Raw genomic sequence first — 115,343 nt, 5'->3', positions numbered from 1 at the left:
AATCTTTATGTGTTTTGATTTAGTATTTATTTAAGGAGGAATTTACCTGTGAAATGGGCTGAAATTAGCATTCAAACTTCACATGAGGCTACTGAAGCTGTAGCAGAGATTTTTCATGAACTTGGAGCATCTGGTGTATTGATTGAAGACCCAGAACTTGTGAATACGTATATTCATTCTGGAGCTTGGGATTATACAGATATACCGCTTGCTGAAGAAACAGAAGTTGTTACAGTAAAAGCGTGGCTTCCTACTGATGAGGATTTACCAAGTAAATTAGAACAGTTGCGTTTGCACATCGATGAAATGAGCCAATTTTTGGATAAGGGTTCAGGATTGATTAATTGCAGTGAAATCCAAGATGAAGATTGGGCTAATAATTGGAAGCAATTTTTCCATCCAGAACGCATTGGTGAAAAAATTGTAGTAAAGCCATCTTGGGAAGAATATACTCCATTAGATAATGATATAGTTATTGAATTAGATCCTGGTATGGCATTTGGTACTGGTACACATGCTACAACATCTATGTGTATTCAATTTTTGGAAGAATATGTAAAACCAGAAATGAAAGTTTTCGATGTTGGTACAGGTAGTGGTATTTTAGCAATTGCTGCTTCAAAATTAGGAGCAAAAGATATCGAAGCTGCTGATTATGATAATGTAGCAGTTGATGTTGCTAAAGAAAATATCGAAAAAAATCATGAATGTAAAAATATCAAGATTTTTCAAAGTGATTTATTAAAGAATATGAATGGTAAAGCTGATTTAATCATAGCTAATATTATAGCAGATATTATCATTCGTATGTTTAATGATGTAGATAATTATTTAAATCCACATGGTGCTATTTTAACAAGTGGTATAATTGCAGATCGTATAGCAGATGTTACTAAAGCTGCTGAAGAACATGGTTTTATGGTAGAAAAAATGAATGAAAAAGCTGGCTGGGCTGCAATTATTTTCCGTCGCAAGGAAGATATGCAATGAGGCGTTTATTTATAGATGAATGTCTAAGCGAAGATATCACGATTAAAGGCGATGATGCCAAGCATCTTCTTTATGCTATGAGGGTAAGACCTGAGCAAGTTTTTACTATTGTTGATAAAGAAAGTAAAGTAGCACAGGCAAAAGTTATCTCTTGTACAAGTGATACAGTGCAATTAAAATTATTGCAGTATATAGAAGATGCTGATACAGAAGCACCTATAGAAGTAGTCGTTGCACAATGTTTGCCAAAAGGCGATAAAATGGAATTCATCGTACAAAAAGCGGTGGAATTAGGAGCAGCAAGTGTTGTTCCTGTAGTCAGTCGTCATTGTGTAGTGAAATATGATGAGAAGAAAAAATTAGCTCGTCAACAAAAATGGCAAAAAATTGCTGATGAAGCAGTAAAACAGTGCGGTAGAACAATAAAACCGACAGTAGAAGCTATTGTGAGTTTAGAGCAATTAGCAAAAGATTATACAGATTATGCTCGTTTTATTTGCTATGAAGCAGAAGATGAGCAAAGTTTTAAAGAAATGTTGCAATCAGCAGATAGTAAAAAATATCTTATCTTGATTGGCCCTGAAGGTGGATTCGCTCCAGAAGAAGTGCAATTATGCAAAGATGCTGGATTTAAAAGTATATCTATGGGAAAACGTATTTTACGAGCTGAAACTGCATCAATTGCAGCACTTACTATCGTCATGTATGAAAAAGGCGATTTAGGTGGCATTTATTAATTTTTGATTTAGATTAAATATTAAAGATTTTTGTTTAGTATAACTATTTTATGGGAAACTATAATTTAGTTATACTAATTTTATATTAGTAGTTTTTTTATTTTATTTTAATTGAGGAAGTGAAATTTTGCCAAAAGTTGCATTAACAACACTTGGTTGTAAAGTTAATCAAGTAGAAACAGAAATAATGGAAGGTCTATTTCGCAATCGTGGCTATGAAATAGTGGATTTTTCTGAGCCTGCTGATTTTTATATTATAAATACTTGTTCTGTTACTCATTTAGGTGAGCGAAAATCTCGTCAATTAATTCGCAGAGCAAATCGTTTAAATGATAATGCTATCATAGCTGTAACAGGGTGCTATGCACAGATTGCTTCTGATGAAATCAGTAAAATTGAAGGTGTTCGCGTAGTAATCGGTACTAAACAGCGTGATAAGATAGTTGATTTGGTAGAAAAAGCAGCTCGTGAAGATGGTTTATTTAATGAAGTAAATGATGTTATGCATATGCATGAATTTGAAGACATTCCTCTTTATGGCACACCACATCGCACAAGAGCTTTCTTAAAAATTCAAGATGGTTGTTGTAATTTCTGTTCATATTGTATTATTCCATATACTAGAGGGCCTATTCGTTCACGTAAATTGGAAAGTATAAAAACAGCAGTAGACCAATTAGTAGAAGAAAATTTCCATGAAATAGTATTTACTGGTATTCATTTAGGTGCTTATGGTAGAGATTTTAAAGGTGAAAATATTTCTTTAAGCGATGCTGTAGAAGTTTGCTTAGCTAATGAAAATTTAAAAAGATTGCGACTAGGTTCTTTAGAGTCCATTGAAATATCTCCTAGATTATTGGAATTGGTGAAGACTCATAAACGTTTTACTAAGCATTTACATTTGCCACTACAAGCTGGTAGTGATGAGATTTTAAAAGCTATGAACCGCCATTACACTACAGCAGAATTTGCTAGATTGATAGAAAATATTCGCCGTGAAGTGCCAGATATTGCTATATCTACAGATATTATCGTTGGTTTCCCTGGAGAAACAGATGAATTATTCCAAAAATCTTTGGAATTTGCTAAATCTATGAAATTCATGAAGATACATGTATTTCCTTATTCTAAACGAGCAGGTACTCCAGCTGCCAAAATGACAAATCAAGTTGATGAAGCAGTAAAAAAACAAAGAGTTCATTTGATGCAAAAGATGGCAGAACAATCAGCAGTTGAGTTTTATCAAAGATTTTTAGGACGCGAATTAGAAGTTTTATTTGAACAAGAACAAGATGGATATATGGAAGGTTTAACTTCAAATTATATAAGAGTGTATATTAAAAATGATGGAGATATAACTTCTGGTGATATTCGCCTTGTAAAATTAGTTAAATTATTTAAAGATGGTATTTTAGGTGAATTAATTTAAAAAATATCTAAATAAAAAAGGATTTTATTAATTCAATAGCGAATATATATAAAGTTATAGAGTTAGTATTAAAGTTTAGGTAAAATTTAAATGAATTATTTTAGATTTTATCTAAATTGAGGTGTATGTTAAATATTTATTTGATATATGTCAATTCTATACTAATTAAGCTATAAAAGGAGGTGCCTTATATGTCAGATTGTATTTTTTGTAAAATAGCAAATAAAGAAATTCCAACTCAAGCTGTATATGAAGATGATATGGTCATTGCTTTTAATGATTTAGAGCCACAAGCTCCTGTTCATGTATTAGTTATCCCTAAAAAACACATTGCTAGTCTTCTTGCAACAACTGCTGAAGATAAAGAACTTTTAGCACATATCACTTGTGAAGTAATTCCTATGCTTGCTAAAAAATTGAATATTGCAGAAAACGGCTTCCGTACTGTAGTAAACACAGGGGAAGAGGGTGGCCAAACAGTTCAGCACCTTCATTTCCACCTACTTGGCGGTCGCTCTATGCAATGGCCACCAGGCTGATAAAAAAATCATATCAAATTTGTATATAATTGCAGGTTATAGTTGACAATGCACTTATAAGCAAGGTATAATATTTGGGTATGATTATTAAGTACAACACTCCCGTGTTAGGTGGAGGGGAGGGAAATATAAATGTCATCTGAAATCAAAGTTGGTAAAAACGAAACAATTGATAGCGCTCTCCGTAGATTTAAACGTACTTGCCAGAAAGCTGGTACTTTAGCTGAAGTTAGAAAACGTGAGCATTATGAAAAACCAAGCGTAAAACGCAAAAAGAAATCAGAAGCTGCTAGAAAACGCAGATACAGAGCTTAATTAGCTCAAAAACGGAGGTAATTCATATGTCACTTAAAGCCCAGTTAATGGACGATATGAAAGCTGCTATGAAAGCTAAAGAAGACGGAAAACAGAAACTCGCTGTTATCCGCATGGTTCGTTCAGCTATTCGTCAGACTGAAATTGATGGTCAAAAAGAACTTGATGATAACGATATAATTGCACTTATTAGCAAAGAAGTAAAAATGCGTAAAGATTCTATAGATGAATTTAAAAAAGGCGGTCGTGAAGATTTAGTCGCACAGACTGAAGCTGAAATTGCCGTTTTAATGCCATATTTACCAGAACAGTTATCAGAAGAAGAAGTTAGAGCATTGGTTAAAGAAGCAATTGCTGCTACTAATGCAACAACTCCTAAAGATATGGGTAAAGTCATGGGACAGCTCATGCCTAAAGTTAAAGGACGTGCTGACGGAAAAATGGTAAATACCATTGTCAAAGAATTACTAGGTTAATTATGAAAACAGATAAGATTACTGAAAGTAGTCTTATCTGTTTTTTTATCTAAAAATAGGGTTATTAGGTGATATTATATGCAAAATAAAACAAATGATTTTACCCAAAATAGTATGGCTCATAATATCATGAGTTTAGCAATTCCAATGACTTTAGCACAATTAATAAATGTTTTATATAGTCTTGTAGATAGAATGTACATAGGACATTTGGCACAAAATTCCACTTTAGCATTGACGGGATTAGGAATTACTTTTCCTATTATTATGCTGATCACAGCATGTACTAATTTATTTGGTATGGGTGGAGCACCACTTTGTTCTATCGCTAGAGGTAGAGGCGATGACAAAAGGGCAGAAAAAATAATAGGTAATTCTTTTGCAATGTTGATTATCTGTAGTTGTATCTTAATAACTATTGGATTATTAGCAAAAAGACCTCTATTATATTTATTTGGAGCGAGTGATGAAACATATCCTTATGCTAATGAATATTTCTCCATTTATATTTGGGGGAGTATTTTTCTGATGTCTGGACTAGGTATGAATACTTTTATCAATGCTCAAGGTTTTGCGAAAAAGGGAATGCTCACTATATTGATTGGTGCAGTAATTAATATTATCTTAGATCCTATTTTTATTTTTGGTTTAGATTTAGGTATAAAAGGTGCTGCTATTGCCACTGTTATTGCACAATTTATTTCAGCTTCATGGGTAATACATTTTTTGCGTAGTGATAAAGCTATTTATCGCATTAAGAAATCTTGTATGAAATTAGATTTTAAATTAATAAAAGAGATTGTTTCTTTAGGTTTTTCAGGTTTTGTTTTTGCTACTACAGGAAGTTTAGTACAGATTGTCTGTAATAATGTATTGCTGTTTTGGGGCGGAAATATTTATGTAGGTATAATGACCGTATTAAATTCAATACGTGATGTTTTACAAATGACAATAGAAGGCATTCGCTCAGGTGCTCAGCCTGTTATCAGCTACAATTATGGTGCAGGGCAATATTTGCGTGTAAGACAGGGAATAAAATTTTTGACAAAAATAGCATTATTATATACAAGTATAGCTTGGTGTATATTAGATTTTTTTCCAGAGTTTTTTATTCATCTATTTAATAGTGAAGAAGAAATGTTATTACTTGGTGTGCCAGCATTACATATATATTTCTTAGGATTTTTTATGATGGCATTTCAGTCTGCCGGACAAACAACATTTATTTCACTAGGTATGGGAAAATATGCAACATTTTTTTCGCTATTTCGTAAAGTCATTTTAGTTATTCCGTTGACGATTTTTTTACCTAATTTATGGGATTTAGGTGTATATGGAGTTTTTTATGCCGAAATGATTTCAAATTTTGTAGGCGGTATAGCATGTTTTTCTACTATGATGATGGTCGTCTGGAGACGTTTAAAAAGAAAAGAAGAAAGAGATGGAATATAAGATTTTCCATCTCTTTTTATTTTTAATAAATATTGTTTATATAAATTTTTATAATTGATTGATTAAGGTTTTTGTATTTTTGTAAATAAGAAATAATAAAGGATTAGGATTTTTTAAGATTGATATGATTAATTTTGTAGAGATTTTAAGAATTTTATTATATTGAAATAAGTTTGTAATTTTTATAAAGGTAAATAGATATTTATTGTAGAATTATATTAATAAAATTTATAAGTATATTTTGTTGTTGATGATAAAAGCAAAATAATTAAGAATAAAGGGAAGTGATAATATGGACTTTATTATAGATTCAAGTATATTGCAATCATTGCTTTTGAGTGTGATATTTCTAGCAATTTTAGTAGAGATAAAAACAGGAGGTACAGGTATAGGGGCATTATTAGGTATCATAGCAGCTGGTGTATTTTTTGGCAGTAGTTATGTGAAAGGTTTAGTGAGCTTATATCAGATTGCAATATTTATTGTGGGGATTATTTTTATCATAATTGAAATATTAACCCCAACGATAGGATTACTTGCAGGACTTGGAGTAGTAGCCATATTATATAGTTTGATTTTAGCTATGGGTGGCGATATTGATGCAATGTTGATGATGGCGATTTCTTTTGTTATCGCGATAATAATTTTTGCGTTGATAATAAAAAAACTACCTACAAGTAAGCTCTGGAGTAAGATAATTTTGACAAAGACATCTTCTAGTGAAGAAGGTTATGTAAGTAGCGTAGATTATTCGAGATATTTGCATAAAGAAGGAATTGTATTGACAGAACTGAGACCTTCTGGAAGTGTGAAAATCGATGATGATGTATTAGATGTTGTATCAGAGGGTAATTATATTAATAAAGGCGAAAAAGTTTGCGTGGTAAAAATTGAAGGTATGCGTATTATTGTACGTAAAATTTAAATTGAAATTTTTAAATTAAAATTAAGGAGGATTAATCATGGAAGCGATTATCGGTTCTGGTTTTATCGTAGTAATTGTCATTGTGGCGGTTATGTTATTTTTGCATTTTGTACCTATAGGATTGTGGATTTCAGCATTAGCATCAAATGTTCATGTAGGTATATTTACATTAGTTGGTATGAGAATGCGTAGAGTTCCGCCACAAAAAATTGTATTGCCACTTATCAAGGCAAATAAAGCAGGATTGAATGTCAATGTAAATCAACTTGAAGCACATTATTTGGCTGGCGGTAATGTGGATAAAGTAGTCGATGCACTCATTGCTGCTCATAGAGCACAAATACCACTTCCATTTGAACGCAGTGCAGCTATTGACCTTGCAGGTCGTGATGTATTAGAAGCCGTACAGATGAGCGTAAATCCAAAAGTCATTGAAACACCTGTTGTATCCGCTGTGGCTAGAAATGGTATTGAATTAAAAATTAAGGCAAGGGTTACAGTTCGAGCTAATATTGATAGATTAGTCGGTGGTGCTGGTGAGCCTACAATTATTGCTCGTGTTGGTGAAGGGATAGTAACATCGGTTGGTTCTTCAGAAGCTCATACAGATGTGCTTGCTAATCCAGATGATATATCTAAAACTGTACTTGGCAAAGGTTTGGATGCAGGAACTGCTTTTGAAATTTTATCCATTGATATAGCTGATGTTGATGTAGGTAGAAATATCGGTGCAGAACTTCAAACAGACCAAGCAGAAGCTGATAAACGTATAGCTCAAGCAAAAGCTGAAGAAAGACGTGCTATGGCTGTAGCTAAAGAACAGGAAATGAAAGCATATACTCAAGAGATGGAAGCTCGTGTAGTTGAAGCTCAATCAGAAGTTCCACATGCACTAGCAAAAGCTCTTCGTGAAGGTAAACTTGGTGTGATGGATTATTATAATTTAAATAATATCAATGCTGATACGCAAATGCGAGAAGCAATAAGTAAGACAGGAGATAGTACAGTCCCACAAGGACAAGTACCAATAAAATAATTTATTATGGAAGGATTAGCACCTTTTCTGCTCTTTTTGTTTTTTATGATAGTAAATATCTATACTAGTCAAAAACGCAGAGAGCAAAAAAAGAAACAAAGACAAGAATTTCCTGATATATATGATAATCTACCACCTAGACCAAAAAAAGAAAAAAATCTTGATTATATGATGGCAAAGCCAAAGATAAAAGATGTAAATTTGAATGATAGAAATGTACAAATAGATTTAAATAAAGAAAATGTTGACAAATTAGCAAATCGTACAAATGAATATGAACAAATTTTACAAAATAAATATCAAGAAAAATTACATCAAAATAAAAATATTTCACAAGCAAAAGATTATATTCAACAGACAGAGATAAAAGCAATAGATAAAGATAAAAAAATACAGATTGATATTGAAAAAGAACATATAATGAATGCTATAATGTATGCTCAGGTTTTAGAGCAACCAAAATCACTGCAATATTTAAAACGATTTGGTATAAAACGTATAGTGCATAAAGATTAAATGAAAGCTATAATCATTAGGAATTTTAAGAAAAATAAAATTTTATAATGGTTATAGCTTTTTTTATTAATATAATTTATAATATAGCTGAAATAATTTTTTTATAAAATTAGAGATAAATCATCAGATAAGTCATTCGCGTAAATTTTTGGTAAAAAGATTTAGCACTATAGATTGAATATGTTATAATGAAAATATGATTATTATTCTAAAAATAATGGAGGGCGAATGCTTTTGCCAAATTTTGCAGAAATAAAAATACCTTTTCAAGACAGAGCGGAAACAATAGGTATTCTTGGTGAAAATGATGAATTTTTACGAGTTTTAAATGATAATTTTGCTTGTCGTATTATTGGTAGAGGTACTGATTTATCAATCAATGGTGAAGAAGGAGAAGTAAATGCTGCCAGTCAAGTCATTGAAGCTTTGCTTTTATTGTATAGACAAGGTACAAAGCTCACAATGCATGAGGTTAGATATAGTATAAAACTGGTTAAAGCAGGTCAATCTAGCGAATTAAAATCTTTATTTACAGATGTATTGACTGTTACTTCAAGAGGAAAATGCGTTCGACCAAAGACTATTGGACAGAAAATCTATATTGATGCTATTCGTCGTCATAGCATAACTTTTGGTTTAGGTCCAGCTGGTACAGGGAAAACTTATTTAGCTGTAGTCATGGCAGTTATGGCACTTCGTAATAATGAAGTGGATAAACTCATTTTGACTCGTCCAGCAGTTGAAGCAGGAGAACGTTTGGGCTTTTTACCTGGTGATTTACAAGAAAAAATCGATCCATATTTAAGACCATTATATGATGCTTTGCAAGATATTTTAGGTTTAGAAGCTTATCAAAAATTATTAGCTAGAAATATCATTGAAATAGCACCGCTTGCATATATGCGTGGTCGCACGTTAGAAAGAGCTTTTGTTATTCTAGATGAAGCTCAAAATACTACACCTAGACAGATGAAGATGTTTTTAACTCGTTTAGGTTTTGGTTCAAAAATGGTAATAAATGGTGATTTAAGTCAGATTGATTTACCTAGAGGTAGTGGCTCAGGTTTGACTCAAGCAACAAAAATATTAGATGGACTAGAAGGTATATCTGTGATACATTTTGATGATAGAGATGTTATTCGTCATGATGTAGTCGCACGAATTATTAGAGCTTATGATGCTTATGAAGCAGCTAATCCACCTAGTGATAATAAAGATAAAAATATGTATAAACATAATTGATAAATAATATAGAAATTATTTTATTAGAAAAGTTATCAGGAGAGATTTTATTATGGAAATAATTTTAAGCAATTTACCTGAAAATCTTGAAGTAGATGAAAATTTAAGTGACACAGTGAAAGAAGCTGTAGAAAAAGTAGGTCAATTATATGCTTTGGATAATGCAGAAGTGAGCATTACGCTTACAGATAATGAACATATTCATGAAATAAATCGTGAATATAGAAAAGTAGATAGACCGACTGATGTAATATCTTTTGCTTTAAATGAAGGTGATGAACCAAATATTGAAGGAGAAATTCCTGTAAATATGTTGGGTGATATCATTATTTCTGTAGAAAAAGCGATAGAACAAGCTGGTGATTATGGTCATAGTGTTCGTCGTGAAATAGCATTTTTGACAGTTCATGGTATGCTTCATTTATTGGGGTATGATCATATAGAAGAAGCTGATCGCATAGAAATGCGAAAAGAAGAAGATTTTGTTATGGAACAATTAGGAATAAGTAGAGATTAAAAAGGAGTTAATTTTTTGGAAAATAAACATTTTAAATCAGGTTTTGTAGCAGTTATTGGTAGACCAAATGTAGGAAAATCTACATTGATAAATAGTCTCATTGGACAGAAAATAGCGATAATGTCTGATAAACCACAGACTACACGCAATAAAATCATGTGTGTATTGACTACAGATAATGAACAGGTGATTTTCTTAGATACGCCAGGTATTCATAAACCTTTGCATAAATTAGGTGAATATATGGTGAAGGCAGCGGAAGGCACATTAAAAGAAGTTGATGCTGTTTTATTTGTAGTTGATGCTACTGAAGATTTAGGTGGCGGTGAACGTTACATCATGGAACGTTTACAAGCTACAAAAAAACCAGTTATTTTGATTGTCAATAAATTAGATTTAATCGATAGACAATCTGTATTGCCGATAATTGAAAAATATACAAAAGCTTATAATTTTGCAGGTGTAGTGCCAATTTCTGCTAAAGAAAAAATGAATTTGGATAGCTTACTTGCAGAATTAAATAAGTATTTACCAGAAGGGCCTCAGTATTATCCAGCAGATACAGTAACAGACCAGCCAGAGCGTTTGATAGCGGCAGAGATGATACGTGAAAAGGTACTTCATTTGACTCGTGATGAAATACCACATGCTATAGCTGTAGATATTGAGGAAATGAAATCCCGTGCTAATGATAAAGTTTATATTCGAGCAACTATCTATGTTGAACGTGAATCACAAAAGGGAATTGTCATTGGTAAACGTGGTGCATTATTAAAGGAAATAGGAGCATTAGCTCGTAAAGATATTGAAACAATGCTTGGCTCTAAAACGTATTTAGATCTATGGGTAAAAGTCAAAAAAGATTGGCGTGACCGTAGCAATGTACTTCGTGAATTAGGTTTTAGAGATTAATAAAGGAAGACGTGCTTAACATGATGAATAAATTATCACATTATTTTATTAATGGGCTTATAGTATTAGTACCTATCGTTATAACTTATTTTGTAATTGCTACTGTATTTACTTTGGTAGAAGGTATAGTAGAAAGTTATATTCCACTTAAATTTCCAGGTGCAGGTGTAGCCTTATTAATTATTGTTATTTTACTTGCTGGTTGGATAACTTCAACTTGGACATGGGCTTCTCAGCGAATTATCAGCTATTTTGAAACAGTAGTTGATAAAATTCCAGTTGTAAAATTCATTTACAATAGTGTTAAGCGTGTTTCTACAATGTTGTTTGAATCAAAAACGATGTTTAGTCAAGTCGTTTTAATTCCTTATCCACATCCAAATGTAAAAACTATTGGATTTTTGATGCCAAAACCATCATCTTTGCTTGCTCCATATTTAAGTAAAGATGAAGAGTATGAATCTGTATTTTTGCCATGGAGTTTAAATATGACTTCTGGATTTAATGTATTTGTACCTAAAAAAGATATAATTTATGTAGACATTTCTGTAGAAGATGCTTTTCAATATATATTAACAGCTGGTGGTGTAATGCCAGGTGCTGATGTAAAAGCTGATTTGGCAAAAATACAAGAGGTCAAAGAAAAGATGGAAAAGGCTCAACAAGAAAAATAAAATTATTGAAGATTGAAGGAAATAATAAACTAATATGGCTATTTATTCAACAGAAGTATTAGTTTTAGGTGTAAAAAATTGGGGTAACGCAGATAAAATCGTTACCCTTTTGTCACCTACTTATGGAAAAATAACAGCAGCAGCATATGGTTGTCGACGTCCAAAAAGTCCACTAGCAGCATCCATGCAACCTTTTTCATGGCTGGATATTCAATTATCTAGAGGTGAAAAGATGGATACAGTTCGCCAATGTGAACATAAAGGATTTTTTTCAGATTTATATGAAGATTTGACGGCGATGGCATATGCTTCTTTTATTGCTGAATTAGCTAAAGAATTGTGTAGTGAAGATGAACCACAAGTAGAGATTTATGAAAAATTATTAAAAATCTTGCCATGTCTAACGAAGTTTAACCCTCGTATTTGTGCTCTGGCTAGTGCTTATCAGATTTTTGAATATACTGGCTGTCAACTTCATTATAGCCAATGTGCATTATGTGGAAGTAAAATCGAAGGCGATTGTCATTTTGATGCTATGCAAGGTGGAGCAATCTGCACATCTTGTAGTCAAGGAAAGCAGACAAATTATCCAGCTTCTGTAAGATTATTTATAGAACATCTTTTACATTTAGATTGGGATAATCCACCTAAATTTCAAGTAAAAGGTATTGATTTGATAAATGCTGAAAAAATTCTATTAGATTATATACAATCCTTGATAGGGAAACCTTTTAAATCACTTGCTTTCATTAAACAAGTTACTAGTTTAAATAAATAAATTTTATGAAAATATTTGCAAAATTTATTTAAAAAAGCAGGATTTTAGGCTGTATATAGAGAATATAATTAATATAAAATAACTTGAGAAATTATTATAATCAAGGCATCAAGGAGGGTTTGGTTATGGATAACGTAAAACGTATTTTAGTTCCAATCGATAGCTCTGAAATTGCTGAACGTGCTATGCAACAGGCTATAAAAATTAATCGCTTCAATGAAGCAGAAGTTCATATTCTATATGTAGCGGATATTAATAAATTGGCTATTAATGCTTATTTGTCTGGTAATGTATTAGTTGAAATTGAAAAAGCAGGTCAACGTATTTTAAATGCAGCAAAAGCTTTATTCCCAGAAGGAATGAATGTAGTTTGTGCATATAGGACAGGAGATCCAGCTGAAGCAATTAGAGATTATGAAAAAGAAATTTCTGCTGATTTAATTGTTATGGGCAGTAGAGGTTTAGGTCTTGTACGAGGTGTATTGCTTGGTAGTGTAAGTAAATATGTGTTAGAACATGCCAAATGCCCAGTTTTGATTGTAAAATAATATAAATATTAATTAAAAATTTAACCCCAATAATTAGAATTTTTCTAGTTATTGGGGTTTTTATTATATATTGGAATTTTAATTTGTATTAATAGGATTTACATCGACAATGATGTTTTTATCTGTATCTATATGAAGTTCGCGTAAATAATTTCTTAATATATTTAAATCATTAGTTTTGAGTAATAAATTAAAGCGATATATTCCCTTAAAGTTGGCAATTAAAGATGGTGCAGGTCCCATAATGACAATATTTTTATTATCTTGAAATTTATCTTTAATGAGTTTTTTTAAATTTTGTGCCTTAGTTAAAGCATTTTCTTCATTTTCGTTTTGAATTATTAATTTTATGAGTTGGCAAAAAGGCGGATAATACATGGCTTTACGCAGTAAAATCTCTTCATTATAAAAATGTTTATAATCTTGTTGGATACCGCATTGTACAGCATAATGCTCTAAATTATATGTTTGTACGATTACTTGTCCGCGTTTGTTTTTTCTACCGGCACGACCAGCAGTTTGAGTTATTAAACCAAAACAACGTTCACCTGCTCTAAAATCTGGTAAATTTAGGCTGGAATCTGCACTTATAATGCCAACAGCTGTTACCGTAGGTATATCATGACCTTTGGCAACCATTTGTGTACCTAATAAAATATCATATAAGCCTGTTTTAAATTGTTTTAAGATATCTAGATGAGCAAATTTTTTGCCTGTAGTATCTCTATCTAAACGGATTATTCTAGCTTGAGGAAATAAAGTGGATAATTCTTCTTCAAGTTTTTCTGTTCCAGAGCCGAAAAATTTAATATATTTACTATTACATTTTGGGCAGATGGTAGGAACATTTTCTGTAATATCGCAATGATGGCATTGCAAGATGCCACGGCGATGATAAACAAGAGGTAAACCGCAGTATTTGCACTTGATAACATGACCGCAAGCTCTGCACATTACAAAAGTAGAAAATCCTCTACGATTTAACATGATGATGATTTGTTCTTTTTTGGCTAAAGTATCCGCAATCAATTCTTTTAGCTTTAAAGAAATTATTTTGCGATTTCCCATGCGGAGTTCTTCTCGCATGTCCACTCCTTCAATATATGGTAAAGGTAGGTTATCTATACGATTAGGCATATTTAATAATATATATTCACCAGTTTGAGCTTTGTGATAACTTTCTAAAGATGGAGTAGCACTACCCATGATTAAAATAGCATGATAGATTTCAGCCATTTTTTCTACTATATCGTGGCTGTGATAACGAGGTGATTCATCTTGTTTGTATGAAGGATCATGCTCTTCATCCATTACGATTAGACCTAAATCATCAAATGGAGCAAATAATGCTGAACGGGCTCCGATAATAATCCCTACTTGTTTCGTGCGAATTCGCCAAAAGGTATCATTTCTTTCGCCGACTGATAATCTACTATGAATGACAACAACATCGTCAGTAAAATATTGTTTAAAAGATGTTACTAGTTGACCTGTAAGGACAATTTCTGGTACTAAAATTAAGATTTGTTTACCTAATTTACGCAGTTTAAGAGCCATTTCGATATAAATTTGAGTTTTGCCACTACCTGTGACACCAAATAAGAGAAATTTATTCTTTTCTTGATTGGTTGCTATTTCTATATTTTTTAGTGCGACTGATTGCTCAGGTGTTAATTGTTTATCTGTAGATAAGTTAGTGTTTATAAGTTGATAGCTATCTCGTAATACCTGTTTTTTTATTAATTTTATATAATTTAAATCAGCTAATGCTTTTAATGTCGTTAGAGAAATTTTTTCATTTGCTAAATCCTTGGTGGAAGCTTCTTTTATTTTAGCTAAATATAATAGAGCTTTTTTTTGAGCTGGTTTATTTTTTAAAGTTGCTAAAATATCATCATTAACTGTTACATTTAAAGAAGCATAAGTGACATAAATTTTATTAGCTTTTGTTTTATAAGTATAATCTCGGGTAATTAGTTTTTTGGTGATGAGTTTATCTAATAAAGAAGATAAATTATCAATTGTGCTGAATTTATGTCGTAAAGTTAGTAAATCAGTATTTTTTTGGAGAGAAAGATATTCAAGTAAGGATATTTCTGATGAGGATAATTTATTTTTAGAAAATAAATCATATTCTTGTTGGTTGATATTAAAAATAGGGCGAATTTGTACACTGTTTTTTCCGGGGATAAATAACCGCATAGTTTCGCCTAAAGAACATAGATAAAAATCAGCCATCCATTTGGCGGTAGCATACATCTTAGGTGTAAACCATGCCTCTGTATCAATAATATCTTTGATTTCTTTTAATTTAGTTATATCTATATTATGTTCGTTATTTGCATATATTTTTATAATAAAGCCTTCCATAATTCGATTACCAAAAGGCACTAAAACACGACAACCTTCTTTTAAAATATCAAATTTTTCAGGAATTATATATGTGAAAGCATTGGAAATGCTTTTTACAGGAATATTAATATATATATCTGCTAATTTTTTCATATGATCACGTACCTAATTAAATAATATGAGTATATTATATTATATTTATTTGATTTTAGAAAATAAGAAAATATTAAAAGGATATTTTTATTTATTACAGAATTTATTATTAAGAAGATTATTATTTGTTGTATTAGATATATTAATAAAAAATTATTTTTTATTATAGTTATTTGAAACAAAAAGTATATAAATTTTATGAAGGGAGATTTCATAATGTTAAAAAACAAAATAAAAAAATCTATTGGCATCTTAACAATGGCGTGTTTTTTAGCAACACCTATTAGCTATGTTGTAAGTGCAAATACAACGGAGGCTGCTCCGCCACCACCTCCTAGACATAGAATAGCACCACCTCCACCACAGCAACATAAAGCACCAGATTGGAAAAAAGCACCACCACCTCGTCAAGATAGATGGAAGCCAGCACCTAAAAGACAGGCTCCACCGCCTCCACCACCTAGACATGGTCGTCATAGATAAAGTAAAAAAATAAAACCTCTGACAGATTTTTGTCAGAGGTTTTTGTTTACTATTAATATAAAATTATAAACCAGCTTGTTTTCTTAATGTTTCAGCTTTATCAGTATGTTCCCAAGGAAGGTCTACATCTGTACGACCGAAATGACCATAAGCTGCTGTTTGAGCATAAATTGGACGGCGTAAGTCTAATTCTTTGATGATACCTGCTGGACGAAGATCGAAGTTATCGTTTACAAGTTTAGTGATAACATCTTCAGCTACTTTATTAGTACCAAATGTATTAATGCTGATAGATACAGGTTTTGCAACACCGATAGCATAAGCTAATTGGATTTCGCATTTATCAGCAAGACCAGCAGCTACGATATTTTTAGCTACATAACGAGCAGCATATGCTGCAGAACGGTCAACTTTTGTTGGATCTTTACCAGAGAAAGCACCGCCACCATGACGAGCCATACCACCATAAGTATCAACAATGATTTTACGACCAGTAAGACCAGTATCGCCTTGTGGACCACCGATAACGAATTTACCAGTAGGATTGATGAAATATTTTGTTTCAGCTGTTAGAAGCTCAGCAGGAACAACAGGTTTAATAACTTTTTCCATAAGATCTTGTTTGATCTGTTCTAAAGTAACATCAGGATCATGTTGAGTAGAAATAACAATAGTATCTACAGCAACAGGTTTACCATCTTCATAAACAACTGTTACTTGAGTTTTACCATCTGGACGAAGATAAGGAAGTTCACCAGATTTTCTAACTTCAGTAAGACGACGAGCAAGTTTATGAGCTAAAGCGATAGGAAGAGGCATATATTCAGGAGTTTCATTTGTAGCATAGCCGAACATCATACCCTGGTCACCAGCACCAAGATCAGATTCGTCAGCTTCTCCTTCTTTAGCTTCTAAGGATTTATCTACACCCATAGCGATATCTGGAGATTGTTCATCGATGGATAAAGAAATACCACAAGTATCACAATCTAAACCGAATTTTGCACGAGTGTAACCGATTTTGCGAATAGTTTCACGAACGATAGAAGGAATATCTACATAACAATTTGTGGATATTTCACCTGCTACATGAATTTGACCAGTCATAGCGAAAGTTTCACAAGCTACACGACCATTTGGATCTTTTGCTAAAATTGCATCTAAGATGCTATCAGAAATTTGGTCTGCTACTTTATCAGGATGACCTTCAGTAACAGATTCAGAAGTAAATAATACTCTGTTTGACATTTAGGAACCTCCTAGAATATTTTATATATCTTAACAATTAAAAAATAACATAAAAAAAACTCTCTAAACTTAAATGCGAGAGAGTTTATATCCATCTCTCATCTTCTAAGTAAAACTTAAAGGATTTGGCACCGTTTTGAAATATCAATGGTTGCCGCAACGTCATCGGGCCAGTCCCTCGGTTGCTCTTGATGAGTTATTCTATATAATTGCTAATCATTATCATATAGAAAAAATAGGTTTTTGTCAATATCTTTAATATAAAAATAATTTATTATCTTAATCTAAAATATAAATAAAAAGGCTTCTAAAAATAATATTTAGAAGCCTTTTTGTTATTTTAAATTAGATCATATTATTTGCATAAGTTGCATAGAGTTCTTTTAATTCTTCCATTTTATCGTACATTTCAACTTGTAAGCTAGAAGCTGTAGCAAAATCATTAGAATTTAATGCACTGATTAATTGAGTGAATAAAGATTTATCATCAATGCTATCTTTAGCAAGATAATAACGGATGCGATTGATTTTATTCCAATTATAAGAATCTTCATCTGTAATATATGCAGATTTAATTTCTTTGAATTTGCTGATGAGCATACGATTTTCAGGAATGATACGGCTGATAAGTTCAGTTCTCCAACGAATCAATTCACCTTCAACGAAAGCATCGATAATTTTATCGCTAAATGCACCGCCTTCAGTTAAAACAGCACGTTTTTCAGGATATTTTTTCAAATTAGAGAAGTTTTCCCAAACTGTTGCAGGATGTACGCCAAAACGTTGATGACGTTCTTCTTCTGTATAGTCTTCGAATACATCATCTTCAGCACGATATGCACGGTCTGTTTCTAAATATCCAGCTTCATCACCTACATCTTTAGAGATTTCAGCAAGTAATTCAGCAGTAGTTTTAGTAACAGCATATTTAATACCATCAAATACAGATGTATAAATAGCAGCAAGTACGAGATAAGTATTTGTATATGGGTTACAAGCACGAAGTTCAAAGCGAGTAGCTTTTGGATTGTTAACATCACGGATAAGTCCAGCTAAAATAGTACGGTTACGAGAAGGTACTTCTGGATTATGACCTAAAGATGTAACGATACAGATAGGAGCTTCAAAGCCAGGTTTTAAACGATTTAAAGAGTCATTAGTTGCAGATACGAATGGGTTGATAACTTCATAGTTTTTAAGTAAGCCCATGATAGCACCATAACCAACAGCACTCATGAATTCTTTTTTCATATCAGTTGGAGCGAATAAGTTTACATAAGAACCATCATTCATAATAGCACCCATACCAAAATGAGTATGTTCACCATTACCAGCAAGACCGATCATAGGTTTTGCTTTGAAGTTTACTTCAAGACCATTTTCACGGAAGATTTCTTTAACGAGAATACGAACTACTAATTCATTATCAGCTGCTTGAAGAGCATCAGCGAATTTCCAGTCAATTTCAACCTGTTCACAAACATGAGTCATGTTACCATCAGTATCGATATGACCTTTCATACCACCAACTTCTTTATGACCCATTTCAGGAGAAAGACCATAAGCTTCAAGAGCTAACATGCACTGTTCAAGAGCTGTACGAACTGCACCACGAGTACGTTGCCAATATTGTTCTTGCATAACCTGAGATGCAGACATTTCAGGGATATCAGCTTCACTGAGTGGAGTTTTTACCCAGAATTCAAGTTCAGTAGCGGAAGTGAATACGATATCTTTTACATCTGCACCATTGATATGTTCTAGGCCGGAAATTTTATTATTATTTTTAAAGAGGTCTAATAAACCTTTTTTTACATAATTTAATGTGTTAGCTAAGATAGAACGAGAGTCAACTGCTTTACCATCATGAATGAGAGCTGCAGGGATACGAAGTGTACCAACTGGTTTACCAAGTTCTTCATCATAGCTTTCGATATTATAATCAACAAACCAATTAACAGTAGGATCAATTGGCATATCTACTTTAGCATTATTCAATGTAGCAATACCAGTTAATACTACAGAAGAGCCATCAGTTTGAACAGCAGAACCATTATAGAAAGCATCAATATCTTCAAGAAAAACTCTCATAGGAATTTTTTCATCAGTATCATTACCAGCTAAGTCAATACCTACTAAAGAAACAAATTTAATTTCAGGATGTTGTTTCAAAGTAGCAATAATATCTTCTTTTTTAGAATTTGCAGGAATAACATATAATAAATCGTTCATTAAAAGACCCACCTTTTATTAACAAAATTTATGTAGCAACTAAAAAAAGCCGTATGAAAACAACTCTGGTTACATTAATAGTATAATAACCCCCTACTAAAATAAAAATATAAATTAAAAGAAATTTTATTTTAGATTAAAATCATTATAATACTAATGAACAGATGTCTCATATGGCCCCATTGCCTTTGCTGTTCTGTTTTACGTGATTTATAATATCATATTCAAAAGTATTTGTCTAGTAGTTATTTTTTATTTTTAATTGTAACATTGTATTTTTATTATTTATTTTTTATTGAAAATTGTTAAGAGTCCATAAAATAAAGGTATTTATAAATAATTTCTAATAAAAAATACACCCTAAAAGCTATAAAATAATTACTTTTAGGGTGTATTAAATAAATTTATTTAAGGATTATTTATTTTAATATTATGCTTCCATTTTACGAATTGGATTAAATGTAAATTCATCATCATTTACATTAATATCTACAGTATCGCCTTCTTTGATATTACCTTTGATGATTTCTTTACTTAATTGAGTTTCTACAGTATGAGATAATAATCTACGAAGTGGACGAGCACCAAAGTTTGGTTCAAAACCTTCGTCTGCAAGTTTTTCTAAAGCCTCATCAGACCAAGAAAGTGAGATATTAACTTGATGTTGTAGACGTTTATTGAGATTTTCAAGCATAATGCGAGCAATTTGACGTACTTGTTCTTTAGCTAAAGCTTTGAATACGATGATATCATCAACACGATTTAAAAATTCAGGACGGAAATAATCTTTTAAGATATCACGTACTAATTTTTCAGCTGTAGCAAAATCTTTTTGATTTAAGATTTCATGGCTACCTAAGTTTGAAGTCATGATGATAACTGTATTTTTGAAGTTTACAACTCTACCTTTACCATCAGTTAAACGACCATCATCTAAGATTTGTAATAATACATTGAATACATCACGATGTGCTTTTTCGATTTCATCAAGTAAAATTACGCTATATGGACGACGGCGAACGGCTTCAGTGAGTTGACCACCTTCATCATAGCCAACATATCCTGGAGGAGCCCCGATTAAACGAGCTACAGAATGTTTTTCCATATATTCGCTCATATCGATACGAATGATACTGCGTTCATCATCAAATAGACTTTCAGCTAAAGTTTTTGCAAGTTCAGTTTTACCTACACCAGTAGGGCCGAGGAAAATGAAAGAACCGATTGGACGATTAGGATCTTTAATACCAGCACGAGCACGGATAATTGCTTCACTTACAGCTTTTACAGCCTCATCTTGTCCGACAACACGTTCATGAAGAACATCTTCTAGATGTACGAGTTTTTCTCTTTCACCTGTGAGCATTTTAGTAACAGGAATACCAGTCCAACGACTTACAACTTGAGCGATATCTTCTTCAGATACTTCTTCTTTTAAGAGGCGATTGCCTTCTTCATCATGAACAGCTTTTTCCATTTCTTCAAGTTCTTTTTGAAGTTGTGGTAATTTACCGTATTTGATTTCAGAAGCTTTGGCATAATCGCCATTGCGTTGAGCTTTTTCCATTTCAGTATTGGCACTATCCATTTCTTTTTTGATAGCACGTACACGAACAATACCTTGTTTTTCTTTATCCCATTTTGCTTTTAATTCATTTTCTTCATTTTGTAATTTAGTTTTTTCGTCGATAAGTTTGGCAAGTTTTTCTTTAGATGCTTCATCAGTTTCTTTATTTAATGCTTCTTCTTCTATTTGTAACTGCATGATTTTACGACGTAATTTTTCGATAGGTTCTGGCATAGATTCAATTTCAGTACGAAGTTTAGCAGCTGCTTCATCAACTAAGTCGATGGCTTTATCTGGTAAAAATCTATCAGAGATATATCTATCAGATAATACAGCGGCAGAAACAAGTGCATTATCACGAATTCTTACGCCATGATGAACTTCATAACGTTCTTTTAGACCACGTAAGATGGAGATAGTATCTTCAACAGATGGCTGACCTACCATTACAGGTTGGAAACGACGTTCAAGAGCTGTATCTTTTTCGATGTATTTACGATATTCATTTAAAGTAGTGGCACCAATACAACGGAGTTGTCCACGTGCCAACATTGGTTTTAATAAGTTACCAGCGTCCATAGCACCTTCAGTTGCACCTGCACCTACTACAGTGTGAATTTCATCGATGAATAATAAAATCTGTCCATCAGACTTAGAAATTTCATTTAATACAGATTTTAGACGTTCTTCAAATTCACCACGATATTTAGCACCAGCGATTAATGAACCCATATCAAGAGAATATAATGTTTTGTTTTTTAGAGATTCTGGAACATCTCCTGCTACGATACGGCGAGCTAAACCTTCAACAATAGCAGTTTTACCAACACCAGGTTCACCGATTAATACTGGGTTATTTTTAGTACGACGAGATAAAATTTCAATAGTACGACGGATTTCTTCATCACGGCCAATAACAGGATCGAGTTTACCAACTCTTGCCATAGCTGTTAGATCACGGCCGTATTTTTCAAGTGATTTATAACCACTTTCAGGATTATCACTATTTACATTTTGTTTACGTTCTGATTTAATTACAGATTGGATTTTATTTTGATGTAGATTGAATTCTCTACATAGTGCTTGCATTTCATCATCGCTATCGCTGACAATAGCTAATAATAAATGTTCTGTACTTATATATTCATCATTCATGTTTTCGGCAAGTTTTGCTGCTCTGCCTAATACACGAACCATTTCAGTGCTCATACCTAGACGGCTTTGACCTTTTACACTAGGAATTTTTTTGAGCATTTGTTCTAGTTTTGCTTTGAGCATAGGTAAATCTACTCGACATTCAGCAAAAATAGTAGCGAGTAAACCTTCAGGTTCTTTGATTAAGGCTGAAAGTACATGAGCTGATGTGATTTCTTGATGATAGCGAAGTGCTGCTTCTTGCTGTGCGGATTGCATAGCTTCTAAAACTTTTTGTGTATATTTTTCTTCACCCATGATGTATACCTCCAAGTCATGATGAGTAGTATTCAAATTAATAAAAGTATAAATTCATTGAAGTAGTTATTATACTAAAATAATAAATTATATTTTACTTTAGTTTTAATATCTGCTTACAAAACATATTATAAAAGCTAAAAGTCAAATTGTCAAACATTATTTTTGACTTTTTGACTTTTCCTTTAAAAAAAATTTTAGCTACACTGAAAATCTTTATATTATAATAGGATAGAGGTGATTTTATTTATGGAAAGACTCATAGGTTTTGCTCCATCTATTGATGAAAATTGTACTACTATTATTTTAGGTTCAATGCCAAGTGTAAAATCTTTGGAACAACAACAATATTATGCACATCCTCAAAATAGATTTTGGAAATTAATGGCTATATTTTTTAATGAAGGAATAATACCAACTATTTATCAAGAGAGACTAGATTTATTGAGAAAAAATCATATTGCTCTTTGGGACTCAATAGATTCTTGTATTCGAGAAGGTAGTTTAGATAGTGCCATTTGTGATGAAGTGCCAAATGATTTTAAAGCTTTATTTGCCCAATATCCTAAGATAAAAACTATTTGTTTTAATGGAGGAAAATCTTTTCAGTGTTTTAAGAAATATAATAAAGATATTTTAAAAGATGAAACATATACTTTTTATACATTACCATCTACAAGTCCAGCTAATGCTAGATTTCGCTTGCCGATGCTTCAAGAGGTATGGCAACAAGCATTAGCTGAGCATATAGATGACGCTTTGAGATAATTTACAATCTGGGAGCTTTTTGATTTATAAATAATAAAAATAAAATGTTGAGGTAAGATATTAAAATTACCTCAACATTTATTTTAGGGAGAAAATTTTTATTATGAATTTTTATTATACATTTTATCAACAGCAGATGGTAAATATTCCCAAGGAATTTTTCTTTCCATAAATTCAAGAATTAAATTCATTCCAGGTGTGATATGTTCAAATATAGATTTATATGCAGGGCAAAAATATGATTTATATTCTTTTTCATTGAGGTTAGATTGTATAAAGCGGTGTTTAGGACAACCTCCATTGCATAATGGAAGCCATGAACATTGTTTACATTCTAAAGATAAGTGCTGTTTATATTTAGACCAATTATTTATTGAGGATTGGAGTTGATTTTGATCTAAATTTAGTATGTTACCTAGTTTATATTTGCTATCAGGATAAACAAAATGATCGCATTGGTAAATTGTGCCATCTGCTTCTAATACCATATTTTCTCCACCGCATTGTGGCATGAATATACATAAAGATGAAGGTTGTCCAGCTAAATGTTGTAAAAGTGTATCGAATAAACGAATGGATATATTTGTAATATCATGGCGTATCCATTCATCAAATATAGTATTGATAAAATTACCATATTCTAAAGGATTAACACTAAATTCAGCTAAATTAACATTATTGTGCTCCATCCAAGAAGGCATATAATTTATATTTGTGTTTTTATCCATTTCTACAACGGGAATAAATTGCATAAAGCGGATGTTTAAGGATTTTAGGAATTTATAAATTCTTAAGGGATATTTTACATTTATATTATTTACTACTGTTAAAGTATTAAATTCAACTTGATAGTGTTGCATTAATTTTATAGCATTCAAAACTGATGAAAATGAAGAGCGATTATTTTTCATTTTGCGATATACATTATGCAATTCTTCATCGCCATCAATAGATAGACCGATTAAAATTTTTTCATCATGGAAAAATTTTGCCCATTCATCATTTATTAAAGTGCCGTTCGTTTGGATTGAATGATAAATGTTTTTATTGAAATTTTTAGCTAAGATTTTGCCATATTCAACTGCTTTTTTATAAAAATCAATTCCAATTAATAAAGGTTCTCCACCTTGCCAAATGAAAGTTATATTTTTATCTTGGCAATAAGAAATTCGTTTTTCCATGAATTGGTAAAGATTTTTAGTTTGCATAAAAGGCGTAATATCATTTTCTTTAGACATAAAGTCAGCTTTTTCAAGATAAAAACAATATTTACAAGTCATATTACATAAAAAGCTAGTTGGTTTTATAATAAAATTCATAATAAATTCTCCATGTATTTTAGTGTTTAGGTTTTTATTCAGTAGCTTTTAAAAGTTGTTCATATTTAGGAAGATTATTTTCTGTATTAGGTTTAGTTGCTTTATTTACTAAATAGTCATGCATTACTTTTTTCAAGCTAGAGATAACTTCTGGATGTTGATCAGCAAGATTGTTTTCTTCTTTAGGGTCGTTTACTGTATCATATAATTCATAAGTATTATCACCTAGATAATAATGAAGTGTCCAGTTATTGTCGCGAACAGTCCAAGAGAAGTCAGATAATCTTTCCATGTATGGATTTTTTGGATAATAATCGGATTCACCTGTTACATATAAATCATAGTCTCTCCAGAAATCAATGTTTTTAGGATCCCAGTGGAATGCTCTTGGTTGAGCCCAAAGGAGATAATCATGAGGATTGCCTGTATTTTCATTTTGGAGATATGGCAATAAATTTACTCCATCTAATTGTTTCTGCCAATCTTCAGGAATAGGAATTTGAGCTGCACCTAAAGCTGTAGGTAAATAATCAATTAAGGAAACCATCTTATCATATTGACCAGGTTTTAAACCATTTTTCCAAGTAACAAATCCAGGAATATGAACGCCACCATTGAATGTTTCGCCTTTATTTCCTTGGAAAATACCGTTCATAGGGAGTGGAGCATCTATAACTGAGCCGTTATCAGAGAAGAAAAAGATTATAGTATTATCTAATTTGCCTTCTTTTTTCAAAGTATCGACAATTCTGCCAACATTGCTATCTACTGCATAGATAGATTCATAATATTTATCTACTTCTTCATTTCCTGTATTAAATACGCGATATTTTTCAGGTGCATGTTTTTCAAGAGGAATGTGAGGTGCATTATAAGCTAAATACATGAAAAATGGCGTATCTTTTGCATGTTTAATTCGATTAATTGCTTCATCTGTTAGTTGGTCTGTAATATAACCTTTAGCTTCGATATGTTCTCTATTTCTAAATAAACTTGGAGAATTATAATATGCAGCTCCAGCTGGATGGAAGCCCATAAAATAATCAAATCCACGATTTTGAGGTTGATATGGTTCATTACAATATGTGGTAAAATTATCATGGTAATCTCGTGTTTGTTTTTCTGGAGGTACAGGAACATTTGTGATTTCACCAACATGCCATTTACCAATAGCAGTTGTCTCATAGCCATAATTTTGGAATAATTCTGCTAAGAATTTATGATCTAGAGGTACACCTTTTTCTGAATCATCATTACTATATACACCAAAACGAGAAGGAAATTGTGCAGTCATAAATGATGAGCGAGAAGGTCCACTAACACCATGACATACATAAGTTTGTGACATCATGACGCCTTGATCCTGTAATTTTCTAAGGTTCGGAGTGGATTTTTTGGCGGCTTCAATTGCTTTGTCTACATCTACTTGGTAACGTTCAGGGATAACTTTTTCAGCTAAAACTTTTTTGTCAAAGGCTTTCTCATCATAATTTAATTGACCATAGCCTAAATCGTCCATACCAATGATTAGAACATTTGGTTTATCTTTGGCAGACCATTCTGCAGGTTTGAAATCTTGATTGAATTTTACATTTGTTGCAGTTCCTTTATCTTTTACAGAATCTGCAAATGCTAAATTTCCTGTAGTTAATGCTGTGGTAATCGTTAGTGCTAATATGGCAGTTTTTTTCTTAGATAACATAAGAATCCTCCTCAAATATTATTGTAAGTTTATTATATTCTAAATGAAATATTTTTTCAATATATAATATTTTGTAGTTTGTTAATTTAAAAAAAATTCTAAAATTTTACTTCAGATAAATGTAGAGAAGTAAGGAATGTTATATATTATATGATATAATATACAGTATTTATTTCATATAAATTAAATTTATAGTTTAAAAAAATTTTTTTATTTTGTTAAAAAATATTTATATTGATAAATTACATAAAAAAAGAATGCCTATAAAATATCTTATAGGCATTCTTTATATTATCATGGTAATGTTTTTATTTTATCGATTGGCCAGAAGATTAAAACAGCTTTACCTTTGATTAAATCAAATGGTACCATGCCAACATCAGCAAAACGACTATCTTCAGAATTATTGCGATTATCGCCCATTACGAAAATATGTCCTTCTGGTACAGTAGCCAGTGGATAATCTCCTCTAGTTGTGCTTAAGATATATGGTTCATTTTTTAATTCACCATTTACATAAACATGACCATCTTTGATTTCAATAGTATCTCCAGGAATTGCAATTACACGTTTGATAAAATCACGGCTAGGATCTTTTGGATATTGGAATACTAAGATATCACCACGTTCAGGATCATGTAAATTATAAATAAATTTATTAACGACTAAACGCTCTTGATTTTGTAATGTCGGACGCATAGAAGGTCCATCAACTAAATATAATTCTACTACAAAATGACGAATGAATAAGGCTAAGACAACAGCGATAGCTATGGAAATAACCCAATCTTTAATTTCACTACCTAAAGATGACTCTTTTTTATCAGCCATGATAATCCTCCCTCTACTAGAACATACTAATAAAACAAAAGGGACTTGCCATAGGCAGTCCCTCTTATGAAGATATTAGCGTCTTTCTTTAATACGAGCAGCTTTACCAGTAAGGTTACGAAGATAATAAAGTTTTGCTCTACGAACAATACCTCTACGAGTAACTTCGATTTTTGCAAGGCGTGGGGAATGTACTGGGAAAGTACGTTCAATACCAACACCATAAGAAATTCTTCTTACTGTGAAGTTTTCACGAACGCCAGAACCTTGGCGAGCGATTACAACACCTTCGAACATCTGAATACGTTCGTTGGATCCTTCAACTACTTTTACATGTACGCGAACGCTATCGCCAGGGATAAATTTAGGGATATCGTTACGTAATTGTTCCTGTTCTAAAGCCTGAATAATATTCATTATTTTTCCTCCTTAATTCAAACGTTCATATAAGAATATCTCACAGCGGACCGTTTGTTGCATACTAGGCTATTTTATCATATAAAAATGGGCTATGCAATATATTTTTGGGAGATTTTTCGAGAATTTGACAAATATTTTAGGATAATTTATATTAAAGGCAGAATATGAAAAAGGGAGCTTGTAGACAGGCTGAGAGGAAGTTGTGAACTTCGACCTATGACCTGATTTGGATAATGCCAACGTAGGGAAATATTAGTTTGATTACGTATTTTCAAGGAAATGGCATGGCTATTTCCTTTTTTTATTTTTAAATATTTTTATTTTTTATGAGGTGATTTTTTGTCTACATTTTTTACATCAACAAATAATTCTAGTTTTAATGTATCATTGATTTGGTTTGGTACAGCAGTTTCTGTGGCTGAAATCATGACAGGAACTTTTTTAGCACCACTTGGCATGAAAAATGGATTTTTAGCTATTTTAGTAGGTCATGTAATTGGTGGAATTATTCTTTATTTAGCAGGGATTATCGGTGCTAATAAACGTTGTAGTGCTTCTGAAAGTATTAATTTATCTTTTGGTAAGTTGGGTTCTGTTAGTTTCTCTCTATTAAATACTATTCAATTAATAGGTTGGACTTCTATAATGACCATCATTGGGGCACAAGCTTTTAATAAATTAATGACATCTTTATGGAATATGGGAGAAAATACTATTTTATGGACAATTATCATAGGTCTTTTTCCTTGCATTTGGATTTTTAGTACAATGGATTTTGTGAGTAAAATAAATAAAGTAGTAATGCTTTGTTTATTGCTTGCTTCTTTATATTTAGGTTTTGGAGCTGTATTTTCTACAAATGAAATTGTAACATCTATAGATGAGGGTATGAGTTTTGGTATGGCAGTAGAATTGAATATTGCTATGTGTTTATCATGGATGCCAGTCATATCAGACTATACAAGAACGCTTAAAAATCAAACTACAGGTACATTAAGCTGTGTAGTGGCATATTGTTTTGGTAGTATTTTAATGTATACAATTGGTTTAGGTAGTGCTGTTCATTATGGAATAACAGATATTTGTGACATTTTCATGTTATCTGGATTAGGTATTATTTCTTTAGTTGTTATTTTATTATCTACAGTAACGACTAATTTTATTACGATAAATTCTTCAAGTATCTGTTTAAATCATATCAGTAATCAATTAGATGTAAAATATACAGCATTTTTTGTATGTATAATTTCTACATTGCTTGCTATTTTCTTATCTATGGAGCAATATGAAACTTTCCTTTATTTTATAGCAGCGACTTTTGCACCATTGTTTGCTATTGCTTTTTCTGAGTATTTTTTCAGTCATAATATTTATCATCAGAATTCATTTATCACTGGTAAAAATTGCATTTTATGGCTAATTGGTTTTATAGCTTATGAATTATTGATTGATTATAGTACTTTTATTGGCATTACTGTTCCTGTTATGGTAGTTATAGCTATTGTTAATGTTATATTGAATAAATTGGTTGTAAAGAAATAATATAAAATATGTTATTTTAATGAGAAAAAATAATATAATAAATATTGAGTTAAACAACATAAAGATATTGACAAGGATTTTTTCTTTTGCTAGACTTTATGTACAGCGATGAACTAGAAAAGTAGCTTCATTAGATTAGCGAGTAGTGATGGTGCAAGACTACAAGAAGTGAATGGCACTAGGGAGCTTTATAATAATAAATAACATTCTAAAGAGGACTTAAATATATTTAAGTCAATCAGGGTGGAACCGCGGGAATACATCTCGTCCCTGTAACATTTTGTTGTTACATGGGCGAGATTTTTTATTTTGTCGCCCATGAATATCAAGGAGGTATATTTATGACATTTCAGGAAATTATCCTGACTTTGCAGGAATTTTGGTCTAAGCAAGGCTGTATTTTAGCTCAACCTTATGACGTGGAAAAAGGTGCAGGTACTATGAACCCTTCTACATTTTTACGTGTACTTGGCCCTGAACCTTGGCATGTAGCATATGTAGAACCATCTCGTCGTCCAGCTGATGGTCGTTATGGTGAAAATCCTAACCGTTTATTCCAACATCATCAATTCCAGGTAATTATGAAACCATCTCCTGATAATATTCAGGAACTTTATTTACAGAGTTTAGCAAAACTCGGTATCAATGAAAAAGAACATGATATCCGTTTTGTTGAAGATAACTGGGAATCTCCAACACTTGGTGCTTGGGGACTTGGTTGGGAAGTTTGGCTCGATGGTATGGAAATCACACAGTTTACTTATTTCCAACAAGTAGGTAGTGTTGATGTAAAACCTGTAGCTTCTGAAATCACTTATGGTCTTGAACGTATTGCAATGTATATCCAAGAAAAAGAAAATGTTTATGATATTGATTGGAATGGTACATACACTTATGGTGATGTATTCCATCAAAATGAATTTGAACAATCCACTTATAACTTTGAACTTGCAGATACTGCTCTTTTATTTGACCTTTTCGATAAATACGAAAAAGAAGCAATTCGCGTAATTGAGCTTGGCTATGTTCATCCAGCATATGATTATGTATTGAAATGTTCTCATACATTTAACTTGCTTGATTCTCGTGGAGCAATCAGCGTATCTGAACGTACAGCTTTCATTTCTCGTGTACGTAATCTTGCTCGTCTTTGTGCTCAGTGTTATTTAAAACAGCGTGAAGAACTCGGCTATCCTCTCTTGAAGAAAGGAGCAAAATAATAATGGCTAAAGATTTATTATTAGAAATTGGTACAGAAGAAGTTCCTGCTCATTTTATGCCAGGAATTTTAGCTCAATTAAAACAAAAGGCAACTGCAAAATTTCAAGAAATGCGTCTTGATTTTGATGAAGTAACAACTCTTGGTACACCTCGCAGAACTGCACTTTTGGTAAAAAATCTTGCAGAAACTCAGCAAGGTGCATCTAGTGAATATAAAGGCCCATCTACTGCTATTGCTTTTGATAAAGATGGTAATCCTACAAAAGCAGCTATTGGTTTTGCTCGTGGTAAAAAAGTAGATGTTGCTGATTTAGTAGTAAAAGATGGTTATGTATATGCTGTTTCCAGTGAAGAAGGCAAACAGACTGTAGAACTTTTACCTACTTTATTAAAAGAATTAGTAGAAGGTTTGAATTTCCCTAAAAATATGCGTTGGGGCGATTTAGATTTCCGCTTTGTACGTCCACTTCGTTGGCTTGTAGCCTTATATGATGAAGAAGTAATTGATTTTACAGTAGCTAATGTAAAATCTGGTCGCATATCTCGTGGTCATCGCTTCTTAAGTGAAGGCGATTTCAGCATTGCTAAAGCAAGTGATTATGTTGCAGATTGCGAAAAAGCTTTTATCATTGTTGACCAAAATAAACGTCGTGATATGATTAAAGAACAGATTGAAAAACTTGCTACAGAACATAATGGACACGCTGAAATTACTGAAGATTTATTAGAAGAAGTAACTTATCTCGTTGAATATCCAACAGCACTTTGCGGTAGTTTTGAAGATAAATATTTGAAATTACCAAAAGAAGCTGTAATCACTCCAATGAGAGATCATCAGCGTTATTTCCCTGTTTTGGATGATAATAACAATTTATTACCATTATTTATCACAGTTCGCAATGGTGGCGATTACTGTCTCGAAACAGTACAGCATGGTAATGAACGTGTACTTCGTGCAAGACTTGCTGACGCTCAATTCTTCTTTGACGAAGATAGAAAACATAGTCTTTATGATTATGTAGAAAAATTAAAAACTGTAGTATTCCAAGAAGGTCTTGGTACAATTTATGATAAAGCTAATCGTTTAGCAGAACTTTCTGCTTTCATTGGTGAAAAAGTAAATGCTACAGAAGCTGAAATAAAAACAACTAAACGTGCTGCAATTTTAGCAAAAGCTGACCTTGTATCTGCTATGGTTTGTGAGTTTACTGAACTTCAAGGTATCATGGGTCGTGAATATGCACTTTTAGATGGTGAAGGTCAAGAAGTAGCAACTGCTATTTATGAACATTATATGCCACGTTTTGCAGGTGATGCAGAACCAGCTAGCGTAGCAGGTCGTCTTGTTTCTTTAGCTGATAAAATGGATAATATCGTAGCTACATTTAGCCGTGGACTTGTACCAACAGGTTCTCAAGATCCATTTGCACTCCGTCGTCAAGCTCTTGGCATTGTGCATACAATTATTGAAGCAAACTACACTATTTCCATCAGTGAAATTGCAGATAAAGCAATGGATTTACTCAATATCACTGATAGTGAAAAACGTGCTGAAATCCAGAAAAATGTAGCAGAATTCTTCACTTTACGTCTTAAAAATGTACTTGGCGATAATGATGTTCGCTATGATATCATTGACGCTGTACTTGAAAATGCAGATGAAGTTGCAGGTACTTATGCTAAAGCTTGCGTAACAGCTCAAGAAATTGCTTCTGGTGTATTAAATGATGCAATTCAAGCTTTTGTACGTGTAGGTAACATCAGCAAAAAAGCAGAAAATAATGTTATTAATGAAGCGTTATTTACATTAGATGAAGAAAAAGCTCTTTATAATACTTATGTAGCAGTAGCTAAAGATGTAGAAACTGCTTTAAATAATAAAGATTATAAAGTTGCTATTGATAAAATGCAGGAACTCACTGCACCAATCAATAATTTCTTTGATAATGTAATGGTTATGGATAAAGACGAACAAATCAAAAATAATCGTCTTGCACTTCTTAAAAATATTGATACACTTATTAAATCTATTGCAGATTTTGGTAAAATCGTATTATAAGAATGATTGATAAAAGGCTAGGTAGTTAAATGTTAGGTTTGACTATCTAGCTTTTTGTTATTAAAAATAAAATAAAACTAAATAAAATAATAAGAAGACTTGTTATAGGTATTTTTCTATAGCAAGTCTTTTTTAGTATTGATATTTACTAATGCCAAAATTATAGAAAAAAGCAGGATTTATATAATATGGTGTTTAAAAATATAAAGATGAGTTGTAAATTCTATTGATTTGGAAAAATGAATTATAGATTTAATTTGAAAAGTAGAGGATATATAAATGAAGGAAAAAGAAATTTTAATCAAAGGTGCTTTACTGCATGATATAGGAAAAGTATGTTATCGTACGGGTAAAAGGATAAATCATTCTAAATTAGGTGGAGATTTTTTAGAGCAGTATTTAAAAGCAGGTGAAGAAACAGAACGTTTATTGAATTGTGTGAGATATCATCATAAAGATTATCTCCAAAAAGCTAAATTAGATAAAAATGATTTAGCATATATTGTTTATGAAGCAGATAATATTGCCTCAGGCATGGATAGACGAGAAAATGAAGGCGAAGAAAAGGGTTTTGATCCAAAATTAAATTTGGATAGTATATTTAGTGTTTTTTATAGTGATAAAGAAATACAAGTAGCAAATAAATATCCTTTAATATATAAAGATATAAATAAAGCGTTTAATTATCCGCGAAAAGATATTTCTTTGGCAACGAATAGTAATTATGAAGCTTTATTGAATAAGTTGAAATCGCATTTTATCACGAAAGACATAAATCAAATATCAATAAATCAATTATTGCAAATCATAGAAGAAGGATTTTCCTATGTACCATCGAGTACAAATAGAGCAGAAGTTTGTGATATTTCATTATATGTTCATTCAAAAATAACCTCAGCAGTGGCTAGTTGTATGAAATTATATTTTGATGAACAACAGATACAAGATTATAAAAAATATTGTTTTAATAGTGGAAGTAAAATTTTTAGAAATGAAAAAATATATCTTTTAATTTCTGGTGATATATCAGGTATACAGGATTTTATTTATACTATTCCATCAAAAGGTGCTTTGAAAACTTTGAGAGGTCGCTCACTTTATATTGATTTATTATTAGAAGAATTTATAGATGAATATTTAGAGCAAATAGGACTATCAAGAGCAAATGTATTATATTCTGGTGGAGGGCATTTTTATATTTTAGCTCCGAATATAGAAGGTACAAAAAAAGCTATAGATAAATTACAAGCAAAGATGAATAGATGGCTGATGGAAAATATAGGCATTAATCTATATTTAGCTATCGGTACGGCTGAATGCAGTGCTAATAATTTGATGAAATCTGAAGCTCAAGGAAATTTATTTGTTACAGTTAATAAAAAATTAAAAGATGATAAAAGTATACGATATAGCAAAGATGAAGATTTTTTAGAGCATATATTTAATGTAGAAAAAGAAGAAGATACAGCAAAAAAAGAATGTAATATCTGTCATAATTTAGTGGATAAACTTTGGAAATATAATAGTGATGAAGAAATTGCTTGTGAATTTTGTCTGAATTTATATAAATTGGGGCAAGATATATTGACACAAGATTTAGTTTTTGTCATCAGTGAGGAAAAAATAGATGGTGGCATCAAAATTTTTGGCAAAGATAAAGATTTATATATGTATGCTGTAAATATAGAAGATATAGATATGTTTAAAGGAAAAATCCTGCGTATTTATAGCAAAAATAATCTTTTAGAAAATGATTTGGCTATACGTTTATATTTAGCAGATTATAGTGCTAAAAATGAAAATGATGAGGTCATGACTTTTGATGATTTAGCTAAGAGTAGTTGCAAAATAGATAAAGGTATAAAAAGATTAGGCGTATTGCGATTAGATGTAGATGATTTAGGTATAGCTTTTAGCAGTGGTTTTGTAAACGATAAAGATAAAATAGAAGATAATTTAAGATATGCTACTTTATCTCGCTATGCAGATTTATCAAAAGATATATCTATGTTTTTTAAAGTGGCGATAAATAAAATCTGTGCTGGTGATTTAACAGGGTGCGTAGATTTTGAAGAGAAAGCTTTCAATATTTTTGGCATAGCTAAAGCCCAAAAACGCAAGGTAAATATTATTTATGCTGGCGGTGATGATTTATTTTTAGTTGGTGCATGGGACGAAGTATTGGAAGTAGCAATAGATATAAACAGAGCTTTTAAACAATTTACTAATGGAAAATTGACACTCAGTGCAGGTATGGCAATGTTTAGCCCGACATATCCTATCAGTAAGATGGCAGAGATTGCAGGTTTATTAGTACAAATGAGCAAGAGTAGGAAAGATAAAAATAGCATAGCTTTATTTGGTATGGAAACGAATTTAAAAGCAAATGGTCAGCTAGAGTGTAAGCATATATATACATGGGCGGATTTTGAGATGAAGGTCTGCAAAGAGAAGATGAATTATTTATTAGCTCGTCTTTCTTTTGATGGTGATAAGTTTAATAAATTATCTGTAGGAAAGAGTTTAATTTATAGATTGATGGATTTAATTCAATTAGCAGATGAAGATAAATTGAATATAGCAAGATTTGCTTATGTATTGGCGAGAATGCAACCTAAACAAGACAAAGATGAGCAAAAAAGAAAAGTATATGAAGATTTTGTAAGTAAAATGTATCAATGGATAAATAATAATGAAGATAAAAAGCAATTAGCGACTGCTTTAAATTTATTAGTATATTATTTAAGAGATAAAAAGGAGTAAATATTTATGGAAAATATAGTGGATAAAGCGGAATTAGCAATAAAATCTATTGGTAAACAAGATAAAAATAATCCCAATAAATTATATATAAAGCTAAAAACTAATCAAATAAGAAAAATTTTAACAGCGGTGAATATCTTAAAAAATAAAGTAGATATCTATAAAATAGCTAATCCTCAAGCGAAAAAATTAGATGAAGAATTGCAAATGGAAATAGAATTTTTGAGAGTAAATATTGCATATCAAATAGGCAGAGAGAAAGGTAAAGAAAATTTAGTTAGGGAGTTTGTAGAAAAAGCAGATTTATTAAATATGGTAAAAAATATCAATGGCGATATAAAAGCTTTTGAGAATTTTTGTAGATATATAGAGGCTTTAGTGGCATTTCATAAATTTTATGGAGGACAAGAATAATGATGAATATACAAGGACAAAGACAATTACAGGGAAAATTATTTATTACGGCAAATTTAAAGCTCATAACAGGTATGCATATAGGGGCAAATAGTGATTTTGCACCTATTGGGGCGGTAGATAGTCCATTTATTCGCGATTGTCTGACTCATGAACCAATCATTCCTGGTAGTTCTTTGAAAGGAAAAATTCGCACTTTATTGGCTAAAAGCAGATGTAAAAATTTAATTTTAAATAATATAGATGATGATGATGATGTGATATCACGTCTATTTGGTTCAGCAGGGAAAAAAGGTGCTTGTTTTGCAAGATTGCAGTTTTTTGATTTATTTTTGACTAGCAAAAGTGTAGAATTATTTAAAAATCTCGATACAGATACGTATATTGGCGAGATAAAATGGGAAAATACTATAGCTAGATTGACAGGCTCGGCAAATCCTCGTCAGATTGAAAGAGTACCAGCTGGAGCAGAATTTGCATTTAAACTTGTTTATAATATTGAAGATGAAGAGCAGATAGATGAAGATATGAAGATTTTAGCTCAAGGTTTTCAATTATTACAGATGGATTATCTTGGCGGACATGGTTCTCGTGGATATGGTAGAGTGAAATTCAGTGATTTTAAAGTTAAAGCTATAAATAAGAAAATTGATGCTGATGAATATGAATATTTTTTTGAAGGGAAATGTTCATAATGAAATATAGAGCTTATTTTTTAGAGTTTTTGACACCTGTGCATTTTGCAGATAATAATTTTGGCGGAGATTTAGAAAAAGCTAGTTTTTATTGTAGTGCAGATACTTATTTTAGTGCCATTTGTTCAGAAGCTAATTTGATTTCTAAGGAAATACTACAAAGCATTATGGAAAAATTTGAGCAGAGAAAATTAGCGATATCCAGTTTATTTCCTTATTATTATTCTGTCCAAAATGATGATTTACAATTATATTTGCCAAAGATATATTTATCTGTGGATAATTTGTCGAAGATAGACTCTTATTCTGAACAGAAAAAATACAGTAGATTATGGAAGCAAAATGATAAAGAAAATTTTATCCGTATTAGTGAAATTAAAAATTGGCTACAATCTATAAATGATAAAGAAGTATATATCATAGATAATCCTATTTTTGCCATAGAAAATACAATGGAAAAAGTAGCTTGTAGAGGTCAAGAGCCTTTACCTTATTTTGTGAATAGCTATAAATTCAATGATAATGCAGGATTGTATTTTATCTTGGGTTATGAAGATGATGATGACGCTATTATTATGGAAAAAATAATAGAAAGTCTGGGTTATAGTGGTATTGGTGGCAAAAAAAGCAGTGGTTATGGTAAATATAAATTTTTTGATGATTTTATAGAATTAAGTGAAACAGATAGTATTTATAAAGATGATTTGATTTTAACTAAAATGATAAATATGGATATGAGTGTAAATAGGGGCAGAAAATTATGTATAGCACCATTATTGCCTAAAAAAGAAGATGTAAAATATATATCTGTTGGCAATTATAAGATTGTAAAACGCAGTGGTTTTATCTATGACCAAAATACACATAATAAGAAGCGAAAAAATAATCTATATATGTTAGCAGAAGGTTCTTGTTTGATGAAGTATTTAGAAGGCATGATGCTAAAAGAAGAATATGAGGGCATATCTTATCCTATTTATCGAAATGGTATGGGTATGTTTGTGGGGATAGATTATGAATAATACGAATTTGATAGAATTTAATAAAATGTATCTGGATATTATCACACCTGTCAATATAGCCAGTAATGAAAAATTGAATACTACAGATTATATATATGATAGTAAAAATCAAGTAGCATATTTTTTAAATCCTTTGTTATGGCATAAATTTATTTATACGAAAAAATTATTTCCTGCTTACATGGATTTTATCAATGATAAGACTAAACCACGAAAAATATTATATAAATGGTTGATAGAGCAAGGTTATAATATTGAGGATATAAAAGAAGTCGTAAAATATAAATTAATCGCACATGAAAATATAGATAAGATAAGTAAAGATAGTTTAAATGATATTATTTTGCAGACAAAATTAATAGATGGCAGTGCTTATATACCAGGTAGTACGCTAAAAGGCTTGATAAGGACGGCTATTTTATATGATTTATTGCAAAAAAATCCGCATTTAAAACAAAGACTTTGGCAAAGTTTGGAAAGAGCTATAAATGGTAATAAATCTTATGATGAAATAAAAAGGGTTGAAAATAATTTAAATAGATTATTGACGGCTGAAATAGAAGGTACAGGAAAGAGAGAATATACGAAATACGATAAGAAAAGTGCAAAAAGTGAGTATTATAATTTTATGCAGGGAATAAAATTAAGTGATGCTATGGCAAAGACAGAGCATAATAACTTAGTTTTATTGAAAAAAATTGATTTGGCAGTGAAGGATAGTTATATAAAAGAAAATTCGCTAAGTGTTTATCGTGAATGTATAGAGCCGAAGACGAGATTTTATTTTGATATGCAGATAGAAAAAAGATTTACGCAAAAATTAAATATAAATTCAGCAGAAGATATTTTAATAATGATACAAAATTTCTTTGACGCTAGTAATGAATTATTATCATCTGCTTTTGGCAAAGATTATGGATTTTTATTTAATGATACGAACTTAGGCAATACTTATATCGGTGGTGGTACAGGCTTTTTGACGAAAACTCTAGTGGCTTATCTAGCACCTACAAAGATGAAAGCAAAAGAATTTATCAGTAGATATTTAAATATGAAATTCAAACAAAGAGTAAAGCCTGGTATAAGAGATACGAAGATTGCTCCACGAACATTGAAAGCTACAAAATATAATGGAAAATTGACTTTGCTAGGTATAGCGAAGATAGGTAAAGTATAATTATGTTGAAAATAATTGAGATAGTATTAAAAGCTAAAGCTGATGAAAAAATACAAAAGGCAGAAAAATCTTTAGCGTCAATTATGAATGATATTTTGATGCAATATGTAGACGACAAGTATAGAGAATATTTATCTATGCAGATGATAAAGCCATATACGCAATATATAATAAAAGATATAGAGGCTGAAGATATATATTATTGGCGGATTGCTACACTAAATCAAGAAGCTACAGAAAATATAGCTTATAGATTGATGGATAAATTGACGAAGGAAAATTGCAAGCTTATAACAGCTGATAAGATAGTATTTCAGATAGAGAAGAAAAGTTATATTCATAGTGCTACATATAAGCAATTAGTAACGAAATATTTTACACGTAGATTGAAAAGTAGCTATATTGAATTTAATTTTTTGACACCGACTTTATTGTTTGGTGAAGAAGACAAAATGATTTGTCAACCGCATGATATAATAATGAATTTAGTCGCTATCTGGAATTTATTTGCCATTGATGAAAAATTGTATGAACAAGATTTAATTGAAAATCTAGCACAAGAAATACAGCTAGATGATTATGAAGTCGTTTTAAGACCACAGCTGATAAATGGCAAAAAAAGACCTACATTTCAAGGAAAATGTAGGTTTAGTTTAAAAAACAATATAATGGCAAATAAAATAATCTTAATGTTGGCAGAGTTTTCCCAGTATACATCAATAGGAGTAAATACTCATCTAGGTATGGGAGCAATACAGATAAAATTAAATTAAAGCAAAATAAAAAGGCTTGTTATAGAAAAATAACTATAACAAGTCTTTTTTTATACAGTAACTGTTGATATTTATCTAGCTGAGAGATTATTAAAAGGTCTTAAGGTAACAGAGTTTTCGTACAGTATCTGTTGATATTTATCTGGCCAACAAACAATGTGGAGCTTATGGTTTAAATCTGTTTTCGTACAGTATCTGTTGATATTTATCAGAAGAATGGACTTGCTCAAGTAAAAAGACTGTCATTGTTTTCGTACAGTATCTGTTGATATTTATCATAAAGCAAAAGCTGAATCAACAATATATCCAAAGTTTTCGTACAGTATCTGTTGATATTTATCCCTTAAAGATTAAGGTTTATGAAATATATTATATATGAAAATAGTGATTTTATCAAGGTTTAGGGATTTTTTACCAGTGAAAAGGATTTTGAGAATTTAATGACGAATTTTTGTTATAATTATTGATATATAAATATTAAAAAAGATGAATATATAATTTGGTAAATTCAAAGAAAGGGGCATTTTGATGAAAGTTTATCAGATACGCATAAAATTATATTTATTAAAGGATATCATGGCACAAGATGTGCAAATTATGTTGACTAGATTTATTGATAAAAGTTTATTTGCAAAAGAAAATCTAGGAAAATTACATAATACAAATACATATAAAAATTATTGTTATGATTTATTATCGCCATTAGAAAAAGATAAAATCTATAAAAAAGGCAAGATATATACTTTGACTATCAGAACTATTGATGAGGATATGGCAGAATTTTTCTATGAAGTTTGTCCAAATATAAATACTAGAGAATTTAAAGGTCTGACAGCAGAAAAAAGAGTTTTGCCACGAAAGATAATAGAATTTATCTATACTTTGACACCAATGATAATCAAGGCAGAAAATGGTTATTGGAAAAATTGCATGAGTCAAGAAGAATTTGAACAGCGATTTATCATTAATTTAACTAAGAAAATAAATAATTTTAAAGGCGATGTAAATGATAAAGATGAAATAAATATGGAAAAATTTTATTCCACTATAGAATTTTTAAATAAAACACCTGTGCCAATGAAATATAAAAATATAAAACTTCTCGGCGATAAAGTGCGTCTTGCTGTCTTAGATGATGAAAAATCTCAAGAAATGGCATATTTATCTTTAGGCGTGGGCTTAGGTGAGATGAATTCACGAGGAGCAGGTTTTGTGAATTATCGTTGGCTATAAATTTAAACTAGATGATTGAGGAAAAAACTTGATTGTCTAGTTTTTTTATAGAAAGATTTATATATATAATTAGGAAAAAACTTTATTATAATAATGGTTTTGAAGTTGCTTTATCTAGGATTTATGCCTATAATAAAGTATTGATATATCTTTGATGAGGTGGTCAAATGGCAAGTAAAGCTTTTTTAGTAGCACTACAGTATGGAATGCTTCTTTGTATCTGTGGTTATATTTTTGTAACAGTGAAATCCATGTTCAAAGATTTGAAAAGTACTTCCAGTTTAGAGCCAGTAAAAAAAGAGAATACGCAAAATGAAGTGGCTTTGATAGTGCTAGAAGCAGTAGATCCTAAATTGGCTAATAAGAAAATATCTTTTTCAGGTCAAATATCTATTGGCAGAGGCAAAGAAAATGATATTGTATTAGATGATATTTATGTATCACATCATCATGCTGTTATTAGTCCAGTTCGCAATCTTTATCAGATTGAAGATTTACAAAGTCGAAATCACACCTATATAAATGGTAATATTCTTAATGGCAAAGAATTTTTACAAAATGGTGATATTATAAAAATAGGTTGTGTATCATTCCGTTTTGAGAGGTGAGAACTATGATAATTACTCATGCTACTGATATTGGTTGTGTACGTACTACAAATGAAGATAGTTATCTTTGCATTGAACCACATATTTATGCAGTTGCAGATGGCATGGGAGGACATGCAGCTGGAGAGGTTGCCAGCCGTATAATGGTGGATACCATAAAATTTCATTTGGAGAATAAAAATCCAGATGAATGTAGTGAAGAATGTCTAAGATCAGTTGTTCTAGAGGCGAATAAACAGATAATAAAAGCATCTAGTGAAAATCCAGATTATAATGGTATGGGAACAACGATTAGTTTATTTTATGTACATTATGGCTATGCCACATGGGCCCATGTAGGTGATAGTAGAATTTATTTATTACGCAATGGTCAGATTAATCAATTGACAAGTGATCATTCATTAGTAAATGAGTTGTTACAACAAAATAAAATCACAGCACAGGAAGCAGAAAATTATCCCCATAAAAATATTTTAACAAGGGCTGCTGGTGTTTCTGTGAATTTAAATGTAGATACAGGTTATTGTGATATTTTACAAGCAGATAAATTTATTATTTGTTCTGATGGTCTTACTAATATGGTAAATAATGATGAGTTGAAAAATATCTGTTATGATAATAATGTAACAGATAAGGCTCAACAATTAGTACAAAGAGCAATTAATTACGGCGGAAAAGACAATATTACATGTATTGTGGTGGAAATATCATGATAAAAAATGGATATATAACATTAGTTTTTTCAATACTTTTATTATTTTTAGGAAGTTTATTAGTTAATATTAAAAATAATAATTTGACTATTGAAGCATTTATTCCAGCAATAGTGTTATCTGTTATTTTTATCGCAGTACAAATAATAAGTATGAAGATGCGAAAAAATGCGGATAATTATTTATTATCATTAGTTATGTTTATGTCAAGTATTAGTGCTATTATGATTTTACGCTTAAAGCCAGATTTATATGTTCATCAAATCATGTGGATATGTATAGGGCTTATTGTATTTTTGGTAATAGTAATGAGTGCAGATAAAATCTTAGATTTGTTGAATTATCCTTATGTATTGGGCTTAGGGGCTTTGATTATTATCTGTTCAGTGCTAATATTTGGTACAGATATAAGTGGTAATCGTAACTGGATTATCTTGGGACCTATTCAGGTACAACCTTCAGAATTTGCTAAGTTATTTATTATTGCCTTTTTATCTTCGTTTTTATCTGAAAATAAAAATGTATTGATATTACCTAGTAGAGGTTGGAAATTTATTCATTTACCGCCATTTAGATTTTTAGCTCCATTGTTATTGATATGGAGTGCATCAATTTTAATGTTCGTAAGTCTTAGAGATTTAGGTTCAGCATTATTATTCTTTGGTATTGTTGTCATCATGACTTATGTAGCTACAGGAAAGAAAATATATGTAGTGATAGCATTATTATTCTTTTCGTTATCATCATATATAAGCTATCTATTATTTGGTCATGTACAGACACGTGTAGCTATTTGGTTACATCCTTGGGATGATCCAATGGGCAGTGCTTATCAGATTGTGCAATCATTATTTGCCTTTGGTTATGGCGGAGTTTTTGGGACAGGATATACTTTTGGTTTTCCTCGCCTAATACCAGAGGTTCATACTGATTTTATTTTTGCAGCTATTGGTGAAGAATTTGGTCTGATAGGTGTAACTTTCTTATTGTTAGCATTTTTATTATTATTTATACGTGGTACCAAGATTGCATTATTATTGACTAATGAAAAATATAAATTGATGGCATTTGGTCTAGCAATAACTTTGTTATTGCAAACCTTTATTATTTTAGCTGGTGTAACTAAGCTGTTACCACTTACAGGTATTACCTTACCTTTTATTAGTTATGGTGGTAGTTCTATGGTTTCATCTTTCATTTCACTAGGGCTATTATATGCACTTAGTAGCAAGGAGAGATAAGTTTGCATAGACAAAATAATATAGATAAACATATATATACAATTGTAAAAGTATTTATTGGCTTATTTGCAATAATTTTTATTAATTTAGCATATATTCAAGTGTATCAAGCAGAAGCTTTACTAAAAGATAGCCATAATTCTCATGTAGCAGAAAAAGCTGCACAGGTACAACGAGGTAAAATATTGGATAGAAATGGTATTGTACTTGCTGATACTAATGTTGATGAAAAAAATAATTTTAAACGAGTGTATCCTTATGGAGAAGTTTTTGCTTCACCAATTGGTTATGTAAGTGATAAATTAGGTTATGCTGGTATAGAAAGTACGCAAAATACTTATCTTGCAGGTAATAATTTAGTATTGCACGCTTTAGGGCCAATAGCACAGCTCTTTGAGCAGAATGTGGGAAATGATGTTCATTTAACATTGAATGCTGATTATCAACAAGCTGCTTACAATGCTTTAGGTAATCGTAAAGGAGCTGTTGTCGTATTGAATCGCAAAACTGGAGAAGTTTTGGCAATGGTAAGTAGACCGATGTTTAACCCAAATACAATCGATGATGATTGGGATAATCTTCGCGTAGATGAAAATAGTCCGCTATTAAATCGTGCAAGTCAAGGGCTATATCCACCTGGTTCAGTAATTAAACCAATGATAGGTGATGGTGCATTGACTACAGGAGTAGCTGATACAGGTACAGTTGTTAATTGTACTGGTGCTTTACAATTAAGTGGAGGTTACTCTTTATCTGATAGTAGTGGTGAGGTTCATGGTAGTGTAAATTTAGCTAAAGCTATAGAAGAATCTTGTAATAGTTATTTTGGGACTATGGGTATACGTTTAGGTAGTAAAGGCTTAAAAGATACTTTTTCTCGTTTTGGTTATGATCAAGAACTTGATACGGATTTTATCAATAATAAACCGCAATTACCTGATTTTGATAATTTAAGTGATGGGGAACTCGCTCAAGTAGGTATTGGACAATCTACTTTACTCGTAACACCACTTCGCATGGCTATGTTAGCTGGAAGTATTGGTAATGATGGTATTATGATGAAACCTTTTGTAGTAAAAGAAATTACAACTCCAGATAATAGTGTTTTGGAACAACATCAACCAATGACTTGGCGACAAGTATCCTCACCAGAAATAATAAACATTATTTATGAAGATATGAAGAATGTTATTAATCATGGTACAGGTACAAGAGCCAATGTTCCTGGTATTGAAATGATAGGTAAAACAGGTACTGCTGAAAATTCTACAGGTAAAGACCATGCATGGTTTATCGGCTGTGCAAATATGCCAAATGAAGATATTGCATTTGCCGTTATCGTAGAAAATAGTGGATTTGGTGGTAGTGAGGCTGCACCTATTATAAAAAGTATACTCACAAGTATTTTAGCAAAGGAAGGGAAGTAAAATGTCTACGCTCTTAGACAATCGTTATGAATTAATTGAACGTATAGGCGACGGTGGTATGGCAGAAGTTTATCGTGCTCACGATAAAATGCTAGACCGTTTCGTGGCTATTAAAATTTTACATCCGCAATTTACAAGTGATGAATCATTTGTAAAAAGATTTCGTCGTGAGGCCCAAGGAGCTGCTAAATTATCACATCCAAATATTGTTAGTATTTATGATGTAGGCTCTTGTGATGGTAAATATTATATAGTAATGGAATATATAAAAGGGGAAACTTTAAAAGATAAAATCAATCGTGAAGGCCCTTTGGATATAGATACAACACTTGAAATTGTTGAAGAAATTGCAGGAGCATTAGAAAATGCCCATGCAAATCATCTTGTACATTGTGATATAAAACCACATAATATCTTAATCAATGAAGCAGGTCATGTGAAAGTAGCTGATTTTGGTATAGCTAGAGCTACTTCTTCTTCAACAATCACGTATACAGGTTCTATTGTGGGTTCTGTACATTATTTTTCGCCAGAACAAGCTAAAGGTCATACTATTAGTCCTAAATCAGATATTTATTCTTTAGGTGTAGTAATGTATGAAATGCTTACGGGTAAAGTGCCTTTCACAGGTGAAACAGCTGTAAGTATTGCCATAAAACATCTTCAAGAGCCACCTATTCCACCACATGAATTACGCCCTGATATACCGCCAATTGTTGAGGCTATAGTATTAAAGGCAATGGATAAAAATCCAGATAATCGTTTTTCTAGTACAGAGCTAATAAAGGAAATTGAGCAGGCAAAAAGAAAGCCATTTACAAAGGTCAATGTACCAACAGAAGATCCATTTGCAACAAGAGTGCTTACTAGTGAAGAAATGGAACAATTACAAAATATTGAGCCAAAGAAAACAACAGTAACACCAAATTATAATAAGCCTGTATATCAAGAAGTTACAAATAATGTACCAAAACAAAAATCGACAAATTTCTTTGGTAAAAAGTTTATCATGGGATTGATTTTAATCTTGGTATTGGGTTTTGGTGTAGGTGCATTTTTATCATATGGGGATTTTTGGAGTAGCGAAACAGTGGAAGTACCAAATGTAGTAGGCATGAGTCAAGCTCAAGCAGAAGAAACATTAAAAGCTGAAAACTTGCGTGTAGAAGTAGCCGAAACATTTGATGATTCCGTGCCGGTAGGCAAAGTCGCTTCTCAAACCCCAGAAGCAGGAAAGACTGTAAAGGCAAATCGTCTAGTTACTATATATGTTAGTAAAGGCGGAGAAGAAATCAATATGATCAATTTGGTAGGTATGAGCCAAAGCGAAGCTGAAAGTCAACTTACTAAATTAGGCTTAAAAGTAGGTCAAGTAACAGCAGAGTATTCAGATAAACCAAGTGGTACTATCTTGAAACAATCTGTAGGTGCTAATGATAAAGTTAAAAAAGGTACAAGTATAAACCTTGTTGTAAGTAAGGGAAAAGAAGAAGTCAAAAAAGTATCTGTACCAAATGTAGTAGGACAATCTGTAGATTCTGCTAGAGCTAGTTTAGAAGCACAAGGATTTAATGTGAGTGCTAGTGCTTCATCTGGTAGCGTAACAGCACAGAGTATATCTGCTGGTTCACAGGTAGAAGCTGGTAGTACAATAGAATTGACTGTTTCTTCTGGTAGTGCAGACAGACATGATAATACTCAAAACACATCTAAGACAGAACAACATGAACAGACAAATACTACACATGATAATACAACTACAACAACTCCTGCTCCACAAGAAAAACCAGCAGTAGTAGTACCTCAACGACAGAGAGATTAAATATAGTAATTAATCATTAATAATTTGATAGATTGATTGAATTTGTGAAGGAGGATTATGTAATGAATGCCGTTATTTTATTATCTGGTGGATTAGATTCCACAACTTGTATGGCAGTAGCTAAACAGCAAGGTTATGATTTATATCCTATAAGTTTTAATTATCATCAACGCAATAAAATTGAACTTGAAGGTGCCAAAGAAATTGCTAAATTTTTTGGTGCAAAAAAACATTTGATTATTGATACAAATATGAATGCTATTGGCGGTTCTGCATTAACTGATGAAAATATTGAAGTACCAGAAGGTAATGTTGAACGTAAAGATAATGATGTGCCAGTAACATATGTACCATCAAGAAATTTGATTTTCTTAAGTTATGCTTTAGGTTATGCTGAAGTAGTAAAAGCAGATGCTATCTTTATCGGGGTTAATGCAGTTGATTTTTCTGGATATCCTGATTGCAGACCAGAATTTATCCAGAAATTCCAGGATATGGCAGATTATGCTTGTAAAACAACTGCTGTCGATGGCAAAAAAATAAAGATTGTAACACCTCTACAATCTTTATCTAAAAAAGAAATCATTCAATTAGGTACAAAATTAGGAGCACCATATCATTTGACTCGCAGTTGTTATAATGGCAGAGAAAAAGCTTGTGGTGTTTGTGATAGTTGTAAGCTTCGTTTGAGAGGTTTTGCTGAAGCTGGTATTAAAGATCCTATTGTTTATGAAAAAAACTATAATGATGTAACTAAAAATCATATTGCTTATGAAAACGGAGAGTGAAAATTTGCAAGATGTACAAAATAGAGTAGATAAACGCGGTATTGCCATTCAACGAGTGGGTATCAGCGATGTTTATTTACCATTACAAATAAAGCAAGAACAGCATAGTCAGCCAGTTATGGCTAGATTAAAATTTACTGTGGATTTGCCAATGGAATATAAAGGCACACATATGAGTCGTTTTCAAGAAATTTTGACTAAGTGGCATACAAATCCTATTGGGCAGACTGAAATTGGCAATATTTTAGATGAAGCTATTGCAAAATTAAGTTCTAATTCAGCTCATTTATCTATGAGTTTTAAATACTTTATAGAGAAGACTGCTCCTGTAAGTGGTAAAAAATCTTTATTGGATTTAGATTGTAAAATAAGTGCTGTGAAAACAGTTAATAAAAGCTCTATGCCATTTACACTAGCTATAAAAATACCAGTTACATCTCTTTGTCCATGCAGTAAAGAAATTTCAGCGTATGGTGCACATAATCAACGCAGTATTATTTCTGTAAAGATAAATTATGATGGCAAAAAAACAGCTATAAATATTAAAGATATTGTAAGCTTGATAGAAGCACAAGCTTCTTGCCCATTATATCCACTATTAAAACGTGAAGATGAAAAATATGTAACAGAAAAAGCATATGAAAATCCGAAATTTGTAGAAGATATTTTACGCGATTGTGTATTAGCACTTAGAACATTAGATGATATCAATTATTTCTCTGTAGAATGTGAAAACTTTGAGTCCATTCATAATCATAATGCTTATGCTAGTCATGTAGAATATTTAAAATAAAAATCAAAGCCTAGATTATAGTTTTATAGTCTAGGCTATTTTTTTATAAAAGACATTTAGCAATGTTTATAATCTATGTAATCATGGTATTTTTAGTTTTTAAAGTATATAATTTTCTCATAATTAATAATAAAACAAAAATTATGAGGTGAGTTTATGCTAAAGAATATATTAAAAATAAATAGACCGGATTTTATTGAATTGACTACAGAGACAAAAACAGTGACTGCTAAATGGGAAAATGATGATTATAATTTAGATGATATAAATGTCAATCTAAATCAGGATAATGAACATTTAGCTATTTTTCTTACTGCTCAAACTTCAAAAGTGAAATGGATAAAATTGAGATGGAATAATTTGAGTTGGGATAAAAATGTTCGTTTTTTAGGTGATGCATGGGAACGTGGATATGGTGATATGGAATGGAAAGGTATGAATCCAAATCGTTTTATGCCATGGTACTTCTGTGCTAAAAGTGAAGCAAAATCTGTTTGTTATGGGGTAAAAGTAAGACCTTCGGCAATGTGCTTTTGGCAAGTAGATTCTTTGGGTATGACTTTATTTTTAGATGTTCGCTGTGGTGGTAGCGGTGTAAATCTAAAAGGTAGAGTGATTAAGCTTGCTGATGTTATAGCTTGTGAAATGCGTGATTGCACTAGTTTTGAAGCTATGCAAGAATTTTGCGGTCAGATGTGTGAAGATCCAATTTTACCTAAATATCCTGTTTATGGTAGCAATAACTGGTATTATGCTTATGGTAAAAGTTCAGAAAGTGAAATTTTAGCTGATTGTGATTATATTTTAAATTTAACAAAGGGTATAGAAAATAAACCATATATGGTCATTGATGATTGTTGGCAAGAACATCATCGTTTAAATGAATATAATGGTGGTCCATGGACAAAGGGAAATGAAAAATTCCCAGATATGAAAGCTTTAGCTGAGAAATTAGTGCAAAAAGGCGTGCGTCCAGGTATTTGGGTGAGATTATTATTAAATGAAGATGAAAATATAAAAAATGAGTGGAGATTATCACATAATAATTGTATCGACCCAACTAATCCAGAAGCACTCAATTATATTAAAGAAGATATCAAGAGAATTTGTAATTGGGGATATACTTTAATCAAACATGATTTTTCTACTTTTGATTTATTTGGCAAATGGGGCTTTCAAATGAGTCCACTTGTAACAGATGATGGTTGGCATTTTTATGATGATAGTTTGACAAGTGCTGAAGTGGTGAAATTATTATATAAAGCTATTTTAGATGCAAGTGTGGAAGCTTCTAATGGAGAGACTTTGATACTTGGCTGTAATACTATAGGTCATTTAGGTGCAGGTTATATGCATATTAATCGTACTGGTGATGATACAAGTGGTGTTATTTGGGAAAGAACTAGATTTATGGGCGTGAATACATTAGCTTTCCGTTTACCACAACATGGTAAATTCTATGAAATCGATGCTGATTGTGTAGGTATTGATGGCGGTATTTCATGGTCAATGAATAAACAATGGGCAGATGTATTAGCTCAAAGTGGAACATCTTTATTTATTTCTGTTAGACCAAATATTTTAGATGAAACAGAAAAACAAGAATTACATGAGATTTTGAAGGTAGCATCTAAGCAAGAACATCATGTAATTCCTGTTGATTGGGAAGAAACTACTTGCCCAGAATGTTGGCAGGATAAAGACCATGATATAGATTGTAAATATCAATGGTTTGAAGAAACTGGTTTGAAATTCAATCCAAATACAATACGTTATCAAACTTTCTTAGCTATGATTGAATGATTTAATATTTTACTAAATCGTTTGGTTGGAGATAGTGTTGACGATATTCTCGTGGAGAGATACTAGTAACTTGTTTAAATGCACGTGAAAAAGCAAAAGCGTTTTTATAGCCACATGATAAAGCTACGCTATAAATAGGGATTTTTGTTTTGCTTAAAAGTTCACGTGCATTTGCTATTTTGGCATTAGTTAAAAATTGCTGTGGTGAAGTATTCAATTCTTGTTTAAATAAAGCATATAAATGACTTCTGCTGATATTGAGATATCTAGCGATATCATTTACACTTAGATTAGTAAAAGTATTTTTTTCGATATATTCAATCGCTTTGGTTACATAAAAACTATTATTTAGTTCGACTTTGTTATAAACACTTTGTAAAGCCTCATGGAGTTTGGCGAAAATGAGATATAATTTGCTTTGTAGATAACATTCATTTGCAGGTGTGAGTTGATGATAAGAGAGCATTTCTTTGATTATTTCATAAATAGTTTGATTGCAAGATAGATTGATAATGGGATTATCGGCATTTAAATTTGATTGTTTGAGTAGATGTGGTACATAATCGCCGTTAAAGCATATCCATGTATAAATCCATGGATTAGTAGGTTCTGCCTTATATAAGGTTACAGTGCCGGGAACAGTGAGAAAACATTGGTTTGCTTTTAATTTATAGTGTTTATTATTTAAATAATAATGCCCTTGTCCTTGTAAAATAAAATGGAGCATATAATAATTGCGAACAGCTGGCCCATAAGAATGGGTAGCACCACATTTTTCCCAGCCACATGATACTAAATATAAATCTTTGGAGCTGGTTTTATATTCCATGATTGCAACATCAGACATAAATTCACCGCATTTCTAAAATTAGTTTATATTATTTATCCTAAAGAGAAGTAAATAAGATGTCAATTGAAAAGCGTTAGGAAAAATATTTTGTTTAATTGGCTTTAATTATAATGAAAATAAGTGTAAGATTAATAATATAATTAGTTTTGTAAATAAAAGTAGAATAAAGGGAGGATAAATAGTGTGATTGATTTACATGTACACTCTACAATGTCTGATGGAACGTATACTCCTAGTCAATTGATAAAATTGGCTAAAGACAAAGGACTAAAGGCAATGGCTTTGACTGACCATGATACTATATATGGAAATAAAGAAGCTCAAGAAAGTGCTGAAAAATATGGTGTAGAATTTATTCATGGTATGGAATTAAGTTTAAATTATAATGATCATCAAATCCATGTAGTAGCTTTAGGTTTTGATGAAGAAAGTACAGCTTTTAAAGATTTTTATCATGAATTAAGACAGAAAAAACAATCATCAATAGTATCTGTTATTGATTATTTACAAAAACAAGGTCTAGATATTTCAGTAGCGAAGGTAGAGCCTTTTATTGCTGGAGGAGCATTGGATAAATATGCTATTTTGCGTTATTTAGTATCTGATAAATCAAAAGCCGGCGATATTCAGTATTTATGGGATAGATACATTGACCCTGCTTTTAATAATTTGAATTTGAAGATAACAGAAAATCCAAAGGCAGAAGATGCAATCCAAGCTATGAAAAAAGCTGGGGCTGTTACATCTTTAGCTCATTTTCATAAAAAAATAGGATTTAAAAATTATACAAGAGAAGAACAAGAAGCAAATATAAAATATTTACATGAAATTGGATTAGATGGTATGGAAGCATATTATCCTAATTATACTGAAGATGATGAGAAATTTGCTCATTATTTAATTAAAAAATATGATTTATTGCCAACGGGTGGAACTGATTTTCATGGTGGTAATAGACCATCTGTAGAATTAGGTAGTGGAACGAATAATAATTTAAATATTCCTTATGAGTTTTATCAAAATATCTGTAAACGCTTAAATCGTTGATTTTAATAAATATTTAAAATATAATTATTTGTGGATAATAATTAATATTAATAGTTGACAAAGAGATGTATTAATTATATTATATAAGTGTAATATGAAAACGAATTGATGCCTAGTATAAAAAGGCTAAAAGAAATAAGATATATTGGAGGCTATTAATTATGAAAAAATGGGTTTGCACTGTATGTGGTTGGGTTTATGATGAAGAACTTGGAGATCCAGATTACGATTTAGCTCCTGGTGTAGCATTTGAAGATTTACCAGAAGATTTCGTATGCCCATTATGCGGTGTTGGTAAAGACCAATTCGAAGAAGAAGCTTAATTAAATTTTATAAAATTAAGACATTAACGCAGTATTGCCAATTTTTATATTTGGTATACTGCGTTATTTAGTTTATGTATTTGTGAGGTGTAATTTTGTTTAAAAGAAAATATCATCATAATGCTTCATCTGAAGATTGCAGTAAACTTTGTTGTACAAAAATCGAAAATTTTTCAGCTCATGCGGGTGATACAGAAATTTTTACTGATGTGAATATGCATATTCATTGTGGGCAATTAACTGCTTTGATCGGGCCAAATGGAGCTGGAAAATCAACTTTATTAAAATGTATTTTAGGGCAAGTACCGCATAGTGGAAAATTGCATTATGTAGATGCTAAAGGAAAGCACACGGGAAATCCAATCATAGGATATGTTCCTCAATATTTGCGATTTGATCGTACTTCACCTACTAGTGTAATGGATTTTTTCGCAGCGTGTTTATCAAAATATCCTGTATGGCTTTGCAGTATGAAAAAACTAAGACCAAAGGTATTAGAAAGTTTGCGTAGGGTAAAAGCTGAACATTTGATAGATAGAAGATTAGGAGCTTTGTCTGGCGGTGAAATGCAACGTGTATTGTTATCTCTAGCTTTGAATCCTATGCCAGATTTATTGTTATTAGATGAGCCCGTATCTGGGGTAGACCATAATGGTTTGAAATTATTTTATGAGATTGTTTCTGAACTTAGAGAAAAAGAAGATATGGCAATCGTTTTGATTTCACATGATTTACCACTTGTAGCCCAATATGCTGATCAAGTCGTTTTATTAAATAAAAAAGTGATTTGTAAAGGTAGTCCACAGGAAGTATTTAATCGCAAAGAAACAAAGACTTTATTTGGAAATATCGTGGCTCCATTAGAAGAGGAGGACGAAGTATGTTAGATATTATTTACAATTGCTTAGATGTGATTTTACCTTTTGCGTGGACAAATCATATATTTATGAAAAATGCCTTTTTGGCTGTGTTGATGATTACTCCACTTTTGGGCATTTTAAGCACTATGGTTGTCAGCAATCGCATGGCGTTTTTCTCTGATTCTTTAGGTCATGGAGCTTTTACTGGGGTAGCTGTTGGTGTATTGTTAGGTAGTGGTGAACCGCTTATTTCATTGATTGTATTTTCGATAATATTTGCAGCATTGATCACTTATATAAAACATCGCAGTAGTGCTTCTACAGATACAATTATTGGTGTTTTTTCTTCGGCTGGTATAGCTATAGGTCTTATCTTGATGTCACATGGTGGCAGTTTTAATAATTATACTTCTTATTTTATTGGTGATATTTTAAGTATTACAGCTAATGAACTTGCATATTTATTCATAACTTTTATTGTTGTGGTCATTGCGTGGTGTTTGTTGTTTAATCAAATATTAATAATTAGTATAAATGATGGTTTTGCTGCTAGTAGAGGTATTAAGACTTTATATATTGAAATGATTTTTGCTGCTATTGTAGCTGTTGTAGTTTCCATAAGCATTCAATGGGTAGGATTATTGATTATAAATTCTCTATTGATTTTACCAGCAGCTGCTGCCAGAAATATAGCAGTTAATGCTAGACAATATCATGCTTTATCTATTTGTTTTGCCATTTGTGCAGGAATTTTGGGACTTGTGATTTCTTATTATGCTGATATTGCAACTGGGGCAACTATTGCTATTTTTGCAGCGATTATATTTTTTGTTACATTATTTTTGCGACCATATTTTCAAAATTGATCGATTAAGTTTATGATTGTACTAGATTTAATATTTTGATTGTGTTATACTTAGGTTTACAAGTTTACTTTAATGTATAAAAATGAGGTTTTTATGAAAATAACTAAAAAAATAAAAGATGAAATGTTAGAGATTTTAGAAACGACATATAAAGATGCTAAGCCAGCCTTGATTTTTAATAATCCTTTTGAATTATTGATTGCAGTTATATTATCAGCACAGTGTACGGATAAACGTGTGAATATAACTACAGCTCGTTTATTTGCCAAGGCCAATACTCCAGAAAAGATTTTGGAGATGGGTGTTACTGCTTTAGAAGAAGAAATTCGTGATTGTGGACTATTTAGAAATAAAGCAAAAAATATAATAGCTACTTGTCATAAATTATGTAGTGATTATAATGGTGAAGTTCCAGAGCAATTTGAAGAGTTATTGAAACTGCCAGGTGTAGGCAGAAAAACGGCAAATGTTGTTTCTAGTATTGCCTTTAATCGTCCTGCTATAGCTGTGGATACGCATGTATTTAGAGTATCTAATCGTTTGAAATTAGCTGAAGGTAGTACTCCAAATGAAGTAGAAAAAGGATTGCAAAAAGCAATACCGATGGAAAAATGGTCAGATGCACATCATTGGCTTATATGGCATGGTCGTAAACTTTGTAGAGCAAGAAATCCTTTATGTGGAGAGTGTCCACTCAAAGATATTTGCCCTTCTGCATTATTGAAAGCTTGATATAATTATATTGAGGAGATGTTTTGATGATTTATCGTAAAGCTACATTTAACGATGTTGAAGAAATATACAATTTAGTAAATTTATATGCTCAAGAAGGAGTAATGTTAGCACGTTCACGAAATACTTTATATGAAACTTTGAGAGATATGTATGTTGCTGAAGAAAATGGCGAAATACTAGGTGTAGGAGGTCTGCATATAGTTTGGGATGAATTGGCAGAAGTCCGCACTTTAGCAGTAGCGAAAAAAGCTTTACGTCGTCATATTGGTGCAAATATTGTAAAACATCTCATAGAAGAAGGAAAAGATTTAGGTATAAGGAAGGTATTTACCTTAACATATCAAGATAAATTCTTTGGTAGTTTAGGATTTAAAGTAGTGACAAAAGATGATTTACCTCAAAAAGTTTGGAAGGATTGCATCGATTGTCCGAAATTCCCAAATTGTGATGAAATCGCCATGGAGATGTATATTTAATATATTGGATAAAAAGCTGGCTTATTATATTAGTCAGCTTTATTTTTTTGTCTTTATAAAAAATAGGTATTAGGATAAAATTAAGATAATAATATTGATAGTTTAATACATAATTTTAATTAGATATATTTTTATTAATATTTCAGGAGATGATTTTTTGCAAGCTGGAGAAACAACATTAAATAAATTATTAAATACATCTCGTCAATTCATCGTGCCTATTTTTCAGAGAAATTATAGTTGGCAAAAAAGCCAATATGAACAATTATGGTTGGATATTTTGCGTGCTAGTAAATTTAAAGAAAAACAAAATCATTTTATTGGCTCTATTGTGTATATTGATATGGGAACACCAGCGGGAAGACCTCAACAATTATTATTGATTGATGGTCAACAACGTTTGACGACAATTTCTATTTTATTATGTGCGATAAAAGATTATGTACAAAAATTTGATTTGAAAACAAAATTTATTAATTTAGCAAAAATAAAAAATCAATTTTTATATAATAGTGATGAAGTAGATGAAGATAGATACAAATTATTATTGAATGTGCAAGATAAAGAAACGTATATAAAATTGGTAGATGATACATTATTTACAGTGAATAAGCCTGCTATGAATATCATTAAATGTTATGAATTTTTTTATGCCCAGATAGAAGAATATGTAAAACAACATGGACAAATAGATGATATTTATACAGGAATTTTCAAATTGAGTTTAGTCTCAATTTCTTTGGATAAAGATAGTGATAATCCCCAGATGATTTTTGAAAGTATGAATTCCACAGGTAAAGATTTATCACAGACGGATCTATTGCGTAATTATTTGTTGATGGATTTAACACCAGAAAAGCAAAATTTATTGTATAAGACATATTGGAAACCGATGGAAGAATTATTCGGTGAAGATATTTATAAAAATGATTTAAATAAATTTGATTATTTTATTCGTGATTTTTTGACTTTAAAAAATGATACAGGACATATTTGTAAGATAAATAATGTATATGAGAATTTTAAGCGTTATTATTTAGATAATAATTGCGAAAAATTTGCTATATTAAAAGAATTATTTACGTATGCGAAATATTATGCTTGTATTGATTTATTGCAAGAAAAAGATGATGACTTAAAATTTTATTGGCGAGAATTAAAAAAATTAGATAGTCATGTGGCATATCCATTTTTGCTTAGATTGTATGATGACTATAGTAAGCAGATGTTAACTAAAAATGATTTTATAAGGATTTTGCAAGTGGTGATGAGTTATCTATGGCGAAGAGCTATTTGTGAAATACCGACCAATTCACTTAGTAAAACTTTTGCTACTTTATATCAAGAAGTAAATAAAAAAGATTGTGCTAATAGTGTAATTAAAGCTTTTGTATTTAAATCAAGTTATAAGCGATTTCCGTCTGATTATGAGGTACGAGAAAAATTGCAAACGAAGGATATATATCATTTCCGCTTGCGTAAATATTTATTAGAAGTGTTAGAAAATTATTATCATAAAGAGCCCATTGATTTAAATACAGCAAATTATACTATAGAACATATTATGCCTCAAAATATAGAACATAATCTATCATGGCAAAAAATGTTAGGTGAAGATTGGCAAGAGGTGCATAGTCTGTATTTGCATACTTTAGGTAATTTAACGCTAACAGGTTATAATGCAGAAATGAGCAATAAATCTTTTGACGAAAAAGTGAATTGTGAAAGTGGATTTAAACATAGTCATTTGAAATTAAATGAAAGTATTGCTCAATTTGATGTATGGGATAAAAAGGCTATTCAACGAAGAACGAATATATTGACGGATATAATTTTAAAAATATGGCAATATCCAGAATTTTAAATTGTTAATAGGGGTTGGTTGTGTTTTATGTTAGATAAAAAAATAACTGATGGCGAATTAGAACTATATCTGGAAGAAAATCATCATGTGGATTTTATAATTGAAGAGGAAACAGCATATACTAAAGAAGAGATTGAACAGATAAAATCTATGCTAGACGAAAAGATAAATAATTTAGAGTTAGAAATAGATAATTTAGTTGAGTCAAGTGATGATGATTTTATCAATGGAGAATTTATGCGACAAGAAGAAAATGAAGATGATTCTATAATTGATAAAGAAAAAATCAATGAATTAAAATCGACATTAAATGATAAAATCAATAAATTAGAATTAGAGTTAAAGAACTTATAAATTATTATTGGGCACACAAAAAGGCATATAGAGAAAATAGTAATGGATTTTAAATATTTAAACAAGCTTTAGATTATTGATTTTAAAGCTTGTTTAATTTTTAGGAGGTGAAAAAATGCACGATATATGGAACCCATGGCATGGTTGTCTTAAATATAGTGAAGGCTGTAAAAATTGTTATATGTATTATCTAGATAAGATAAGAGGTAATAGTGGAGCCTACATCTATAAAGTAAAGGCAAATTTTTATTATCCATTAGCTAAAAATAGACAAGGCGAATATAAGATAAAAAGTGGTGAACAAATAAGGGTTTGTATGACATCAGATTTTTTCTTAAAAGAAGCTGATGAGTGGCGAGAAGAAGCATGGAGAATAATAAAAGCTAGAAGTGATGTTATATTTATATTGATAACAAAAAGAGCAGAAAGAATAAGAGCATGTTTACCTAAAAATTGGGGCGATGGTTGGGAAAATGTGTTTTTGCATGTAACTTGTGAAAATCAAAAGCGTGCAGATGAGAGAATACCTATATTATTGAATTTGCCATTTAAACATAAAGGTATAATAGTTGCTCCATTTTTAGAGAATGTAAGTATAGCAAAATATTTAAAAAATGGAGAAATTGAGCAAGTGATTTGTGGCGGGGAAAATTATAATGGAGCTAGAGTTTGTGATTTTGATTGGGTGAAAAACTTGCGACAAGAATGCGTAACATCAAATATTACATTTTGTTTTATGGAAACAGGAACAGTTTTTATGAAGGATAAAAAAATATATAATTTACCTTCAAAGGATTTGCAAAGTAAAATGGCTTTTAGATCTAAAATGAATTATCAAGGCAAAGAAATAGTATTTAAATTATACGATCAATTTGGAAGATTATTAGATAAAGAAAAATTGTATAAAAGAAGTTTCAAGCTAAAATGCAATGAATGTGCTAGTAAACTTATTTGTAATGGTTGTAGTAATTGTAAAGAAAATTGTTAATAAAAAACCTAATCCCTTAAATAACAAGAGATTAGGTTTTTTAAATTAATGATTTTTTTCGTATTCAGTTAAAACCTGTTCAAGGATTTCAGCAGTAGCTTTTACTGTATTTAAGCAGTGAACTTCTTTAGAGAAAAATTTTGCTTTAATTTGACAGCAGAGTCTAGAAGAAAAATGAGCTTGGAAAGCTCTGACAAAGTTTAACATTAGAGGTTTTAAATCATCAGTTTCATGAGCTTTAGTTTCGATATATTTGCTGGAAATAACACATGCTGAACCACTTAAAGCACCACAAATATCACCAACTTGAAGGCCACCACCAAATGCTCCTGTCATTTTTAAAGCTTTGTCGTCAAGATGTAAATTGTAATATTCATTGCCTGCACGAGTAAGGCTTTCGGCACAATTATAACCTTGTATGTAATATTTTTCTGCTATGTCTTTTAACATAATATAATTCTTAGTCTCCTTTTATAAAATATTAAAGATATATAATTTAGTATTATAGCATATATTTTTAAATACTAGCAAAATGGTATATAATAAACATATCAAATAAGAGAGGTAAAACTATGAAAAAAATAGTTGAAATTTGTTGTGGGAGTTATGAAGATGCTATCAATGCTTATAATGGAGGAGCTGAAAGAATAGAATTAAATTCGGCATTACATTTAGGCGGATTAACGCCCAGTATATCTACTTTGAAATTGGTAAAAAAACATACTAAATTAAGGGTAATTTGTATGGTAAGACCAAGAGGAGCAGGTTTTTGTTATAGTGATTTAGAAAAAAAGCAGATTTTTGCTGAAGCAAAAGATTTATTAGAATATGGAGCTGATGGATTGGCTTTTGGCTTTTTAACTGAAGATAGAACAATTGATTTAGAATGTACACAAAAAATGGTAGATTTAGTACATTTATATGATAAAATTGCAGTATTTCACAGAGCCTTTGATTGTGTAAAAGATGACAAAACAGCAATAAATGAATTAATAAGATTAAAGGTAGATAGAGTATTAACTAGTGGACTGAAAGCAACAGCTGTAGAAGGAAAAGAAATTATTAGAAATTTACAAGAAACAGTAGGAGCAAAAATAGAGATTTTAGCAGGTAGTGGTATTAATAAAGATAATGTAAAAGATTTAATAGAATATACAAAAGTAAAGCAGATACATTCATCTTGTAGGGCTTGGCAAGAAGATAAAACGACTTTTGGCGATTTTGTAAATTATGCATTTGCTCAAGGTGAAAATAAAGCTTGTTATGATTATGTAGATGAAAATTTAGTGAGAAATTTAATTAAAGCTGTTAATGAATAATTTTTTGTAAGTTAGGAGAATGATTTTGCAGTTAAAATGGGAGAGTTTTAATTATAATTTGAAGAAAGATTTCAAGTTATTTATTTTTGTTTGGTTATATTTAAATTTATTGCGTGTAATTTCATTGATAACGATGAAAAGTTATGCTGGTGATATAAATTTAAATGATATTTTGTTGACTATCTATTATGGGGCGAGAATTAGCTTAAAAACAGCAGGTGTACTTATGCTATTTACATTTATTTTTGTTACATTAATAGGTTGGTTGATAAATAAGCATTTAGATAAATTGAGATTGGGATTATCAGCAATATTTTTATTTATATTGAATTTTTTATTTGTAGCAAAATATTTTTATTATAGGGAATTTCATACTAATTTTAATGAAATGGTATTTAATGCTGTAAATGATGATGTAAAAGCTTTATTTTATACAATGATAGAGCAATATCATTTATTGGAAGGCACAGTAATCATTATTTTATTTACAGCTATAGTCGTGTATATCTTGAAAAAGTATCTTGCTTGGCAGTGGATAAAAAAATCTTTTAAATTTGAAAAAAGTCTTGTATTTAAAATATCAGTGATAGTATTTACTTTAGTTTTTGCTTTATTTGTACGCTTTGGTGCTAGTTTTTCATATGCAAAATCTATTCATTGGGAAAATTGTGCAAAGACGAAGGATACTTTTCTTAATGAGATAATTTTAGATGATATGCAGGCAATTTATCGAGGATATTCTATTAAAAAACGCATTGATAATGGCGTGATTTATGGCGTATATAAGGAAAATATCGTCCAAAATGTAGAATTTTTAGCGAAAAATAGTGATGCTTATCGTTTGCAAAAACAAGACTTAAGTCAAATTGATAGTAATTTAGTATATCAAGCTCATGGTAATATAATTGATAAAAAACAGCATATATTTATTATAATTGGTGAAAGTTTTGCTCAATGGCCATTATTAGATGAATATGCAAATTTGCAATTAGGCGAAAATATGCGAGCTATTATGCAAAAAGATAATGCAACATATACACATAATTTCATGCCTAATGGTGCATTTACACCTATGGCAGTAAATGCTATTATTTGTGGTTTATCTGATGTGAATATATATCCTAATCATCAATATGAGTCATATAAGCAGGTATATGCAACATCTTTTGCACCACAGATAAAAAAATTAGGATATAAAACACAGTTTTGGTATGCTGGTTTTAGTGGTTGGGAGAGAATAAAGGATTTTGCTTTGGCACAAGGTTTTGATGAATTCCATTGTGCATCAGATTATCAATATCCATCAGGTAATGTGTGGGGATGTGATGATGAATTTATCTTTGACAAATTAAAACAAGAAGTAGTTCAAAATGATGAACCTACAGTATATGTGATTTTATCTGTATCAAATCATGCTCCTTATAGTGTAGATTTAGCAAAAGCAGGTTTTCCAAAAGAAGAAGTACGAGCTAAATTACCTGTAGATGTGCAAAATAATGAAGATTTATTGAATAAATTAGGTCATTATTGGTATACAGATAAAGTGATTGGCAATTTTGTTAAAGATATTGAAACAATATATCCTAAAGAAAATCTATTTGTGATTACTGGCGATCATGCTGATAGAACAAATATAGAAGCGAAACCTACATTATTTAATCGATATACTGTACCATGTATTATCTATGGTAATGGTATTACGAAAAATACATTATCAGATGAAGTGGCTGGCGGTCATATTAATATTGGGGCAACGGTATTTGAATTAATAGCCCCACAAGGTTTTGAATATTATAGTTTAGGTAAAGCTTTAACAAGAGGTTCAAATGTAGGCTTTAATGATGGTATTTGGATAACAAATAAGCAGATTGGTAAATTAGATGGGAATGAACCTGTAGAAGTAGAACAAACTTTAAAAGCATATAGAACAATCTCTTGGTGGAGAAGTATAAACGGTAATACAATTAAATAAAGCAAATAGCCATTTTCTTAGTTATAAAATAATAAAAAGAAAATGGCTATTTTTATATATTATCGAGATATTAATTTAAATTAGTTTTGTTTTAAAGTACGTTGTTTTAATACTTCATAAGCTAAGATAGCAGCAGCATTAGAAGCATTTAAAGAATTTACTTTGCCACGCATTGGAATTTTGACGATGAAGTCGCAAGCATTTTTTGTAAGACGACTAACACCGCGACCTTCACTGCCGATAACTAAAACGAGCGGGCCTGTCATATTAGCGTCATAATAATTTTCTGTACCGTCCATGTCTGCTCCAGCTACCCAAAGGCCTTTTTGTTTCAATTCTTCTAAAGTTTGTACCACATTACCAATACGAGCTACAGGAACATATTCTAAAGCTCCAGCAGAAGTTTTGGCTACGATAGAAGATAATGGGCAACTGCGATGTTTAGGAATTAAAATACCGTGAGCACCAACAGCGTCAGCAGTACGTAAGATAGCACCGAGATTATGAGGATCTTCTAATTCATCTAATAAAATAATGAATGGATCTTCATTGCGTTCTTTGGCGAGGTTTAAAATATCATCGAGTTCTACATAATCAACAGGAGCTGCATAAGCTGCAATACCTTGATGACGTTGACCGCCACAGATTTGGTCAAGTTTTTCAGTATTTACATTTTGCACAATGATACGGCGTTCTCTAGCGAGTGTCATGATTTCAGGCATAGAACCACCATGAGCACTATCTGCGATCAAGATGCGATTGATAGAACGGCCACTTTTTAAAGCTTCGCGAACAGCATTGCGACCAAGTAAAATATCTTCACTAATTTCTATTTTTTTTGGTCTGGCTTGACGCACATCATTAATTTTTTTCTTTGGACGAGGACTTACTACAAATTTATTTTTTTTATCTTTTTTAGGTTTGTTTTTTGTTGGACGCATGATAATCTCCATTTCTTATTAATATTTTATAAATTATTCTTCACGTAATTTGAGCATTTCTTTAAATTTACCGCAAGTCATAGCACCTTCAGGGCAACGACCAGTGCGAACACAAGTTGCACCTGCATTTTTAAATAAAAGAGGAGCTACTTTTTTTACTTCAGCGAGCATTAAATATGCCATTTGGCGAATTTCCCATTGAGCACGATTACAGCAACGAAGAGAAAAGAAGTTAAGTAATGAACGAGCATTAAATGTTGCTAAGACTTTTGTTTCGGTAGCATTAGCTAAAACATAGCGAGCATCTTCTTTAGGAATATCCATAGCAACTAATTCATCATAAGTTTGGCGAATTGTATGCATTAGATTTTCAAATTTTGCTTTAGCTTCATCATTTTCAGCGATTGATGGCGGTAAGATATATTCAAAATCATGTTCACTTACATAACGTTGAGATTGTTGAGAGTAAGAAGCAATGCGATGACGTACTAATTGATGAGAGAGTACGCGAGAAATACCCTCAATAGCAAAAGTAAAAGTAACATGTTCCATAGTGGAAGCATGGCCCATGCTGATAATTTTTTCTACAAGTTTTGTGACTTGTTCATCAGTCATTTTTTCAGATAACTCTTCTGCACCAGCAGGAGAATAACAAAGACGAGCTGCCATAGCTACAGTACGTTCTGGCTCAGCAGTATATTTCATAAGTTTAACTTTAATCAAAGTAAAGCACTCTCCTAATATAAATTAAGTAAATTAATTATAACTAGTTTTAAAATTTTTCACAAGCTACTAGTTTTAAAACTTTTTATAAGTTGAAAAAAATAAAGCGTAGTAAAAAAGAGCAATACTAATAATTTACATTTAATAATTAGTATTGCTCTTTCATTATAGAATTAAATTTCGTTTAAATAATCGGTTACAGACTTAATAGCATTAGCACCATCGGAAGCAGCAGTTAAGACTTGACGTAAATCTTTAGTACGTAAATCACCAGCTACAAAGAAGCCTTTAGCATTTGTTTTACCTGTTTCATCAGCAATAACATAACCAGCATCATCAGTATTGACAAAATCAGGTACTAGTTGATTATTAGGTATCATGCCCACTGCCACGAAAATTCCATCTACAGGAATATCTACAATTTCGCCAGTCTTTTTATATTCAATTTCAATAGCAGAAACTTTTTTATCCCCTTTGATAGATTTTGGCAAAGCAGATTTTACAAATTCTACATTTGGCATAGCAAAAATTTTCTCTTGAGAATGTTTATCTCCACGTAATTCATCACGACGATGGATTAAATAAACTTTTTCACAGATTTTGGCAAGGAATAAAACATCTTCAAGAGCAGTATTTCCGCCACCAATAACAGCAGTTGTTTTATTGCGATAAAAAGCACCATCACAAGTAGCACAATAATAAACACCACGGCTTAAATATTGCTGTTCTCCAGGAATATCCAAAGTGCGAGGATTAGCACCAGTAGCTAAAATTACAGATTTAGTCAAGATTGGTTCTTGTCCATTAACTTCAATAGTATAAGTATTATCCTCGTTTTGTTTAATAGCAGTTACTTCAGCTTCTTTAATTTCAGCACCTAATTTTTCAGCATGTTCTTGAAGTGCCATAGAAAAAGAAGCTCCATCAATATTAGGCATACCAGGATAATTATCTAAATCATTAGTAGTGACAATCTGACCACCACTATAACCTGCTTTTTCCAAAACAACATAATTTAAAGCAGCACGAGAAGCATATATAGCAGCAGCAAGACCAGCAGGCCCACTGCCGATGATAACAGTATCTAACATAAAATCACCTACAATATAAAATCAATATTCCTTATAAAATAATAATTATTATCCATTACTTAAATTATAATATAAAAAACAACAAAATGTCTACAAAAATATTGCAGAAAAAAGAACAATAATATATAGTAAAAGAAAGGGACATAAGAAAAGAAGCAAGCTTAGCAAAAGTCTAGACGAAAGAAGGAAGAAAAATGAAAAAAAAATCACCTCGCCTACAATTAAATATAAGATTAACTCCCGAACAAAATGAACTAATAAAACAAAAACTTAAACAAACACAACTCTCAAAAACTCAATTTGTAATAGATTGTATAAACAACAATCCAATATACATAATTCCAAGTCTAGAACAAACAATATCACAAATAAAATACCTAGGAAATAAAGTAAACGAACTATCTAATAAAATAGAAACAAAAGATGAAAATACAGAAAAACTTCTACAAGAAATACAACAAGGATGTGATGAATTTTGGCAATTATTAAAGTCGTTAAAGCAGGAAAAACAAAATCAAGCTTAAAAGCAGCACTAAATTATATTGCGAATGAAGAAAAAATAATCACACCAACAGGAAAAAAATTAATGACTTCATTGAATTGTTGGGGTTCACTAAAAAATATTTATGACACAATGATCGCCACAAAAGAATTATATCGAAAAGCAATAGATAATAGAAATAGTGAAATGTATAAACATTTTCAGCAATCATTTAAGCCAAATGAAATAACTCCAGAAAAAGCCCATGAAATAGGAAAAAAATGGGCAATGCAAAATTTTGCTCAAGATGGTTTTGAAGTATGTATATGTACTCACTTAGATACAGAACATATACATAATCACTTTATCATCAATTCAGTGAATGCTATAACAGGTAAAACCATAGAAATACATGCCAATAAAACTTTAGAAAAATTAAAATATAGTTCTGATGAATTATGCAGAGAATATAATTTATCAGTTATTGAAAGAGATATATTTGCTCAAAACAAAAATCATGAATATAATATGCGTAAAAAATATAGTTTTTTAAGAAAACAATTTAGAGATTTAACATGGCAAAAAACAGTTTATGATAAAATAATAGATATTTTAAATAAAAGTAGAAATAAAGACTTTAAATATTTTGAACAGGAATTATTAAAAGTTGGTATAAAACTGGAACATGAACGTTTAAAGAAAGATTTAATCTTTAATTATATTGATGAAAATAGAAAAGTTAGTGATAAAACTTTAGCTAAAACTTTTCATGATAATAAAATTCTACGTAGTAATATTGAAATGATAGTGGGAAAAATCACTCAATGTGAGTTGGATAAAAAAATATATTTATCTGAAAAAAAACAAGGATTTTATAAATTAATAGAGAATTTAATAAAAACAATTGATAGTATAAATAAATTAAATATAAAAACTAAAGTAGAGTTTTATATATTTATGGAAAAACAAGGTTGGTTAATAAAAGATACACAAACAGGTAGAGCTTTTTATAATCAAGAACAAGATAGATATTTATATGATAATACTATTTATAAACTTGTAAAAAATAAAATATATTGTTTGCAATATATAGAACAAAATTTAACATAAAGGAGCTTTACTTATGGGGACAATGATTAAAGGTCATTTATTGGCATTATTTACAATCATTTGTTGGGGAACAACATTTATATCGACTAAGATATTATTAGTTGATTTTTCGCCAATTGAGATATTATTAACAAGATTTATAATTGGTCTTAGTATTTTATATATAATTAGACCTGAGCCTTTGAAACTAAGACATGAAGAACATCGTTTATATTTAGTTATAGCAGCATTATCAGGGATTACTCTGTATTATTTAATGGAAAATATTGCATTGACATATACGTATGCTTCAAATGTAGGTATTATTACGACAACAGCTCCTTTTTTTGCAGCGATTTTAGCTAGTTTTACTTTACGAAAACATACAATTACAGGGCCGTTCATCTTAGGTTTTATAATTTCAATGATAGGTATAATTTTTATTGCTCTTGAAGAAAGTAGTTTGAATATAAATCCTAAAGGTGATATTTTAGCTTTAGGAGCTGCTATCTTATGGGCTGTGTATGCTGTAGTATTGAAAAAAATATGTGCATTTAGATATGATATGATTGTAGTTACTAGAGAAATTTTTCTTTATGGTGTTATTTTGATGATACCGCCCGTTATATTTATGGGTTTTGATATTGATTTAATATATTTATTAGAACCTGTGAACTTAGCAAATATGTTATATTTGGGGATATTTGCTTCAGCTATTTGCTTTTTAACATGGAATTTTGCTACTAAGTATCTAGGTGTAGTGAAAACAACAGTATATATATATGCTTGTCCTGTAGTTACAGTAATCACTGCTTATATAGTATTAAATGAACCAATAACTTTATATAAATTAATTGGTATGGTATTAGCTATTGTTGGTTTAGTCATATCACAAAGATGAAGAAAGCTCTCAGAATTTCTGAGAGCTTTTTATTATAAACCTAGATTTTCGCCTACTAAAATAACTTTTATTTTTTTCGCTGGACGACAAATACGAGTAGTAACCATATAAGCACAGCAACTATCACTAGATAAGCAATCATGACAAGCACCAGTCTGATTGCATGGTGTTTTAGCATTAGGAAAACGCTGTACAACGCTAGGAGCAGCTATATTTCTAGCACGGGCATAAGCATCATCTAGCGTTTTTACAACTTTATTCATGCCTGCTATTATGATTACATTTTTAGGTCCATAAATCATGGCAGCAACACGATTACCGTTACCATCAATATTTACTAATTGACCATCTTCACTGATAGCATTAGAACTCATAAGAAAAGTATCGCAAAGTAGAGCTTTACGCATGATATCAAGTCGTTCTTCAGGTGATTTGGCACTATCACGGTCAATTACTTGATAATGTTCTTTTACATAGGATAATAAATTAATTTCATCAATAGAAATAGAGCCTCCCCATGAAACTATATCTTTTTCAGGGATTAATTTAATTGCTTGAGCCAGAGCTTCTTCTTTTGTGCTACAGTAATAAGCTTCAAAATGACGTTTAGTTAAAGCTTTTACTACATTAGGACCTATTTTGTCATAACGTAATTGTTGAGGTAAATTTCTAGCCATAATATCATCTCCAATATGAATATTTATTTATATTATAATACAGAATATCCATGTTAAGCATAGATAAAGATGAATAAAATAGATACTTAATTAAATTGATATTTACAAAAGAGATTTAAATCTATATTATATTAAATATATAAATATTAATAATAAAGTTTATTAGTAATAGATTGCGGAGGTTAGTTATGGGTAAAATTATTTTAACAGGAGATAGACCTACTGGTCGTTTACATATTGGTCATTATGTAGGTTCTTTAAAAAGACGTGTAGAATTGCAAAACTCTGGAGAATTTGAAAAGATTTTCATTATGATTGCTGATGCTCAAGCACTTACAGATAATGCGGATAATCCAGAAAAAGTTCGTCAGAATGTATTAGAAGTAGCATTAGATTATTTAGCTTGTGGTATTGATCCTAAAAAATCTACAATTTTTGTGCAATCACAAATTCCTCAGCTCTGTGAATTGACATGTTATTATATGAATCTTGTTACTGTATCTCGTTTACAGCGAAATCCTACAGTTAAATCTGAAATTCAAATGCGTAATTTTGAAGCAAGTATTCCTGTTGGCTTTTTAGCTTATCCAGTAAGTCAGGCTTCTGATATTACAGCTTTTAAGGCAACAACTGTGCCAGTTGGTGAAGACCAAGAACCAATGATTGAACAGACAAGAGAAATTGTTCGTCGTTTTAATATGTTATACAATACAGAAACTTTAGTAGAACCAGATATTTTACTTCCAGATAATAAAGCTTGTTTACGTCTTCCTGGTATTGATGGAAAAGCAAAAATGAGTAAATCTTTAGGAAACTGTATTTATTTATCTGATGAACCAGATGTTATTAAACAAAAAGTAATGAGTATGTATACTGATCCTGATCATATTAAAGTTTCTGATCCAGGTAAAATAGAAGGTAATACAGTATTTATTTATTTAGATGCATTCTGCAAAGATGAACATTTTGCTAAATATCTACCTGATTATAATAATTTAGATGAATTAAAAGCACACTATCAACGTGGTGGTCTTGGTGATGTTAAAGTTAAAAAATTCTTGAATGCTGTATTACAAGAAGAATTTGAACCAATTAGAAATCGTCGTAAAGAATATCAAAAAGATATTGCTTATGTATATCAGATTTTAAAAGAAGGTTCTGAAGTAGCTCGTGAAGTAGCTCAACAGACATTACATGAAGTAAAAGATGCTATGAAAATAAATTATTTTGATGATGTTGAATTATTAAATCAACAAATCGATAAATATAAAGACTAATTATTAAGGAAATAGTTCTTTAGATTTTTCTAGAGGGCTATTTCTTTTATTATTGAATTTATAGTTAGTTTATTGGATAATTAATTAAAAAATATATTAAAGAGGTGAATGCTGATTATTCAGCAAGCTTATGTTAAAAGCAGTTATTTTTGATTTTGATGGAACTATAGGAGATACTTTAAAATTAGTTATTGAGTCGATAAGAGAAGCTGTTAGTCCTTTTATGGATAAAACATTATCTGATGATGAAATAGCATCTACTTTCGGACCTATAGAAGAAGGTAGTGTATTAAAATTTGTAGATAAAAAATATTATGATGAAGCATGTGAACGATTGTATGAAGCTTATGCAAGATTACATAAAGAAATATCTCCAAGACCATTTGAGGGAGTATTAGATTTAATAAATTATTTAAAAAGTAAAAATATCATAGTGATTTTGGCCACAGGAAAGGGAGCAAAGACTTGCGAGATATCTTTGAAACAATATCACATGGAAAATCTTTTTGATAAAGTAAAAACAGGTTCTATAATAGGTGGTATAAAGCCACAGATGATGCAAGAAGTTATAGATGAATATAAATTATCTAAAGATGAAGTTATTTATGTAGGTGATGCTCCAACTGATATTGATGCAGCAAGACAGGTTGGCATAAAAATAGCCTCTGCACTATATGGAACAAGAATAGAAGAAGAGGCTGTAAAAGCTAAAAAACCAGATGCTATTTGTCATTCTATTGAGGATGTAAAACAGTATTTAACAAGTTTAATAAAATAAATTATTATTTGTTTATAATTTGATTAGAAATGGGCTATTTTCTTGTATAAATTATTTTTTTGTGGTATTTTTATACTAGCTGTAAGATATATACAGCCTTTCTCATTTAAATATATATTAGATGAGAAAGGATTTTTTTATTGGAAAGGATGAAGGTATTATCATGGAAAAAGATATTACAAAAAAGATAAAGCCATTTATAGTGTATAGTATTCCTGTGATTTTACTTATTGCTGTTGTAGCTATTTTTGGTGTTTATAAGTGGAATCAAGGAAAAGGAATTATTAATATTAATGACGCAAAACTTACAAGTGCTAAAGTCATGGTAGTAGCTCAAAATGATGGCACATTGACAGAACTTTTGGTAAATGATGGTGATAAAGTTGAAGCTGGGCAAGTCATCGCTAAGATGAAAGTTGTTGTAACACCTGAACAAATTGAAGCTTTACAAAAAGCATATGATGAGGCAAAAGCAAATTATGATAATTTGGAACAACAGGTAAAAGCATCTATGGTAGTAAGTCAGCCAGCAGTTACAAGTACTACTGTTTCTACAGGTGATGTGGCAGCAGCTCAAGCTAGATTAGATGCGGCAGCTGCAAATAAACAAAAAATGGATAAATTGTATTCTATAGGTGCAGTAAGTGCAACACAATATGCTGAAGCTCAATCTGAATATGCAGCAGCACAGAGTGCTTTAGCTGCGGCAAGTACACCACAGGTTGTGCAACAACAATCAAGTGCACCAACTACATCTGCTCCATCGAAAGAGTTATCTGAAGCATTAGCTACGGCACAAATTCAATTAAATCAGGCAAAGGCAGCTTTGGATCAAGCACAATCAGATGATAATTATGCAGATATTACAGCACCAGTTAGTGGCATTATATATTTAACAGATTTTAAACAAGGCGATGAATTAAAGCAGGGTGATGTATTTATCAATGTAGGTAATACTAAAAATTTATGGATTGAAGCACCACTTACAGAAGAACAGTATGCAAAAGTACATCAAGGGCAATTTGTACATTATTCCATTGATGGCATGGATTTGACTGGTACTGTTTTAGAGGTAACACATCAAGATAGTGAAGATGAAGAAAATAAAAATTTAACAACTGCTGCAAAAATTTCTTTTCCTGATGAATTAAAAGATAAAATTTTACCTGGTACAGATGCAATAGTTCAAATAACGATAGATAGATAATATTAATGAAATAAGAAAAGATAATGATAATGGACGGTGAAAATTTTGCTGTTAAAGCGATTGGAAGCTTATGGATTTAAGTCATTTGCAGATAAATTAGAAGTAGAATTTGATGAGGGGATAACAGCAATTGTAGGGCCTAATGGAAGTGGTAAGAGTAATATTACAGATGCCATTCGTTGGGTTTTAGGGGAACAAAATGTACGTAATTTACGTGGAAATAAGGCAGAAGATATTATTTTCACAGGTAGCTCCACAAGAAGACCGCTTGGGGCAGCAGAAGTATCAGTTACTTTTGATAATAGTGATGGTAAATTGCCGATAGATTTTCAGGAAGTAATGATTACGAGGCGTATATTTCGTTCTGGTGAAAGTGAATTTTTAATCAATAAGACAAAATGTCGTTTAAAGGATATTTATAATTTATTTGCCGATACAGGATTGGGTAAAAATTCTATAAGTGTGATTAGTCAGAATAAAGTAGATGAAGTTTTAAATACAAAGCCAGAAGAGCGAAGATATTTCTTTGAAGAATGTGCGGGAATTACTAAATATCGTGAACGAAAACGAGAAGCTGTACGTAAATTAGATAATACACAGGCAAATGTTGTACGTTTAAATGATATTGTGAGTGAGATTGAAAAACAGTTAGAACCATTAAAAGAACAAGCTGAAAAGACGAAAAGATATAATGTTATTGACAAGGAATATAAAGATTGTAGACTCACGCAAATTTTGTATAAATATGAAAATCTTTCAGCCGAAAATAATAAATTAGATTTAGAGATAAAAGGTTATGAACAAGAAAGAGCTTCATTAGAGGCTACAGTTTCTGTTTCTGAAAGTGAAAAAATCGCTAAAAAAAGTGAGATAAATAAATTAGAACAGAAAATAAAATTACTTGGTGAAAATAATCAAAAAATCCATGAAGAAATAGAACGCAGTCGCAATCAAGCTACTTTATTACAAGAACGTATACGACAGAGTTGTCAGTCTCAACAGCGTTTGGAAGAAAGACAAAATCAGACAAAAGAAGAATTAAAAATATCTTTAGCTGATGGAGAAGAACTGAAAAGAAAAGCTCAAATTGCTAATAATACTGCAGATAAGCTAGAACTTGCCTTGCAAGAGGAAAATTCAAGTGTACAAAAAGTAGAAAATGATATTAAAGCGAAAGAAGAAGAAATTAAATTAAAGCAAGAGCAAGATAATGAGAAACGCAAGCAGATAGAAGAACAAAATAAGGTATTATTATTATTAAAGCGAGATATGTCTGATATAGAAGCAAATATTGAAAATCAACATAGTGCTCATAAAAATGCTATCAATGAAAAGATTGAAAAGAATACAGCTAAGGAGTTATTACAGGTAGAAATTGATAATTTTAGCAAGAAAGTTCAATTAAAACAAGATAGTATAAATTCTCAACAAGGCAATTTAGATGAACTTGTAAAAGTATGTAAAGAGGCTACAGAATTTATTAATGAAACTCGTCAAAATGTGCGTATGGCAGAGGAAAAAGTAAAATTTTTCCAGGAAATGCAAGCATCATATGAAGGTTTTGGCAAAGCAGTAAAAAGAGTTTTAAAAGCAGATAAATCATGGCAAAAGGGCATTTGTGGTGCTGTAGCTGAATTGATAAAGGTAGAAGATCCTTTTATCACAGCCATTGAAGTAGCTCTTGGCTCGGCTATGCAAAATGTAGTTACTAAAGACACGGATACGGCGAAATCAGCAATTAATTATTTGAAAGAAAATAAATTTGGTCGCGTAACTTTTATGCCACTTACTACTGTTCAGCCACATAAAAATAAACGCACTGAAATTGAACCGGGTAAACATGGTTTTATCGCTTATGCAGATGAACTTGTAAATATTGATGAAGAATATAAAGTGATAACTCAATCTCTATTAGGTAGAATTTTAGTAGTTGATGATGTGGATAATGCTTTAAAGTTGGCGAAGTTGTATGATTATCGTTTGCGTATCGTAACTTTAGAAGGTGAATTATTGCAACCTGGCGGTGCTATTGCTGGTGGTAGTAACCAAAGTAGGGAAGCAGGTTATTTACATCGTAAAGGTGAGTTATTAGAATTAAAAGATTATCTAGCTAGTGAACGTAAAGTATTGCGTGATGCGAAAAATAAATATGAAGATGATGAAGCAAAACGCGTGGCTTTGGCAGAAAATATCAATCGTTTGCAAAAAGATTGGCAAGAATTATCGTTATTATTAGCACAGAAAAAAGTAGAATTTAAGCAATTAGAAAATTGGTTTGTAAATCAAGAAAATATCTTAAAAGCTATAGATAATCGTATATCTGCTTTAATCGTGAAAAAAACGGCTATTGAGGCAGATATTGAAAAGCAAACAGCTAAAATTGCTCAAATGGAAGCTCAAGTTGATGAAAAACAAAATCTTTATGAAGATATTTACAATGAAATTGAAGTATTGAAACATGATTCAAAAATTCGTCAACAAAAGGTAATGCAAAAACAGATTAGCTGTACAGAAGCAAGACAAGAAGTCATTCGCTATAATGATAAATTGAATTTGCTGACAGGACAGGCAGAAAGATTTAAGGCATTTTTAGCTGATAGTGATAAAGAAATGGCTGGATTACAAAAAGTCATTGATGATAGTTTAGCTGAATTAAAACAATTAGAAGAATCTGTAGCTAATTTGGAAAAGTTAAAAACTGATGGTAAAGAAGAATACGATACTTTATATAAAAGACAATTAGGTATGCGAAGTGAATTGTCTGATATGGACGAAGAACGAGCTAAAATTGCAAGCAAGGTAGGCGTTATCAAGGATAAAATTCATAAATGTGAAGTAAGTGTAGCTAAATTAGAAACTGAAATTAAGCAATGCTTGCAAAGTATGCAAGAAGAATATGAATTGACTCCACAAGAAGCTTTAAATCATCGTTTAGAACTTGATGAAAATGAGCTGAAATCTAAATTAAAGAAATTAGATAAAGAATTAAAAGAAATTGGTCCTGTAAATCCAAATGCTATCAACGAATATGAAACATTAAATGAACGTTATAGCTTTATGAGTAAACAAATTGAAGATTTAGTCAAGGCTAAAGAAGATTTAACGAAAATCATTGAACAGATTGATAAAACAATGTCTACACAATTTGGCTTGGCTTTTGATAAAATAAAAGTATATTTTAATGATATTTTTAAACGTTTGTTTGGCGGTGGCAATGCAAAGTTAATTTTAACAAATAAAGAAGATATCTTAAGTTCAGGTATTGAAATTGAAGTAGAACCACCAGATAAAAAACCACAGAGTCTAGCTGTATTATCAGGTGGGGAAAGAACGCTTACAGTTATAGCGTTACTGTTTGCATTTTTCACTTATAATCCTGCACCATTTAGCGTATTAGATGAAATTGATGCTCCATTAGATGAAGCAAATGTCAAACGTTTTGCGAAGTTTTTAAAAGATTATGCTAAACGCACTCAATTTATTTTAGTAACACATCGTAAGGGAACAATGGAGTCTGCTGATGTTATGTATGGTGTAACTATTGAAGATGCTGGTGTATCCAAGTTGATATCTGTTCGTTTAGAAGATTTTGAGGAAAGAGGTTAAAAGATGGGATTTTTTAGTAAATTAAAAGAAGGTCTTACAAAAACACGTAAATCTTTAACAGAGAAAATTGAAAAAGTAATTATTGGTTATGCTGATATTGATGATGATTTATTAGATGAATTAGAAGATGCTTTAATCCAAGCTGATGTAGGGGTAAAAACTTCTTTACAATTAATGGACGATGTTCGTGCTGGTATTAAGAAAAAACAGATTAACTCTCCTGAAGATTTAAAACCATTCTTGATTAAACGTATTACAGAGATGTTAAATGAAGGTTCTGATGAAACAAATATCGCTAAATCTGGGCCTACAGTAATTTTAGTAATTGGTGTAAACGGTGTAGGTAAAACTACAACTATTGGTAAATTAGGTAGATATTATAAAGAACAAGGCAAAAATGTCATGTTTGCAGCAGCAGATACTTTCCGTGCAGCGGCTATTGACCAATTAGAAATTTGGGGTCAAAGAGTAAATGTTCCTGTGATTAAACATGAAGAAGGTTCAGATCCAGCAGCAGTAGTATTTGATGCTGTGAAAGCTGCTATTGCAAGAAAAGTGGATATACTCATCATTGATACAGCAGGACGTTTGCATAATAAAGCTAATTTAATGACAGAATTAAATAAAATTCAAAGAGTTATTAAACGTGAAATAGCAGAAGCTCCACATGAAACATTATTAGTATTAGACGCTACAACAGGACAAAATGCAATTAGCCAAGCAGAATTGTTCACAAAATCAGCTCCTATTTCTGGATTGGTATTGACTAAATTAGATGGTACTGCTAAAGGCGGTGTAGTAATTGGCTTAAAATCTGAGCTTAGTATGCCAGTAAAATGGATTGGCGTAGGTGAAGGAATGGACGATTTGCGACCATTTATAGCTAATGATTTTGCAGCGGCTTTGTTTAATCAAAAAGTAGAAGAATAATATAATTAAATAATTGTCTATTTGATGATAATAAAAAGAGGATAAGTATAAAACTTATCCTCTTTGTTTTTAGTAAATTGTTTTGTCTGTTTTTTGTGCAAAGTTATCAAAGGATTTTATAGTAATATCTCTACCAAATTGTTCTAAATCTAAAACGGAGATATCTTGGCATTTTCCTTCAATATAGTTGTAGATGAAATCATCTCTAAAACCAATTTTATCAGCATCTTTAGCTGTGTTTCCATAATAAACTTTTTTAATGTTTGCCCAAATAGTAGCAGAAAGGCACATTGGACATGGATAGCAAGATGTATAGAGTTCACAACCTGTTAAATCATGAGTACCTAAATTTTGACAAGCATCACGAATAGCTTCAACTTCAGCATGACAAGTTGGATCATGTTTTATAAGTACGCGATTATGACCGCGACCTACGATTTTGCCATCTTTTACAATAACTGCACCGAAAGGGCCACCTTCATTAGTTGTTAAATTACTATCAGCTTCTTGAGTTGCAATAAGCATAAATTCTTCTTTAGTCATAAAAAATCTCCTATTCATAATAAAATATATAGGAAAAAATAATGTTTTTATTTTTGCCTATATAAATATAAATTAAAAGCTCTGAATGTGCAATAAACTTTTGGTTTTGGAAAGATATTTTTATTTTTAAATAGATTGATATGATTTCTTATGATAAAATAACTAAGGAATTTTATATATTTTTATGAAAGCGAGGACAAAATGAAAAAATTTTATGATGTAGAAGAAAAAGTGCCTTTGTTGCAAGGAATTCCACTTAGTTTACAACATTTGTTTGCTATGTTTGGTTCTACAGTGTTAGTTCCTTTTTTACTTCATGTAAATCCAGCAACTGCTTTATTTATGAATGGTATAGGTACAATTTTGTATTTAATCATTTGTAAAGGGAAATTACCTGCTTATTTAGGTTCTAGTTTTGCATTTATTTCTCCAGTTTTAGCAGTACTTGCTACGAATGGACTTAGCTATGGCGATGCTCAAGGTGGATTTATAGCGTTTGGTTTATCTTTTATTATTTTATCTTTTGTTGTAGGCAAATTAGGTACAGCTTGGATTGATATTATCTTACCACCAGCTGCAATGGGTGCGGTCGTTGCTGTAATTGGTCTTGAACTTGCACCACTTGCTTTGGATATGTCAGGTTTTGTAAGTGATACTATGCAATCTCAAGGAATTCCAAATGAGCTTGCAATGATTACTTCTGTATTTACATTAGCTGTGGCAATTTTAGCTTCTGTAATTGGTAGAGGATTTTTAAGTGTAATTCCTGTATTAATTGGAGTAATTGCAGGATATATCATGGCTTTTTGTTTGGGTATTGTAGATTGGTCTGGTGTAGAAGCTGCTAGTTGGGTACAAGTACCAACTTTTTATGAACCAACTTTTAATATTCATGCTATTATGATTATCATGCCTGCATTGTTTGTAGTTTTTGCTGAACATATTGGGCATGTCGTTGTTACAAGTAGTATTGTAGATAGAGATTTAATAAAAGATCCAGGTCTTAATCGTTCTTTATTTGCTGATGGTGTTTCTAATGTTTTATCTGGTTTTGTAGGCTCAACTCCTAATACTACTTATGGTGAAAATATGGGCGTTATGGCTATCACTCGTGTTTATAGTGTATGGGTAATCGGTGGAGCTGCTGTTTTTGCTATTCTTTTCTCTTTTATTGGTAAAATTGCTGCGATTATTCATGCTATTCCAGTACCAGTAATGGGCGGTATTTCTGTATTGTTATTTGGTGTTATTGCTTGTTCTGGTATACGTATGCTCATAGAGAAGAAAGTTGATTATACTAGTACGAAAAATATGATACTTACTGCCGTAACTATGATAAGTGGTCTTAGTGGAGCTGCTGTAAATATCGGTCCTGTACAATTAAAAGGTATGGGCCTTGCAGTTGTCTGTGGCATGATTTTAAGCCTTTCTTTCTATGTTTTTGGCAAATTAGGTATAGCTAATAAAGAGTAAAATTAGAGATAAAAACTCATGGGTAACCCATGAGTTTTTATTTTTATAATTGTGCCCATAAATGACTAAAAAAACTTTATTTTGACTTAAATTCACATAGGGTTGTGTCCATTTTGTGCCCAAATTACAATGAATATATTTTCTCTTTTTAATTGTTAGTATTTATATATTTATTAATAAAATTATTACTTAAACTATATAGTTCAGATGTATATTTTAGCTTTAATTTTTGAAAATATAATTCAATATGTTATATATTATAATCGTTTTAGTTTTAAATATATTTTGACGTACGTTAATAAGTACGATATACTATATTTGAGGTGATTATAATGATTACAGCTAATGCTTCAAATTTTAGAAAGAATCTTTATAATACTTTAGAACAAGTTGCTAAATATAATCAAGTAGCAACAATTAATACTAAAGATGGCGATGTGGTATTAATTAGTGCGGATGATTATAAAAATCTTATGGAAACAATGTATTTATCTTCTATACCTAATGTAAGAGAAGATTTATTAAAAGCTAAAGCAGCATCTAATGAAGATTTTGTTTCAGAAGATGAGGTTGAATGGTAATTGTATAAGATAGAATATTATAAAAAAGCATTAAAAGACATTCCAAAGCTAAAAGCAAGTGGATTAGATAAAAAAGCTAAATTATTAATTGACTTAATAAAGGAAGATCCTTTTCAAAATCCACCACCATATGAAAAACTGTTAGGAGATCTAATGGGATATTATTCTAGAAGAATTAATATTCAGCATAGATTAGTATATGAAGTATTAGAAGATGAAAAAATTATACGTATAATTCGTATGTGGACGCATTATGAATAAAACCGTTGGTAAGAATACCAACGGTTTTGTTGTTTTATAAATTGAGATCGTAGATTATTTCATTTTTTTCAAAGAGAAAATAACTATCTATACATGGATTGGGTTTATCGTTTATATGATTGGGTATATTTTTTTCTTTGTGATATTTATTGAAAAATTCTATTATATAAAATGTTTACTATTATGCTACTTAAAGAAAATTATACATCGAAAATAGTTTTACATAAATTAATGCCTGTCTTTGTTTTAAAAATTCTATTTAATGCATTTTCTACAGCTTGTTTTGGACAATTATCCTCATAAAGATTTACTAAGAAATCTGCTTCTACTAATATTTGATAATCTATATTATCAATGTTATTATAGGTATGATGGTGAGCAATTAAAAAACATACTCTATCGATTACATTGGCATCTACGCGAAGTTTTTCAAGTATTTCTCTAGCAGGAGCAGGGCCTTCTAATTCTTGATATTTGCCATTGCTACTGTTGTATTTTTGTTCAGCAATTTTTATGCCGATATCGTGCATCAAACCAGCGATTTCTAAAATATATAATTTATCTGAAGGTAAGTTTTCTTGCTCAGCTATGAATTTTGCAAAGCTATGTACTTTAAGAAAATGTTGAATGCGTTTAGGGTCGCCCTGATAATAATTGATCATTTCTATTAATACATTATTTATATTTGTCATAATAAAAGCCTCCTAAGTATAGTTTTGTTTCAGAAAATAGAAATTAAGAAAAATTTTAATTTTATTTTAATATAATTTTAATATGATATGCAAGCATAATCAGTATAAATTTTGTATAATTATTTTTGTAGTGCAGGATTTTAAATGAGTTTATTAGAATTTAATTATTATAATAGATATAGGAGAATAAAAATTATGTTTAGTTTTATTATATTTTTAGCAATAATAACAACAATTTTGGCTTTTATTGGATTTGATATGATAACCCATTTTAGCGGTCTTGTAAATTTTATTGGAGCGGTTGCTTTGGGTGTAGGTGTTTTTTTGACATTTAAACCAAATAAGAAGAAACAAATCAGTTTAGATTTGGATGATAGCGAAAATAGTAAATTATTACAAGAAAGTTATCAAAAAGCATTGGAAGATTATAACTATATAAAAGGTTCTTTAAAATATATAAAAGATAGTGAATTAAAGATGCAGTTGCAAGAGATGCAAAAAGTTTCATCAAATATTTTGAGATATTTGCAAAAGCATCCAGAAAAAATCTCTTTAGCTAGAAGATTTATAGATTACTATCAAGATACTGTAGCTGGTTTAATTGAAAAATATGTAGAAATAGAAAATACACAATTGAATACAGAGAATGTAAATGATATAAAGGAAAGAACAAAAAGCACTTTATTTGGATTAAGCAATGCTTATACAGAACAATTTGAGAAATTAATAAATGATCAATTGATGGATATGGATGCTGAATTAAAGGTCATGGAAAATACTATTAAAGCAGATGGTTTTGATGTAAAAAAACATGATGATTATGATAAAGAAGTAAATTCAGGTTTTAGTTATAGACGTAAAAATAATATGTGCAATAGACCAATGAAAAAAATGCGTTGGAAATTAAAAAATTTACCAGAAAAATTTTTTGATAGTGATGAAGTTTTACGTAAAAAATTAATCGCTGGAGGTCTAGGAATTTTATTTGGCGGTTTTGGCGCACATAAATTTTATTTGGGTAAAACATTTATGGGAATTTTTTATTTATTATTTTCATGGACAGGAATACCTTTTATTGCTGGCTTTATAGAAGGTATAAGATATTTGTTTATGGATAAAGATGATTTTTATCATAAATTTTTAGATAATATGAATAGAGGGTGAAGATTATGCCAGATATTAGTTTAGATGATTTGATTAAAGCAAAAACACAAACTACTAATAATGATGCTAATGGCAAAGATTGGCAAGTAATGACAAAAAAAGAAGAAATTGAACAAGTTACAAAGCAAACAGAGCTAATTTCACCAGAAGATAGAAAACGTATAGATGAAATAAAAGAAAATATAGATTTGACGAATGCTCAAACTTCAGTACAATATGGTATAAATGCTCAGAGAAATATAGCTGAATTCTCGGATAATATTTTAAATAATATTCGTAGTAAAGACAGTGGTTATGTTGGAGATTTACTTAGCAATCTAGTGGTAAAGGTAAAAGGGTTTGATATTGCCGGTAAAAATAATGGAGGATTTATAAAGAAAATACCTATTCTTGGTTCATTAGTAGGCAGTGCTAAAAGTATGATGGCTGAATACGATAAATTATCTGTGCAAATTGATAAGATACAAGGTGAGTTAGATAAAGCTCGTATGAGCATGATGAAAGATATTGTAATGTTTGATACTATGTATCAGAGAAATTTAGAGTATTTTAAGGAGTTACAATTATATATTAAAGCAGGTGAAGAAAAGATTTTGGAATTGCAACAGCATACTATTCCTAAATTGCGTATGGAAGCTGCAAATTCGCAAAATCAAATGGCAGTTCAGGTTGTCAGTGATTTTGAAAATGCTGTTAGTCGTTTTGAAAAGAAAGTTCATGATTTAAAATTAAGTAAAACAATAGCTATACAGACGGCACCTCAGATACGTCTTATCCAAAACAATGATAAAGTTTTAGTTGACAAAGTGCAAAGTGCTATATATAATACAATCCCATTGTGGAAAAGTCAGATTGTGATTGCACTTGGTTTATCTAGACAACAAAAAGTTTTACAAATGCAACGAGAGGTAACTGATACAACGAACGAATTATTGCGACGCAATGCTGAAATGTTGAAACAAAATACGATAGAAACAGCACGTGAAACAGAACGTGGAATTGTAGATATAGAAACTGTAAAAAAAGTGAATGAAGATTTAATCTCTACAATTGAAGAAACTATAAAACTTCAAAAAGATGGACGTGAACGTCGTAAATTAGCAGAAGCAGAACTTGTACAGATCGAAGATAAATTAAAGCAGACATTATTAGCTCATCGTTAAGAATAAAAAGGATAATCCGCAATTGGATTATCCTTTTTATTATGTACTTTAGTTAGTTGAGTACGCAGAGCGTGCGAAACAAAAAACCACTCGTTTTACGAGTGGTTAATAAGTTTCTTATAGAAATAGAAATTCTCCTCTATTAAAATAATAAGTGTTCAAGTCATTATTAAAGAGAGGAGAATTTCTATGGAAAGAAGTTTAGCACATACAAGATGGATGTGCAAGTATCATATAGTATTTACCCCAAAATATAGAAGAAAAATTATATATAATAAATTGCGTAGAGATATTGTACAAATAATAAAAGATTTATGTAAGTGGAAAGGCATAGAGATAATAGAAGGGAAAGCTATGCCGGATCATATTCATATTTTGGTTAAGATACCACCAAAAATGAGTATATCAAATTTTATGGGGTATTTAAAAGGAAAAAGTGCAATGATGATATTTGCAAGACATGGAAATTTAAAATATAAATTTGGAAACAATAATTTTTGGTCAACAAGATATTATGTATCGACAGTAGGACTAAATGAAGCAACAATAGCGAAATATATAAGAGAACAAGATACGTATGATAAAATGATGGATAAAATAAGCACAAAAGAATTAAATGATCCCTTTAGGGATTGTTAAGTAATCAGTGCACAATGGCTTGAACGAAGAGAAAGCCAGCGTCATTTAGGCGCTGGCTATTGTTAAAAGCCTTATAGGCTTGTGCAAGCCACACGTTTTACGTGTGGTACTGACTTTATATGAGTTATTTATTTAAGGTATCTTGACAAAAGTTAATAAATGATTGAGCTGCTTTAGATATATAACGATCTTTTTTCCAAGCAAGGCCAACTTCAACAAAGATAGGTTCTTCAATAGGTAAAGTTTTTATATGTGGTGTATCTTGAACAACAAAATCTAAAAGAAATGCCATACCAACGTTACTGGATATCAGGCCTTTAATTGTTTCTATTTGATTGGATTCAAGAACAACATTAGGCTGAATATTATGAGCTTTAAATTTTTGTTGAATTAAATTGCGGATGAAAGAACCTTCTTTTAACATGATTAAATCAATATTGCTTACATCACTCCATGAAAGTGAATCTTTTTGAGCCAAAGGATGTTCTTCTGGAACGCAAGCAACAACTTGATTTGTAGACATAGGTAATAATTGTAAGCTTGGAGAAGCATTAGAAATGATGACAATACCAAAGTCTAATTCATCACGTTCTAATGATTCACGAATGGACATAGAACCTTTTTCATAGAGATAAATATCTAAGTGAGAAAATCTTTTTTTGAAACCAGAAAAAATTTTAGGAAATAAATATGCTCCAATCATAGAAGGTATACCAATTTTAATAGTACCTTTTTGAAGTTGTTTATAATCATTAACTTCTAAGACAGCATCTTGAATATTACGCAAAGCTAATTCAATACGATTTAAAAATACAGCCCCTTCTGGTGTAAGAGATAATTGTTTTTGACTACGTTCAAAAAGTTGTATACCAAGTTCTGCTTCTAATTTTTTTATAGCAACAGTGATGTTTGGCTGAGAAACAGAAAGCCGTTTAGCCGCTCTAGTAATATTTTTCAAACGGCTAGTCATTTGAAAGTATTCTAGTTGTTTAAGTTCCATATAATCCTCCTGTAGTAATTAGCTTATGTATAATAAATTTTATTAATCAACATATAGATATTATAGCATAAAAATAGGATATATCCAATATTTTATTTATTATAAATGTTTTTTACCATAAGTTTTATCTATTATATTGCTTTTATGTTAAAATATAAAAAATTTTTTAAAAATTTTGGGAGGAATAGTGAATTTTTTGGAGAAATATATATTCATATAGTAATTTTAGGTAATAAATTTTATGACAAATAAACATAAATAAAAGTGAGGTTGATTACAATGATGAACAACTATTCTAGCCAGGACTTTTTATCAGTTGCAAGAAGAATTACTTATGATGCAACAATTCCAGAGTTACTTGAAGAAGCTGTTAGAAATCATGAGGGACGTTTATCTGATAAAGGTGCTATTTGTGTAACTACAGGTAAGCATACAGGTCGTTCTCCTAAAGATAGATTTATTGTTGATACTCCAGATATTCATGATTTAATCCATTGGTCAAATACAAATCAACCATGTTCGGAAAATACGTTTAATCGTCTTTATGATAAAATGAAAGAATATGCAAAAGATCATCAACTTTTTGTAACGGATGCTTTAGTTGGTGCAGATCCAGCATATAAATTGCAAATTAAATGTATTAATGAACACGCATGGCATCATCTATTTTTAAAACAGTTATTTATTAGACCAAAAACTAAACTCACTACACCTGCAGAATTTACACTTATTTGTATGCCAAGTGTAAAAGCAAATCCAATCGAAGATGGTACACATTCTGAAACATTTATTATTGTTAATTTCAGTAAAAAAATGGTATTGATCGGTGGCGGTGCTTATGCTGGTGAAATGAAAAAAGCTATTTTCTCAGTAATGAACTTTATCCTTCCACAACGCGGAGTATTATCTATGCATTGTTCGGCAAATGTTGGTAAAGATGGTAATTCTGCATTGTTCTTTGGTTTAAGTGGAACAGGTAAAACAACATTGTCTGCTGATCCTAATCGTTCTTTAATTGGTGATGATGAACATGGTTGGAGCGAACATGGTATCTTTAATATTGAAGGTGGATGTTATGCTAAAACTATTAAAATTACACCTGAAAGTGAACCAGAAATTTATAATGCTATTCAATATGGAACAGTTTTGGAAAATGTATATATAAATCCATATACTCGTGAACCTGATTTCTTTGATGCTAGATTTACACAAAATGCACGTACAGCTTATCCAATTGAAAATATTCCAAATGCTATTGTACCAAGTATGGCAGGTCATCCAAATGCAATCATTTTCTTAACAGCAGATGCTTTTGGTGTATTACCTCCTATTGCTAAACTTACAAAAGAACAGGCAATGTATCATTTCTTGTCTGGTTATACAAGTAAAGTCGCTGGTACTGAACGTGGTATTACAGAACCACAGGCAACATTCTCTATTGGTTTTGGTGAACCATTCTTCCCATTACCACCATTACAATATGCTAGATTATTGGGTGAAAAAATTAATCAATATAATACTAGTGTATATCTTGTTAATACAGGCTGGACTGGCGGTCCATATGGTGTAGGTAAACGTATGGAATTGAAATATACTAGAGCGATGATTTCTGCTGCTTTAGATGGTAAATTAGATGATGTTACTTGGACAAAACATGAATACTTCCAGTTAAATATTCCAGATAGTTGCCCAGGTGTACCAAGTGAAGTATTGAATCCAGAAAATACTTGGATCGATAAGAAAGCATATAAAAATCAGGCTGAAAAATTAGTAAGATTGTTCGCTGAAAATGTTAAACGTTTTGCAGGTGAAATGCCCGATGAAATTTTAAATGCTGGACCTAGACTTGAAGAGTAAAAAAAGCCTTATTTTATAAGGAAAAATTTTAAAATAGATTTAATTTTTTTGAGTAGGTTTAAATTTTGGATAACAAAATGGTAACAAGTACCCAAATTTATGGTAACAAATTTTAGCTGAAGAAAAGACTACCAATTGTGATTATGGTAGTCTTTTCTTTTTATATTTATTTTTTATTTAAATCTTTATTGATAATTGGCATGATTTCATCTTCGTCAGGTGTTACATATAAAGTTTTATTATTTGTAAATATTACAAAACCTGGTTTTGCTCCAGAAGGTTTTTTTACATATCTACATTCTACATAATCGACTGGAATTTTTGAAGAGCCACGGGCTTTACTGAAATATCCTGCTATTTGTGCAGCTAAAAGCAAAGTATCTTCATCTACTTCATCTCCTCTAGTATCAATGATGACATGAGAGCCTGGTATATCTTTTGTATGTAGCCAGATATCATCGCTATGAGCTGTTTTAAAAGTTAATTTGTCGTTTTGATAATTATTTTTGCCAACAAATAAAAACATTCCGTTAGGTAAAGCAAATTTAAATGGTTTAGAAGGAGCGATAGAGGCTTTTTTCTTATTTTCAGGTGGTAAAAATCCAGCTTTAATCATTTCTGCTTTGATATCTTCAATATCGGCTATAGTAGTACAAGCATCTATAGCAGTTTCTATAGTTAGAGCATATTCTCTATCTTTTCGACAACGTTTTATTTGGATTTCTAACATTTGCGTAGAGCGTTTTAATTTATCATATTTTTTATAATAAGCTTGCATATTTTGAATTATAGTTAATTTTGTATCCAATGCAATAGTTATAGGTGCATAATTTTCATCATAGATATTAGTTACAGTGATCTCTTTATCTTGATGGTCTTTAAATTGATATTGATAAGTCATTAAGTTATCAGCTTTTATTTTATATTTTTCAGCTTTTTGTGCTTTGGCTAATTCTTCTAATAGTATTTTTTCTTTTTTAGTTAAACGATTAATTTCATTATGAATTGTTTTGCGATAAAAATCTTTTTCTGGTAAATTATAATAACTATTAGTGTAGTTTTTAGAGTCTTCTAATAGAGCATTGATATCTGTATATGTTTTAAGTGAAAAGTCTTTTTCATTAAAAATATGCAAGGCAAATGGAGCCATAGCTTTTATTTTACGTTTTTTATCTAAAACTAATGTCGGTGAAAAATTTTTTTCTTGATAGATGTTTTTAAATTCATTTATGATATTAGTTAAAGAAGAAAAATCTATTTCATCCATATCTTTTATTAGTAAATCACTACTAAATCCTGCTAAAAAAATGATTTCTTTGGCTGTTATGGGGCCAAATCCTAAACCACTGGCGATAATTGCCTGATATAGATTAGCTTCTTGATATGTTTTTAAGCGGTTGATAAATGAAGTTGTATCAGTGGTTAAAATATTTATTTTATCTTGAACAGGCGGAACTTCATAATTTTGACCTGGTAAGACTGTGCGTACACGGTTATTATTTTCACCAACACGGCGAAACGCTTCGATGATAGTACCATCTTGCATTAAAATTAAGTTACTGTATTTCCCCATAAGTTCGGCAATTAGAGTTTTGGTGATGATAAGACTCTTTGGTCCTAGGGTATCTATATCTATTAGGATCATGCGGTCTAAACCATATTGAGAAATAGAGGCAATGCGACCACCTTCTAGTTGTTTACGTAATACCATGCAAAAGACAGGTGGTTCAGGTGGATTATCTGGTTGAAATGTAGTAATATTTGCCATAGGATTTTGAGGATTTATGGATAAATATAAAATATATGTTTGACCTGGTTGGCGAATGTAGAGGTAAATATCTTGTTTATTAGGTTGACAGATTTTGTCTATTCTGCCACCTGCTAATTTATCATTTAGTTCGTTTATTAAAGGATTAAGAGAAAATCCATCTAAACTCATAATAGTATTCATTCCTTTCGTTAATTTCTTGGTTTAAGAAATTAATATCTAAAATATTATATCACAGGTGAATTTATTTGATAAATTGTTAATTGAGCAGTTTTTGTCAAGTTTTTTGTCATTAATTAGTATTTTCTTTAAAAAGATGAATAATTATAATAATATGAGCAGGATTGTTGATATTTAATAGCGAATTAATATAAGTTATTATTATGATTTTGTTATTATTTATAATAAGCCTAAATAGATTTTAAATTTGTAGAAATAAATACATTATTTTTTGATGTGTTTAAGGAGGATTTTTATTATGGAATTTAATTTTTCTAAATGGCAAGCTTGTGGAAATGATTTTGTGTTGGTTAATGCATTTAATAATGAAGATATCAGTGAAATAATTGCAAATGCAGAAAAAATATGTGATCGTCATTTTGGTGTAGGTGCAGATGGTGTGATTTTTATTTTGCCATCTAAAGTAGCGGATTTTCGAATGCAAATCATCAATAGTGATGGCAGTGAAGCAGAAATGTGTGGTAATGGTATTCGCTGTTTTGCAAAATGTGTAAGAGAAGCTAAACTTACAGATAAGAAAAAATTCACTGTAGAAACTGGTGCAGGTATAATTGTTCCAGAAATCATGGATGATGGAACTGTTCATGTGGATATGGGTGAACCTATTTTAGAAGGGGATAAAATTCCTGTCGCTGGTTTTGGCAATAATCAAGTAGTAAATGAAGATATCACAGTAGATGGTCAAATTTATAAAATGACATGTGTATCTATGGGAAATCCTCATTGTATCGTTTTTGTTGATGATATTAATAATGTAGAACTTGAAAAAATTGGCCCTAAATTTGAAACTAATCCGGTATTTCCAAAGAAAACAAATATAGAATTTGTAGAAGTAAAAAATGATAAATATGTGCGTATGCGTGTTTGGGAACGTGGTGCTGGGATCACTTGGGCTTGTGGTACAGGTTCTTGTGCTACATTAGTTGCTTGTGTATTGAATAATAAGACACAAAGAACTGCTCAAGTGGAATTAGATGGCGGTATTTTAACTATACAATGGGCTGATAATAATCGAATTTATATGACAGGCCCAGCTACAAAAGTATTTACAGCAACATGGTCTGATTAATAAATTTTAATTAGGGAGGTAGTTTTTTTGGCGAGAAGTATGACGGGCTTTGGCTCAGCAACTTTTGATAATGGAATATATAAAATTGGGGTAGAGATGAAGGCGGTAAATAATAGATATCGCGATATTTCTATTCGTATGCCAAGTGCATTGCGTGCTTTAGAGGCAAGTATAATTGAAGCTTTAAATAAATATGCTCTTCGTGGGAAAATAGATATTTACATTAATTTTGTAAATAATAATGAAGAAAATAAAAAGTTAGCCATTGACAAAGATTTGTTGATTGCTTATTATAAGAGCTTACAGGAAATCAATACAACTATTAAAAATATCGATAAAAAAGCAAAATTAAAGAATATTTCTTTAGTGGATTTGGCAAATTTTCAGGGAATTATAAATTTAGCTGATGATAGCTTAGATTTAGAAGGAATAAAGCCTTTATTGATAAATACTGTAGAACAAGCTACAGAAGAATTTGTCAAAATGAAATCTATTGAAGGGGAAAATCTAAAAAAAGATTTACTTCGTCGCTTAGATATTATTGCTAAATATACAGAAAAAATAAAAGTTGTAGCTCCTGAACGTTTGGTGAATTATCGAAATCAATTGATAGAAACACTTAAATCTTTATTGAGTGAGCAAAATATTGATGAAAATAGAATAATTCAAGAATGTGCTATTATGGCAGATAAAATGGATATTACAGAAGAAATTGTACGTATGGGAAGTCATTTGCAACAGTTTAGAGCTAGCTTAGATATGGAAGGTAATATTGGTCGTAAGCTGGATTTTATTGTTCAGGAAATGAATCGTGAAACAAATACAATGGCTTCTAAAGCTAATAACGCTGAGATTGCCAATTTGGTAGTAGAAATAAAGGGCGAATTGGAAAAAATTCGTGAACAAATTCAAAATATTGAATAGTTAAAGGTGAATTATGCAAGCAAGATTAGTTAATATTGGTTATGGTACAATTATAGCTGTGGAGCGTATCGTTGCGATTGTAAGCCCTGAGTCAGCACCGATAAAACGTATAATTCAAGAAGCAAAAGAACTAAAAAATTTAATTGATGCTACTTATGGGCGACGTACACGTTCAGTAATAATCATGGATAATTCGACTGTTATTTTGTCAGCTGTACAACCAGAGACAATAACAAATAGAGTAAATATGAATATTATAAAAGAAAAGGGTAGAGTAAATGAAGAATAAGGGGAATTTAATAGTTATTTCTGGGCCATCTGGTACAGGTAAAGGAACTGTTTGTAAAGAATTATTAAAAGCACATCCTGAAATTGTATTTTCTATTTCAGCAACAACACGTAAACCTAGACCTGGAGAAGTAAATGGTAAAGATTATTGGTTCTTATCTAAAGAAGAATTTCAGCAAATGATTGAAGAAAATCGTTTGTTAGAGTGGGCTGAAGTTTATGGGAATTATTATGGAACTCCAGCAGATAAAGTGCGTGAAGTATTGGAAAGTGGCAAAGATGTATTGCTTGAAATCGATACACAAGGTGCTTTAAATGTACAAAAAATGTTTTTAAAAGAAGGTACTTTTATTTTCTTATTGCCACCTTCACTTGCTGAACTTGAAAAACGCATTCGTGGACGTGGTACAGAAACAGAAGAGGCTATAAAACGTCGTTTAAGTGCTGCTATCGAAGAAATACCACGTGGAAATAATTATGATTACATCATCACTAATGAAGTTGTCAGTGATGTTGTAAATAAAATTGTGCATATTATTGAAGCTGAACGCTGTGCAGTGTATAATAATTTAGATAAGCTTATTCAACTTGAAAATGAAAAAGTTTAAAGCACAATATTTGTAAAGGAGAGATTTATAATGGATATAGTGCATCCTTCTATGGACCAACTTTTACCAAAAGTTGATAGTAAGTATACTTTAGTTGTTTTAGCAGCAAAAAGAGCTAGACAAATTTTGGCAGGTTCTCCTGTAAAATCCGTACTTCAATCTCATAAAGATGTTACAAATGCTTTAGAAGAAGTAGCAGAAGATAAAATCACTTTTTCACGTGTGAAAAAAAGCATTTAATCTAAAAGAAAAGGCAAGCTAATACTTGCCTTTTTTGCTAATTAGAAAGTCAATATTAATATTTTTATATAAGAGGTTTATTATGCTGAAAGACAAAAATATCTTATTAGCAGTTTGTGGTGGTATTGCAGTTTATAAAGTCGTAGATGTAGCTAGTAGACTTAGAAAATTAGGTGCTAATGTACATGTAGTGATGACAAAAGAAGCTACAAATTTTGTTACACCACTTACATTTCAAGAAATCAGTGGAAATCCTGTAAATGTTTCTATGTGGGATAAGGTTACAAATTGGAATGTGGAACATATTGCTCTTGCCAATTTAGCAGATTTAGTTTTAATCGCACCAGCAACAGCAAATATTATTGGCAAAATAGCAAATGGTATTGCAGATGATATGTTATCTACTGTGATTATGGCGACTAAAGCTCCTGTTTTTGTGGCTCCTGCAATGAATAGTAATATGTATCAGAACCCGATAACACAGAAAAATATAAATACTCTTCGTGAGTATAATTATCATATTATTGAACCGGCAAGTGGTCATTTGGCTTGTGGCGTGAATGGCATAGGTAGACTCCCTGAACCTGCTACTTTAGTGGAAACTATAAAAGATTATGTTGAAAAACAAAATAAGCAATCTTTAAAAGGTAAAAAAATAATTGTAAGTGCAGCAGGGACAAGAGAACCTATCGATCCTGTTCGCTATATCAGTAATCGTTCTAGTGGGAAAATGGGTTATGCTATTGCTACAGAAGCAGCTAATAGAGGTGCTGAAGTAATTCTTGTTTCTGGTATTACAAATATTGAAGCACCTGAAAATGTGAAATTAATAAAAGTAGAGTCTGCAAGAGAAATGCAACAGCATATTGAAGAACATTTTGCAGATTGTGATGTTACTATAATGTCAGCAGCAGTTTCTGATTATCGTGTAAAAGAAGTAGCTAGTCAAAAAATAAAAAAATCTGACGAAGTTATGACTATTGAACTTGTGAAAAATCCAGATATTTTAAAAGGATTAGGTGAAAAGAAATCAGATAAGCAGTATTTAGTTGGTTTTGCAGCGGAAACTCAAAATGTTGAAGAGTATGCTAGAGGTAAGTTACAACGTAAAAATCTTGATATGATTGTGGCAAATGATGTGAGTCAAGCTGGTGCTGGTTTTAATGTAGATACTAATATAGCTAAAATCATCACACGTGATGGTGAAATAAAACAAGCTCCACTTATGCAAAAATCAGAATTAGCTAAATTAATTTTAGATACAATTGAAGAAAAGATGAATAAATAAAATAAAAGACTCCTATTAGTTTTGAAGCTAGTAGGAGTTTTTTATAATTAATTGTTATGATAAAATATAAGTTAAATAATGTAAAAAAATAAATAAAGAAGGTATTTATATGTTTGATAATTTAAAATTAGGTTTTATAGGTTTTGGCAATATGGGGCAAGCTATAGCTACTGGTTTAATCAATCAGGGAGCTATAAAGGGTAATCAAATTTTTGCTTGTGCTAAAAATTGGGATAAACTTTGTAAAAATACAAAAGAAAAGCAAATCAATCCTTGTAAGAGTGCAAAAGAAGTTGTTGATAATGTAGATATGGTCATCATAGCTGTGAAACCATATATGATAGAAGAAGTTATCGCACCGATAAAGAAAGAATTACAAGAAAAAGTTGTTATTTCTATTGCAGCAAATTTTCCATTTGCTAAATATGAGGAAATTCTTTTACCAAATACGCATCATTTAAGCACAATACCAAATACACCAGTAGCTATAGGTGAGGGTATTTTTATTTGTGAAAGTACACATTCTTTAAGTGATGAAGAATTGAATTTATTCACGGAGCTATTTTCTACAATATCTATAGTTCAATTTGTGGAAACTAAACAATTATCCATAGGAGGTACTATAGCTGGTTGTGGCCCTGCTTTTGCTAGTATGTTTATCGAAGCTTTAGCTGATGCTGGTGTAATGCACGGACTTGCTCGCCCTGTAGCATATAAATTAGCAAGTCAAATGATAGTGGGAACTGGTAAATTGCAATTGGCTACAAATAATCATCCAGGTGCTATGAAAGATGCAGTATGTTCACCTGCTGGTACTACTATTGTGGGCGTAGCAACTTTGGAACGTAAAGGCTTTAGAAGTGCAGTGATTGACGCTATTGATGCTATTGAAAATAAATAATTTTCTTCAAAATATTTGATTTATTATGATATAATATAATTAATAATTATTCAAAGTGAGGCGATAAATATGAAAAGATTAACTAAAATTTTAGCACTTACAGTTACAGGTTTAGTCTTAACAGGTGCAAGTTATCAGTTTACAACTAATACAGTGCAGGCAAAGCCTTTGCCTAAAGTTGAAAGGGTATCACCACAGATACGTATTGATAATGAAATGCAAAATATTAATGAATATTTTGGTGTAGATAGACAAACATTAGTAACTTATTATAATAATGGTTGGGGAATGCCTGATCTTTATGAAGGTGCATTTTTAGCATATGCTTCACATAAATCTTTTGAAGATATTATGAATTTAAGAGAAAATAATTCTTGGCCACGTGTAGAATATTTGATAGGTCTTACTCCTAATGATATAAAGGCTGCACATGATGATATAGTATCTACACAAATTGCTAATAAGTTAGATATGAATAAAAGTATTGTAACTTTTTTAGTAGAGCAAAATTATGGTGTAGATGAGATAATTCACGGTTTATTATATTCTATGTATGTTGATAAATCTCCAGCTGATATTATAGAAATGCATAATCCTCCAACTAAAAATTGGGAAATGGTGGCAAATGATTTAGGTATTACACAGGAACAATTAGCAGAAATTCATCAAAAAATGGAAGCATTAGATTTAGGTATGAAAAAAGGTCCAAAGGGATTAAAAGGACATGGACCAATGAGATTTTAAAAATAATAGGATAAATAAAAATAAGCACTAGTTTATATAGTGCTTATTTTTTATGGAATGATTTATTTTATTAAAAGAAACAGGATTTACCGACAAATTCCCTTAGTATGGAATTATTTGGCACATCATCATCATTAGGTATATCTTCAAAATAATCAAGAAAATCAATTAAACGTTTGGAGATATTATATTCTGGTATATCAGGAGTGATTTTTTCTAGTAATGGTTTAGCATATTTTTTTAAGATACTGAGTTCATAAATTAAAGCAGAATTAAACATGACGTCTGCATTTTCTTGGAATGGAAATATATTTTTATCTTCACCTTTGCGAACATCAGGCCATTGTTTGATGGTTTTTAGGGCATGAGCACCACGAAATTGATTATCACGAACTATACGGCGGATAATGCGAGCTGCTGTAGTTGGAATGCGGTTATGTGCATCTATTGCCAATTGAGTTAAAGCACTGACATAGATTTTATATTTTACATTGTTTGGAATGTCTCTAGTTAATTCATCATTTAGACCATGAATACCTTCGATGATAATAGGTTGATTTGATTCTAATTTGACTATATGATTTTTCCATTCACGATATCCAGTAGCAAAATTATATACAGGCATTTCAATAGTTTCACCATTTAAAAGTGCCATCATATGTTGATTAAATAATGGTAAATCTAATGCTTGAATTGATTCAAAGTCATATTGTCCCTCAGGTGTTTTTGGCGTTTTATCTCTATCTAAGAAATAGTCATCTAAAGATATAGACAGAGGATTTATACCATTGACAAGTAGTTGAATACGCAATCTTTGAGCAAAGGTTGTTTTTCCTGATGATGAAGGACCAGCGATTAAGATTAAACGAAGATGGTCAATTCCTTCGACAATATGGTCAGCTATTTGAGCAATCTTTTTCTCATGAAGTGCTTCTGAAATACGAATGAGTTCACCAATTTTGTTGGTATGGATATATTCATTTAAATTAGTAACGTAATTACATCTTAAAATATAAGACCAGCGATCAGCTTCACTTAAAATCATAGATAATTTTTTTTGTTTCATTTTTGGCGGAACAACATTAGGATTAGTTTTTAAGGGCGTTCTAACAATTAATCCTGGTTCATAAAAGTCAATCGCAAATTTATCTAATAAAGAAGTGTTGTAAAGCATAGGCCCATAAAGATAATCATAATAGCCTGCACAATAATATAAACTTACATATTCTTGATGGAGTGATTCAAGAAGTTTAGATTTAGCGATTTGTTGAGATTCTCTAAATAAGGCTACAGCATCTTCACGGGGTAAGATACATTTTTTTATATCTTTGGCTTTAGTGACGAATTCAAGCATTTTTTCTTGTATTTTTTCGACCATTTCAAGAGTTAAATCACCTTTGGGTAATAATTCGCAATAAATACCATTGTTTACGGAATGTTCAACGACAACTTCTTTATCTGGATAGAGCAGATTTACAGCGGCCATCATGATGAATAAGACGCTTCGTTGATATGCTTGGATACCATCTTCTGAGGTCATATCGATAAATTCAATTTTATCTTCAGATGTGACTTGTGTTTGTACGTCACGTAGAACATTGTTGATTTTCACCGCAGTTATCAAATTTTTGTGATTTTTCTGTTCTTTTAAAACAGTATCTAGTAACGAGTATTTTATTTGGCAATCCATAATGGACACCTCCTAAACTATTTTATGTATATATTATAACAAAAATATTATAAAATGATAATGATTTTAAATAAAAAAGGCAAAGTATCTTTTGTTTTAGGATACTTTGCTTTTGCATATATTTATTAAAGACCAAATACATAACACATTAAGGAATAAACGAGTGCACCAACGAGAGCTGTGCATGGAATGGTTAAAATCCAAGCTGTGAGCATTTGTTGAGCTGTTCCCCACCTTACGGCACCTATGCGTTTGGCACTACCTATACCCATTATAGAACCAGATACAACATGTGTTGTACTTACTGGTAAGGAAAGTAATGTAGCTGAGAATATAACTATAGAGGAATTTAAATCAGCAGCAAAACCAGAAATAGGTTGAAGTTTAAAAATACGACCACCGACGGTTTTGATGATTTTCCATCCACCGATAGCTGTACCACAAGCCATAGCTGTTGCAGCTAAGATTTTTACATAATAAGGAACTTCAAAAACATCAATATAGCCACCACTTAAAAGAGCAAGTGTGATAATACCCATGGATTTTTGAGCATCATTGGAACCATGAGAAAATGCCATAGTAGCTGCTGTTAAAATTTGCATGCGTTTAAATTTATTATTAAGCGATGACGGTCTGTATTTGCCGAATATCAAATAAAATAAATTCATGATGATAAATCCAGCGACAATAGCTATTACTGGTGATAAAATTAAGGATAATACAATTTTACCAATACCCCAGAAGTTTAAGCCGACTGCTCCTGTAGAAACAAGAACTGCACCGATAATACCACCTACCAAAGCGTGAGAGGAACTACTTGGCATTGCTATCCACCAAGTAAATAAATTCCAAACTATGGCACCTATTAAGGCTGCTACGATGATATGTTCATCAATGTGATCTGCTGATTTTACGATATCGCCACCAATTGTTTTAGCAACACCAGTACTATACATAGCACCGATAAAATTTAAGAAGGCAGCCATTATAATGGCTGTTCTAGGTTTTAATGCTCTTGTAGATACAGATGTAGCTATGGCATTAGCAGTATCATGAAATCCGTTTATAAAATCAAATAATAAAGCTAGCAGTATAACGGCTATGATAAGAAATTGTAACTCATGCATACTTCATTACCACGCCTCTCACTAAGTCGGATAATTTTTCACAATGGTCTAAAGTATCTTCCATGTATGTTAAAATATCTTTCCATTTGATAAGCTCAATTGGATCAGTAATATGTTCGAATAAATAAGCAACCTCTTCACGATAAATACGGTCACCTTCGCTTTCGAGTTTGCTGATTTTATAAGTGCATTCTAAAATTTCATGTTCATGTTTTGTAACTTCATGAAGCATAGAAAATGCTTTTTTTATTTCACTTGTAGCTGTTACTAATAATTCAGATAAAGCGATAGCTGCTTTACTAGTATCAACTAAATGATACATAACAGCTCGTTGAAGTGTTCCTTGAAGAAAATCAACGCCATCATCAAGTCCATTTGCTAATGCATAAATGTCTTCGCGGTCAATAGGAGTAATAAATGTCTTATTTAGTTTATCAATAATTTTGTCATTGACAGCATCTGCTTCATGCTCAATTTTAATGATGTCTGATATTTTAGCTTCGGCTTTATTGTTACCTAACATGACATCATTAATTAATTCCGCACTATTGTGAAAGTAATTTGCACTGGCTAGAAATAAATCATAAAATTCCGTATCCTTTTTTGTAAAAAAGCTGAACATGCTTACTTGTTACTGTAACTCTCTAATCTAAAATCAAGATAGAGAAATATTCCTTGTTCATTGTATTCACTAAAAAAATTAATGTTTGATGCAATACTCCCAAGGCTTAACATCCCGGCGATTTCCGGTACAATATTACTTAATTATAGTAATAAAGTAATACCAGTAACTCTTATCCTTTCCTTGTTATTCATCAAAATCATATCTCACTTATATTCAAAGTGAAGATGGTTATTATTATGGAGATACACATATTTTAGCTTTAGAGTAAAGAAAATGTAAAAAATAAGTGCGTACAATTTTACTTTTCTTTTACTTATTAAATTAAATTATACGTTTTCCATAAATCTATAAATAATTATAGCATATAAAAAAAAAATAGGCGATAAATTTACTAGTAAAATGTAAAATTTATCGCCTATTTGTAAATTTTTTATTAAATGTGCGTAAAATTATTAGATATTTAAAAATCTGTCTACAGCTTTAATCATATCTTGTTTTTCACATGAATTATTATGCAAAATTGGTAAAGATTGCAATTGAGCTAAACCTTGAGGAATTTTATCTTTATTTAAAGTGGATAATTTAGTTAATAAAGCAAATTCATCTTTATCGGAGATATCTTCACCAAGAGCTGATAATACATTATCACTAAATTTATATGGACTAGCAGTGGATAATACGACCATAGGTGTTTTATCTTGTGTAGTTTGTTGATAGTCTTGAGCTACTTGCCATGCAACAGCAGTATGTGTATCTGCTACATAATTATCTTGTTGATAAATTTCGTGGATACATTTTTGGGTATCGGCATCATTTAAATATCCAGCAGAAAATGTTTCTTGGATGGCTTTTAGTGTTTTATCATCTACACTGTAGCGACCATTTGTTTGAAGTTCATCCATATAAGATTTTACTTTAGAGGCATCATTTGTAATATGATAAAGTAAACGTTCTAAATTGCTAGAGATTAAAATATCCATTGAAGGTGAAATTGTTTTGAAAAATTCACGATTGCGATCATAAGTGCCAGTTGTTAAAAAGTCTGTTAATACATTATTAGAATTAGAAGCACAGATCAAACGATTAACAGGGAGTCCCATGCATTTAGCATAAAAACCAGCTAAAATATCGCCAAAATTACCAGTTGGTACAGTAAAGTTAACTTTATCACCCATAGCAATTTTTTTATCGTTAACTAAATCAGCATATGCACTGAAATAATAAACAATTTGTGGTAATAAACGTCCCCAATTTATAGAATTAGCAGAAGATAATTTAAAACCTTTTTCTTGAAGGTATTTATTATATTCAGTATCATTAAAAATTTGTTTTACACCATTTTGTGCATCGTCGAAATTTCCTTTAACAGCAAATACAGATACATTGTTTCCCTGCTGAGTAAGCATCTGTAAACGTTGAATTTTACTTACACCTTCTTGAGGATAGAAAACGATGATTTTTGTCTGATCAACATCTTTAAATCCATCTAAGGCAGCTTTACCTGTATCACCAGAAGTAGCTACTAAAATAACTAATTCATCTTTATCGCCTAATTTTTTTAATGAAGTAGAGATAAATTGTGGTAATAATTGTAATGCCATGTCTTTAAAAGCACTTGTTGGTCCATGCCAAAGTTCTAAAAGATAATTATTTTTTTCAACTTCTACAGTAGGAACAATTTTATCAGTATCGAATTTTTCTGTAGTGTAAGCGTTGTCGACGCAATTATTGATCTCATCAGTAGTGAAATCTGTTAAATATAATGAAAGAATTTTTTTTGCACGTTCTTGATAAGATAAATCAAGAAGTGAATTTAAGAAATCTCTGTCTATAATAGGTATATTTTCAGGAACAAACAATCCACCATCTTCGGCTAATCCCTTTATGATAGCACGTGCAGAAGTAACAGCACAATTATGACCACGTGTACTTATATAATTCATAGAATGCCCCCTTAATTTGTAAAATATCTATTTTAATAATTAGTCTTTAAAAAATTCGTCATGAATAGCATTAACTGCTTCTTTGATTTTGTCAGCTTTGATTAAGCAAGAAATACTGATTTCAGATGTGCTGATTACATCAATATTGATATTAGCTTCTGATAATGCTTTAAACATTCTAGCAGCAATACCAGGGTTACCAAGCATACCTGCACCAACGATAGAAACTTTAGCTACGTCTTGTTCGATTAATACAGCAACAGCATTTAATTCATCAGCTACTTTATCCACAATTTGTTTTGCTTGACCGAGGTCATCAGCTGTAACAGTAAATACCATATCTGTAACATTTTTTTCCATATTGCGAATGCTTTGTACAATCATATCAACGTCAACATTATTTTCAGCAAGTTTGGAGAAAATTGCATGTGCAATACCTGGAGTATTTGGAATACCTAATACAGCAAATTTAGCTACATTAGTATCATGAGCTACTCCTCTAATAATAAACTCTTTCTCTTCCATTGTGTATTCCTCCCTAATAATTGTACCTGGTTTGTTTGTGAATGTAGATCTTACATGAATTGGAATATTGTAGAGACGACCAGTTTCTACAGAACGTGGCTGCATAACGCCAGCACCTAGACGAGCCATTTCTAACATTTCATAATATGTGATTTCTTTCATTCTACGTGCACCTTTGGCGATGCGTGGGTCAGCAGAATATACACCATCAACGTCAGTGTAAATTTCGCAAACATCAGCTTTCATAGCACCAGCTAAAGCAACTGCAGAAGTATCGGAACCACCACGACCTAATGTAACAGGATCGCCTAAATCATCACAACCTTGGAAGCCAGCTACAATAACAATATTGCCTTTATCTAATTCTTCAAAAATACGTTTAGGTTGGATGTCTTTGATTTTACCTTTTGTGTGAACAGAATTAGTTTTTACACCAGCTAAAGCTCCGGTAAGAGAGATAGCTTTTTGACCTAAGGCTTTAAATGCCATTGTCAATAATGATATGGAAACTTGTTCCCCAGTAGTAAGTAACATATCCATTTCGCGAGTATATTGATATGGATCTTTAGTTATTCCTTTTGCCAATTGAATTAAGTCATCAGTAGTATCGCCCATAGCGGATACAACTACTACAATTTTATCATCTGGCTGTTTTTCATCTAAAATACGTTTTGCAACAGCTTTGATTTTATCAATATTTCCAACAGAGCTGCCACCAAATTTTTTTACAATTAGTGCCATTGTTACCCTCCTAAAGTATTTATGTATTTACATAGTGTATAAATCAAGTTTGCCTTTTACATTTATAATACAATGCAAACCATATATAATGCTTTTATTATAGCAGTTAATGTTTATTGTGTCTATCATAATTATAATTATAATCTATATATTTATTTGCTTTTAGGAAAATAAATATATAGATATTTTTAAAATAATAATCTTTTAATTATATATAGGAAAGTTTTGAAAGAAAATGAGATAAAAAATAAATACAATAAATTTAAGAAAATGTAAGTTTTAATATTTTAAAATAAAACTTTTTTATATTTACGATTTTAAAGGTCAAGTTTTCAAGATTACATTTTTGCAAAATTTAAAATTATCTTAGAGAGAAATTTTCTATCTTATTCATAAAAAATATGTAAAATTTTTATAAGCTATATACATTGAAGTTTTAAGTTTATTCTGTTATAGTAATTATTGTAATGATTAAATAAAACTACTCAGGAGGTTGATGATTTAAATGAAAGTAGCTGTAGTAATGGGCAGTGATTCTGATTTTCCCATTTTGAAACCGGCTGTTGATTTATTACATCAGTTTAATGTAGAAACAGAAGTAATCGTGGCTTCTGCACACCGTACCCCTGGCAAAGTCCGTGGCCTAGTTTCTTCTGCTGAAGAAAGAGGTGTTGGCGCATTTATTTCCGCCGCTGGTGCTGCTGCACATTTAGGTGGAGTTATCGCATCTTATACTACTTTACCTGTTATTGGAGTACCAATTAATGCAACTCCATTAAATGGTATGGATGCTTTATTAAGTACTGTACAAATGCCATCTGGAATTCCAGTAGCAACTATGGCAATTAATGGTGCTAAAAATGCTGCTATTTTTGCTGTAGAAATCTTTGCAGTAAGCGATATGAATTTAAGAAAACAACTTAAAGAATATCGTGAAAAAATGGTTGAAGAAGTTGAAGCTAAAGCCGCAAAAGTTGCTCAACAACTTCAGGCATAATTAACAAGAAATTCATCTAAAATTAATATAAAATCATACAACTTATTTTTATTTAGATTTTAGTTAATGACTTGGGAGGTCAATATAATGGAAAACAAATTATTATATGAAGGCAAAGCAAAAAAAATCTTTTCAACAGAAAATCCTGATGAATTATTAGTTTATTACAAAGATGATGCAACTGCTGGTAATGGTGCTAAAAAAGGTACTATTGCAGATAAAGGTATTTTAAATAATAAAATTACTAATTTCTTCTTTGGCTTATTAGAAAAAGAAGGTATTAAACATCACCTCATTAAAGTTCTTAATGATCGTGAAGTTCTCGTAAAAAAATTAGATATCGTTCCTCTTGAAGTTATTATTCGTAATGTAGCTGCTGGTAGCTTAGCAAAACGTCTTGGTCTTGAAGAAGGCGTAAAAATGTCTAAACCAGTTATTGAATATTGCTATAAATGTGATGACTTAGGTGATCCTATGGTTAACCGTTATCATATCACTGCTATGGGTTGGGCAACAGCTGAAGAACTCGATCAGATTGAAGCTATGTCTCTTAAAATCAATGATATTATGACTAAATATCTTGCTACTAAAAACATTGACCTTATCGACTTTAAATTAGAATTTGGTAAATATCATGGTGAAATTCTCTTAGGTGATGAATTATCTCCAGATAATTGCCGTTTCTGGGATAGTCAAACACATGAAAAACTTGATAAAGACAGATTCCGTCGTGATTTAGGAAATGTTGAAGATGCTTATAAAGAAGTTCTTCATCGTTTAACAGGCGAAACTTTATAATTAAATTGTATAATTAATTATAATTGAATATAATACTAAGCATAAATTTTCATAGTTTATGCTTAGTATTATTAATTTATATTGTAAATAATTGTTATGTTGATATATAAAAATATATGTATAGGAGAATGTAACTAATGGTTGACATTACGTCAAATAAATGGAAAGAAGAATGTGGCGTCTTTGGTGTATTTTCTCGTACTGAAGATGTTTCTATGTTAACATATCTTGGGTTATATGCACTTCAACATCGTGGACAAGAAAGTGCTGGTATTGCTATTACTGATGGTGCTTGGATGGACGTTACTCGTGATATGGGTCTTGTTAATGAAGTATTTCGTCATCAATTACCTCATATGGAAAATCAATATATTGCTATTGGTCATGTACGTTATTCAACAACTGGTTCTAGTTTATTAGCTAATACACAGCCTTTAATTGCTAATTATTCTGGTGGGAAAATCAGTTTAGCACATAATGGTAATTTAACTAATGCGGCTGAAATTCGTCGTAATTTAGAAGAACAAGGCACAATTTTTCAGACTTCTATAGATACAGAAGTAATCGTTAATCTTATTGCACGTTCTCGTAAATCAAATATTGAAGAAAAAATTATGGAAAGTGTACAGCAAGTAAAAGGTGCTTTTTGTTTAGCTATTATGACAGAAAATAAATTAATTGCTGTGCGTGATCCACAAGGTTTTAGACCTCTTTGCATTGGTAAAACAGAAGAAGGCTCATGGATTGTTTCTTCTGAATCTTGTGGTCTTGATGTTGTAGGTGCAGAATTTATTAGAGATGTTGAACCTGGTGAAATGGTTGTCATGGGAGATGACGGCTTAAAATCCTATAAATACACAACTCCACAGAAAAAAGCAGCATGTGTATTTGAATATATTTATTTTGCTCGTCCAGATAGTGTGATTGATGGACAAAGTGTACATGCAGCACGTTTTATGATGGGTCGCATGCTTGCTCGTGAAAGTAAATTTAAAGGTGATATTGTTATATCTGTACCTGATTCTGGTAATACAGCTGCTACAGGTTTTGCATATGAATCTGGCATTCCATTTTGTGAAGGTTTAATTAAAAATCGTTATATTGGACGTACATTTATTCAACCAACACAGAAAAAACGTGATACAGCTGTTCGTTTAAAATTGAATGCAATAGCAGAAGCTGTTCGTGGAAAATCTGTTATCATGGTAGATGATTCTATCGTTCGCGGTACAACTAGTGGTAAAATCGTAAAAATGCTTCGTAAAGCAGGTGCAAAAGAAATTCATATGTGCATTAGTTCTCCACCAATTGGTTATCCTTGCTATTATGGTATTGATACTTCTGTGCGTAAAGAATTGATTGCAGCTACTAAATCTGTTGAAGAAATTCGTCAATTTATAGGGGCAGATTCTTTGCATTTTCTTTCTTTAGAAGGACTTAAAGCTTCTATGACTACAGCTAATGCTGAAGATATGTGTTATGCTTGCTTTAATAATGCATATCCGATTGAAATGTCAAAAGAAACAGTAACTGGTGCTGATAAATACGTATTTGAACAAAGAGCAAAATAATTTGCACTTTCCTTGGAGGTTAACATGACTGATAATAAACAGACAAATCTTACGTATCGTGATTCTGGTGTTGATATTGATGCTGGAAATTATTCTGTAAAACTTATTAAAGATAGTGTAAAAGCAACATATCGTCCAGAAGTTTTAGGTGACTTAGGCGGTTTTGGTGGTCTTTTTGCTTTAAATAGTGGCAAATATAAAGAACCAGTATTAGTGTCTGGTACTGATGGTGTGGGTACAAAATTACGTCTTGCATTTATGCTTGATAAACATGACACAATTGGTCAAGATGCTGTTGCTATGTGCGTAAATGATATTTTAGTGCAAGGTGCAGAACCACTTTATTTCTTAGATTATCTTGCTGTAGGAAAATTAGATCCAGAAAAAGTAGCTACTGTAGTAAAAGGTGTAGCTGGTGCTTGTAAAGAATCTGGCTGTGCTTTAATCGGTGGTGAAACTGCTGAAATGGCTGGTTTTTATGCTGATGGTGAATATGATATTGCTGGTTTTGCTGTTGGTGTAGTGGATAAAGCTAATATCATCACTGGTGAAAAAATCAAAGCTGGGGATGTTTTATTAGGTATTCCTTCTAGCGGTGTACATTCTAATGGTTATTCTTTAGTTCGTAAAATTTGCTTTGATGTAAAAGGTTTTACAGGTGATGAAAAATTCCCTGAATTAAATGGTAAAACTTTAGGTGAAGAACTTTTAACTCCTACACGTCTTTATCCAGCTGTTTGCTTACCATTAATCGAAAAATATGATATTCATGGTATGGTACATGTAACTGGTGGCGGTTTTTATGAAAATATTTCTCGTATTTTACCAGAAGGTACTGGCGTTGAAGTTAATGCTAGTGCATGGGAAATGCCAGCAATCTTCAAACTCTTACAAGCTTGGGGTAATGTAGATTGGCATGAAATGTATCGTGTATTTAATATGGGTATTGGTATGATTTTACTTGTTTCTAAAGAAGAAGCAGTTAAAATTCAAGAAGACCTCAATGCTAAAGGTGAAAAATCATATATTATTGGTGAAGTTGTTGAAGGCAATCAAACTGTTGAAGTAAAAGGCGGAGTTTTCAATGAATAACCAAATAATTTTAGGGGTATTAGCTTCTGGTCGCGGAAGTGATTTACAATCTATTATTGACGCAATTGAAAATGGTCAGATTAAAACAAAAATAGGTGTTGTGCTCACTGATAAACCTGAAGCAATGGCATTAGAACGTGCTAAAAAAGCTGGTATTCCTGCTGTTTGTATTGATCGTAAAAAATGTGCTACAAAAGAAGAATTTGAACAAAAACTTGTAGAACAATTGAAAAAATACAATGTAGGTTTAGTTGTTTTGGCTGGATTTATGCGTATTTTAAGCCCTTATTTTGTCAATGAATTTAAAAATTGTATTTTGAATATACATCCATCACTTTTGCCTTCTTTTGGTGGAGCTCATGCTCATCGTGATGTATTGGCATATGGTGTAAAGGTATCTGGTTGTACTGTACATTTTGTAGATGAAGGTATGGATAGTGGCCCTATCATCATGCAAAAAGCAGTTCCCGTTTTAGATGATGATACGGAAGAGACTTTATCTGCGAGAGTACTTGAACAAGAACATATTGTGTATCCAAAAGTTATTGAATTATATTTAGCTGGGAAAATACATGTCAATGGTCGTCATGTGACTATTGATGATTGATTTTATATAATCATAATTAAGAGGAGGCTTTATTATGCCTATTAAAAGAGCATTATTAAGTGTTTCTGACAAAACTGGTATTGTAGAATTTGCACGTAAACTTCATGAAGCTGGTGTAGAAATCATTTCTACTGGCGGTACAATGAAAGCTATTGATGATGCAGGTATTCCTGTTACTTATGTCAGTGATGTAACTAAATTCCCTGAAATTATGGATGGTCGTGTAAAAACATTAAATCCATATATTCATGGTGGTATTTTAGCTGTTCGTGATAATCAAAGTCATGTAGCTCAGATGCAGAAATTCAATATTCAACCAATTGATTTAGTGGTTGTAAATTTATATCCATTCCGTGAAACTATAGCAAAACCAAATGTAACACTCGCTGAAGCAGTAGAAAATATTGATATTGGTGGTCCAGCAATGATTCGTGCTGCTGCGAAAAACTTTAAATTTGTTACAGTTGTAGTAAATCCTAAACATTATGATGAAGTTGCTGAAATGGTAGCAAAAGATGGTTGCACTACAGGAAAATTCCGTATGCAATTAGCACAGGAAGCTTTCTGCCATACATCTCATTATGATGATTGTATTCAAGAATATCTTACTGCTCAATTAAGCAAATAATATATGTTAGCGCACTTATTGACATGCTCATAATATAAGCACTATTTAAGTGCGTTTTCTTTTGATAAGTTTAACAAGGGGGTTATATTTTGAATATTTTAGTTATTGGTAGTGGTGGACGAGAACATACACTTACTTGGAAATTGGCTCAAAGTAAACTTGTAGATAAAATTTATGCAGTACCAGGGAATCCAGGCATGGAAAAAATTGCACAGTGCATACCTGGTTCTGTAGAAGATAATGCTTTTTTAGTAAAGGTAGCACAAGAAAAGAATATTGATTTGGTTGTAGTTGGACCAGAAGTTCCATTGACAAATGGTATTGTTGATGAAATGGCAAAAGTGGGAATTGCTTCTTTTGGACCTCAGAAATCTGCTGCTCAGCTGGAAGGTTCAAAATCTTTTTCTAAAGATATCATGAAAAAATATGGAATTCCTACAGCTAAATATGAAGTTTTTACAGATGCACAAGAAGCTAAAAAATATATAGAACAAGAAGGTGCACCTATTGTTATCAAAGCTGATGGACTTGCTGCTGGTAAAGGTGTTATTGTTGCGGAAACAAAAGAGCAAGCTTTAGAAGCAATTGATGAGATTATGTGCGATAAAACATTTGGCAGTGCAGGTAATAGTGTAGTCATTGAAGAATTTATGGCAGGTGAAGAAGCTTCTGTATTAGCTTTCACTGATGGGGAAACTATTATTCCTATGATTCCATCTCAAGACCATAAACGTGCTTATGACGGAGATAAAGGTCCAAATACTGGTGGTATGGGAACATATGCTCCAGCTCCTGTAATTACAGATGATTTAATGGAACAAGTACAGACAAAGATTTTAAAGCCAATTATTAAAGCTATGAAACAAGAAGGTCATGAATATAGAGGTTGTTTATACGCTGGCTTAATGATTACAGCTGAAGGCCCAAAAGTTGTAGAATTTAATGCACGTTTTGGTGATCCTGAAACACAAGTTGTATTACCATTGTTAGAAAGTGATTTGGCTGAAATTATGCTTGCTTGTACAAATGGTACACTTGATAAATGTGATATAAAATGGAGCAAAAAAGCTGCTGTTTGTGTAGTTATGAGTGCAGGTGGATATCCTGGAAAATATGAAAAAGGTAATGAAATTTTAGGTCTTGATAAAGCAAGTGCAGAAAATATATTAGTTTTCCATGCGGGCACAGCTAAAAAAGATGGAAAAATTGTTACAAATGGCGGACGTGTTTTAGGTGTTGTCGCTTTAGGTGATGATATAAAAACTGCTGTAGATAAAGTTTATGAAGATATAAAAACAATTGATTTTAAAGATGTATATTATAGAAAAGATATTGCACATAGAGCATTTAATCGAGTATAATTAATTATTATTTTTTATTTAATAATTAATATATATTTAAATAAAAATAAAGGAGTAATAATTAATTATTACTCCTTTATTTTGATGATTTTTGTATTAATTATTATTTTTACTGCTTATATAATTTTATTGATAATAAAAATATATTTAATAATGTCACTTATTATTATAAATAATTAAATTTTTAAAAAATAAAAAAACTATTAGTTTAATAATAAATATTTTAAATATCATATAAAAGCTTTGGTTAGAATATTCAACATAATACAATAGTATTTGTATATATTCATTAAAAGGCAGATGAATATAATAGTGGTTTAGATATATTTATAGCTAGGATTTTATGAAAATATGGTATTAAATATAAAGTATTAAATATAAAAATAATATACAACATAAACAACATTTGTGATACAATATATGGATGGAAATAGTCATGAAACAGCTATGTATGGTTTAATTTAAATTATTTAAATTTATTTTAATAATTATGTAAGTTAAAATGCTTTTATTTAAATTAATTTAAAATTATTTTTTATATTTTAAAAAAATTTATATCATTACTATCAATAAATAATAAATTGGTATCTATTGTATATTGTGTTAAGAGCATTTGTACAATTATGATAAATCTATTAATATATAGGTGGTGAACAATGGTTATGAAAAAGACCGTTGGAGAAAAAATTAGAGCTTTTCGTCAACAAAAAAAATTAACTCAAGAGCAATTAGCTTTAGGAGCTGAAATTAATCCAGTTTTCTTAGGTCATTTAGAACGTAATTTAAAGAGTCCAACAATTACAACATTAGAGAAAATAACAAGAGCTCTAGGAATTACTATGTCTGAATTGTTCTTAGATGTACCTAACAATGATAGTGAAATCGAAGTTAGACAAGCAAGCATTCAGCATATCAACTATCTCTTAAAAGATTTGTCCAACGAAGAATTGGATAAAATCACAGGCATTTTAAAAGAAATAATTGACTGGAAAAAAATGTAATGACATTTTTAAGTACCTATAATTTTTATTATAGGTACTTTTTATATTATGTAAAAAATAAATGTAAGAAATACATAAGTGGTTGAGGTTCAGTTATTATAATAGCATATTTTTTATAATTACAATAGATATTTTTAAGGATTAATTAAGTTTATTGAAGGTTTGCTATTTTAAAGGTATAATATAAATATGCTTTTAATTGTATATGTATGATTTTTAAAAATATCCCATTTCTTCTATCGGGATTATGAATTTTATATAAATTAATTAAGCAAAATCTGCAAATATAATATATTAATTTTATTTTGAATAAAGGAGATATTATTTTGAATTTACAAGAGAAAAATATTTATTGTGGTTTCAGATTAGATAAAATATCCCATATATCTGAAATTTCATCTAATGCATATGAATTTTATCATGAAAAAAGTGGCGCAAAATTATTATTTATAGAAAATAATGATGATAATAAAGTATTTTCTATAACTTTTCGCACTACTCCTACTGATAATACAGGTGTAGCTCATATTGTAGAACATTCCACACTTTGTGGTTCTCGTAAATTTCCTACTAAAGAGCCATTTGTAGAATTAGTAAAAGGTTCTTTAAATACTTTTTTAAATGCAATGACATTTCCAGATAAAACTATGTATCCTATAGCTAGCAGAAATGAAAAGGATTTCCGCAATCTTATGGACGTTTATCTTGATGCAGTATTTTATCCAAATATGCGTACAACACCTGAAATCTTAATGCAAGAAGGTTGGCATTATGAAATTGATAATGTAGATGCTCCATTAGCTTATAGTGGTGTAGTTTATAATGAAATGAAAGGTGCATTATCATCTCCAGATGGATTATTAGAAAGAAAGATTTTAAATAATCTTTATCCTGATACGACATATCAATATGAATCTGGTGGAGACCCTGTAGCTATTCCAGATTTAACACAGGAAATGTTTATTGACTTCCATAGTCGTTATTATCACCCTGCTAATAGTTATATCTATCTTTATGGGAATATGGATATGATGTCAACTTTATCTTTCTTAGATGAAGAATATCTCAGCAATTTTAATAAAATTGAAATTGACTCCCATATTGATGTACAAAAACCATTTACAGCTCGTAAATTGATTAAAGATATTTATCCTATAGCTCCAAGTGAAGCAAAAGAAAATAAAACATTTTTAAGCATGAATTATTCTATTGCAACTTCTTTAGAAAAAGAAAAAATGTTAGCATTTACTATATTGGAACATGCTTTATTGAAAAGTGAAGCGGCACCACTTCGCAATGCTTTAATTAAAGCTGGTCTTGGTAGTGATGTAATTTCTTCATTTGATAATGGTATTTTACAGCCAATGTTTAGCATTATCGTCAATGGTTCTGAAGCTGATAAAGTTGATGAATTTACAAAAGTTGTAACTGATACTTTAAATGACATTGTAAAAAATGGCATTGATGATGAATTATTACAGGCTTCTATTAATAGTATGGAATTTAAGCTTCGTGAGGCTGATTTTGGTCAATATCCAAAAGGATTGATTTATAATATTAATCTTATGAATAGCTGGTTATATGATGGCGATGCTACTATGTATCTCCATTATGAAGAAGCTTTGAAAACTGTAAAACAGTGGGCAAAAGAAGGTAAGTTTGAAACATTAATTCAAGAATATTTATTGGATAATACTCATAGTCATATTTTAATTTTAGAACCAGATGAAAATGTAATTGCTAAACAAGAAAAAGATTTAGCTGATAAATTAGCACAGAAAAAAGCTTCTATGAGTAAAGAAGATATTGAAAAAATTATTGCGGATACTCAAAAATTAAAAGAGCGTCAACGTTCTGTGGATAAACCAGAGGATTTAGAAAAAATTCCATTATTGAAAATTGAAGATATCACTAAACAATGTGATAAATTAATTATTGCTGAAGATGAAATAGCAGATACAAAAGTTTTAAGACATGATATTGATACAAATGGAATTTGCTATTTAAGAATGTTATTTGATATAAGCAATATAGCTTATGAAGATATAAATTATCTATTCTTATTGGAAGAATTCATTGGTAGAACTGCTACAAAAAATTACACATATGAAGCATTGGCTAATGCTGTAAACTTGCATACTGGTGGCATGAGATTTGCTGTGGCTACGTATGATAAAGAGGGCGATGTTGACTCTTATATGCCAAAATTTGTATTTAAAGCTAAAGTTTTGGTAGATAAGATGCCAGAATTGATAAAATTACTACAAGAAATAATTTTCAATAGTTCCTTTACTTCTAAAGAACGTATTAAAGATTTAGCAATGCAATGTCGCAGTGATTTTGAAATGTCAATATTGCGTTCGGGTCATCAGTTAGTTCTTGATGAATTGATGGCATATTTTACACCAAAAGAACGCTATGATAATTTTGGTGACTTAAAATTTTATGCATTTATTAAGAATTTCTTAAATGATTTTGATAATGAATTTAATAAAATGCAAACAGCTTTTGCTAAAATTTTACCAATGATATTTAATAAGGCTAATTTATTGACAAGTATTACTGTATCTAAAAATGATTATGAAAAAGTAATATCTGCAATTAAACCTTTATTAGAAGTATTGCCAAATGAAACTTATTCAAAACAAGAAATACCATTTGCAGTAGAAAAGAAAAATGAAGGTTTTATCACATCTTCTCAGGTACAATATGTTGCCAAAGGTGCTAATTTCATACGCTTAGGATATAAATATACAGGAGCTATGAAGGTATTAGAAACTATTATGCGTTATGAATATTTGTGGACAAATATTCGTGTTCTTGGCGGAGCTTATGGTGCATTTGTAAAATTCCGTAGAGATGGCAATATGTATTTTGGTTCTTATCGTGATCCTAATTTGGTGGAAACTTTAAATGTATATGATAAAACAGCAGAGTTTTTACGTAATTTTAACGTCAGTGATAGAGAAATGACAAAATACATCATTGGTACAATTAGTAATATTGATATGCCACTTACTCCTGTGTTAAAAGGCGAATTAGCTTCTTCTGCGTATATTGCTGAAATGACAGATGAAATGCGTCAGCAACAGCGTGATGAAATTTTGGCTACAACTCAAGAAGATATACGAGCTTTAGCTGATTTAGTAGATGCTTGCATGAAAGAAAATGCTATCTGCGTTTTAGGTGGAAGCAATAAAGTAAATGAAGCTAAAGATGTATTTAAAACAGTAACTACTATTTTATAATTTAATAAAAAAAGAAGACTCTCATAGTAATATGAGAGTCTTTTTTTATATATTTTCATTAAATTTATATCCTATTCCCCAAATTGTAATAATGTATTCTGGTGAATCTGGTTGAGGTTCAATTTTTTTACGTAATTTACGGATAAATGCCATTATATTATTATCTGAAAGCAGAAAATCTTCTTCCCAAACAGCTTGATATATTTGTTCTTTAGTAAAAACTTCGCCTTTATTTTTAGCTAAGAAATAAAGTATATCAAATTCTTTAGGTGTCAAAATTATTTCTATATTATTACGTAAAACTTTACGATTTTTAGGATAGATAGTTAATTCACCAAAAGTAAGTTTTTCATCTATAAATAATGGAAATGTGTTATCGGATATTTCTAAAATGAGATTATTAATATTACCGTTGATTAAATCTTTAAAGGACTGTTGTAAATCTTCAAGTTCATAATTTAAATCAGTTGGGACATTTTGGAGTTGTTCATATACCCATTTAGCTAAGGTAGGGTTTATAGTAATGAAAGTGGCATTTTTTTTCATAATATCCTCCTTTTTTTAAATGAGTTTTTTATATTTAGCGATATAAGAGTATTTGGCAAATGAAATTAATAGCATATACAGGATAACAATCACAAATAAATAAATGAAATATAATACAGGTAATTGAGTTAATCCTAAATTAGAAGCAAATGGTGTAAAAGTTAATCCTGTAAATAAGATTATGCCTATAATTGTTGTTATTAATACAGGTTTAGAGGTATTACTTTGAATAAATGGTATTTTTGATGTACGTAACATTTGCAAAATTAAGATTTGCGACCACATGGATTCTAAAAACCAACCTGTTTGAAATAGTGATATATATATCGTTTGCAAATGAATATCTGTTAATTCACTGTATAGTAATCCATTTGTAAATAATGGGCAAAAAATAAAGTAAAGAAATAAAAAGGTAATAATATCAAAAATTGAGCTTAATGGACCAAAAAAACACATAAATGAGCCTAGATGATGATTAGACCAATTCAAAGGCAAACGATAATTTTCATTATCAATTTTATCCCAAGGCAAAATTAAACATAAAATATCATATAGAATATTTAATAATAATAATTGGATTGCTGTCATAGGCAAAAATGGTAAAAAAGCACTAGCACAAATGATTGAAAATATATTACCAAAATTTGATGAAGCTGTAATTTTAATATATTTAGTGATATTTGTAAATGTTTTGCGACCTTCAATGATAGCTTTATGCAAAATGGTTAAATCTTTTTGACATAAGATAACATTAGCTACATCTTTTGTAGAATCAGTAGCTTCATTTATAGAGATACCTATATCCGCTTCAACAATGGCAGGAATATCATTTAAGCCATCACCTAAAAATCCTACAGTATGCCCATTTTGTTGTAAAGAAGTTACAATCATTCTTTTTTGATCAGGTGTAAGTTCAGCAAAAATAGTAGTTTTTTCTATTAATTTATCTAATTGAGTTGGGTTTAAATTACTTAGTTCATTACCAGTGATAATATCTGTAGTTGAAATGCCCACTCGTTTACAAATAGATGTAGCAACACTAATATTATCTCCTGTTAATAATTTTATATTTACATTTAATGATTGAAGTTTTTTTATTGCTTTAATAGAAGATTTTTTAGGAGCATCAAAAAATGCCAAATATCCTATTAAAATTAAATTATTTTCGCTCTCTAAATCAATAGATGTAGTGTCTGTTAAAGGTTTATAAGCTACAGCCATAACTTTCATACCATCTTCAAGCATTTCATCAATTACAGCATGTATACTTTGAGTATTTTTATTGTCTATAGGAAGAATGTTATTTTGGTATTCAACATATTGACAGCGTTTAAATAATTCTTTAACATCACCTTTAGTAATTAAAAGTTTTTGATATTCATTTTGAATAATAACACTACTACATTTTCGTTCAAAATCAAAAGGTATTTCTGAAATTCGTTTATTTTCATTAATTAATTGTCGAAAATAATCCTTTTTTTGAGGTATTGTAGCATATTTTAAAATAGCATTATCTATATGATTAGGATAACTTGATAAATGATAACTATTTAAGTAAGCAAAATCCAATGTTTTTTGATTTTCATTACCTAGAATATCAAGATAATATTCTAAAATAATATTATTAGAAGTTAGTGTACCTGTTTTATCTACACAAAGAATATCCATACTACCAAAACATTGCATAGCATAAATATCTTTTAAAATGATTTTTTGTTTAGACAAATAATTACTGCCTTTAACTAAACAAGTAGTAATTATCATAGGTAATAATTCAGGCGTTAATCCAATAGCTATGGAGAGAGCAAAAACAAAGGAATATAGTAAACTTCCATGCACTAATATAGAGATGATAGAAACTATGGGGATTAAAATAGCCATAAATTTTATCAGTGTTAAAGAGATAGAATTGGCATCTTTAAAAAAGCTTGTAGAAGTTATTTTAGATGTTTTATTTTGAGCAAACGAACCATATAAAGTATTAGTACCTACATTTAAAACGATACCTTCACCACTACCGCTAATAATACTAGTACCCATAAAAGCTAAATTAGAATAATTAGTAATGGTCATATTATCGAGATTTTTAATATCAGAATGTTTTTCAATAAGATCACTTTCACCAGTTAAAATAGCTTGAGAAATAAATAAACTATTTGTTTTTATTAGGCGAATATCAGCGGGAACTTTAGTATTAGCTGTTAAATATACATAGTCGCCAACAACTAGATTTTTAATAGGTATATCAATCCATTTATTATTACGCTTTACAGCAATATAATTGTTTAAAAAGGTATCCATTTTAGATAGTCTATAAAAAGAACGTTGTTCATAACTAAAGCGAATGATTACGCTTAAAATAATCATTATAGTAATGATAGTAATAGTACTGTAATTTTGATGCAGTTGTATAGGATAGATAATGTCCGTAATTATAGAAATTATGCTGATAATATATAAAATTATAGTAAATGGATTAAAAAATGCCCTATAAAGATGTTGTTTAGTAAATGAATGATCTAAATTATTAAAATTATTATCGCCAAAATTTTTTCTTTGCAATAGAATTTGATTGGATTTTAATCCTTTAGATGAAGTATTTAATAAAACATAGAGTTTATCTAAATCAATTGTTAAGTATTGTTTTAATTTATTATTTAACGAAAATATTTTATACATAGTACCCTCCTTTTTATTTATTTGTATTGTATCATATAAGATATATATTTTTAATAAAAGCTAGGACATATATAAATCCTAGCTTTTAATTTATTTATTGATTATTTTGTGGTTTAAGGCTCCAAAAAATGATATTCATAATAATCATAACGAAGAAACATATTCCTAAAGATAAATAAAAGTCAGTGTCTATATTGTGAAGATAAGAATTTGAAAATAAATTAGAGATAAGATGCATAATAAATACCTCCTAAAAATATATTAAAGTAGTTTTCCATAATGGCGAATATATGCTTTTTTTATGCTAGTAGCTAATAACATGTACAAGATTATACAAGGGATTAAATAGATAAAATAACTAAGTGGTAAAGCAATAAATCCTAATATTGTTCCTAGTGGAGAAAATGGAATAATTGTTAAGACTATAATGCCAATAAAAGTTAATAATGTTACAGGCAAAGAAGCAAAACTTTGAATAAATGGTATTTTTGATGTACGTATCATGTGAATTACAAAAGTTTGACTCCACATAGATTCTACGAACCAACCTGTTTGGAATAGTGCAATATATTCAGATTGTATTTTTAATAATTCACTGCCTTGATAGATTGTTGGTAAATCATTAAATAAGATACCATTAGATATAAATAACGGGCAAAAAATAAAATACATAAAGATATAAGTTATCCAATCGAAAATGGAACTTGTAGGGCCAAGCCAAATCATAAAACTTCCTATGGAAGAAGCATCCCAGTTTCTAGGTTTAACAAGAAATTCTTTATCAACATTATCCCAAGGAATAGCTGTACAAGATAAATCATAGATTAAATTTAAAACAATAAGATGTAAACTCATCATTGGTAAAAATGGTAATAATGCTGAAGCAATAAGAACAGAGAACATATTTCCAAAATTTGAAGATGCTGTTATTTTGATATATTTAATCATATTGGCGTATGTTTTACGACCTTCAATTATACCTTGTTCTAAAACCATTAAATCTTTTTCTAAAAGAATTATATCAGCAGATTCTTTGGCAATATCTACGGCACTGTCTACAGAAATAGCTATATCAGAAGATTTCATTGCAGTGGCATCATTGATACCATCTCCCATGAAACCAACCGTATGACCATTTTGGCGGAGCAATTTTACAATTTTTGCTTTTTGTTCTGGTGATAATTTAGCGAAAACATCAGTTTTTTCTACAGCTATAGCTAAATCTTGTTCTGGTAGTTGCTCAATATCTGAACCAAGTAAAAGATTATTAACTTTTAAACCAACTTGTTTACATATAGAACGAGCAACTTTATCATTATCCCCTGTTAAAACTTTTACTTTAACACCATATTCTTTTAATGCTTTTAAAGCTTTTACAGTTGATTCTTTTGGCGGATCTAAGAATGCTAGATAGCCAATAAGTACCATATTACATTCATCTGCTATGCTGAATTTATCTATTGGTGATGGATTATTTTTTTGAGCAACAGCTATTACACGCATACCTTTGTCATTTAATTTATCGACAGTTTTTAAGATTTCTTTTTTGATGAATTCGTCTAACGGTTTAATTTGCCCTTGATATTCAACATGAGAGCAGATAGATAACATTTCTTCGACTGCACCTTTAGTTATCATTTGGCATTTTTGATTTTTGTC

At 30.7% G+C, this 115,343-nt stretch carries 105 protein-coding genes, 1 CRISPR repeat array and 2 riboswitches (1 of these 108 only partly in view); of the genes, 79 read left to right on the top strand and 26 right to left on the bottom strand.

All coding sequences use genetic code 11. From position 1 onward, the window contains the following. Nucleotides 1-48 precede the first annotated feature (48 nt). The 16 genes from prmA to Q5I67_RS05205 all read left to right on the top strand — a co-directional run bounded on the left by prmA (nt 49) and on the right by Q5I67_RS05205 (nt 13,086). Entirely contained in the window at nt 49-990 is a 942-nt protein-coding gene (gene prmA / locus Q5I67_RS05280) for a 50S ribosomal protein L11 methyltransferase (RefSeq protein WP_302486592.1), read from the top strand. After that, complete coding sequence (locus Q5I67_RS05275; RefSeq protein ID WP_302486591.1) at nt 987-1,727, top strand: 16S rRNA (uracil(1498)-N(3))-methyltransferase; 741 nt, start codon at nt 987-989, stop codon at nt 1,725-1,727. The genes prmA and Q5I67_RS05275 overlap by 4 nt, the downstream gene beginning before the upstream one ends. A gap of 127 nt (nt 1,728-1,854) precedes the next feature. Further along, complete coding sequence (gene mtaB, locus Q5I67_RS05270) at nt 1,855-3,156, top strand: tRNA (N(6)-L-threonylcarbamoyladenosine(37)-C(2))-methylthiotransferase MtaB (protein WP_302486590.1); 1,302 nt, start codon at nt 1,855-1,857, stop codon at nt 3,154-3,156. A 191-nt stretch (nt 3,157-3,347) separates the two neighbouring features. Further along, complete coding sequence (locus Q5I67_RS05265; RefSeq protein WP_015562422.1) at nt 3,348-3,695, top strand: histidine triad nucleotide-binding protein; 348 nt, start codon at nt 3,348-3,350, stop codon at nt 3,693-3,695. A gap of 132 nt (nt 3,696-3,827) precedes the next feature. Next, on the top strand, nt 3,828-4,010 hold the full coding sequence (gene rpsU / locus Q5I67_RS05260; RefSeq protein ID WP_008538150.1) for a 30S ribosomal protein S21: 183 nt from the start codon (nt 3,828-3,830) through the stop codon (nt 4,008-4,010). Nucleotides 4,011-4,036: 26 nt separating this feature from the next. Further along, on the top strand, nt 4,037-4,486 hold the full coding sequence (locus Q5I67_RS05255; protein ID WP_022228659.1) for a GatB/YqeY domain-containing protein: 450 nt from the start codon (nt 4,037-4,039) through the stop codon (nt 4,484-4,486). 78 nt (nt 4,487-4,564) lie between these two features. Continuing rightward, nucleotides 4,565-5,938: an MATE family efflux transporter gene (locus Q5I67_RS05250; RefSeq protein ID WP_302486589.1), complete on the top strand. Its 1,374-nt coding sequence runs from the start codon at nt 4,565-4,567 to the stop codon at nt 5,936-5,938. Nucleotides 5,939-6,230: 292 nt separating this feature from the next. Further along, nucleotides 6,231-6,863: an NfeD family protein gene (locus Q5I67_RS05245; RefSeq protein WP_302486588.1), complete on the top strand. Its 633-nt coding sequence runs from the start codon at nt 6,231-6,233 to the stop codon at nt 6,861-6,863. A 37-nt stretch (nt 6,864-6,900) separates the two neighbouring features. Continuing rightward, the gene (gene floA, locus Q5I67_RS05240; RefSeq protein ID WP_115151316.1) at nt 6,901-7,899 is read left to right on the top strand and encodes a flotillin-like protein FloA; all 999 of its coding nucleotides are present in this window, start codon (nt 6,901-6,903) and stop codon (nt 7,897-7,899) included. A gap of 45 nt (nt 7,900-7,944) precedes the next feature. After that, nucleotides 7,945-8,415 (top strand): hypothetical protein, encoded by a 471-nt coding sequence (locus Q5I67_RS05235; protein ID WP_296922980.1) that lies wholly within the window; start codon nt 7,945-7,947, stop codon nt 8,413-8,415. Between the two features lie 228 nt (nt 8,416-8,643). After that, nucleotides 8,644-9,657 carry a PhoH family protein gene (locus Q5I67_RS05230; RefSeq protein ID WP_302486587.1) on the top strand — a complete coding sequence of 338 codons (1,014 nt, stop codon included), beginning with the start codon at nt 8,644-8,646 and terminating at the stop codon, nt 9,655-9,657. A gap of 52 nt (nt 9,658-9,709) precedes the next feature. Further along, on the top strand, nt 9,710-10,174 hold the full coding sequence (gene ybeY, locus Q5I67_RS05225; RefSeq protein ID WP_302486586.1) for an rRNA maturation RNase YbeY: 465 nt from the start codon (nt 9,710-9,712) through the stop codon (nt 10,172-10,174). A gap of 15 nt (nt 10,175-10,189) precedes the next feature. Further along, nucleotides 10,190-11,086, top strand: a complete 897-nt coding sequence (gene era / locus Q5I67_RS05220; RefSeq protein WP_296895906.1) for a GTPase Era — start codon at nt 10,190-10,192, stop codon at nt 11,084-11,086. Nucleotides 11,087-11,106: 20 nt separating this feature from the next. Continuing rightward, nucleotides 11,107-11,760 (top strand): DUF502 domain-containing protein, encoded by a 654-nt coding sequence (locus Q5I67_RS05215; RefSeq protein ID WP_302486585.1) that lies wholly within the window; start codon nt 11,107-11,109, stop codon nt 11,758-11,760. Nucleotides 11,761-11,794: 34 nt separating this feature from the next. Next, the gene (gene recO, locus Q5I67_RS05210) at nt 11,795-12,538 is read left to right on the top strand and encodes a DNA repair protein RecO (protein ID WP_302486584.1); all 744 of its coding nucleotides are present in this window, start codon (nt 11,795-11,797) and stop codon (nt 12,536-12,538) included. Between the two features lie 125 nt (nt 12,539-12,663). Continuing rightward, nucleotides 12,664-13,086: a universal stress protein gene (locus Q5I67_RS05205; protein WP_302486583.1), complete on the top strand. Its 423-nt coding sequence runs from the start codon at nt 12,664-12,666 to the stop codon at nt 13,084-13,086. Nucleotides 13,087-13,164: 78 nt separating this feature from the next. Here Q5I67_RS05205 and priA read toward each other — a convergent pair whose 3' ends face one another. After that, nucleotides 13,165-15,591 (bottom strand): primosomal protein N', encoded by a 2,427-nt coding sequence (gene priA / locus Q5I67_RS05200; protein ID WP_302486582.1) that lies wholly within the window; start codon nt 15,589-15,591, stop codon nt 13,165-13,167. A 216-nt stretch (nt 15,592-15,807) separates the two neighbouring features. Between priA and Q5I67_RS05195 the strand changes: the two genes are divergently transcribed. After that, complete coding sequence (locus tag Q5I67_RS05195) at nt 15,808-16,074, top strand: hypothetical protein (protein ID WP_302486581.1); 267 nt, start codon at nt 15,808-15,810, stop codon at nt 16,072-16,074. Between the two features lie 63 nt (nt 16,075-16,137). Here Q5I67_RS05195 and metK read toward each other — a convergent pair whose 3' ends face one another. The 3 genes from metK to clpB all read right to left on the bottom strand — a co-directional run bounded on the left by metK (nt 16,138) and on the right by clpB (nt 22,573). Continuing rightward, entirely contained in the window at nt 16,138-17,322 is a 1,185-nt protein-coding gene (gene metK / locus Q5I67_RS05190) for a methionine adenosyltransferase (protein WP_296899481.1), read from the bottom strand. A gap of 95 nt (nt 17,323-17,417) precedes the next feature. Continuing rightward, a riboswitch (SAM riboswitch) is annotated at nt 17,418-17,520 on the bottom strand. Nucleotides 17,521-17,667: 147 nt separating this feature from the next. Then, nucleotides 17,668-19,554, bottom strand: coding sequence for a glutamine synthetase (locus tag Q5I67_RS05185; RefSeq protein ID WP_302486580.1), 1,887 nt, complete (start codon nt 19,552-19,554; stop codon nt 17,668-17,670). Between the two features lie 430 nt (nt 19,555-19,984). After that, nucleotides 19,985-22,573 (bottom strand): ATP-dependent chaperone ClpB, encoded by a 2,589-nt coding sequence (gene clpB, locus Q5I67_RS05180; RefSeq protein WP_302486579.1) that lies wholly within the window; start codon nt 22,571-22,573, stop codon nt 19,985-19,987. 249 nt (nt 22,574-22,822) lie between these two features. Here clpB and Q5I67_RS05175 point away from each other — a divergent pair, with 249 nt between their 5' ends. Next, a complete protein-coding gene (locus tag Q5I67_RS05175) occupies nt 22,823-23,341 on the top strand; it encodes a DNA-deoxyinosine glycosylase (protein WP_302486578.1) in 519 nt (172 codons plus the stop codon). 101 nt (nt 23,342-23,442) lie between these two features. Here Q5I67_RS05175 and Q5I67_RS05170 read toward each other — a convergent pair whose 3' ends face one another. The 4 genes from Q5I67_RS05170 to rplS form a co-directional block, all read right to left on the bottom strand. After that, nucleotides 23,443-24,660, bottom strand: a complete 1,218-nt coding sequence (locus Q5I67_RS05170; RefSeq protein WP_302486577.1) for an anaerobic sulfatase maturase — start codon at nt 24,658-24,660, stop codon at nt 23,443-23,445. 34 nt (nt 24,661-24,694) lie between these two features. Beyond that, nucleotides 24,695-26,362 carry a sulfatase gene (locus Q5I67_RS05165; protein WP_302486576.1) on the bottom strand — a complete coding sequence of 556 codons (1,668 nt, stop codon included), beginning with the start codon at nt 26,360-26,362 and terminating at the stop codon, nt 24,695-24,697. Nucleotides 26,363-26,656: 294 nt separating this feature from the next. Then, nucleotides 26,657-27,193: a signal peptidase I gene (lepB, locus tag Q5I67_RS05160; RefSeq protein WP_022227885.1), complete on the bottom strand. Its 537-nt coding sequence runs from the start codon at nt 27,191-27,193 to the stop codon at nt 26,657-26,659. A 75-nt stretch (nt 27,194-27,268) separates the two neighbouring features. After that, nucleotides 27,269-27,610 carry a 50S ribosomal protein L19 gene (gene rplS / locus Q5I67_RS05155; protein WP_008538128.1) on the bottom strand — a complete coding sequence of 114 codons (342 nt, stop codon included), beginning with the start codon at nt 27,608-27,610 and terminating at the stop codon, nt 27,269-27,271. A gap of 163 nt (nt 27,611-27,773) precedes the next feature. Further along, nucleotides 27,774-27,880, top strand: a riboswitch (TPP riboswitch). A 72-nt stretch (nt 27,881-27,952) separates the two neighbouring features. On the opposite strand from rplS, the gene cytX reads away from it, so the two are divergent. The 18 genes from cytX (at nt 27,953) to Q5I67_RS05065 (ending at nt 49,707) form a co-directional block, all read left to right on the top strand. After that, complete coding sequence (cytX, locus tag Q5I67_RS05150; RefSeq protein ID WP_302486575.1) at nt 27,953-29,155, top strand: putative hydroxymethylpyrimidine transporter CytX; 1,203 nt, start codon at nt 27,953-27,955, stop codon at nt 29,153-29,155. Between the two features lie 341 nt (nt 29,156-29,496). Continuing rightward, a complete protein-coding gene (glyQ, locus tag Q5I67_RS05145) occupies nt 29,497-30,375 on the top strand; it encodes a glycine--tRNA ligase subunit alpha (RefSeq protein WP_302486574.1) in 879 nt (292 codons plus the stop codon). Between the two features lie 2 nt (nt 30,376-30,377). Continuing rightward, nucleotides 30,378-32,435, top strand: a complete 2,058-nt coding sequence (glyS, locus tag Q5I67_RS05140; protein WP_302486573.1) for a glycine--tRNA ligase subunit beta — start codon at nt 30,378-30,380, stop codon at nt 32,433-32,435. Between the two features lie 279 nt (nt 32,436-32,714). Continuing rightward, the gene (gene cas10 / locus Q5I67_RS05135) at nt 32,715-35,198 is read left to right on the top strand and encodes a type III-A CRISPR-associated protein Cas10/Csm1 (protein WP_302486572.1); all 2,484 of its coding nucleotides are present in this window, start codon (nt 32,715-32,717) and stop codon (nt 35,196-35,198) included. A gap of 6 nt (nt 35,199-35,204) precedes the next feature. Beyond that, nucleotides 35,205-35,612: a type III-A CRISPR-associated protein Csm2 gene (gene csm2, locus Q5I67_RS05130; RefSeq protein ID WP_302486571.1), complete on the top strand. Its 408-nt coding sequence runs from the start codon at nt 35,205-35,207 to the stop codon at nt 35,610-35,612. Then, complete coding sequence (gene csm3, locus Q5I67_RS05125; RefSeq protein WP_302486570.1) at nt 35,612-36,307, top strand: type III-A CRISPR-associated RAMP protein Csm3; 696 nt, start codon at nt 35,612-35,614, stop codon at nt 36,305-36,307. Before csm2 ends, csm3 begins: the two co-directional genes overlap by 1 nt. Continuing rightward, a complete protein-coding gene (locus Q5I67_RS05120) occupies nt 36,307-37,329 on the top strand; it encodes a type III-A CRISPR-associated RAMP protein Csm4 (protein ID WP_302486569.1) in 1,023 nt (340 codons plus the stop codon). Before csm3 ends, Q5I67_RS05120 begins: the two co-directional genes overlap by 1 nt. Next, nucleotides 37,322-38,506, top strand: a complete 1,185-nt coding sequence (csm5, locus tag Q5I67_RS05115) for a type III-A CRISPR-associated RAMP protein Csm5 (RefSeq protein WP_302486568.1) — start codon at nt 37,322-37,324, stop codon at nt 38,504-38,506. Before Q5I67_RS05120 ends, csm5 begins: the two co-directional genes overlap by 8 nt. Nucleotides 38,507-38,508: 2 nt before the next feature. After that, complete coding sequence (gene cas6, locus Q5I67_RS05110) at nt 38,509-39,279, top strand: CRISPR system precrRNA processing endoribonuclease RAMP protein Cas6 (RefSeq protein WP_302486567.1); 771 nt, start codon at nt 38,509-38,511, stop codon at nt 39,277-39,279. A 46-nt stretch (nt 39,280-39,325) separates the two neighbouring features. Then, a CRISPR array of direct repeats spans nt 39,326-39,620; the repeat unit is 30 nt; unit sequence GTTTTCGTACAGTATCTGTTGATATTTATC. A gap of 187 nt (nt 39,621-39,807) precedes the next feature. Continuing rightward, complete coding sequence (gene cas6, locus Q5I67_RS05105) at nt 39,808-40,512, top strand: CRISPR-associated endoribonuclease Cas6 (protein WP_302486618.1); 705 nt, start codon at nt 39,808-39,810, stop codon at nt 40,510-40,512. 167 nt (nt 40,513-40,679) lie between these two features. Continuing rightward, on the top strand, nt 40,680-41,120 hold the full coding sequence (locus Q5I67_RS05100; RefSeq protein ID WP_296923453.1) for an FHA domain-containing protein: 441 nt from the start codon (nt 40,680-40,682) through the stop codon (nt 41,118-41,120). A 5-nt stretch (nt 41,121-41,125) separates the two neighbouring features. Further along, the gene (locus tag Q5I67_RS05095) at nt 41,126-41,833 is read left to right on the top strand and encodes a Stp1/IreP family PP2C-type Ser/Thr phosphatase (protein WP_302486566.1); all 708 of its coding nucleotides are present in this window, start codon (nt 41,126-41,128) and stop codon (nt 41,831-41,833) included. Next, nucleotides 41,830-43,074 (top strand): FtsW/RodA/SpoVE family cell cycle protein, encoded by a 1,245-nt coding sequence (locus Q5I67_RS05090; RefSeq protein ID WP_302486565.1) that lies wholly within the window; start codon nt 41,830-41,832, stop codon nt 43,072-43,074. The genes Q5I67_RS05095 and Q5I67_RS05090 overlap by 4 nt, the downstream gene beginning before the upstream one ends. 2 nt (nt 43,075-43,076) lie before the next feature. After that, nucleotides 43,077-44,501, top strand: a complete 1,425-nt coding sequence (locus Q5I67_RS05085) for a penicillin-binding protein 2 (protein ID WP_302486564.1) — start codon at nt 43,077-43,079, stop codon at nt 44,499-44,501. A 1-nt stretch (nt 44,502) separates the two neighbouring features. Further along, on the top strand, nt 44,503-46,323 hold the full coding sequence (gene pknB / locus Q5I67_RS05080; protein WP_302486563.1) for a Stk1 family PASTA domain-containing Ser/Thr kinase: 1,821 nt from the start codon (nt 44,503-44,505) through the stop codon (nt 46,321-46,323). 62 nt (nt 46,324-46,385) lie between these two features. Continuing rightward, on the top strand, nt 46,386-47,111 hold the full coding sequence (queC, locus tag Q5I67_RS05075) for a 7-cyano-7-deazaguanine synthase QueC (RefSeq protein ID WP_302486562.1): 726 nt from the start codon (nt 46,386-46,388) through the stop codon (nt 47,109-47,111). Between the two features lie 4 nt (nt 47,112-47,115). Then, a complete protein-coding gene (gene folE2, locus Q5I67_RS05070) occupies nt 47,116-47,904 on the top strand; it encodes a GTP cyclohydrolase FolE2 (RefSeq protein WP_296922393.1) in 789 nt (262 codons plus the stop codon). Nucleotides 47,905-48,060: 156 nt separating this feature from the next. Beyond that, nucleotides 48,061-49,707: a glycoside hydrolase family 36 protein gene (locus tag Q5I67_RS05065; RefSeq protein WP_302486561.1), complete on the top strand. Its 1,647-nt coding sequence runs from the start codon at nt 48,061-48,063 to the stop codon at nt 49,705-49,707. Between the two features lies 1 nt (nt 49,708). Here the strand turns inward: Q5I67_RS05065 and Q5I67_RS05060 are convergent, their stop codons facing one another. After that, the gene (locus Q5I67_RS05060; protein WP_302486560.1) at nt 49,709-50,554 is read right to left on the bottom strand and encodes an AraC family transcriptional regulator; all 846 of its coding nucleotides are present in this window, start codon (nt 50,552-50,554) and stop codon (nt 49,709-49,711) included. Nucleotides 50,555-50,740: 186 nt separating this feature from the next. Here Q5I67_RS05060 and Q5I67_RS05055 point away from each other — a divergent pair, with 186 nt between their 5' ends. The 9 genes from Q5I67_RS05055 (at nt 50,741) to Q5I67_RS05015 (ending at nt 58,070) form a co-directional block, all read left to right on the top strand. Further along, the gene (locus Q5I67_RS05055; RefSeq protein WP_302486559.1) at nt 50,741-51,604 is read left to right on the top strand and encodes a PHP domain-containing protein; all 864 of its coding nucleotides are present in this window, start codon (nt 50,741-50,743) and stop codon (nt 51,602-51,604) included. 161 nt (nt 51,605-51,765) lie between these two features. Further along, a complete protein-coding gene (rd, locus tag Q5I67_RS05050; RefSeq protein ID WP_296922351.1) occupies nt 51,766-51,927 on the top strand; it encodes a rubredoxin in 162 nt (53 codons plus the stop codon). Nucleotides 51,928-52,022: 95 nt separating this feature from the next. Further along, the gene (locus Q5I67_RS05045) at nt 52,023-52,814 is read left to right on the top strand and encodes a metal ABC transporter ATP-binding protein (protein ID WP_302486558.1); all 792 of its coding nucleotides are present in this window, start codon (nt 52,023-52,025) and stop codon (nt 52,812-52,814) included. Next, complete coding sequence (locus Q5I67_RS05040) at nt 52,808-53,653, top strand: metal ABC transporter permease (RefSeq protein ID WP_302486557.1); 846 nt, start codon at nt 52,808-52,810, stop codon at nt 53,651-53,653. The genes Q5I67_RS05045 and Q5I67_RS05040 overlap by 7 nt, the downstream gene beginning before the upstream one ends. Before the next feature lie 93 nt (nt 53,654-53,746). Next, the gene (gene nth / locus Q5I67_RS05035) at nt 53,747-54,385 is read left to right on the top strand and encodes an endonuclease III (RefSeq protein ID WP_296922359.1); all 639 of its coding nucleotides are present in this window, start codon (nt 53,747-53,749) and stop codon (nt 54,383-54,385) included. Nucleotides 54,386-54,411: 26 nt separating this feature from the next. After that, on the top strand, nt 54,412-54,864 hold the full coding sequence (locus Q5I67_RS05030; protein ID WP_296922362.1) for an N-acetyltransferase: 453 nt from the start codon (nt 54,412-54,414) through the stop codon (nt 54,862-54,864). A gap of 157 nt (nt 54,865-55,021) precedes the next feature. Then, nucleotides 55,022-56,728 carry a DUF262 domain-containing protein gene (locus tag Q5I67_RS05025; RefSeq protein WP_302486556.1) on the top strand — a complete coding sequence of 569 codons (1,707 nt, stop codon included), beginning with the start codon at nt 55,022-55,024 and terminating at the stop codon, nt 56,726-56,728. A gap of 27 nt (nt 56,729-56,755) precedes the next feature. Then, complete coding sequence (locus Q5I67_RS05020) at nt 56,756-57,082, top strand: hypothetical protein (RefSeq protein WP_302486555.1); 327 nt, start codon at nt 56,756-56,758, stop codon at nt 57,080-57,082. Between the two features lie 115 nt (nt 57,083-57,197). Next, nucleotides 57,198-58,070: a DUF5131 family protein gene (locus tag Q5I67_RS05015; RefSeq protein ID WP_302486554.1), complete on the top strand. Its 873-nt coding sequence runs from the start codon at nt 57,198-57,200 to the stop codon at nt 58,068-58,070. A 45-nt stretch (nt 58,071-58,115) separates the two neighbouring features. Here the strand turns inward: Q5I67_RS05015 and Q5I67_RS05010 are convergent, their stop codons facing one another. Beyond that, nucleotides 58,116-58,520: a C-GCAxxG-C-C family (seleno)protein gene (locus Q5I67_RS05010; protein WP_302486553.1), complete on the bottom strand. Its 405-nt coding sequence runs from the start codon at nt 58,518-58,520 to the stop codon at nt 58,116-58,118. Between the two features lie 122 nt (nt 58,521-58,642). Here Q5I67_RS05010 and Q5I67_RS05005 point away from each other — a divergent pair, with 122 nt between their 5' ends. Next, nucleotides 58,643-59,389 carry a copper homeostasis protein CutC gene (locus tag Q5I67_RS05005; RefSeq protein ID WP_302486552.1) on the top strand — a complete coding sequence of 249 codons (747 nt, stop codon included), beginning with the start codon at nt 58,643-58,645 and terminating at the stop codon, nt 59,387-59,389. Nucleotides 59,390-59,447: 58 nt separating this feature from the next. After that, entirely contained in the window at nt 59,448-61,361 is a 1,914-nt protein-coding gene (locus tag Q5I67_RS05000; protein WP_302486551.1) for an LTA synthase family protein, read from the top strand. Nucleotides 61,362-61,441: 80 nt separating this feature from the next. Here the strand turns inward: Q5I67_RS05000 and rlmB are convergent, their stop codons facing one another. The 3 genes from rlmB to Q5I67_RS04985 form a co-directional block, all read right to left on the bottom strand. Then, nucleotides 61,442-62,302: a 23S rRNA (guanosine(2251)-2'-O)-methyltransferase RlmB gene (rlmB, locus tag Q5I67_RS04995; protein ID WP_296922380.1), complete on the bottom strand. Its 861-nt coding sequence runs from the start codon at nt 62,300-62,302 to the stop codon at nt 61,442-61,444. A 33-nt stretch (nt 62,303-62,335) separates the two neighbouring features. Continuing rightward, complete coding sequence (gene thyX / locus Q5I67_RS04990; RefSeq protein WP_296898554.1) at nt 62,336-63,022, bottom strand: FAD-dependent thymidylate synthase; 687 nt, start codon at nt 63,020-63,022, stop codon at nt 62,336-62,338. 176 nt (nt 63,023-63,198) lie between these two features. Next, nucleotides 63,199-64,116 carry an NAD(P)/FAD-dependent oxidoreductase gene (locus tag Q5I67_RS04985; RefSeq protein ID WP_296898548.1) on the bottom strand — a complete coding sequence of 306 codons (918 nt, stop codon included), beginning with the start codon at nt 64,114-64,116 and terminating at the stop codon, nt 63,199-63,201. Nucleotides 64,117-64,310: 194 nt separating this feature from the next. On the opposite strand from Q5I67_RS04985, the gene Q5I67_RS04980 reads away from it, so the two are divergent. From Q5I67_RS04980 to Q5I67_RS04970, 3 genes are read left to right on the top strand one after another with little or no spacing between them, the layout of a single operon-like run. Next, nucleotides 64,311-64,640, top strand: a complete 330-nt coding sequence (locus Q5I67_RS04980) for a plasmid mobilization protein (RefSeq protein ID WP_296898551.1) — start codon at nt 64,311-64,313, stop codon at nt 64,638-64,640. Then, the gene (locus Q5I67_RS04975) at nt 64,592-65,707 is read left to right on the top strand and encodes a relaxase/mobilization nuclease domain-containing protein (protein ID WP_302486550.1); all 1,116 of its coding nucleotides are present in this window, start codon (nt 64,592-64,594) and stop codon (nt 65,705-65,707) included. Before Q5I67_RS04980 ends, Q5I67_RS04975 begins: the two co-directional genes overlap by 49 nt. A gap of 13 nt (nt 65,708-65,720) precedes the next feature. Beyond that, complete coding sequence (locus Q5I67_RS04970) at nt 65,721-66,587, top strand: DMT family transporter (RefSeq protein WP_296895934.1); 867 nt, start codon at nt 65,721-65,723, stop codon at nt 66,585-66,587. A gap of 32 nt (nt 66,588-66,619) precedes the next feature. Here Q5I67_RS04970 and Q5I67_RS04965 read toward each other — a convergent pair whose 3' ends face one another. Beyond that, the gene (locus tag Q5I67_RS04965) at nt 66,620-67,264 is read right to left on the bottom strand and encodes a lactate utilization protein (protein WP_302486549.1); all 645 of its coding nucleotides are present in this window, start codon (nt 67,262-67,264) and stop codon (nt 66,620-66,622) included. A 188-nt stretch (nt 67,265-67,452) separates the two neighbouring features. Here Q5I67_RS04965 and trpS point away from each other — a divergent pair, with 188 nt between their 5' ends. The 5 genes from trpS (at nt 67,453) to ftsY (ending at nt 75,062) form a co-directional block, all read left to right on the top strand. Further along, the gene (trpS, locus tag Q5I67_RS04960) at nt 67,453-68,541 is read left to right on the top strand and encodes a tryptophan--tRNA ligase (RefSeq protein WP_302486548.1); all 1,089 of its coding nucleotides are present in this window, start codon (nt 67,453-67,455) and stop codon (nt 68,539-68,541) included. 130 nt (nt 68,542-68,671) lie between these two features. Further along, a complete protein-coding gene (locus Q5I67_RS04955; RefSeq protein WP_302486547.1) occupies nt 68,672-69,319 on the top strand; it encodes an HAD family hydrolase in 648 nt (215 codons plus the stop codon). 163 nt (nt 69,320-69,482) lie between these two features. Further along, nucleotides 69,483-70,526, top strand: a complete 1,044-nt coding sequence (locus Q5I67_RS04950; protein ID WP_296898259.1) for an HlyD family secretion protein — start codon at nt 69,483-69,485, stop codon at nt 70,524-70,526. A gap of 36 nt (nt 70,527-70,562) precedes the next feature. After that, nucleotides 70,563-74,132 (top strand): chromosome segregation protein SMC, encoded by a 3,570-nt coding sequence (gene smc, locus Q5I67_RS04945; RefSeq protein ID WP_302486546.1) that lies wholly within the window; start codon nt 70,563-70,565, stop codon nt 74,130-74,132. 3 nt (nt 74,133-74,135) lie between these two features. Beyond that, nucleotides 74,136-75,062 (top strand): signal recognition particle-docking protein FtsY, encoded by a 927-nt coding sequence (ftsY, locus tag Q5I67_RS04940; RefSeq protein WP_204921701.1) that lies wholly within the window; start codon nt 74,136-74,138, stop codon nt 75,060-75,062. A gap of 69 nt (nt 75,063-75,131) precedes the next feature. Here ftsY and Q5I67_RS04935 read toward each other — a convergent pair whose 3' ends face one another. Continuing rightward, nucleotides 75,132-75,605, bottom strand: a complete 474-nt coding sequence (locus Q5I67_RS04935; protein WP_008537708.1) for a nucleoside deaminase — start codon at nt 75,603-75,605, stop codon at nt 75,132-75,134. Nucleotides 75,606-75,806: 201 nt separating this feature from the next. Here Q5I67_RS04935 and uraA point away from each other — a divergent pair, with 201 nt between their 5' ends. From uraA to Q5I67_RS04920, 3 genes are all read left to right on the top strand, one after another. Further along, a complete protein-coding gene (uraA, locus tag Q5I67_RS04930) occupies nt 75,807-77,078 on the top strand; it encodes a uracil permease (RefSeq protein WP_302486545.1) in 1,272 nt (423 codons plus the stop codon). Nucleotides 77,079-77,410: 332 nt separating this feature from the next. Then, the gene (locus tag Q5I67_RS04925; RefSeq protein WP_302486544.1) at nt 77,411-77,659 is read left to right on the top strand and encodes a type II toxin-antitoxin system Phd/YefM family antitoxin; all 249 of its coding nucleotides are present in this window, start codon (nt 77,411-77,413) and stop codon (nt 77,657-77,659) included. Next, nucleotides 77,660-77,920 (top strand): Txe/YoeB family addiction module toxin, encoded by a 261-nt coding sequence (locus Q5I67_RS04920; RefSeq protein ID WP_227152947.1) that lies wholly within the window; start codon nt 77,660-77,662, stop codon nt 77,918-77,920. It abuts the gene before it with no gap. Nucleotides 77,921-78,120: 200 nt separating this feature from the next. Here Q5I67_RS04920 and Q5I67_RS04915 read toward each other — a convergent pair whose 3' ends face one another. Further along, a complete protein-coding gene (locus Q5I67_RS04915) occupies nt 78,121-78,612 on the bottom strand; it encodes an HD domain-containing protein (protein WP_302486543.1) in 492 nt (163 codons plus the stop codon). Between the two features lie 195 nt (nt 78,613-78,807). Between Q5I67_RS04915 and Q5I67_RS04910 the strand changes: the two genes are divergently transcribed. The 3 genes from Q5I67_RS04910 (at nt 78,808) to tnpA (ending at nt 81,578) form a co-directional block, all read left to right on the top strand. After that, a complete protein-coding gene (locus tag Q5I67_RS04910; RefSeq protein ID WP_302486542.1) occupies nt 78,808-79,776 on the top strand; it encodes a 5-bromo-4-chloroindolyl phosphate hydrolysis family protein in 969 nt (322 codons plus the stop codon). Nucleotides 79,777-79,781: 5 nt separating this feature from the next. Next, the gene (locus Q5I67_RS04905; protein WP_302486541.1) at nt 79,782-80,939 is read left to right on the top strand and encodes a toxic anion resistance protein; all 1,158 of its coding nucleotides are present in this window, start codon (nt 79,782-79,784) and stop codon (nt 80,937-80,939) included. Between the two features lie 189 nt (nt 80,940-81,128). Beyond that, complete coding sequence (gene tnpA / locus Q5I67_RS04900) at nt 81,129-81,578, top strand: IS200/IS605 family transposase (RefSeq protein ID WP_302486046.1); 450 nt, start codon at nt 81,129-81,131, stop codon at nt 81,576-81,578. 124 nt (nt 81,579-81,702) lie between these two features. Here the strand turns inward: tnpA and Q5I67_RS04895 are convergent, their stop codons facing one another. Beyond that, the gene (locus Q5I67_RS04895) at nt 81,703-82,578 is read right to left on the bottom strand and encodes a LysR family transcriptional regulator (RefSeq protein WP_296899409.1); all 876 of its coding nucleotides are present in this window, start codon (nt 82,576-82,578) and stop codon (nt 81,703-81,705) included. A gap of 279 nt (nt 82,579-82,857) precedes the next feature. On the opposite strand from Q5I67_RS04895, the gene pckA reads away from it, so the two are divergent. Further along, the gene (gene pckA / locus Q5I67_RS04890) at nt 82,858-84,435 is read left to right on the top strand and encodes a phosphoenolpyruvate carboxykinase (ATP) (RefSeq protein WP_302486540.1); all 1,578 of its coding nucleotides are present in this window, start codon (nt 82,858-82,860) and stop codon (nt 84,433-84,435) included. A gap of 166 nt (nt 84,436-84,601) precedes the next feature. Here the strand turns inward: pckA and Q5I67_RS04885 are convergent, their stop codons facing one another. After that, nucleotides 84,602-86,374, bottom strand: a complete 1,773-nt coding sequence (locus tag Q5I67_RS04885; protein ID WP_302486617.1) for an NFACT family protein — start codon at nt 86,372-86,374, stop codon at nt 84,602-84,604. Between the two features lie 307 nt (nt 86,375-86,681). On the opposite strand from Q5I67_RS04885, the gene dapF reads away from it, so the two are divergent. The 8 genes from dapF (at nt 86,682) to Q5I67_RS04845 (ending at nt 92,505) form a co-directional block, all read left to right on the top strand. Then, entirely contained in the window at nt 86,682-87,512 is an 831-nt protein-coding gene (gene dapF, locus Q5I67_RS04880; protein ID WP_302486539.1) for a diaminopimelate epimerase, read from the top strand. 27 nt (nt 87,513-87,539) lie between these two features. Continuing rightward, nucleotides 87,540-88,436: a YicC/YloC family endoribonuclease gene (locus tag Q5I67_RS04875; RefSeq protein WP_302486538.1), complete on the top strand. Its 897-nt coding sequence runs from the start codon at nt 87,540-87,542 to the stop codon at nt 88,434-88,436. A 13-nt stretch (nt 88,437-88,449) separates the two neighbouring features. After that, nucleotides 88,450-88,725, top strand: a complete 276-nt coding sequence (locus tag Q5I67_RS04870; RefSeq protein WP_296896582.1) for a DUF370 domain-containing protein — start codon at nt 88,450-88,452, stop codon at nt 88,723-88,725. Beyond that, on the top strand, nt 88,715-89,332 hold the full coding sequence (gene gmk, locus Q5I67_RS04865; RefSeq protein ID WP_302486537.1) for a guanylate kinase: 618 nt from the start codon (nt 88,715-88,717) through the stop codon (nt 89,330-89,332). Before Q5I67_RS04870 ends, gmk begins: the two co-directional genes overlap by 11 nt. Before the next feature lie 30 nt (nt 89,333-89,362). Continuing rightward, on the top strand, nt 89,363-89,572 hold the full coding sequence (gene rpoZ / locus Q5I67_RS04860; protein WP_296896586.1) for a DNA-directed RNA polymerase subunit omega: 210 nt from the start codon (nt 89,363-89,365) through the stop codon (nt 89,570-89,572). 82 nt (nt 89,573-89,654) lie between these two features. Further along, a complete protein-coding gene (coaBC, locus tag Q5I67_RS04855; protein WP_302486536.1) occupies nt 89,655-90,860 on the top strand; it encodes a bifunctional phosphopantothenoylcysteine decarboxylase/phosphopantothenate--cysteine ligase CoaBC in 1,206 nt (401 codons plus the stop codon). A 109-nt stretch (nt 90,861-90,969) separates the two neighbouring features. After that, nucleotides 90,970-91,761, top strand: a complete 792-nt coding sequence (gene proC, locus Q5I67_RS04850; RefSeq protein ID WP_302486535.1) for a pyrroline-5-carboxylate reductase — start codon at nt 90,970-90,972, stop codon at nt 91,759-91,761. 69 nt (nt 91,762-91,830) lie between these two features. After that, nucleotides 91,831-92,505 carry a hypothetical protein gene (locus Q5I67_RS04845; RefSeq protein WP_302486534.1) on the top strand — a complete coding sequence of 225 codons (675 nt, stop codon included), beginning with the start codon at nt 91,831-91,833 and terminating at the stop codon, nt 92,503-92,505. Nucleotides 92,506-92,575: 70 nt separating this feature from the next. On the opposite strand, the gene Q5I67_RS04840 is transcribed toward Q5I67_RS04845, so the two are convergent. The 5 genes from Q5I67_RS04840 to Q5I67_RS04820 form a co-directional block, all read right to left on the bottom strand. After that, the gene (locus Q5I67_RS04840; RefSeq protein WP_296896593.1) at nt 92,576-94,195 is read right to left on the bottom strand and encodes a nucleoside kinase; all 1,620 of its coding nucleotides are present in this window, start codon (nt 94,193-94,195) and stop codon (nt 92,576-92,578) included. A gap of 125 nt (nt 94,196-94,320) precedes the next feature. Further along, nucleotides 94,321-95,322, bottom strand: a complete 1,002-nt coding sequence (locus tag Q5I67_RS04835; RefSeq protein ID WP_296896595.1) for an inorganic phosphate transporter — start codon at nt 95,320-95,322, stop codon at nt 94,321-94,323. After that, a complete protein-coding gene (locus Q5I67_RS04830) occupies nt 95,315-95,944 on the bottom strand; it encodes a DUF47 domain-containing protein (RefSeq protein ID WP_296896597.1) in 630 nt (209 codons plus the stop codon). Before Q5I67_RS04830 ends, Q5I67_RS04835 begins: the two co-directional genes overlap by 8 nt. A 455-nt stretch (nt 95,945-96,399) precedes the next feature. Next, complete coding sequence (gene thrC / locus Q5I67_RS04825) at nt 96,400-97,890, bottom strand: threonine synthase (RefSeq protein ID WP_302486533.1); 1,491 nt, start codon at nt 97,888-97,890, stop codon at nt 96,400-96,402. Between the two features lie 39 nt (nt 97,891-97,929). Then, complete coding sequence (locus Q5I67_RS04820) at nt 97,930-99,156, bottom strand: aspartate kinase (protein ID WP_167624420.1); 1,227 nt, start codon at nt 99,154-99,156, stop codon at nt 97,930-97,932. A 505-nt stretch (nt 99,157-99,661) separates the two neighbouring features. On the opposite strand from Q5I67_RS04820, the gene purE reads away from it, so the two are divergent. The 9 genes from purE to Q5I67_RS04775 all read left to right on the top strand — a co-directional run bounded on the left by purE (nt 99,662) and on the right by Q5I67_RS04775 (nt 110,459). Further along, on the top strand, nt 99,662-100,153 hold the full coding sequence (gene purE, locus Q5I67_RS04815) for a 5-(carboxyamino)imidazole ribonucleotide mutase (RefSeq protein WP_302486532.1): 492 nt from the start codon (nt 99,662-99,664) through the stop codon (nt 100,151-100,153). 87 nt (nt 100,154-100,240) lie between these two features. Then, nucleotides 100,241-100,951 carry a phosphoribosylaminoimidazolesuccinocarboxamide synthase gene (purC, locus tag Q5I67_RS04810; protein ID WP_302486531.1) on the top strand — a complete coding sequence of 237 codons (711 nt, stop codon included), beginning with the start codon at nt 100,241-100,243 and terminating at the stop codon, nt 100,949-100,951. 137 nt (nt 100,952-101,088) lie between these two features. Further along, nucleotides 101,089-102,522, top strand: coding sequence for an amidophosphoribosyltransferase (purF, locus tag Q5I67_RS04805; protein ID WP_302486530.1), 1,434 nt, complete (start codon nt 101,089-101,091; stop codon nt 102,520-102,522). A gap of 24 nt (nt 102,523-102,546) precedes the next feature. Then, nucleotides 102,547-103,614: a phosphoribosylformylglycinamidine cyclo-ligase gene (gene purM / locus Q5I67_RS04800; protein ID WP_302486529.1), complete on the top strand. Its 1,068-nt coding sequence runs from the start codon at nt 102,547-102,549 to the stop codon at nt 103,612-103,614. After that, nucleotides 103,607-104,221: a phosphoribosylglycinamide formyltransferase gene (gene purN / locus Q5I67_RS04795; RefSeq protein WP_296896614.1), complete on the top strand. Its 615-nt coding sequence runs from the start codon at nt 103,607-103,609 to the stop codon at nt 104,219-104,221. The genes purM and purN overlap by 8 nt, the downstream gene beginning before the upstream one ends. 34 nt (nt 104,222-104,255) lie before the next feature. After that, nucleotides 104,256-104,849, top strand: coding sequence for an IMP cyclohydrolase (locus Q5I67_RS04790; RefSeq protein WP_296896616.1), 594 nt, complete (start codon nt 104,256-104,258; stop codon nt 104,847-104,849). 89 nt (nt 104,850-104,938) lie between these two features. Continuing rightward, complete coding sequence (gene purD / locus Q5I67_RS04785) at nt 104,939-106,210, top strand: phosphoribosylamine--glycine ligase (protein WP_296896618.1); 1,272 nt, start codon at nt 104,939-104,941, stop codon at nt 106,208-106,210. A 662-nt stretch (nt 106,211-106,872) separates the two neighbouring features. After that, nucleotides 106,873-107,211 (top strand): helix-turn-helix domain-containing protein, encoded by a 339-nt coding sequence (locus Q5I67_RS04780; protein ID WP_008537825.1) that lies wholly within the window; start codon nt 106,873-106,875, stop codon nt 107,209-107,211. Between the two features lie 326 nt (nt 107,212-107,537). Beyond that, on the top strand, nt 107,538-110,459 hold the full coding sequence (locus Q5I67_RS04775; RefSeq protein ID WP_302486528.1) for an insulinase family protein: 2,922 nt from the start codon (nt 107,538-107,540) through the stop codon (nt 110,457-110,459). Nucleotides 110,460-110,504: 45 nt separating this feature from the next. Here the strand turns inward: Q5I67_RS04775 and Q5I67_RS04770 are convergent, their stop codons facing one another. The 3 genes from Q5I67_RS04770 to mgtA (Q5I67_RS04760) all read right to left on the bottom strand — a co-directional run. Then, nucleotides 110,505-111,005: a response regulator transcription factor gene (locus tag Q5I67_RS04770; RefSeq protein ID WP_296896624.1), complete on the bottom strand. Its 501-nt coding sequence runs from the start codon at nt 111,003-111,005 to the stop codon at nt 110,505-110,507. A gap of 15 nt (nt 111,006-111,020) precedes the next feature. Then, nucleotides 111,021-113,684, bottom strand: a complete 2,664-nt coding sequence (gene mgtA, locus Q5I67_RS04765; protein WP_302486527.1) for a magnesium-translocating P-type ATPase — start codon at nt 113,682-113,684, stop codon at nt 111,021-111,023. Between the two features lie 261 nt (nt 113,685-113,945). Then, on the bottom strand, nt 113,946-115,343 hold the 3' portion of the coding sequence (gene mgtA / locus Q5I67_RS04760; RefSeq protein WP_302486526.1) for a magnesium-translocating P-type ATPase. 1,326 nt of this gene lie beyond the right edge of the window; only the last 1,398 of its 2,724 coding nucleotides appear in the window; its start codon lies beyond the right edge, outside the window — the gene reads right to left on this strand; it ends in the stop codon at nt 113,946-113,948.

Source organism: uncultured Megamonas sp. (assembly GCF_958438645.1).
Classification (GTDB): domain Bacteria; phylum Bacillota; class Negativicutes; order Selenomonadales; family Selenomonadaceae; genus Megamonas.
This window is presented reverse-complemented; position numbering and strand designations above follow the sequence as displayed.

Coding starts and splice junctions, on each gene's coding strand:
- gmk (WP_302486537.1), top strand. CDS start 88,715: ATGAAGAATAAGGGGAATTTAATAGTTATTTCTGGGCCATCTGGTACA.
- queC (WP_302486562.1), top strand. CDS start 46,386: ATGAATGCCGTTATTTTATTATCTGGTGGATTAGATTCCACAACTTGT.
- Q5I67_RS04770 (WP_296896624.1), bottom strand. CDS start 111,005: ATGAAAAAAAATGCCACTTTCATTACTATAAACCCTACCTTAGCTAAA.
- Q5I67_RS04955 (WP_302486547.1), top strand. CDS start 68,672: ATGTTAAAAGCAGTTATTTTTGATTTTGATGGAACTATAGGAGATACT.
- Q5I67_RS05235 (WP_296922980.1), top strand. CDS start 7,945: ATGATAGTAAATATCTATACTAGTCAAAAACGCAGAGAGCAAAAAAAG.
- purM (WP_302486529.1), top strand. CDS start 102,547: ATGACTGATAATAAACAGACAAATCTTACGTATCGTGATTCTGGTGTT.
- Q5I67_RS05010 (WP_302486553.1), bottom strand. CDS start 58,520: ATGTTAAAAGACATAGCAGAAAAATATTACATACAAGGTTATAATTGT.
- Q5I67_RS04965 (WP_302486549.1), bottom strand. CDS start 67,264: ATGGCTAGAAATTTACCTCAACAATTACGTTATGACAAAATAGGTCCT.
- purN (WP_296896614.1), top strand. CDS start 103,607: ATGAATAACCAAATAATTTTAGGGGTATTAGCTTCTGGTCGCGGAAGT.
- rlmB (WP_296922380.1), bottom strand. CDS start 62,302: ATGCGTCCAACAAAAAACAAACCTAAAAAAGATAAAAAAAATAAATTT.
- Q5I67_RS05090 (WP_302486565.1), top strand. CDS start 41,830: ATGATAAAAAATGGATATATAACATTAGTTTTTTCAATACTTTTATTA.
- clpB (WP_302486579.1), bottom strand. CDS start 22,573: ATGGGTGAAGAAAAATATACACAAAAAGTTTTAGAAGCTATGCAATCC.
- csm2 (WP_302486571.1), top strand. CDS start 35,205: ATGGAAAATATAGTGGATAAAGCGGAATTAGCAATAAAATCTATTGGT.
- purF (WP_302486530.1), top strand. CDS start 101,089: ATGGTTGACATTACGTCAAATAAATGGAAAGAAGAATGTGGCGTCTTT.
- cas6 (WP_302486567.1), top strand. CDS start 38,509: ATGTTGAAAATAATTGAGATAGTATTAAAAGCTAAAGCTGATGAAAAA.
- ybeY (WP_302486586.1), top strand. CDS start 9,710: ATGGAAATAATTTTAAGCAATTTACCTGAAAATCTTGAAGTAGATGAA.
- Q5I67_RS05230 (WP_302486587.1), top strand. CDS start 8,644: ATGCTTTTGCCAAATTTTGCAGAAATAAAAATACCTTTTCAAGACAGA.
- Q5I67_RS05175 (WP_302486578.1), top strand. CDS start 22,823: ATGGAAAGACTCATAGGTTTTGCTCCATCTATTGATGAAAATTGTACT.
- Q5I67_RS04835 (WP_296896595.1), bottom strand. CDS start 95,322: ATGCATGAGTTACAATTTCTTATCATAGCCGTTATACTGCTAGCTTTA.
- Q5I67_RS05095 (WP_302486566.1), top strand. CDS start 41,126: ATGATAATTACTCATGCTACTGATATTGGTTGTGTACGTACTACAAAT.
- rplS (WP_008538128.1), bottom strand. CDS start 27,610: ATGAATATTATTCAGGCTTTAGAACAGGAACAATTACGTAACGATATC.
- csm5 (WP_302486568.1), top strand. CDS start 37,322: ATGAATAATACGAATTTGATAGAATTTAATAAAATGTATCTGGATATT.
- Q5I67_RS05275 (WP_302486591.1), top strand. CDS start 987: ATGAGGCGTTTATTTATAGATGAATGTCTAAGCGAAGATATCACGATT.
- Q5I67_RS05195 (WP_302486581.1), top strand. CDS start 15,808: ATGTTAAAAAACAAAATAAAAAAATCTATTGGCATCTTAACAATGGCG.
- Q5I67_RS05020 (WP_302486555.1), top strand. CDS start 56,756: ATGTTAGATAAAAAAATAACTGATGGCGAATTAGAACTATATCTGGAA.
- lepB (WP_022227885.1), bottom strand. CDS start 27,193: ATGGCTGATAAAAAAGAGTCATCTTTAGGTAGTGAAATTAAAGATTGG.
- Q5I67_RS05040 (WP_302486557.1), top strand. CDS start 52,808: ATGTTAGATATTATTTACAATTGCTTAGATGTGATTTTACCTTTTGCG.
- pckA (WP_302486540.1), top strand. CDS start 82,858: ATGATGAACAACTATTCTAGCCAGGACTTTTTATCAGTTGCAAGAAGA.
- Q5I67_RS05185 (WP_302486580.1), bottom strand. CDS start 19,554: ATGAACGATTTATTATATGTTATTCCTGCAAATTCTAAAAAAGAAGAT.
- coaBC (WP_302486536.1), top strand. CDS start 89,655: ATGCTGAAAGACAAAAATATCTTATTAGCAGTTTGTGGTGGTATTGCA.
- Q5I67_RS05255 (WP_022228659.1), top strand. CDS start 4,037: ATGTCACTTAAAGCCCAGTTAATGGACGATATGAAAGCTGCTATGAAA.
- rd (WP_296922351.1), top strand. CDS start 51,766: ATGAAAAAATGGGTTTGCACTGTATGTGGTTGGGTTTATGATGAAGAA.
- rpoZ (WP_296896586.1), top strand. CDS start 89,363: ATGGATATAGTGCATCCTTCTATGGACCAACTTTTACCAAAAGTTGAT.
- proC (WP_302486535.1), top strand. CDS start 90,970: ATGTTTGATAATTTAAAATTAGGTTTTATAGGTTTTGGCAATATGGGG.
- Q5I67_RS05030 (WP_296922362.1), top strand. CDS start 54,412: ATGATTTATCGTAAAGCTACATTTAACGATGTTGAAGAAATATACAAT.
- Q5I67_RS04910 (WP_302486542.1), top strand. CDS start 78,808: ATGTTTAGTTTTATTATATTTTTAGCAATAATAACAACAATTTTGGCT.
- tnpA (WP_302486046.1), top strand. CDS start 81,129: ATGGAAAGAAGTTTAGCACATACAAGATGGATGTGCAAGTATCATATA.
- Q5I67_RS05060 (WP_302486560.1), bottom strand. CDS start 50,554: ATGTCTGATGTTGCAATCATGGAATATAAAACCAGCTCCAAAGATTTA.
- Q5I67_RS04925 (WP_302486544.1), top strand. CDS start 77,411: ATGATTACAGCTAATGCTTCAAATTTTAGAAAGAATCTTTATAATACT.
- Q5I67_RS04915 (WP_302486543.1), bottom strand. CDS start 78,612: ATGACAAATATAAATAATGTATTAATAGAAATGATCAATTATTATCAG.
- Q5I67_RS04980 (WP_296898551.1), top strand. CDS start 64,311: ATGAAAAAAAAATCACCTCGCCTACAATTAAATATAAGATTAACTCCC.
- dapF (WP_302486539.1), top strand. CDS start 86,682: ATGGAATTTAATTTTTCTAAATGGCAAGCTTGTGGAAATGATTTTGTG.
- recO (WP_302486584.1), top strand. CDS start 11,795: ATGGCTATTTATTCAACAGAAGTATTAGTTTTAGGTGTAAAAAATTGG.
- glyQ (WP_302486574.1), top strand. CDS start 29,497: ATGACATTTCAGGAAATTATCCTGACTTTGCAGGAATTTTGGTCTAAG.
- rpsU (WP_008538150.1), top strand. CDS start 3,828: ATGTCATCTGAAATCAAAGTTGGTAAAAACGAAACAATTGATAGCGCT.
- Q5I67_RS04845 (WP_302486534.1), top strand. CDS start 91,831: ATGAAAAGATTAACTAAAATTTTAGCACTTACAGTTACAGGTTTAGTC.
- Q5I67_RS04870 (WP_296896582.1), top strand. CDS start 88,450: ATGCAAGCAAGATTAGTTAATATTGGTTATGGTACAATTATAGCTGTG.
- Q5I67_RS05250 (WP_302486589.1), top strand. CDS start 4,565: ATGCAAAATAAAACAAATGATTTTACCCAAAATAGTATGGCTCATAAT.
- ftsY (WP_204921701.1), top strand. CDS start 74,136: ATGGGATTTTTTAGTAAATTAAAAGAAGGTCTTACAAAAACACGTAAA.
- Q5I67_RS05215 (WP_302486585.1), top strand. CDS start 11,107: ATGATGAATAAATTATCACATTATTTTATTAATGGGCTTATAGTATTA.
- Q5I67_RS05005 (WP_302486552.1), top strand. CDS start 58,643: ATGAAAAAAATAGTTGAAATTTGTTGTGGGAGTTATGAAGATGCTATC.
- pknB (WP_302486563.1), top strand. CDS start 44,503: ATGTCTACGCTCTTAGACAATCGTTATGAATTAATTGAACGTATAGGC.
- metK (WP_296899481.1), bottom strand. CDS start 17,322: ATGTCAAACAGAGTATTATTTACTTCTGAATCTGTTACTGAAGGTCAT.
- uraA (WP_302486545.1), top strand. CDS start 75,807: ATGAAAAAATTTTATGATGTAGAAGAAAAAGTGCCTTTGTTGCAAGGA.
- Q5I67_RS05165 (WP_302486576.1), bottom strand. CDS start 26,362: ATGTTATCTAAGAAAAAAACTGCCATATTAGCACTAACGATTACCACA.
- purC (WP_302486531.1), top strand. CDS start 100,241: ATGGAAAACAAATTATTATATGAAGGCAAAGCAAAAAAAATCTTTTCA.
- Q5I67_RS04840 (WP_296896593.1), bottom strand. CDS start 94,195: ATGGATTGCCAAATAAAATACTCGTTACTAGATACTGTTTTAAAAGAA.
- Q5I67_RS05245 (WP_302486588.1), top strand. CDS start 6,231: ATGGACTTTATTATAGATTCAAGTATATTGCAATCATTGCTTTTGAGT.
- Q5I67_RS04790 (WP_296896616.1), top strand. CDS start 104,256: ATGCCTATTAAAAGAGCATTATTAAGTGTTTCTGACAAAACTGGTATT.
- Q5I67_RS04830 (WP_296896597.1), bottom strand. CDS start 95,944: ATGTTCAGCTTTTTTACAAAAAAGGATACGGAATTTTATGATTTATTT.
- Q5I67_RS05265 (WP_015562422.1), top strand. CDS start 3,348: ATGTCAGATTGTATTTTTTGTAAAATAGCAAATAAAGAAATTCCAACT.
- Q5I67_RS04780 (WP_008537825.1), top strand. CDS start 106,873: ATGAAAAAGACCGTTGGAGAAAAAATTAGAGCTTTTCGTCAACAAAAA.
- priA (WP_302486582.1), bottom strand. CDS start 15,591: ATGAAAAAATTAGCAGATATATATATTAATATTCCTGTAAAAAGCATT.
- Q5I67_RS05015 (WP_302486554.1), top strand. CDS start 57,198: ATGCACGATATATGGAACCCATGGCATGGTTGTCTTAAATATAGTGAA.
- glyS (WP_302486573.1), top strand. CDS start 30,378: ATGGCTAAAGATTTATTATTAGAAATTGGTACAGAAGAAGTTCCTGCT.
- csm3 (WP_302486570.1), top strand. CDS start 35,612: ATGATGAATATACAAGGACAAAGACAATTACAGGGAAAATTATTTATT.
- cas6 (WP_302486618.1), top strand. CDS start 39,808: ATGAAAGTTTATCAGATACGCATAAAATTATATTTATTAAAGGATATC.
- Q5I67_RS04970 (WP_296895934.1), top strand. CDS start 65,721: ATGGGGACAATGATTAAAGGTCATTTATTGGCATTATTTACAATCATT.
- Q5I67_RS05120 (WP_302486569.1), top strand. CDS start 36,307: ATGAAATATAGAGCTTATTTTTTAGAGTTTTTGACACCTGTGCATTTT.
- thrC (WP_302486533.1), bottom strand. CDS start 97,890: ATGAATTATATAAGTACACGTGGTCATAATTGTGCTGTTACTTCTGCA.
- trpS (WP_302486548.1), top strand. CDS start 67,453: ATGGGTAAAATTATTTTAACAGGAGATAGACCTACTGGTCGTTTACAT.
- purE (WP_302486532.1), top strand. CDS start 99,662: ATGAAAGTAGCTGTAGTAATGGGCAGTGATTCTGATTTTCCCATTTTG.
- Q5I67_RS05170 (WP_302486577.1), bottom strand. CDS start 24,660: ATGAATTTTATTATAAAACCAACTAGCTTTTTATGTAATATGACTTGT.
- Q5I67_RS04885 (WP_302486617.1), bottom strand. CDS start 86,374: ATGAGTTTAGATGGATTTTCTCTTAATCCTTTAATAAACGAACTAAAT.
- Q5I67_RS05100 (WP_296923453.1), top strand. CDS start 40,680: ATGGCAAGTAAAGCTTTTTTAGTAGCACTACAGTATGGAATGCTTCTT.
- Q5I67_RS04950 (WP_296898259.1), top strand. CDS start 69,483: ATGGAAAAAGATATTACAAAAAAGATAAAGCCATTTATAGTGTATAGT.
- Q5I67_RS04935 (WP_008537708.1), bottom strand. CDS start 75,605: ATGACTAAAGAAGAATTTATGCTTATTGCAACTCAAGAAGCTGATAGT.
- cas10 (WP_302486572.1), top strand. CDS start 32,715: ATGAAGGAAAAAGAAATTTTAATCAAAGGTGCTTTACTGCATGATATA.
- mgtA (WP_302486527.1), bottom strand. CDS start 113,684: ATGTATAAAATATTTTCGTTAAATAATAAATTAAAACAATACTTAACA.
- floA (WP_115151316.1), top strand. CDS start 6,901: ATGGAAGCGATTATCGGTTCTGGTTTTATCGTAGTAATTGTCATTGTG.
- Q5I67_RS05205 (WP_302486583.1), top strand. CDS start 12,664: ATGGATAACGTAAAACGTATTTTAGTTCCAATCGATAGCTCTGAAATT.
- nth (WP_296922359.1), top strand. CDS start 53,747: ATGAAAATAACTAAAAAAATAAAAGATGAAATGTTAGAGATTTTAGAA.
- Q5I67_RS04820 (WP_167624420.1), bottom strand. CDS start 99,156: ATGGCACTAATTGTAAAAAAATTTGGTGGCAGCTCTGTTGGAAATATT.
- Q5I67_RS05065 (WP_302486561.1), top strand. CDS start 48,061: ATGCTAAAGAATATATTAAAAATAAATAGACCGGATTTTATTGAATTG.
- Q5I67_RS04905 (WP_302486541.1), top strand. CDS start 79,782: ATGCCAGATATTAGTTTAGATGATTTGATTAAAGCAAAAACACAAACT.
- Q5I67_RS04985 (WP_296898548.1), bottom strand. CDS start 64,116: ATGTTAGATACTGTTATCATCGGCAGTGGGCCTGCTGGTCTTGCTGCT.
- Q5I67_RS04895 (WP_296899409.1), bottom strand. CDS start 82,578: ATGGAACTTAAACAACTAGAATACTTTCAAATGACTAGCCGTTTGAAA.